The sequence below is a fragment of the Flavobacterium sp. ZT3R18 genome, assembly GCF_007097385.1.
GTDB lineage: Bacteria > Bacteroidota > Bacteroidia > Flavobacteriales > Flavobacteriaceae > Flavobacterium.
The window spans coordinates 1-98,797 of the sequence record NZ_VJZS01000019.1 but is presented as its reverse complement, the minus strand read 5'-3'; the positions used below and the strand labels follow the sequence as shown (position 1 = coordinate 98,797).

The 98,797-nt window shown below is 34.7% G+C and carries 85 protein-coding genes, 1 tRNA gene and 2 pseudogenes; 48 read left to right on the top strand and 40 right to left on the bottom strand.

All coding sequences use genetic code 11. From position 1 onward, the window contains the following. Positions 1-569: 569 nt before the first annotated feature. Both FNW52_RS16745 and FNW52_RS16740 read right to left on the bottom strand, forming a co-directional pair. Positions 570-7,466, bottom strand: a complete 6,897-nt coding sequence (locus tag FNW52_RS16745; protein ID WP_143378624.1) for a S8 family serine peptidase — start codon at positions 7,464-7,466, stop codon at positions 570-572. A gap of 299 nt (positions 7,467-7,765) precedes the next feature. Continuing rightward, positions 7,766-8,431, bottom strand: coding sequence for a DUF4294 domain-containing protein (locus FNW52_RS16740; protein ID WP_143378623.1), 666 nt, complete (start codon positions 8,429-8,431; stop codon positions 7,766-7,768). Between the two features lie 82 nt (positions 8,432-8,513). On the opposite strand from FNW52_RS16740, the gene FNW52_RS16735 reads away from it, so the two are divergent. The 4 genes from FNW52_RS16735 to FNW52_RS16720 all read left to right on the top strand — a co-directional run bounded on the left by FNW52_RS16735 (position 8,514) and on the right by FNW52_RS16720 (position 12,891). Beyond that, the gene (locus tag FNW52_RS16735; protein WP_143378622.1) at positions 8,514-9,602 is read left to right on the top strand and encodes a M42 family metallopeptidase; all 1,089 of its coding nucleotides are present in this window, start codon (positions 8,514-8,516) and stop codon (positions 9,600-9,602) included. A 268-nt stretch (positions 9,603-9,870) separates the two neighbouring features. After that, positions 9,871-11,223 (top strand): cytochrome ubiquinol oxidase subunit I, encoded by a 1,353-nt coding sequence (locus tag FNW52_RS16730; protein WP_143378621.1) that lies wholly within the window; start codon positions 9,871-9,873, stop codon positions 11,221-11,223. 10 nt (positions 11,224-11,233) lie between these two features. Then, entirely contained in the window at positions 11,234-12,271 is a 1,038-nt protein-coding gene (cydB, locus tag FNW52_RS16725; RefSeq protein WP_143378620.1) for a cytochrome d ubiquinol oxidase subunit II, read from the top strand. A 23-nt stretch (positions 12,272-12,294) separates the two neighbouring features. Continuing rightward, positions 12,295-12,891: a DUF2238 domain-containing protein gene (locus tag FNW52_RS16720; RefSeq protein WP_143378619.1), complete on the top strand. Its 597-nt coding sequence runs from the start codon at positions 12,295-12,297 to the stop codon at positions 12,889-12,891. Between the two features lie 94 nt (positions 12,892-12,985). Here FNW52_RS16720 and FNW52_RS16715 read toward each other — a convergent pair whose 3' ends face one another. Then, positions 12,986-13,513 (bottom strand): hypothetical protein, encoded by a 528-nt coding sequence (locus FNW52_RS16715; protein ID WP_143378618.1) that lies wholly within the window; start codon positions 13,511-13,513, stop codon positions 12,986-12,988. A gap of 415 nt (positions 13,514-13,928) precedes the next feature. Here FNW52_RS16715 and FNW52_RS16710 point away from each other — a divergent pair, with 415 nt between their 5' ends. Further along, complete coding sequence (locus FNW52_RS16710) at positions 13,929-14,471, top strand: SRPBCC family protein (protein WP_143378617.1); 543 nt, start codon at positions 13,929-13,931, stop codon at positions 14,469-14,471. 76 nt (positions 14,472-14,547) lie between these two features. Here FNW52_RS16710 and FNW52_RS16705 read toward each other — a convergent pair whose 3' ends face one another. From FNW52_RS16705 to FNW52_RS16680, 6 genes are all read right to left on the bottom strand, one after another. Next, positions 14,548-14,922, bottom strand: coding sequence for an ankyrin repeat domain-containing protein (locus FNW52_RS16705; RefSeq protein ID WP_143378616.1), 375 nt, complete (start codon positions 14,920-14,922; stop codon positions 14,548-14,550). 480 nt (positions 14,923-15,402) lie between these two features. After that, positions 15,403-16,356 carry a phosphoribosylaminoimidazolesuccinocarboxamide synthase gene (locus tag FNW52_RS16700; RefSeq protein WP_143378615.1) on the bottom strand — a complete coding sequence of 318 codons (954 nt, stop codon included), beginning with the start codon at positions 16,354-16,356 and terminating at the stop codon, positions 15,403-15,405. A gap of 286 nt (positions 16,357-16,642) precedes the next feature. Continuing rightward, positions 16,643-18,991 carry a prolyl oligopeptidase family serine peptidase gene (locus FNW52_RS16695; RefSeq protein ID WP_143378614.1) on the bottom strand — a complete coding sequence of 783 codons (2,349 nt, stop codon included), beginning with the start codon at positions 18,989-18,991 and terminating at the stop codon, positions 16,643-16,645. 169 nt (positions 18,992-19,160) lie between these two features. Further along, positions 19,161-19,982: an HAD family hydrolase gene (locus tag FNW52_RS16690; protein WP_143378613.1), complete on the bottom strand. Its 822-nt coding sequence runs from the start codon at positions 19,980-19,982 to the stop codon at positions 19,161-19,163. 244 nt (positions 19,983-20,226) lie between these two features. Then, complete coding sequence (locus FNW52_RS16685) at positions 20,227-21,177, bottom strand: PhoH family protein (protein ID WP_143378612.1); 951 nt, start codon at positions 21,175-21,177, stop codon at positions 20,227-20,229. Positions 21,178-21,324: 147 nt separating this feature from the next. Continuing rightward, entirely contained in the window at positions 21,325-21,597 is a 273-nt protein-coding gene (locus tag FNW52_RS16680; protein ID WP_143378611.1) for a hypothetical protein, read from the bottom strand. 128 nt (positions 21,598-21,725) lie between these two features. Here FNW52_RS16680 and FNW52_RS16675 point away from each other — a divergent pair, with 128 nt between their 5' ends. From FNW52_RS16675 to dnaN, 5 genes are all read left to right on the top strand, one after another. Next, entirely contained in the window at positions 21,726-22,556 is an 831-nt protein-coding gene (locus FNW52_RS16675) for an S-adenosyl-l-methionine hydroxide adenosyltransferase family protein (protein ID WP_143378610.1), read from the top strand. A 281-nt stretch (positions 22,557-22,837) separates the two neighbouring features. Further along, positions 22,838-23,134 carry a putative quinol monooxygenase gene (locus FNW52_RS16670; protein WP_143378609.1) on the top strand — a complete coding sequence of 99 codons (297 nt, stop codon included), beginning with the start codon at positions 22,838-22,840 and terminating at the stop codon, positions 23,132-23,134. A 73-nt stretch (positions 23,135-23,207) separates the two neighbouring features. Beyond that, positions 23,208-23,933, top strand: coding sequence for a gliding motility-associated ABC transporter permease subunit GldF (gene gldF / locus FNW52_RS16665; protein ID WP_143378608.1), 726 nt, complete (start codon positions 23,208-23,210; stop codon positions 23,931-23,933). Then, positions 23,933-25,618 (top strand): gliding motility-associated ABC transporter substrate-binding protein GldG, encoded by a 1,686-nt coding sequence (gldG, locus tag FNW52_RS16660; RefSeq protein ID WP_143378607.1) that lies wholly within the window; start codon positions 23,933-23,935, stop codon positions 25,616-25,618. The genes gldF and gldG overlap by 1 nt, the downstream gene beginning before the upstream one ends. A gap of 107 nt (positions 25,619-25,725) precedes the next feature. Next, a complete protein-coding gene (gene dnaN / locus FNW52_RS16655; protein ID WP_143378606.1) occupies positions 25,726-26,844 on the top strand; it encodes a DNA polymerase III subunit beta in 1,119 nt (372 codons plus the stop codon). Positions 26,845-27,456: 612 nt separating this feature from the next. On the opposite strand, the gene FNW52_RS16650 is transcribed toward dnaN, so the two are convergent. Next, positions 27,457-29,229 (bottom strand): DNA mismatch repair protein, encoded by a 1,773-nt coding sequence (locus FNW52_RS16650; RefSeq protein ID WP_143378605.1) that lies wholly within the window; start codon positions 29,227-29,229, stop codon positions 27,457-27,459. Between the two features lie 11 nt (positions 29,230-29,240). Here FNW52_RS16650 and FNW52_RS20985 point away from each other — a divergent pair, with 11 nt between their 5' ends. Beyond that, positions 29,241-29,381 (top strand): hypothetical protein, encoded by a 141-nt coding sequence (locus FNW52_RS20985; RefSeq protein WP_221933407.1) that lies wholly within the window; start codon positions 29,241-29,243, stop codon positions 29,379-29,381. A gap of 16 nt (positions 29,382-29,397) precedes the next feature. On the opposite strand, the gene FNW52_RS16645 is transcribed toward FNW52_RS20985, so the two are convergent. After that, positions 29,398-30,234 carry a universal stress protein gene (locus tag FNW52_RS16645; RefSeq protein WP_143378604.1) on the bottom strand — a complete coding sequence of 279 codons (837 nt, stop codon included), beginning with the start codon at positions 30,232-30,234 and terminating at the stop codon, positions 29,398-29,400. A 246-nt stretch (positions 30,235-30,480) separates the two neighbouring features. Beyond that, positions 30,481-31,308, bottom strand: a complete 828-nt coding sequence (locus FNW52_RS16640; RefSeq protein WP_143378603.1) for a universal stress protein — start codon at positions 31,306-31,308, stop codon at positions 30,481-30,483. Positions 31,309-31,540: 232 nt separating this feature from the next. Between FNW52_RS16640 and mnmE the strand changes: the two genes are divergently transcribed. Together mnmE and FNW52_RS20875 are read left to right on the top strand one after the other, a co-directional pair. After that, positions 31,541-32,929 carry a tRNA uridine-5-carboxymethylaminomethyl(34) synthesis GTPase MnmE gene (gene mnmE, locus FNW52_RS16635; protein WP_143378602.1) on the top strand — a complete coding sequence of 463 codons (1,389 nt, stop codon included), beginning with the start codon at positions 31,541-31,543 and terminating at the stop codon, positions 32,927-32,929. A gap of 231 nt (positions 32,930-33,160) precedes the next feature. Next, positions 33,161-33,526 (top strand): hypothetical protein, encoded by a 366-nt coding sequence (locus tag FNW52_RS20875; protein ID WP_185966019.1) that lies wholly within the window; start codon positions 33,161-33,163, stop codon positions 33,524-33,526. 189 nt (positions 33,527-33,715) lie between these two features. Here FNW52_RS20875 and FNW52_RS16625 read toward each other — a convergent pair whose 3' ends face one another. The 4 genes from FNW52_RS16625 to FNW52_RS16610 form a co-directional block, all read right to left on the bottom strand. After that, on the bottom strand, positions 33,716-36,193 hold the full coding sequence (locus FNW52_RS16625) for a TonB-dependent receptor domain-containing protein (RefSeq protein WP_370511576.1): 2,478 nt from the start codon (positions 36,191-36,193) through the stop codon (positions 33,716-33,718). Then, a complete protein-coding gene (locus FNW52_RS16620) occupies positions 36,132-37,499 on the bottom strand; it encodes an HTTM domain-containing protein (RefSeq protein WP_143378601.1) in 1,368 nt (455 codons plus the stop codon). The genes FNW52_RS16625 and FNW52_RS16620 overlap by 62 nt, the downstream gene beginning before the upstream one ends. Positions 37,500-37,501: 2 nt before the next feature. Beyond that, on the bottom strand, positions 37,502-38,617 hold the full coding sequence (locus tag FNW52_RS16615; protein WP_143378600.1) for an imelysin family protein: 1,116 nt from the start codon (positions 38,615-38,617) through the stop codon (positions 37,502-37,504). Between the two features lie 61 nt (positions 38,618-38,678). Then, entirely contained in the window at positions 38,679-39,911 is a 1,233-nt protein-coding gene (locus tag FNW52_RS16610; RefSeq protein ID WP_143378599.1) for a DUF4856 domain-containing protein, read from the bottom strand. Positions 39,912-40,257: 346 nt separating this feature from the next. On the opposite strand from FNW52_RS16610, the gene FNW52_RS16605 reads away from it, so the two are divergent. The 9 genes from FNW52_RS16605 to FNW52_RS16565 all read left to right on the top strand — a co-directional run bounded on the left by FNW52_RS16605 (position 40,258) and on the right by FNW52_RS16565 (position 50,387). After that, positions 40,258-40,698, top strand: a complete 441-nt coding sequence (locus tag FNW52_RS16605; RefSeq protein WP_143378598.1) for a thioredoxin family protein — start codon at positions 40,258-40,260, stop codon at positions 40,696-40,698. 24 nt (positions 40,699-40,722) lie between these two features. After that, positions 40,723-41,670: an FAD:protein FMN transferase gene (locus FNW52_RS16600; protein ID WP_185966018.1), complete on the top strand. Its 948-nt coding sequence runs from the start codon at positions 40,723-40,725 to the stop codon at positions 41,668-41,670. Next, positions 41,654-41,875, top strand: a complete 222-nt coding sequence (locus tag FNW52_RS16595; protein ID WP_143378596.1) for a DUF4266 domain-containing protein — start codon at positions 41,654-41,656, stop codon at positions 41,873-41,875. Before FNW52_RS16600 ends, FNW52_RS16595 begins: the two co-directional genes overlap by 17 nt. A gap of 34 nt (positions 41,876-41,909) precedes the next feature. After that, a complete protein-coding gene (locus FNW52_RS16590; protein ID WP_185966017.1) occupies positions 41,910-43,265 on the top strand; it encodes a DUF3570 domain-containing protein in 1,356 nt (451 codons plus the stop codon). Positions 43,266-43,296: 31 nt separating this feature from the next. Next, positions 43,297-44,304: a YCF48-related protein gene (locus FNW52_RS16585; protein ID WP_143378595.1), complete on the top strand. Its 1,008-nt coding sequence runs from the start codon at positions 43,297-43,299 to the stop codon at positions 44,302-44,304. 41 nt (positions 44,305-44,345) lie between these two features. Continuing rightward, positions 44,346-45,338: a hypothetical protein gene (locus FNW52_RS16580; RefSeq protein WP_143378594.1), complete on the top strand. Its 993-nt coding sequence runs from the start codon at positions 44,346-44,348 to the stop codon at positions 45,336-45,338. 259 nt (positions 45,339-45,597) lie between these two features. Next, entirely contained in the window at positions 45,598-47,601 is a 2,004-nt protein-coding gene (locus FNW52_RS16575; RefSeq protein WP_143378593.1) for a cytochrome c biogenesis protein CcdA, read from the top strand. A 145-nt stretch (positions 47,602-47,746) separates the two neighbouring features. After that, positions 47,747-48,919 carry an imelysin family protein gene (locus FNW52_RS16570; protein ID WP_143378592.1) on the top strand — a complete coding sequence of 391 codons (1,173 nt, stop codon included), beginning with the start codon at positions 47,747-47,749 and terminating at the stop codon, positions 48,917-48,919. 64 nt (positions 48,920-48,983) lie between these two features. After that, positions 48,984-50,387 carry a di-heme oxidoredictase family protein gene (locus tag FNW52_RS16565; protein WP_143378591.1) on the top strand — a complete coding sequence of 468 codons (1,404 nt, stop codon included), beginning with the start codon at positions 48,984-48,986 and terminating at the stop codon, positions 50,385-50,387. A 245-nt stretch (positions 50,388-50,632) separates the two neighbouring features. Here FNW52_RS16565 and FNW52_RS16560 read toward each other — a convergent pair whose 3' ends face one another. The 4 genes from FNW52_RS16560 to FNW52_RS16545 form a co-directional block, all read right to left on the bottom strand. After that, a complete protein-coding gene (locus FNW52_RS16560) occupies positions 50,633-51,739 on the bottom strand; it encodes a transposase (RefSeq protein ID WP_255515628.1) in 1,107 nt (368 codons plus the stop codon). 207 nt (positions 51,740-51,946) lie between these two features. Continuing rightward, the gene (locus tag FNW52_RS16555; RefSeq protein WP_143378589.1) at positions 51,947-52,333 is read right to left on the bottom strand and encodes a hypothetical protein; all 387 of its coding nucleotides are present in this window, start codon (positions 52,331-52,333) and stop codon (positions 51,947-51,949) included. After that, positions 52,303-52,539: a hypothetical protein gene (locus FNW52_RS16550; protein WP_143378588.1), complete on the bottom strand. Its 237-nt coding sequence runs from the start codon at positions 52,537-52,539 to the stop codon at positions 52,303-52,305. The genes FNW52_RS16555 and FNW52_RS16550 overlap by 31 nt, the downstream gene beginning before the upstream one ends. A 191-nt stretch (positions 52,540-52,730) precedes the next feature. Beyond that, positions 52,731-53,495 (bottom strand): helix-turn-helix domain-containing protein, encoded by a 765-nt coding sequence (locus FNW52_RS16545; protein WP_143378587.1) that lies wholly within the window; start codon positions 53,493-53,495, stop codon positions 52,731-52,733. A gap of 87 nt (positions 53,496-53,582) precedes the next feature. Between FNW52_RS16545 and dinB the strand changes: the two genes are divergently transcribed. From dinB to FNW52_RS16500, 9 genes are all read left to right on the top strand, one after another. Further along, positions 53,583-54,764, top strand: a complete 1,182-nt coding sequence (gene dinB, locus FNW52_RS16540; RefSeq protein WP_143378627.1) for a DNA polymerase IV — start codon at positions 53,583-53,585, stop codon at positions 54,762-54,764. 6 nt (positions 54,765-54,770) lie between these two features. Beyond that, positions 54,771-57,827: a DNA polymerase III subunit alpha gene (locus FNW52_RS16535; protein WP_143378586.1), complete on the top strand. Its 3,057-nt coding sequence runs from the start codon at positions 54,771-54,773 to the stop codon at positions 57,825-57,827. Positions 57,828-57,988: 161 nt separating this feature from the next. Next, positions 57,989-58,225 (top strand): DUF1810 domain-containing protein, encoded by a 237-nt coding sequence (locus tag FNW52_RS16530; RefSeq protein ID WP_370511575.1) that lies wholly within the window; start codon positions 57,989-57,991, stop codon positions 58,223-58,225. 255 nt (positions 58,226-58,480) lie between these two features. Next, complete coding sequence (locus tag FNW52_RS16525; protein WP_143378585.1) at positions 58,481-58,903, top strand: hypothetical protein; 423 nt, start codon at positions 58,481-58,483, stop codon at positions 58,901-58,903. 20 nt (positions 58,904-58,923) lie between these two features. Beyond that, positions 58,924-60,810, top strand: a complete 1,887-nt coding sequence (locus FNW52_RS16520) for a GMC family oxidoreductase (protein WP_143378584.1) — start codon at positions 58,924-58,926, stop codon at positions 60,808-60,810. Between the two features lie 223 nt (positions 60,811-61,033). Next, entirely contained in the window at positions 61,034-61,828 is a 795-nt protein-coding gene (locus FNW52_RS16515; RefSeq protein ID WP_185966016.1) for a ferritin-like protein, read from the top strand. Continuing rightward, positions 61,815-62,045, top strand: a complete 231-nt coding sequence (locus FNW52_RS16510) for a hypothetical protein (protein ID WP_143378582.1) — start codon at positions 61,815-61,817, stop codon at positions 62,043-62,045. The genes FNW52_RS16515 and FNW52_RS16510 overlap by 14 nt, the downstream gene beginning before the upstream one ends. A gap of 48 nt (positions 62,046-62,093) precedes the next feature. Continuing rightward, positions 62,094-62,456 (top strand): putative quinol monooxygenase, encoded by a 363-nt coding sequence (locus FNW52_RS16505; protein WP_143378581.1) that lies wholly within the window; start codon positions 62,094-62,096, stop codon positions 62,454-62,456. 78 nt (positions 62,457-62,534) lie between these two features. After that, positions 62,535-63,566, top strand: a complete 1,032-nt coding sequence (locus FNW52_RS16500) for a heme-binding protein (RefSeq protein ID WP_143378580.1) — start codon at positions 62,535-62,537, stop codon at positions 63,564-63,566. A gap of 453 nt (positions 63,567-64,019) precedes the next feature. On the opposite strand, the gene FNW52_RS16495 is transcribed toward FNW52_RS16500, so the two are convergent. The 4 genes from FNW52_RS16495 to FNW52_RS16480 all read right to left on the bottom strand — a co-directional run bounded on the left by FNW52_RS16495 (position 64,020) and on the right by FNW52_RS16480 (position 67,289). Further along, positions 64,020-65,849 (bottom strand): DNA/RNA helicase domain-containing protein, encoded by a 1,830-nt coding sequence (locus FNW52_RS16495; protein WP_143378579.1) that lies wholly within the window; start codon positions 65,847-65,849, stop codon positions 64,020-64,022. Then, a complete protein-coding gene (gene mutT, locus FNW52_RS16490) occupies positions 65,839-66,228 on the bottom strand; it encodes an 8-oxo-dGTP diphosphatase MutT (protein WP_143378578.1) in 390 nt (129 codons plus the stop codon). The genes FNW52_RS16495 and mutT overlap by 11 nt, the downstream gene beginning before the upstream one ends. Positions 66,229-66,290: 62 nt before the next feature. Beyond that, complete coding sequence (locus tag FNW52_RS16485; RefSeq protein WP_185966015.1) at positions 66,291-66,809, bottom strand: hypothetical protein; 519 nt, start codon at positions 66,807-66,809, stop codon at positions 66,291-66,293. A gap of 114 nt (positions 66,810-66,923) precedes the next feature. Then, positions 66,924-67,289, bottom strand: coding sequence for a hypothetical protein (locus FNW52_RS16480; RefSeq protein ID WP_143378577.1), 366 nt, complete (start codon positions 67,287-67,289; stop codon positions 66,924-66,926). A 249-nt stretch (positions 67,290-67,538) separates the two neighbouring features. On the opposite strand from FNW52_RS16480, the gene FNW52_RS16475 reads away from it, so the two are divergent. Continuing rightward, a complete protein-coding gene (locus FNW52_RS16475) occupies positions 67,539-68,333 on the top strand; it encodes an RMD1 family protein (RefSeq protein WP_143378576.1) in 795 nt (264 codons plus the stop codon). 4 nt (positions 68,334-68,337) lie between these two features. Here the strand turns inward: FNW52_RS16475 and FNW52_RS16470 are convergent, their stop codons facing one another. Next, positions 68,338-68,931, bottom strand: a complete 594-nt coding sequence (locus FNW52_RS16470) for a 2OG-Fe(II) oxygenase family protein (RefSeq protein WP_143378575.1) — start codon at positions 68,929-68,931, stop codon at positions 68,338-68,340. Between the two features lie 157 nt (positions 68,932-69,088). On the opposite strand from FNW52_RS16470, the gene FNW52_RS16465 reads away from it, so the two are divergent. Continuing rightward, complete coding sequence (locus tag FNW52_RS16465; RefSeq protein ID WP_143378574.1) at positions 69,089-70,033, top strand: nuclear transport factor 2 family protein; 945 nt, start codon at positions 69,089-69,091, stop codon at positions 70,031-70,033. A gap of 361 nt (positions 70,034-70,394) precedes the next feature. Here the strand turns inward: FNW52_RS16465 and FNW52_RS16460 are convergent, their stop codons facing one another. From FNW52_RS16460 to FNW52_RS16440, 5 genes are read right to left on the bottom strand one after another with little or no spacing between them, the layout of a single operon-like run. Next, positions 70,395-71,189, bottom strand: coding sequence for an META domain-containing protein (locus FNW52_RS16460; protein WP_143378573.1), 795 nt, complete (start codon positions 71,187-71,189; stop codon positions 70,395-70,397). Between the two features lie 30 nt (positions 71,190-71,219). After that, the gene (locus FNW52_RS16455; protein WP_143378572.1) at positions 71,220-71,600 is read right to left on the bottom strand and encodes a YchJ family protein; all 381 of its coding nucleotides are present in this window, start codon (positions 71,598-71,600) and stop codon (positions 71,220-71,222) included. Between the two features lie 34 nt (positions 71,601-71,634). Then, a complete protein-coding gene (locus tag FNW52_RS16450) occupies positions 71,635-71,865 on the bottom strand; it encodes a hypothetical protein (protein WP_143378571.1) in 231 nt (76 codons plus the stop codon). 11 nt (positions 71,866-71,876) lie between these two features. Next, complete coding sequence (locus FNW52_RS16445) at positions 71,877-72,029, bottom strand: hypothetical protein (protein WP_143378570.1); 153 nt, start codon at positions 72,027-72,029, stop codon at positions 71,877-71,879. Next, positions 72,026-72,571 carry a hypothetical protein gene (locus FNW52_RS16440; RefSeq protein WP_143378626.1) on the bottom strand — a complete coding sequence of 182 codons (546 nt, stop codon included), beginning with the start codon at positions 72,569-72,571 and terminating at the stop codon, positions 72,026-72,028. The genes FNW52_RS16445 and FNW52_RS16440 overlap by 4 nt, the downstream gene beginning before the upstream one ends. A gap of 290 nt (positions 72,572-72,861) precedes the next feature. Between FNW52_RS16440 and FNW52_RS16435 the strand changes: the two genes are divergently transcribed. The 6 genes and pseudogenes from FNW52_RS16435 (at position 72,862) to FNW52_RS16410 (ending at position 76,543) form a co-directional block, all read left to right on the top strand. Beyond that, positions 72,862-73,107 (top strand): hypothetical protein, encoded by a 246-nt coding sequence (locus FNW52_RS16435; RefSeq protein ID WP_116764579.1) that lies wholly within the window; start codon positions 72,862-72,864, stop codon positions 73,105-73,107. A gap of 171 nt (positions 73,108-73,278) precedes the next feature. After that, positions 73,279-73,719, top strand: a complete 441-nt coding sequence (locus FNW52_RS16430; protein ID WP_143378569.1) for a KTSC domain-containing protein — start codon at positions 73,279-73,281, stop codon at positions 73,717-73,719. Between the two features lie 426 nt (positions 73,720-74,145). Then, positions 74,146-74,364 carry a hypothetical protein gene (locus tag FNW52_RS16425; protein ID WP_143378568.1) on the top strand — a complete coding sequence of 73 codons (219 nt, stop codon included), beginning with the start codon at positions 74,146-74,148 and terminating at the stop codon, positions 74,362-74,364. A 208-nt stretch (positions 74,365-74,572) separates the two neighbouring features. Then, positions 74,573-75,319 carry a DUF4369 domain-containing protein gene (locus FNW52_RS16420; protein ID WP_143378567.1) on the top strand — a complete coding sequence of 249 codons (747 nt, stop codon included), beginning with the start codon at positions 74,573-74,575 and terminating at the stop codon, positions 75,317-75,319. Positions 75,320-75,337: 18 nt separating this feature from the next. Further along, a pseudogene (locus tag FNW52_RS16415) lies at positions 75,338-75,724 on the top strand (TlpA family protein disulfide reductase); the annotation flags it as partial. Positions 75,725-76,461: 737 nt separating this feature from the next. Continuing rightward, positions 76,462-76,543, top strand: a tRNA-Tyr gene (locus FNW52_RS16410). Positions 76,544-76,650: 107 nt separating this feature from the next. On the opposite strand, the gene FNW52_RS16405 is transcribed toward FNW52_RS16410, so the two are convergent. Then, positions 76,651-77,343, bottom strand: coding sequence for an SIMPL domain-containing protein (locus FNW52_RS16405; RefSeq protein WP_143378565.1), 693 nt, complete (start codon positions 77,341-77,343; stop codon positions 76,651-76,653). Between the two features lie 100 nt (positions 77,344-77,443). Continuing rightward, positions 77,444-78,070: a rhomboid family intramembrane serine protease gene (locus FNW52_RS16400; protein WP_143378564.1), complete on the bottom strand. Its 627-nt coding sequence runs from the start codon at positions 78,068-78,070 to the stop codon at positions 77,444-77,446. Positions 78,071-78,192: 122 nt separating this feature from the next. On the opposite strand from FNW52_RS16400, the gene FNW52_RS16395 reads away from it, so the two are divergent. Both FNW52_RS16395 and FNW52_RS16390 read left to right on the top strand, forming a co-directional pair. Then, positions 78,193-79,062: a lysophospholipid acyltransferase family protein gene (locus FNW52_RS16395; protein ID WP_143378563.1), complete on the top strand. Its 870-nt coding sequence runs from the start codon at positions 78,193-78,195 to the stop codon at positions 79,060-79,062. A 99-nt stretch (positions 79,063-79,161) separates the two neighbouring features. Next, on the top strand, positions 79,162-80,031 hold the full coding sequence (locus FNW52_RS16390; protein WP_143378562.1) for a lysophospholipid acyltransferase family protein: 870 nt from the start codon (positions 79,162-79,164) through the stop codon (positions 80,029-80,031). 577 nt (positions 80,032-80,608) lie between these two features. Here the strand turns inward: FNW52_RS16390 and FNW52_RS16385 are convergent. Next, positions 80,609-82,096, bottom strand: a complete 1,488-nt coding sequence (locus tag FNW52_RS16385; protein WP_143378561.1) for an aminotransferase class V-fold PLP-dependent enzyme — start codon at positions 82,094-82,096, stop codon at positions 80,609-80,611. A gap of 398 nt (positions 82,097-82,494) precedes the next feature. Between FNW52_RS16385 and FNW52_RS16380 the strand changes: the two genes are divergently transcribed. Next, on the top strand, positions 82,495-83,022 hold the full coding sequence (locus tag FNW52_RS16380; protein WP_143378560.1) for a hypothetical protein: 528 nt from the start codon (positions 82,495-82,497) through the stop codon (positions 83,020-83,022). 4 nt (positions 83,023-83,026) lie between these two features. Next, positions 83,027-83,194 carry a hypothetical protein gene (locus FNW52_RS20870; RefSeq protein WP_185966014.1) on the top strand — a complete coding sequence of 56 codons (168 nt, stop codon included), beginning with the start codon at positions 83,027-83,029 and terminating at the stop codon, positions 83,192-83,194. Between the two features lie 232 nt (positions 83,195-83,426). Here the strand turns inward: FNW52_RS20870 and glmM are convergent, their stop codons facing one another. Continuing rightward, on the bottom strand, positions 83,427-84,815 hold the full coding sequence (gene glmM, locus FNW52_RS16375) for a phosphoglucosamine mutase (RefSeq protein ID WP_143378559.1): 1,389 nt from the start codon (positions 84,813-84,815) through the stop codon (positions 83,427-83,429). Between the two features lie 285 nt (positions 84,816-85,100). Between glmM and FNW52_RS16370 the strand changes: the two genes are divergently transcribed. The 3 genes from FNW52_RS16370 (at position 85,101) to FNW52_RS16360 (ending at position 88,182) form a co-directional block, all read left to right on the top strand. Next, positions 85,101-85,685, top strand: coding sequence for an ACP phosphodiesterase (locus FNW52_RS16370; protein WP_143378558.1), 585 nt, complete (start codon positions 85,101-85,103; stop codon positions 85,683-85,685). Then, positions 85,682-87,367: a gamma-glutamyltransferase gene (gene ggt, locus FNW52_RS16365; protein WP_143378557.1), complete on the top strand. Its 1,686-nt coding sequence runs from the start codon at positions 85,682-85,684 to the stop codon at positions 87,365-87,367. The genes FNW52_RS16370 and ggt overlap by 4 nt, the downstream gene beginning before the upstream one ends. A gap of 146 nt (positions 87,368-87,513) precedes the next feature. After that, a complete protein-coding gene (locus FNW52_RS16360; RefSeq protein ID WP_143378556.1) occupies positions 87,514-88,182 on the top strand; it encodes a DNA alkylation repair protein in 669 nt (222 codons plus the stop codon). 109 nt (positions 88,183-88,291) lie between these two features. Here FNW52_RS16360 and FNW52_RS16355 read toward each other — a convergent pair whose 3' ends face one another. After that, positions 88,292-91,399: a VIT domain-containing protein gene (locus FNW52_RS16355; RefSeq protein WP_255515626.1), complete on the bottom strand. Its 3,108-nt coding sequence runs from the start codon at positions 91,397-91,399 to the stop codon at positions 88,292-88,294. Between the two features lie 398 nt (positions 91,400-91,797). Here FNW52_RS16355 and FNW52_RS16350 point away from each other — a divergent pair, with 398 nt between their 5' ends. Further along, complete coding sequence (locus FNW52_RS16350) at positions 91,798-92,967, top strand: serine protease (protein WP_143378555.1); 1,170 nt, start codon at positions 91,798-91,800, stop codon at positions 92,965-92,967. A 58-nt stretch (positions 92,968-93,025) separates the two neighbouring features. Further along, positions 93,026-94,819 (top strand): chloride channel protein, encoded by a 1,794-nt coding sequence (locus FNW52_RS16345; RefSeq protein WP_143378554.1) that lies wholly within the window; start codon positions 93,026-93,028, stop codon positions 94,817-94,819. A 294-nt stretch (positions 94,820-95,113) separates the two neighbouring features. On the opposite strand, the gene FNW52_RS16340 is transcribed toward FNW52_RS16345, so the two are convergent. From FNW52_RS16340 to FNW52_RS20865, 5 genes and pseudogenes are all read right to left on the bottom strand, one after another. Further along, positions 95,114-95,458: a hypothetical protein gene (locus tag FNW52_RS16340; RefSeq protein ID WP_143378553.1), complete on the bottom strand. Its 345-nt coding sequence runs from the start codon at positions 95,456-95,458 to the stop codon at positions 95,114-95,116. 186 nt (positions 95,459-95,644) lie between these two features. After that, the gene (locus tag FNW52_RS16335; protein WP_143378552.1) at positions 95,645-96,367 is read right to left on the bottom strand and encodes a hypothetical protein; all 723 of its coding nucleotides are present in this window, start codon (positions 96,365-96,367) and stop codon (positions 95,645-95,647) included. Between the two features lie 11 nt (positions 96,368-96,378). Then, on the bottom strand, positions 96,379-97,941 hold the full coding sequence (locus FNW52_RS16330; RefSeq protein ID WP_143378551.1) for a hypothetical protein: 1,563 nt from the start codon (positions 97,939-97,941) through the stop codon (positions 96,379-96,381). Further along, positions 97,938-98,282: a hypothetical protein gene (locus FNW52_RS16325; protein ID WP_143378550.1), complete on the bottom strand. Its 345-nt coding sequence runs from the start codon at positions 98,280-98,282 to the stop codon at positions 97,938-97,940. The genes FNW52_RS16330 and FNW52_RS16325 overlap by 4 nt, the downstream gene beginning before the upstream one ends. A 2-nt stretch (positions 98,283-98,284) precedes the next feature. Then, positions 98,285-98,797: pseudogene (locus tag FNW52_RS20865) on the bottom strand (type IV secretion protein Rhs); the annotation flags it as partial.

Genomic DNA, 98,797 nt, shown 5'->3' with positions numbered 1-98,797 from the left:
AATAAATTTCCAGTATTAATTCGGCGGGCTTGTCAATCTGTTAATGAACGTCTGCGTTGTTGCGGGTGCAAAAGTAGCCCCTTTATGCGGGGAAACAATAGCTTTTCTAACCTTTTTTTAACCTTTTCTTAAAGTTGGTTTTAAGCCATTGGTTTGTTGGCGGTTAGGATTTACGCTTTTTTAGCAGTTGCGATTGTTTTGTAGCCGTTTTTGACAATTCGATCGGTTTTACAGGGTTTTGGTGATTGGATTAGGTTTGCTATCCCCTGAATGGGACGCGGATTATACGGATTCGCTAATGCGAAAACACGGATCGACGCGGATTTTTTCCTGAAATCGCTTCACCTATATATAAGGTATAACTTTTTCTAAAATCAACATTGTTATGAAAACCGATGCCACAGCCCTGATAGAAGCGGTATCCTTTATAACGCGTCCTGATAATTATCGGGATTTCTTCGCCTTATAAAGATACGGGTGGATCATCAATATTCATTGAGGAATTATTATACCAAAAAAAACTGCCTGAAGATAGCTTCAGGCAGTTAAAAACAATTTTACAAAACTGTTTATTCTACAATTAGTTTTTGAGTTGACGTTTTACCATCTTGCTCTACTTTTATCATATAAACTCCTTTTGGAAGATTAGGAAGATTTAGTTCTTCATTTGCAGTTTGCAAAGAGAGAACCTTTTTTCCCGACATATCAGATATACCAATATTCTTATCACCATTAGATCTAGTTATTATATTTACTTTTCCATCTTTTACAGGATTTGGATAAATAACAAAACCATCTATTGTACTAGTAACTACTCCTAAACTACAAGCCGTAGTTAAAACATTAACTGTACGAGTTACAGAAGACGTATTATTTAACGCGTCTTTAGCTGTATACGTAAGAGTGTATTGCCCTGGTGTATTCATATCAACAGTACCCGAAGTTACAACTCCAGCAGCAATATCTGCGTTTAAATTATCCTTAGCAGCAAATCCCGCTTCGGTATAAACACATCCTTTATTAAGAGAAACTACAGCGCCTCCCAAAAGAGTAATTATTGGTTTTACTCTTTCAATTATCACAGTCCAGTTGTCAATAGCCCCGTTTTGAGCAAGAACATTATAACCAACAGCTTCTGTATAATTTAAAGCGGTTACACCACTATTTTGAAGAGAAGTCCCAATACGCAATGTAGCTAAATCTGACACTTGAAAAACTGGAACTAATGCACTTAAATTAGCATTATTATTCACAAAAACCTTTACTGTTTTTGATCCCGCATCAATAACACTTGTGCCAATTTGATTAAATACAGAGTACGCTGTAATATTCGCTTCTTTTGTATTCAATGTTACCATATAATTAGTTTGAGAAAGTTTATTTTCTGAAACTACAGTAACCACATAACTATTCGTATAGTCAGCCGCAACAGTTCTTGAATTCAATTGTTTAACACCGTCAATGAAAAGCTCAGCCCCTGGCGAAACAGCAAAATCAGCACGTAAGTTTGAAACATTAAAACCGTATGGAAGGGTTTTAGTAGCATTACTTCCAACAATCGCTGTATTAATTTCTTGCATCAATCCAGGATTCCATGCTGTTTTGAAATCATAACTAAGCAATTTACTTTCGTTACTTAAACCAGTAAGTACTTTAATAGTATACGATTCTGAAATACCAGTATTAAAACCAACTCCTTCTACCGTAAAACTAACAGGATTTGTATAATCATTTGAGGTAACTCCATTTACTTGTACGACTCCACCAATTTTTGCTATACTATTCATTCCTAATGAAAAATTAGCAACCACAGTAGTTACATTGGCTCCATCATTTAATAATACAGTATACGTTTTTGTACTAGCATCATAAGACGATGAAAGTTGGTTTACAAAATCTAACTTTTGCAGCAAAACTGGAACTTTCCAAAATTTACCTTCTCCCAATCCGTTCGTATTTGCGTTTGTCACAACAGCTGTATTATCATTTGTAGTAGTATCATAAACAAATTGTTTATCTCCTTCGGCAAAAGAATAATAAGCCAATAAACCTGCTTCGTTTCCAAGATATTTTGTCATTGCATTAGCTGCAATTGTTGCTTGGTCACGAACACCTGACCAAATTCGAACTTCGTCTATGTTCCCGTTGAAACCACGAGCTAAGCCAGCATTATTCCCAATGAAAGCGGGAAAAGCAGCATTACTAACAACTGCAGAAGTAGCAGAACCTGAAGCAAGGGTATACGGAACTGAAACACCATCTATATAAATAGTATATACATTCGTAGCATTTACAGAAACAGCAACATGATGCCATTTGTTTTGCTTAACTGTATTTAAACCAGTATTAAGAGCAAATGCTCCCCCTGTACCAGTCACAGATAATACCAAACTATTTTCTTTATATAAAGAATGATTTACCTCGTTACAAACAAACAACAATACTTTGCTTTTGTCTAAGATTCTACCGAAAACGCTTGGGCTTTTTTGATTAATCCAAGCTTCAAAAGTAAAATTATTGGTTAAATCCAGAGCAGGAGTAACACCTGAAACGATATAATCATCAATACCATCAAACGACCCTGTGACATTTGTGGCATAATTTGCCGCATGTGAAAGCGTTACTGTTTTAGAATCATTTGTTGCATCTGTATCGCCAACCAATTTAGTATAAACTGCAATTGAATAGTCATTTGGCACACTCAAATCAGCTTTTGTAACAAATGAATAAGTAGCCGCTGCACCAGCAGCAATAGATGCTGTAACAGTTTCAACCACTTCTGTTCCTCCATTGATTTTATAAGCAATTGGGAAATTAGCAATAGCAGCATTCGAGTAATTACGAACAACCGCACTAACCGTTACTGGTTTCATCCCTGCCTTTAATGGAGATGAGATCATATCCACACTTGCATCAATAGCTGTAAAAGGCAACACATTAATAATGTATTCTTCAACTTCAAAATCTGGTCTAGAACTTGTCAATCCGTCAATAGTTGGTCCAAGATTTACATTATAATATTCATTTGGTGAACGGAACATATGAATTACTCTCATCATTTTTTGACCAGCAGTTGTATTAGCAGGAATAGTCAAACCACCTGTCAGAGTGATATTATCTCTAAAATAATGCATCCCTAATGTAGAAGCAACACCTGGAGCAGTGGCAGTATTCAAGGTATTAACCCAGAAAGTTCCAGCATAAAATTCATCTGTTACATTTCCATCACCATTTAAATCGATTACTATCATAGTAAACACACCCGGATTAGCAGTTTGGTCTCTAGATATTGGTCTTTCTGATTTTGCAATAGTAACTTCTGGTTGATATGTAAATCCTGCGTAAACTGGGATTTTGATATTCTTAAAATCAGAATAAGCAGTAGTTCCAGATGGATTGACAACATCATTCCATTTTAATTGAGCAACAGCATAACCATCTGTATTGGTATGAACTGGCAAAGCATTCTTATTATAAACATCTTTGGTCAATGTATTATTAGTCAAATCACCATCTACTTGGTCAACACCTGTTACAATTGTATATTTCGCATCTGCGATAGACAAATCTGCTGTTGTTGCAAAAGTAAAAGTAGCAGTACCTAAAGAAGCGATAGTTGGAATTACATCCGTCACTTTTGCTCCGCCGTTTACTTGATAGAAAACTGGAACATTGGTTAATGCCGCTGCACTGTAGTTTTTCACTTGAATTGTAATGTTATTGGTGCTTGTTTTCTTTCCTAAAACATCAGGGGAAACAATATAAGTAATGCCTGAATCACTCACCGCTGCTACTGCAGGTACGCAAGAGATATTGGCAATCCAACCTGACTCATTATAATCTGAATCAGAAACAAATTTAAACGTCAATTCACCACCAGTTGCTGTAGAAGTTAGCGACGTTGGAGGATTGTCAGTATCAAACTTACCCAATAAAGGAGAAGCCGCAGTAGGTCCATTGTAAATATACAAGAAATCATACCCTGCTTCTGTTGCATATTCTGAGAAAACTACTTTTACACTATTACCCGCAGTTGCAGGTTTAAAAGTAGTAGTTTTCGTTGAGGCATCTGGATAATTCGCAAAACGAGTACCGTTATCTGTAAACACCGCAGAACAAGTAGTAACTGTAGCTACAGAACCTATTGAGATATCTGTACCAGAATTAGTAACTGAATTTGTTTTGGAATTATTTCCAGCTACAGCATCACCCACATAATTCACATTCCCTAGCACAGTATAAACTCCACCAGCAGAGAAATCAGCTTTTTGAGTAAAGCTATAAGTCGCTTCGCTTAACGGTGCAATTGGTCCTGGCATAGTTTCAAGAACTGCTGCTCCTGCGTTGATTTTATAAGAAACCGGGATATTAGTTATTGCAACTGGAGAGTAGTTATATACTTTCATTGTTACTGTTTCCGCAGCTGTTAGACCTGTATTTGATACAAAAGAAGTCAAAGCCAAATCGGTTGCAGTAGCTTCATACATTTCTACATTATCAATAGAGACATTTGAATAAACAGGAGGACTGGCCGTTGTAGCATCATTAGCCATCACTCCTTCAAAAGTCAAACTAAATGAAGTTCCGGCATAGGTAGACAAATCATAAGTCAACACTGTGTTTCCAGTAAGTGCAGCACCACCATAAACAGATACTCCATCGGCACTATTCACCGGTGTTCCATTCACAAGAAGTCTAAAGAAATTTTTATTAACTGGCCCAACACTGTTCCAAACTAAATTGAATTTCAAACGCATTGCTTTACCAGTCAAACTTGTTCCATCGATATCACAGAAAGATAATCTTTTGATATAATTAGGATTGTTTGCAAAAGCATTTGCTGTAGTACTCGCTACCCATACTGTTGGGCTTGCAGTACCTGAACCAGACATTTTTACACCATCTAACAATGTTGGATTTATCACTTCATAACCAATAGCTCCGGTTGCCGAAGCTTTAGATAAAATGAAGTTGGTTGCTTTTCTTTCGTTGAATGTTTCTTTGAAAGGAATGTTTGCCGCTGTTAAAACGGGTTTAACAATTGGCTCTACATTTACTGCTCTTACTCTTTCAGAAGCAATACCTGTTGCTACATCGATTGCACGAACTGTAAACCAGTTATCATCACCTGCTGTTAAATTGTCGAATGTATAAGTTGGTGTTGTAACTGTAGCTACTACGTCAAATTTAAAACCGTTTATTTTTAAAACTTCGTATTTAGCACCAACGATAGGATCCCAACCCATTTTATAAGATGAAGTTCCACAAACTGCTGGAGCAATTACTAAGTTTTTAGGCTCGGTCATAATAGTAAAAGTTTCTTTCGAAGCCATTACTTTAGTTCCTGCACTTACTCTAACTTTAGCATTACCTAGAATTCCCGCAGGAACAGTCCACGCAAAATTTCTGGCATCAGTAGGAACATTAGAAGCAATGATTGTATAATTCAAACCACCATCTAAAGAATATTCTATTGTGAATGTTTTAGCTTCACCTTCATAATCCCAACGAATGTATTCTGTTGTATCAGGATTGAATTTTTCACCACCAATTGGATAAGTCAAAATTAATTCTGGCGCTACATAATCATATACAACTGAAAATTCTTGTGCATCTAAGGGAACATTTGCTCCCGTAACAATGATTTTGTATGTACCCGCAGCAGGATTATCTAGGGTGATTTGTTCGATATTATTCAAATTATCTACTCCTCTAGTTGCGTTGGCATTAGGTTGAGCGGCATTCAAAATCCAAGGAAGAGTAGTTATACCATCCTTAACAATTTTAATATCTAAATTATTTACAAGGATATTATTTGCTCCAGCAGTTGTTCCTAAATCAGAATAAGCCAACATCACCTTTAGTCCAACTAAACCAGTTGGAACAACGATTTCTTTTTCATAGGTTGCTGCATTAGCAACAGAAGCAGTAAAGAATTGTTTTTTATCCAAGGCTTTTATTGCTCTTAAACCATTTAGATTCCCAAAACCATACTTATAATCTGGCCCCGGATTACCCACATCTTTAGCGGTATTACATACTAAAGCCTTCATCATAGAAGCTAATGGTTTGTTACCGTTATAAATGCTTTTATATCTTTCATAAAGCAAAGCCAATGTACCAGTTGTACCTGGTGTAGCCATTGAAGTTCCGCTCATTACTTGGTATCCATTACTATAATCCAAAGAATACACATCTGTACCCACGGCTGCAATTTGAGGCACTAAACGCCCATCAATTGTAGGCCCAAAACTACTATAGTTACTAATTCTATCGTTCGGATCATTTGCTGCAACGTGCAACGCATTTTTCGAACATTTTGTAGAAGTACTAAATCCACCTGGATAAGCACTTTGCGAGTTACCATTAGAATATACATTCAAAAGATAAGGGTATTTAACTGTTACGTCATCATCTCCTTTATCTCCTGCACTATATCTCAACAAGTTATAACCTGAAGTAAGGCTAGATCCGTAAGAGTTTGAAGTAAGTTCAACACCGTCATTTTGTGCAGCAAGGTCTCTTTCTTCAAAAACCTGCAAGCCATTCGATTGGACATTAAAATTCCAACCAAACATTTGCACTTCTGGCGCCATACCTCTGGCTTTAGGATCTAAAACTCCTGCTCCACCAATAGTACCCGAAACATGATCCCCATGTGAACTTGGCGATTGATATTCTTTGTTTTTTACTCTACCTGTATGATCTTTGTGTTTTTCAAGATTTCCATCCCAAATACCTACTTTCACACCATTTCCTGTCAAGCCGTATCCAAGTCCTGCAATATTAGAACTTAATACATTCGCTTTATGAGAAGATCTACCCGGTTGATTGTCCGCCACCATTGGAGGTCCTACCAATTCAATGTTTTGCACCCAATTTAATTTGGCTACTTGTAATAACTTCTCTTTAGATAGACTCAAGTAAACAGTGTTGAAAGATTTTGAATTTCTTACATCGCTTGCTTTTAGTTCTGCTAAATCTTTTTCAATAACATTGTTATCCGCTCCTTTAAAATAGCTCACCACAACTTTTACTGCATTTCCCTCTAAAGCATAATTTGGAATTTCTCCAAGTGCAATAGTCGGATCCAATTTATACTTTGGATCAATAGCTATTTTAGTTCTGATATTATCCGAAACTGTACCTCTGGCATAAAACTGAGAATTAACAGAAGCATAATAGGCATTATTAGACAAATAGCTCAGTAAGGTTATCCCTTGTTTTTTTAATTTTTGCTGTTCCTCTAAAGATGGAATTTTTGTAAACTGCAACAAAGTGTATTCTGTTTTTGAACTTTGCTTGTTTGTACTTTTTTTAAGCTCTTCAACTTGCCGTTTAAAATTGGCAGTAGTAGTAATTCTGTTTCCATTTATAGAAACCGAATAATCATTTTGAGATCCATTTTGCGACCATCCGGAAATCGCAATAAGCATCACAACAAAACTGAGTAATCTTTTTTTCATTTGTAAATTTTTGGTTAATTAATAGTTATCAAGGCGTAAACCTACAAATTAAACCATAAAAAACAAATTTTAAAAAGTGATTTTTTGTTAAATAATAGATGTAAAAGTAATTTTACTGCTAAATATATAACAAACCACTAATTATAATACTTAAAAAAAACAAAAACACAAACATTTCAGACTCCTCGAAAACAAAGTGCAATTACCCAGTAAATACTTACTATTACAGTTAGTTGTATAAAAAAAGCAATTATCCGTAGATAATTGCCTTTTTTTATACAAAAAATTCTAATTTGTCTTTATTTACTTTTTGCTTCCCAAGACTCTGATAACTTATCATAATCTATAGGATTTACAGGAGTTTGATTTCTTAAGCGACCCGACTCAAATGCTCTTACCAATATGGTTTCTATTAAATAATCCTCGTTGACATCGTACGGCTGATACTTCAGTTTTAAATTTATATCAAACATACTCGCTGCGGTATTAGACCAAAAGGCTTTCCAACCACTTTTAAGATTCTTTATTAAATCATAAGTTGATGTTCCTGTTTGCCTATCTATTAACTTTACTAGTATTTGTCCTTGTTTTTTGGAAAGTTTTTTCAGCCTGGCCTCAAACTCGTTGCTCAGGTAATCTTCGACTATTTTGAAGTATCTCTTTTTGTCCCTATTATTAGTGAATTTTTGCATTCCTCTATTTAATGCGGTCAATCTTTCGGCAGCTACTCTTGCATAGGGATACGTAATATACACTCTCTTTTGAAGTAATTGAAATTGTTTTTTATCATCTTCGCTCATTTTATGCCTCTCTATTATTATTTCGGGCAATTGTATTGTATCCCCTAAGATAGTGTCATTATCTGTCAACACATATCCCATTTGGACAGTGTCTTTTTTTATTTCTTGAGCTTGAATTGCAAATGATGCAAAAAGAAAGAATACTATAATTTTGAAAAGCTTCATATTCGAATAATTTTAGCACAAAATTATACATTATATATACAACTGTAAAGGCAAATTTATAATTTAGCAAAAAAATATTTTTATGAGTTCAGATTCAATATTAAAAGCAACATCTATTGCCTTTTTAGAAAAATACTTAAACAATGCCTCCCCTACTGGTTTTGAAGCCGAAGGTCAAAAAATATGGATGGATTATCTAAAACCTTATGTTGATACCTTTATTACGGATACCTACGGGACAGCTGTAGGGGTTATTAACCCAGACGCTCCTTATAAAGTTGTCATTGAGGGACATGCTGACGAAATCGCTTGGTATGTCAACTATATTACTGACGACGGAATGGTATATGTAATTCGAAACGGCGGTTCAGACCATCAAATTGCACCATCAAAACGTGTCAATATCCACACTAAAAATGGAATTGTAAAAGGTGTTTTTGGGTGGCCGGCCATACACACTCGAAACAGAGACAAGGAAGAAAACCCGAAAATTAGCAATATTTTTATTGATTTGGGTTGCGAAACCAAAGAAGAGGTAGAAAAAATGGGCGTTCATGTAGGATGTGTTATTACTTATCCTGACGAATTTATGATTATGAACGAAAACAAATTTGTTTGTCGTGCCATAGATAATCGAATGGGTGGTTTTATGATTGCCGAAGTGGCTCGTTTATTACACGAAAACAATATTAAGCTTCCGTTTGGATTGTACATTACCAACTCTGTTCAAGAAGAAGTAGGCCTGAGAGGTGCCGAAATGATTACCCAAACCATCAAACCAAATGTGGCTATCGTTACTGATGTTTGCCACGACTCTACAACTCCTATGATTGAAAAGAAAATTGAGGGAGATACAAAAATCGGAAAAGGTCCTGTGGTTACTTATGCTCCTGCAGTTCAAAACAACTTGAGAGAATTAATTTTGGACACTGCTATTGAAAAAAACATTCCGTTTCAGCGACTGGCTTCTTCTCGCGTTACCGGTACAGATACTGATGCGTTTGCCTACAGTAATGGCGGTGTAGCCTCGGCTTTGATCTCTCTACCGCTGCGATACATGCACACAACAGTTGAAATGGTTCACCGTGAGGATGTAGAAAACGTGATCAAATTGATTTATGAAACGCTACTAAAGATTGAAAACAACGAAACTTTTTCTTATTTCAAATAAAAAACGAAAAGCATCATTTTATAATGGTGCTTTTTTTTTGAAACTAATTTCTCATTTTTACTTTATAGGAATAAATAGTTTAAACGGAATAGTTTAAACTTAGATCCCTCATTATAAATGCACTATAATTCTATTCTGAAAAACACAAAACCTTACCAACTAATAATTAATACGTTAGAATTTGCTCTATTAAAATTCTTTTATAATGCCTCATTAGTCCCGTTTCTGTCGTAAATTTACGCATACTTTTAAATGAACAATTTTTATTATGGATGTTGAAATACTAGCCCGTATACAATTTGCTTTTACAATTGCCTTCCACTATATTTATCCACCACTGAGTATTGGTATTGGATTAATAATGGTAATCATGGAAGGACTTTACATTAAAACCGGAAATAAAGAGTACGAAATTTTGACCCGCTTTTGGATTAAAATATTCGCCTTAACTTTTGGAATAGGTGTTGCGACCGGAATTATAATGGAGTTCGAATTTGGAACCAATTGGGCGGTATATTCCCGTTATGTAGGTGATATTTTTGGAAGTGCATTAGCCGCCGAAGGATTATTTGCCTTTGGTTTAGAGAGTACTTTTCTTGGAGTATTACTTTTTGGATGGAATCGTGTCAAACCTTGGGTACATTTTATATCTACTTTAGGCGTATTTTTAGGTTCTATGTTCTCTGCCGTTTGGATTGTAGTTGCTAATTCCTGGCAACAAACACCCGCGGGTTATCATATCGTTGGTACAGGACTGAACGCTCGTGCCGAAGTGACAGATTTTTGGGTAATGGTCTTCAATCCATCAAGTGTAGATCGAATAATTCATACTTGGCAAGGTGCTATTTTAGCTGGAGCTTTTTTGGTTTTAAGTGTACACGCTTATTATATTAGAAAAGGACGTTATGTTCAAATATCTAAAAAAGCGTTCAAAATTGCTTTAGTTGTCGCGACCGTTTTTTCGCTTACCCAATTGCTTTCGGGTCACAGTACGGCAGATGGAGTTGCGGTTAATCAACCTGCAAAACTGGCTACAATGGAAGGTCATTTTCAAAAAGACAAACCCGCCGATTTATATTTTCTGGGCTGGGTAGATAAAGAAAAACAAAAAGTTACAGGTATTGGAATTCCAGGCGGACTGTCTTTCTTGTTGCATCAAGATTTTAATGCTCCCATAAAAGGATTAAACAATTTTCCAGTTGAAGACAGACCGAGTCAAATAAATGCGGTTTTCCAGTTTTATCATATCATGGTTGCCATAGGAATGGCATTAATCGGACTTACCTTATACGCCAGCTTTTTATGGTGGCGCGGAAGGTTATTTGAAACCAAATGGCTCTTGTGGATTTTCTCTTTTGCTGTCATTTTACCCCAAATTGCCAATCAAGTAGGATGGTTTACTGCCGAAATGGGAAGACAACCTTGGGTAGTTTATGGTCAGTTAAGAACCAGTAATGCTTTTTCTCAAGAAGTTGCTTCCAATCAAATCGTATTTTCATTGGTTATGTTTACTGTGGTTTATTCCCTATTGTTAGCCCTGTTTTTATACACGGTTAACAAAAAAATAAAACATGGTCCTTATGACGAGTCAAAAACAGCAGTAACATTCAAATCCTTTTAATCTTTATAGTATGGAAACTTTTTTAGGGATTGATTATCCTACGTTATGGTATTTAGTAATCGGATTATTGTTTTCGGGTTATGCAATTTTAGAAGGTTTTGATTTTGGGGCTGGCGCATGGCATTTGTTTTTAAGAAAAGATTTAAGCCGAAGGATTGCAATAAACGCAATCGCTCCCGTTTGGGATGCCAATCAAGTTTGGTTAATTATTGGTGGTGGAGCATTATTTGCAGGATTTCCAGTAATGTACGCTACCATGCTATCGGCAATGTATGTTCCTTTTATGCTTTTTTTGATGTTAAATGTGCTTCGAGCCGCTGCCATTAAATTTAGAAGTGTCGAAGAAATGGTATGGTGGAGAAGAAGTTGGGACGTTATTTACAGTGTTTCCAGTATCTCGATTGCTTTTTTATTGGGTGTTGTTTTGGCTAATATTTTGCAAGGCTTCGCTTTAGGACCTAATTTCAGTTATCAAGGAGGTGTGTTTTTTTCATTCTTAAATCCATACGCCTTAATGGTTGGGTTTACAACACTATCCATTTTTATGACTCAAGGTGCTATCTATCTTTTATTAAAAACCGAAGGAAGATTGCATGCTAGACTAACCTATTTGCTCAGAAATGGAATGATATTTTTCATCATAAGCTTCGGGATTACCACACTTTATACTTTAGTTTTCATTCCAGAAGTTACGGCGAATTTCAGGGCAAATCCGCTTTATTTTGTTGTTCCTGTAATCTCTTTTTTGGCTGTAGCCAATGTTCCCCGATTGGTTTCAAAAAAAAGATATATGCTAGCACTAGTATTTTCTTCCTTGACCATGGCTTTTTTGCTTATTCTTGTTGCTTTGCAATTGTATCCAACGCTTTTAATTTCTACAATTGATACTAAATATAGCGTTACTATATACAATGCGGCTTCTTCACAAAAATCATTAGGAATTATGCTCACTATTGTTGCCATTGGTGCTCCTTTATTAGCCGCTTATTTTTTCTTTTTGTACCGAACATTCAATGGAAAAGTACAACTTGATGATACTAGTTATTAAGACAAATAATCACACCCTGAAAAATGAAATATATCTACGCCTTATTACTGATATTTACTCTAACCTTACTTTGGACAATTACAAACCCTAAAGAAGTTTTTACTTGTTTCCTAGAAATTATTCCTGCAATAGTTGGGGTTTTAATCTTGGTATTGACTTTCAAAAAATTTCGATTTACCAATTTTACTTATACTTTGATTTTAATACATTGTATTATCCTCTTCATCGGAGGGCATTATACTTATGCCGAAGTTCCCGTGTTCGATTACATAAAAGACGTGTTTCATCAAAGTCGGAATAATTATGATAAGGTTGGTCATTTTGCTCAAGGTTTTATACCTGCCATGATTACACGAGAACTATTTATTCGGAAAAAAGTAATAGCTAACCAAAGCTTTTTCAACTTTATAATTGTATCCGTTTGTTTGGCAATCAGCGCCGCTTACGAATGGATTGAATGGGGTGTTTCTATTACTACAGGAAATGGCGGAGATGCCTTTCTAGGAACACAAGGATATGTTTGGGACACGCAATCGGATATGCTGTTTGCCACTATTGCAGCCATTACAGCTTTGTTGCTGTTTTCAAAAACACAAGACAAGCAACTTATAAAAATATAGCTCATTATGTTGCATAAAAAAAAGCATCATTATATCCTTATAATGGTGCTTTTTTATTGGTAACCTTTTACCCTCCAGATTAGTGAATTTGATGTTATTTCATTCCAACAAACTTTTTAGAATTAAATGCATTTATCATTATAGAATTGCTGTTGATCTTTTTAAAATCCAATAGACTTACTTCGTTGGTTTCTTTGCTTTCAATAATCATTTCAAGCTCTGCGATTTCATCTTCCATAGTTCTTTCTATATAAAGAGGATACACTTCATTTGAAACAGTATTCTCTACAATTAAATCGGATTGTACTATTATTTCTTTCATCGATTCTTCATAAGCCGTAAATTCTAAATCCTCTGAAGCTGTATTTTCTATTATTTTATCCTCTTCAGCAATGATTTCTTTCACTGTTTTAGGATTATAGGCAATAACGGTTTCAGGATTAAAAATCTCTGTATCTTCTTTCAAAGAAGGTTTTGTAACCGTTTCCGATTCATTTGACACTAAACCATAATCCGATAAAATACTTCCTTGATGAATTTGATTGTTAATAGCATTAGATGCATTACAAACATTAGTTAAAGATACTAATGCGATTCCTAAAATTAAAATTGATTTTTTCATGATGATTGCTTTTTGATTGTTGTTTTTTGATTTTGTTTGATTATTATACATTTGGAACATTAAAAACATATAATAATATCCTATACAAATATATAGCTAAAAGAAGGTATTATGTTTTACATAGTACTTAAATTTAACTCTATATTAACATTTACTGCAATTTTATTGACGTTTTTGATTCATTAAAAATAGACTTCTAACACAAAAAAGAAAGCTACATATAAAATGGAAGCGATGAATAAGAACATAAGGAGGGAATTTAAATTACTCCATGACTAAACCAGACATAATCTCTCGTGATAGACCTCGATGAAAACATATAATTTGAATAAATTTTTATACCTTTATGTAGAAACTTAAATTTGATTTGAAGAATACATAAATTTAATTAATTATAAACTCTAAAATTAAAACTATGAAAGTTGTCAAAAAAATCTTGTTTGGCTTGTTAGCAATCATTGCTTTCTTATTACTAATCGCTCTATTTTTACCAAAAAAATATGCTATCGAAAGAGAAATCATTATAGATTCGCCCAAAGACAGTGTTTTTACCTATATTAAATATTTAAAAAATCAAGATGATTTTAGTGTTTGGGCAAAAATAGATCCCGCAATGAAAAAAAAATTCTCTGGAACAGATGGAACTGTTGGAGCAATTTCGGCTTGGGAAAGCAAGGATAAAAATGTGGGAATCGGCGAACAAGAGATTATCAAAATAAACGAGGGAGAACGAATCGATTTTGAACTCCGTTTTAAAGTTCCCTTTGAGTCAACAGACAATGCTTTCATGATAACAAAAAGTATTTCCTCTAATCAAACAAAAGTGATATGGGGATTTAATGGCAATATGCCCTACCCTATGAATTTGATGTTACCCGTCATGAACATGGAGGAAATGCTCGGTAAAGATCTAGAAATTGGACTTGAAAACCTGAAATTAAATTTAGAGAATAAGTAATTGTAGAAAACACAAAAACCATAACGCATAAAAAAAGGCATCATTTGTAGAAATGATGCCTTTTAAATTTTTTCGATTATTTTAATATTAGAATCGCCTCCTTTGCATTGGATAATTCGGCATATTTTAATGCAGTAAATCCATTTTCATCTTTGTCATTAAGATGTGCACCTTTTGAAATTAAAAATTTAATGATCTCCACTTTGTTGTAACGAGCTGCTGTCATTAATGGACTCATACCGTTTGATTTTTCATTTACGTCAGCACCATACTCAATAAACTTTTTTACTATCTCAATATCTCCCTTACTTATAGCAACACTTAATGGCGTTGTGCCATCATAGAATTCGACTATGTTTTTGTTATTGGAAAATGAATTTAAATTTGATGCAAACGAAACATTTGCAAAAGATACTAAAGCTACTCCTAGATAAACGATTGATTTTTTCATAATGATTGATTTTTGATTGATTATATTTAATTAAATGTTCCTGATTTGATTGACACTTTAAACGGCTAGAAATAATTAGCTGTGCAAATATAGTGTTAAAAAAGGTACTATGTTTAAAAAAGTACTTAATTTAATGTTTTGTTAACTTTTAACTCCATTTTACTGACAAAAGAACCTTTAATTAAACGAATTGTTACCGAAATCTTTTTAGTTTTCAAAACAAAAGTTTAAAATCAAACTCTTTTAATTAAATAGACTCCAGAGTCAACATTATGTAACAGTATTAACAAAACTTTAACCAGTATAAAATAATTCATTAAAAAGGCTTTTAGCAAATTTCATCAAAGCCAAAACAACTAAGCTATCGCAAAAAAATCAATTAAATTCATCTCTTTTTAACTCGCAAAACTTGATTAAAAAAAATCCGCAATTCAGAATTGAATTGCGGATTTTTAACCATAAATAATTGTGTTTTTTTTATTATCTCTTAGCCAAATAAGCCAAAACATTTTTCTCAATACGTTCATTAATATTCGAGATATCCGCTTTCACGAACTCTTCTCCAAGAATTTTTTCGTATAATTCTATATATCTATCCGAAACTGTTTCGATATATTCATCGGTCATCTCTGGAATTTGTTGCCCTTCTAGACCTTGAAATCCATTTTGAATCAACCAACGTCTCACGAATTCTTTAGACAATTGTTTTTGTTCTTCGCCGTTGTCTTGTCTGTCTTGATATCCTTCTGAATAAAAATAACGAGAAGAATCTGGAGTATGAATTTCATCTATCAATACAATAACACCATCTTTGGTTTTTCCAAATTCGTATTTGGTATCCACCAAAATCAAACCACGACTGGCTGCTATTTCAGTTCCTCTTTGAAATAAAGCACGTGTGTATTTTTCTAAAACCAAATAATCTTCCTCGGTAACGATTCCGTTGGCTAGAATAGCTTCTCTAGAAATATCTGCATCGTGTTCCCCATTATCGGCTTTGGTAGTTGGCGTAATAATTGGTTCCGGGAATTTATCGTTTTCTTTCAATCCCTCAGCCATTGTTACTCCACAAATTTGTCTTTTGCCAAGAGCATATTCACGTGCGGCATGACCTGAAAGATATCCACGAATTACCATTTCAACTTTGAAAGGCTCACACAAATGACCAACAGCAACACTTGGATCTGGAGTAGCAATTAACCAATTAGGAACAATATCCTGAGTCAATTCCATGAATTTTGTGGCAATTTGATTCAAAATCTGCCCTTTGTATGGAATACCTTTTGGCAAAACCACATCAAAAGCCGAAAGCCTATCTGTAGCAATCATCACAAGTAGATCGTCATTGATATTATAAACTTCTCTCACTTTTCCGCGATACACTGATTTTTGATTCGGAAAATTAAAATTGGTAGTGGTAATTGTATTGCTCATTTGTAGTTGTTGTTGTATTGTTGTTGTTTTGGCAAAAATAGGTTGTTTAAAAGAGATACACAAAAATGTAGAAACATTATTCAGCTTGAAAAATGCAATATCATCTAGTGAGCGCAAACACCTTCATCATTATTCAACACGAATTCCACGAATTAGCACTAATTTTATTAATTTTAAAAATTAAATTACACGAATTCAAAGGATTTGTGTAATTTAAAAGGTAATTATTCGTGTGAATTTGTGTAATTCGTGTTTAACTTTTTTTAAAGTCGTTTGCTCTAAATATCTAGTTTTTAAGAAGCGTGGTATTAAATAAATTTAATATTCTGCTGTATTCGTCAACCCAAGAATATGTTTCTTTAAACCCGTGGGCTTCTACTGGATAAGAAGAAAGACTCCAATTTTTCTTTCCCAATTCAATAAAACGCTGTGACAAACGAACAATATCTTTGTATTCCACATTATCATCTACCATTCCGTGTAGCATCAACAAATTTCCTTGTAAATTATCTGCAAAATAGATTGGAGAACTCTTTTTATAGGCAATTGGATCGGTTTCTGGAAAATTAAGAATATTTGAGGTATAGCCATGATTGTAATGTGCCCAATCGGTAACAGATCGTAAAGCTGCTCCCGAAGCAAATTCTTTAGGAGCTGTAAGCATAGCCATCAAAGTAATAAACCCACCATAAGAGCCACCATAAATTCCAACTTTACTGGCATCTATACCCAGATTTTTGACTAGATAATTTTTTCCATCTATTTGATCCGTCAAATCCTTACCGCCCATAAAACGATATATTCCAGTTCGAAAATGGCTGCCATATCCGTCACTTCCTCTGTAATCAATATCTAATATGGTGTAACCCAAATCAGTCAACAAATTATGAAACATATATTCTCTGTGGTAATTACTCCAATAATTATGAGCATTTTGAAGATAACCTGCACCATGAACAAAAATAATTGCCGCTTTATTACTCTTTTCCGATTGCGGTTTATACAATCTGGCATATACTGATGTTCCGTCTTGAGCCTGAAATGTAATCACATCTGGAGCGCGCCATTGGTATTTTTTAAATGCTTCTTTTGTCGAAAAAGTTATTTGGTGGAGTGTTGTGTTATTTTTGTTTTCGGCATAATACAATTCCCAAGGTTTGTTTTTAAAGGAGTAACGAACCAATAAAGTACTTTCATCCGGAGATAAACTTACTTCATGAGCACCATCGTTTGTTAGAATGGGTTGCAAAATACCATCACTAATCGATAATTTATAAAAATTCCTATTACCAGGATGAGTTGTATTTGTTGTCAAATAAAACGTTTTCTTATCTTTTGATACGTTTACATCTCGCACTTCCCAATTGCCTTTGGTAAGTTGAGTTTTCTTTTTGTTTCTAATATTATAAGTGTACAAATGAGAATACCCCGTTTCTTCTGATTGAAAATAAATAGTTTCATTATCAGCAAGAAAACCAATTGTACCCGAATCAAAACCATCAGAAGGAATGCCAGGACCGCCAATCCAAGCCTCATCATGTTGATACTCTATTTCTTCGAAAGTGTTTTTTTCTAAATTAAGTTTCACCAACCATCTGTCCTTATTATCCTGACTTCTAATTTCTGCTACAGCAAAAGTTCCGTCCTGATTGTAGATCGGTTCTTGAATCACAACTAATTTATCTGTTTTTTTATCGCTCTTTAAATTTTCATACAAACCGTAATATTTAGGTACATCCTGAATATGACTCAATGATGAAAAGTTCATATAATAAACAGAATCCTTAGCAACCGAATAGATTCCAAATTTCGTAGGTACCAAATTTTTTACTGATACTTTCTCTTTAGTATCTGGAGTTTGATTATAACCATCTTTTGTTATAAAAGTCTCCATTTTTTCACTCTGAACGTCAACTTTGTCGGTCAATCTAAATGTTGCGAAGTTCCCTTGCGGATTTATATTTAAATTTTCAAAGATGCTTTTGTCATAGAAATATGATTTAGGAAAATCAGACTTAATATCCATTGTTTTTGCAGTATTCCATTTCTTTTTCGCCTCTTGGTCACGAATAAATTGAAACAATTCTTTTTGTTGGCTCTTTAAGAAAGATTCTTTTTCAGTTTCAGATTCTGCTTCTTTGCCTTCCTTAAAATTAGTAAGTTGCAGTATTGTTCCCTCTTTGGTATTGTATTTTAAAAGATTCCCGTTTTGTTCAAAGAAAAGTACTCCACTCTCAAAAGCCAATTTCAAATTTGAAATTGCGTTGGTTTGTTGCAAAAGTTTTTTTGCTGTTTTATTCTTAACAGAATACGAATACAAAGCTCCATTTTCAATATAATACCCTAAATCCGAACTTGGATTTCTTTTTAAATTTATTCTTGAAAAAGCCACTTCTTTTGCCGAAGCTAATTGTGGGGCTGCCATTCCTTTCTCCCAATAATAGGTGCTTTTATCAATATCGTCATTAGGATTCCATTCAAAATAGATTTTTTTTCCATCTATCGACCAATGCCCATTCGTAGGCTGTACCCCTACAAATGATTCGCCTTTCATGATTTCTTCTAATTTTAAACTCTGACTTTGGCTATCAATTCCGTAAACCAAACAAATCAAAACAACTATTTTCTTAAACATCTTTTATATTTTAATTCTGCTAAAATACAGAAAAAAAACATTCTTATTCTCCCCTATTTTTCCATTGGTAAAAGAGAGAATAAGAATACTATTTAATGCAATAAAATTTTGATCAAATGGAAAACACAAATCCTTCGACAGATCCGATTAACCTTTCACATTCAAGTCATTATACTTTACTCGTCAACACTAATTTATTTGATAAATACTTGGCAACTCCATCTTCATTGTTCGTTGAAATAATATTTAGATGAGGTAATTTACATTTTAAATTTTCTGGGGCATTCCCCATAATTAATCCAATTCCAGCTGCATCCAACATTCTTTCATCATTAAAACCATCACCAAAAAAAACGGTTTCTTGAAAAGAATACCCTTCAATGGCTAGAATTTTGGCAATCGCCACACTTTTATCAACCGATTTGTCCATAAATTCTAAACAAATAGGCAAACTAAAGGCATGACTAAATTCCTCTGAATGATCCTCCAGAATTCTATTCTTTAATTCGACTAATTTTTCGTGATTGTCATGAGTGAAAAATAATTTTATAGCACTAAAATCTTCTAAGTCATCAAAGTCAACTACCACTGGTGGATATTTTAAATTTTTCTGAAAGCTATTGATTTTTTTATTGATTTTTGAGGTTTGCCAAACTTCTTCTTTAAATAGTACCGTAGTGATTTCGGGATCTATATCTAATGACAAAATTGATTTGATTGCGTCACTTTTTATATCAAAGGAATACAAAAGCTCTTTATTTGGGGAATGAATTCTTGCGCCATTCGAAGTTACTAAATAAATAGGAAACCCCAAATGTTCTACAATAGACATTGCATCAATATGATGGCGTCCTGTAGCAACAATAATTAAATAATTTTGACAGTGTAGTTCTTGAAATACCGATTTGGTATAATCGGATATGCTATGATCTGAATTAAGCAATGTTCCGTCTAAATCGCTTATTATTACTTTAATTTTTTGTTTCAACATCTTGTATTCAATTTTGTTTGTGACATTTTCAAATTTATTGCATTTCAACAAGATACCCAAGAAGTTTCAAGTATATAAGATGGTTTTAACGTAATTATAGGGTTATGTTAACTTTCGTTAATAAAAGAGATAGATATTGAACATTTTTTATTTAAAATAAAAAAAGGAGAAACATCGCAATTGAGTTTCTCCTTTTTTTTAATATGAATTTCGACTTTTTTAAGTAATTACATTTTGCTGCTTATTAGTCATTATTTTCAATTTGCTTGTAAGCATCTATAACTTTTTTAACCAAGCGATGACGTACAATATCTCTATCATCCAGATAAATAATTCCAATTCCATCAACATCTTTTAAAACTAATATAGCTTCTTTGAGACCTGAAATCGTTCTTCTAGGCAAATCGACCTGCCCCGGATCGCCCGTTATCATAAACTTAGCGCTTTTACCCATACGCGTCAAAAACATTTTCATTTGAGAATGCGTTGTATTTTGGGCTTCATCCAAAATTACAAAGGCATGATCTAGGGTTCTTCCTCGCATAAAAGCTAAAGGCGCAATTTGAATAATTCCTTTTAGAATATAATCTTCCAATTTCTCATTGGGCAACATGTCCCGCAAGGCATCATACAAGGGTTGCATATATGGATCTAGTTTTTCCTTCATATCTCCCGGAAGAAAACCTAGATTTTCTCCAGCTTCTACAGCAGGACGAGTCAGAATGATACGTTTGACTTGTTTTTCTTTTAATGCTTTTACGGCCATAGCAACACCCGTATAAGTTTTTCCCGTACCTGCAGGACCAACGGCAAAGACCATATCATTTTTGGCCATAGTATCAACCAACAATTGCTGATTGGGAGTCATGGGTTTAATGATTTTTCCGCCTACGCCATGAACCAAAATTTTATCATGTCCGTAAGTTTTGCTCTCGTCTTGGGAATCGCTTAGAATAACGCGTTCGATTACATTATCATCAATCGTATTGTATCGTGTAAAATGCAACATCAATCGTTGAAAACGTTTTTCGAATTCGTCTAAAACCTCTTTGTCGCCAAACGCCTTAAGCGTTGTTCCTCTGGCAACAATTTTCAATTTTGGATAGTACTTTTTTATGGACTCAAGATGAGTGTCTTGAGCGCCCCAAAAATCTTTAGGAGCAATGTCGATGAGCTCAATGATTCTTTCGTTCAAAATAAGAAGTTTTTAAGTTAATTAATTTAGATAAAAATCAATTTTAATATTTACGCTGTGTGCCTTTACACCACAGTTTTTAATTCAAATGCGGTAAATAATACTAAAAAACATCTTTCTAGAAACGTGGCTTTTCTAGTTTTAAAATTATACGTTGGCTAACAATTTTTTCAACATCGATTCATTTAGTAAATCGGAAACTTTAATGGTTAAGACATCACACAGATTGTCTTTACAAGTTGATAACAACTCTTTTTTGTTTGGTTCTTGAACTTTTTCAGCTTCAATGTTTTCTTCTTTAAGTTCATTTACTTTGTTAGAAAAATCCTCATTATTTATTTTTGGGTTAGGCAAGGCCTTCTGACTAAATGAATGCAGACTACAAAAGAAAAGAAATAAAATAAAAATAAACTTTGACATACATTTTGTTTTTAATTCAAATAAAAATCTATACAAATTAAGGCTAAAATACTTTAGCTTTGCATTTCTCAAATTTAGTAAAAATTAAGTTTCAGTTGCGATAATACTCAATAGTTATAAACAATTTTATGTCAATAATTACCCTCACCACCGATTACGGCTTGAAAGACCACTTTGTAGGTGCCTTGAAAGGGAAACTATTATCGGAGTATTCTGAGGCATCTATTGTTGATATTTCACACGACATTGACCCATTCAACACAGCAGAAGCAAGTTACATTATTTCGGCCTCTTATGCAAGTTTTCCAAAAGGAACTGTTCATATTATAGGAGTTGATTTAGAATCCAATAAAGAAAACCAACATATTGCCATGCAATGGAACGATCATTTCTTTATTGCCGCCGATAATGGCATTTTGAGTATGCTTACGCAAAAGATTATTCCGCAAAAAATAGTCGCAATAACCATCCATGACCGGCTCCATAGCGATGCTTCCGACTTGGATGTTTTTGTAAAAGTAGCTTGCCATATTGCAAAAGGCGGTGTCCTTAATGTAATAGGTAAAGAAATCAATATTTTGAAACAAGTAACCGATTTACAAGTTTCGCTTTCGGATGATGGAAATCTATTAAAAGGGAATGTGATTTATATTGACCATTTTGGAAATGTGGTTACCAATATTTCAAAAAAACAATTTTTAGAATGTGTCAAAGGAAGGTCCTTTGAAATTGTATTCAAAAATAAGCTCATAAAAACTATTTTGCCCTATTATTCAGCCATCGCCAGTTCTGACAAATATCCTATAAAGTATTACGAAGGCGAAAAATTGGCTATTTTCAACGAAGCCGGTTTTCTTGAAATTGCCATTTTTAGAAGTAATCCTTTAACTGTAGGTTCGGCTAGTACTTTATTAGGACTTAACTATAGAGATGTGGTTTCAATACGGTTTAAAAATTAAAGATTTTTGATTGTAGATTAACGATTTTTGATTTAAGATTTAGGAAAAGAGAAGAGAGAAAAGAACATAGAATATAGATTTTAGTCCCGATAGATTCGGGAGTAAATTCTAGAATATCGGTTATCAACAAAATAAAACTTAGCAGATGAAAGAAACTATAAAAATGAATAATGAAATTTTAAAACAAAACTATATTTCCTTAAATAAAAACCAAGAGAATATATCGTTAGTAACATCAAAAATCTAAAATCAGAATTCTAAAATCTAAAATCAGCAATCAAATGTTTGTACGAATAGTAAAATTGAGTTTTCACGAGGAAAATATTTCTGCTTTTTTGGAAAACTTCGAATTAATGAAAGATAAAATCCGAAATGCCCCCGGGAATCGATTCCTGGAACTGTATCAGGATAAAAACAACAAAAGCATTTTCTTTACCTATAGTTATTGGGAAACCGAAATGGATTTAGAAAATTATCGAAACTCAGAGCTATTTAATACCGTTTGGACATTTACCAAACAATTATTCAATGCAAAACCGGAAGCTTGGAGCGTAGATAAGTTGGTTTCTTTAGCGTAATTTTTTTTAGTATCAAAATAGATCCTTTTAACAACGAATCCTTTAAACTTTTAAACAAAAAAATAAATAACTAATGAAGTCAATCGTATTACGAGAAATAAAATCCTTTTTTGGTTCTCCAATCGGATATTTGGTAATTGCCCTTTTCTTAATTGGAAATGGCTTATTCCTTTGGGTTTTTGAAGGAGAATATAACATTTTGAACACTGGTTTTGCCGATTTAACGCCGTTTTTTACCTTGGCTCCTTGGATATTAATCTTCCTGATTCCTGCAGTAACCATGCGTAGTTTTTCGGATGAGAAAAAACAAGGCACACTCGAATTATTGCTCACAAAACCCATTAGTCTTTGGGAAATTGTAAACGGAAAATTCTTGGGCGCTTTTCTATTAATCGTAATGGCTATCATCCCGACTTTTATTTATGTAGAAGTGATTTGGAATTTGGGTTCACCCGAAGGAAATCTCGATTTAGGAAGTACTTTAGGATCCTATTTCGGACTGTTGTTCTTAATTGCTGCTTATTCTGCTATTGGTATTTTTACTTCTTCGATTTCCGAAAATCAGATTGTTTCGTTCATCATTGCTGTTTTTCTGTGCTTCTTTTTCTATTTTGGATTTCAAGGATTGGCAACTATTTTGCCTAGCTTCTCTTCTTTTATTTCTTATTTCGGAATGCAAGATCATTACAAAAGTATGAGTCGAGGCGTTATAGACACACGAGATGTAATCTATTTTATTAGTGTTGCCGTTTTGTTCCTTTCTTTCACAGTCTTTAATTTAAAATCTATTAAATCGTAATGAGAGCATTCCATATAAAAAACGCCAAATCATTATTGATTACTGTTGCAGCAGTTTTACTCCTAAACATCATTAGCAATTTCTTTTTTCATCGTTTTGATTTAACCCAAGACCATCGCTATACCCTATCCCCTACTACTTTAAAGATTCTTAAAGACGTGCAGCATCCTTTGTCCATAAAAGTGTATTTGCAAGGAGAATTACCAGCAGAATTCAAGCGATTGCAACAAGAATCCAAACAACTTCTGGAAGAATTTCAAGCGTATAATTCTAACATTATCATCGAATTTGTAGATCCATTGGAAAACAAAGACGAGAGTATGGATAAAATTAAAGAGCTGTATCAAAAAGGGCTTACACCAATAAACATTACTGTTGACGACAAAGGAAAGCAGTCTCAATCGATGGTTTTCCCTTGGGCAATTGCCGTTTACAACAATAAAGAAGTCAATATCCCACTGTTGAAAAACATTATGGGGGCTTCTACCACTCAAAAAGTGATTGGTTCTGTACAACATCTTGAATATTCTATTTCGGATGGAATCAATAAAATTTCAAAAGACAAACAAAAGAAAGTCGCCATCATAAAAGGGAACGGAGAACTTGAAGAACAACACATTGCCAAATTCCTGATGCAAGTACGCGAAAGTTATTTCATTGGACCATTTACGTTGGATTCAGTTGCCAAAAATCCAAAAAAAACATTAAAGGATTTACAAGATTATGATTTGGCAATTATTGCTAAGCCAACCGAAGCTTTTAGCGATGAAGAGAAATTGGTACTAGATCAATTCGTCATCAATGGCGGAAAAACCCTTTGGTTAATCGATCAAGTCAATGCCGAAATGGACAGTCTTTATAATCCATCTGGGTCAACATTGGCTTTCCCAAAAGACTTAAATCTAAACGATATGTTCTTCAAATATGGCGTACGTATCAATCCCGACTTGGTCAAAGATGAGCAAGGAAGTCCAATAAAACTAGCAAGTGGAGCGCAAGGAAGCAGCACACAATATCAGGATTTCAACTGGAAATTTGCACCGCAAGTCTATCCAATAAGTAAACACCCTATTGTAAAAAATCTAGGCGGAATCAAATTTGATTTTGCCAATGCCATGGACACTTTGAAAAACGGAATTAGGAAAACGGTGCTATTACAATCTTCTCTATATTCCAAAAAAGTTGGTACTCCTGTAGAAATCAGCTTGAATATGGTTTCCGAACAAACTTCTCCAGCAGAATACGGCAATAAAGGAAATATTCCGTTGGCAGTTTTACTGGAAGGTTCTTTTCATTCGATGTTTGAGAACCGTGTTTTACCTTTTGAGGAAAAATCATTCCTAGCCAAAGGAAATGAGAGTAAAATGATCGTAATTTCGGATGGGGACATTATAAAAAACCAATTGGATAAAAATGGACAACCCGTAGAATTGGGTTATGACCAACGCTCAGGTAATTTATATGACAACAAAGATTTTATGATGAATTGCGTCAATTACCTACTAGATGACACTGGACTTATTAACATTCGAAGCAAGGATCTTGATTTGCCATTATTGGACAGAGAGAAAGTATATGAGAACTATACCTTTACACAGTTCCTAACTATCGGGCTTCCAATTCTAATTTTGTTCCTATTTGGCATAGTATTTACATTCCTTAGAAAAAGAAAGTATGGTAAATAGATGTTAATAAAAAAGTTGGTTTTCTAGAATAGTTTACAATATATTTGTAAAGTGTATTCTAAATTTTAATTCAGAAAAAGCACACCATTAAAAACAAAATAATAGAGATGAAATTTATAGTATCGAGTTCGTACTTATTAAAACAATTGCAAGTTTTAGGTAGCGTTATCAACAATAACAATACTTTGCCTATTTTGGATAACTTCTTATTTGAATTAGATAATAACGAATTAACTGTTTCGGCATCCGATTTGGAGACTACTATGTCTGCTACATTGGCTATCGACTCAACCAGTAAAGGGAGTGTTGCAGTACCTGCAAAATTATTATTGGAAATCCTTAAAACCTTTCCAGAACAACCCTTAACTTTTACAGTTGAAGAAAACAGCACTATAGAAATTAGTTCTAATTCAGGGAAATATGCTTTGGCATATGCTCCGGGGGAAGAATTCCCGAAATCAGTAAACTTAGACGAACCATCAGTAACGCTAGTCCCTGCAGATGTTTTGGCAACAGCCATAAGCAAAACCATCTTCGCAGCAGGAAACGACGATTTACGTCCGGTAATGTCAGGGGTTTTCTTCCAGTTTTCTCCAGAAGGTTTGATTTTTGTGGCAACAGATGCTCACAAATTGGTAAAATACGCACGCTCTGATGTAAAAGCATCACAAGTAGCTGAGTTTATTATGCCAAAAAAACCTTTGACCATTTTAAAAAGTATCTTAGGTACCTCTGATGCTGAAGTAAAAATAGAATACAACGATTCGAATGCAACTTTCTCTTTTGACAACTACATTTTATTGTGTCGTTTAATCGATGGGAAATACCCGAATTACGAAGCGGTTATCCCAAAAGAAAATCCAAACAAATTAATGATGGATCGTTCTCAATTCTTAAGTTCAGTACGTCGTGTTGCGATTTTCTCTAACAAAACAACGCACCAAATTCGTTTGAAAGTTGCCGGAGCCGAATTAAACATTTCTGCCGAAGATATCGACTACTCCAACAAAGCTGAAGAAAGATTGACTTGTGATTACCAAGGAGACGATATGCAAATAGGTTTCAACTCTCGTTTCTTAACCGAAATGTTGAACAACCTACAATCGGACATGATTATGCTCGAAATGTCATTACCCAACAGAGCCGGAATTCTAACTCCAATAGATGGACTGGAAGAAGGCGAAACCGTAACCATGCTTGTGATGCCTGTAATGCTAAACAGCTAGTTACCTCAAAATACTAAACTAACCAAAACCATTTTTTATATTTAAAAAAACCGAAATTCCTAACCAGAATTTTGGTTTTTTTTTGTCCTCATACTTTGTCCTCACCGGAGAGGGAGCTAAGCAGTGTACGTATTTAAATTATTAAAAACCATTTGGGCGTAACCCCCGCTAGAAAAAAGGGCTAGTTACTTTGTCGTCATTGCCCTTTTTCCTTTCGGTGGTCGTGCTATCCGCGCTACTTCGGTAGCTAGCTTCTATCACTTACGCGAGCTACGTCATTGCGAGGTAAATTCTTTTATCAAAAAAGCAATATAGAATAACCGTTCAAGTAGTCTGATATTACTCAATACCTATGCCCGATATTGTCATCTCGACGAAGGAGAGATCTCCGTTGCTAGATCGACAAAGATTGATGCTTTTGTCTGCGGAGTTTCTTGCGGGGATGCTTCCTTCGTCAGCATGACAAGTTTGCGGATCGTAGGGATGTTAAAAAAGGACGAAGCGATCCATATCGCATATCGATTCCAATTGATTTATGTTGCTTACCTATGCTAGTGAGATTCCTTCGTTCCTTGTAAAGACTAACTGTAACTAAAAAAACTGACCACTCCCCTAAATAACTCCCATTTTTTTCATCAAGAAAGTGGCACTTTTGTTTTTGCAAATACCGTCGCGGAGAGTGTAATCAAAATGCAATTCATCGTTGCTAATTTCGACTTCAAAGCATTTGTTGGTTAGAATATTTGGGTATTCATTGGTGGTTAAGCAAACTTCTATGTCGTGTGTGGCGATGGCTCCAATGGCTTTTTTACAAATTACTTTTTTGACCACTTCAATCGTTCCATTGCGTTTATCATCAGAGTTGGTACCTCTTAGAATTTCGTCCAAAAGGACAAAGGCGGGATTTTCTTCTAATTCGTCCATGATTTGTTTTAAACGTTTGATTTCGGCAAAGAAATAAGACTCACTGTCGGATAACGAATCCGAAAGTCGCATAGAGACTAAAACAGACAAAGGATGCACATTGGCCTGGGTCGCGCAAACGGGAGAACCCATTCCCGAAAGTACCATATTGATTCCTAAACTACGCAAGAAAGTACTTTTACCAGACATATTCGAGCCTGTCAAAATCATAAATGATTGTGGCTGAAACTGAACCTCATTCCCTACTCTAGTGGCTGGGTTCAATAAAGGATGACTTAAGTTGGAGAAATCAATTTCGAAATTAGAATTCAATGTTGGATATACAAAATCTGGGTTGTTATAAGAGAAATTGGCTAAACTGTTGAGCATTTCGAATTCGCCAATCACATCCAACCATTCTTCTAATACAATGGCATGTTGTTTTTTCCAAGCAATCAGCGATTTCAAGACATGCAGATTAAAAAGAAAAGTTCCATTAAACAATAAGCCCGTCACAAAATTACCGATACTGTCCATCTTAGAAAACAACTCGGCCAATTGCTGAAGATGTAAACTTGCTTTATGATTTTGAAAGTGTAGTTTTTGCTGTAAAGCGATTAGTTTTTCGGACTGGAAAGTTTCATTTTCTATTTTTTGAACCAATAAACTGTATTGACTGATAATTACATTGATGTTATCGGCTTGCGCAATTTCCATTTTGATTCGTTTTAGGAAATTACCTAAAATCATCAAATTAAAAACAAACAAAAACGACAAACAGGAGAGAAAAACAGTGTTTGAGGTTATTAAATACCCTAAAAAACAACCTAAAAACAGTGCAGGAAACAAATAAGAAATGAACACAGCTCCTTTAGACCAAGGCTTACTGTTAAAGACACTCCATTGCAGCAGTGTTTTATAAAGCGTTTCATTGTCCTGCCCTACTTTGGCGAAAGCCAAAAACTCCTGACGCCAATTTAATTTTTCTTTTAATTCCTGTACTGCTTGATGGTTTTTTAGTATTTCATCATTCGGTAAAAGCGTTAATAACTGTTTGGCCAAAATCTTTTTACCAATAAAAGTGGCGGTTCTATTTAGGTTTTGAAACAAGGAATGTTCCCCGAAAATATCCAAGTCATAGGCGTACGGATGATGAAAATCATTGAATTCGACTCCATTTTCAAAAGGAATTGATTTTCGCTCTAAATAAGTTATTTCATTATTATTGATATCAACCAATGCGCTTTTTATCTTTTTCTGAAACGACAGTTTAGAATGGATTCGCATTAAAAAAAGAAAACTAGCGAATAGTATAATTGCCATTACGACAAATACTGATTCGCTAGTTTTTATGTAGTAAAATAAGCTTCCTAAAAAAAGTAAAATACTAATGAACCTAAGAAAACTAATGCTATTGTATTTTGTATTGATTGCCTTTAACTCCTCTGAATAGTTTTTGCTATTGCTTTTATATATTTCCATCTTTTGTTTTAATGATACACAAATGTAGGGAAAATCAATATCAATGGCAATTTCAATGGCAATTTCAATGGCAATTTCAATGGCAATATCAATATCAATGGCAATGGCAATGGCAATTCAAAAAAACTGAAAATCTAAAATCTAAAATTTAAAATCTAAAATCTAAATTCAACCCTCCTCGTGCATCGCCAAGACAGGCACTATCGAGATATTGGACATTTTCTGTGTCAAGCTTGGGTTGAACAACTCGGAGAAGAAATTTCGTTTATGGGTGATCATCGCCAAAATATCGATGTTTTTATGAGATACAAAGTCTAAAATCATTTCTTTAACTTCATCACTTGTAACGACTGAAAAGGTAACGGGTTCGTGTTCGAACTCGGTTTTCCATTGACCGATAGTCGCCTCTGAAACATCAGACTTGCTCGTTTTTACATACAAACATTTTACGTTCGCCTGCGTTTTTTTGGCAATTTTGATGACTTGTCTTAATGCAGCTTTGTCTTTATCTCTAAAACGGGTTGTGAATCCAATGGTTTCTATTTTTGTAAATTGAGCTTCTATAGGCACGCTTAGCACCGGAACATCTACTGTTGTCACTATTGTTCCTGTATTAGAACCTACAAAAAAGGATTCCCACCCTGTGGCGCCTGAAGTTCCCATGACTATAAAATCTATATTCTCCTCTTTGACTGCATTTTTGATATTATAAATCAAGTCGCCATCCATGAGTTTATGGCTTAGCTTAATGTGATCCAGATTTCGCTTTTGTGCTATTTCACGAAGTTTTGGAATTTCCTCTTTGAACATATCAAATTGTGCCAATTGCAGGGAATCGAAAATGGTATAGTAATTATCCGGAATAAATTGATTGTCAATAATAGGCAAGTCAAAAGTATGCAATAATACGAGTTCTCCATTTACAAGTTTTGCGAATTCTAATGCGTGGATAAAAGCATTATTGGCTACCTCTGAAAAATCGGTGGGGAATAAAATCTTTTTCATTTTGATATGAATTAAGGGTTTAATTTTTGATAAACAATTCTGCTCTTTTATTTAATACTCTTACGAAACTAACCGTGAATCATTTCTTTTATACAACTTAGCTGTCGTTTTGCAGGCTTTGCGTGAGGGATAGCGCCAAGTTACCGAAGTAACGGCAATAGCCCGACAGATTAGGGAAAGGGGCCGAATAAGCGGTTGGCTGAGTAGGCCCCTTTTCCTAATGTGGCACGTCCCAATATTTAATATTTAATGAATCGATAGAATTGGGATACTGATGTTAAATGTTAGTTTCTTGGACAGACTTACTTGAAAAAGTTTTTCGAAGAAGCCACTGTGCCGTACGTGAATGGCAATCATGTTTATTTTATTTTTTTCGATAAAGTCTAAAATCACTCCTTCGACATCGTTGCTTAATATGGAATGAAAAGCGATATTTTGATCTTTGAAAACGTTTTTGAAATCGACCACAAAATCGTCTTTATAAACCGTGTGCGGTGGCTTTACATTCAGGCAATCGATGTGTGAGTGAAATACATTAGCGAAATCCTGAACTTTTTTTAAGGCTTCGATATCTCTCATGTGAAATTTTGTGGTATACACTATTTTTTCGATAGGTACATAACTGCATTTTTCTGGAATAGCCAAAACTGTAGTATTGGATTCATTCATTATTTTTGTGGTTGCATTCCCCAAAAATATTTCCCGCAAATGGGTTACCCCTCTGGTGCCCATGACAATAAAGTCTGCGTTTTCTTTTTTGGAAAGCGCCACTACTTCATTTACTAAATAGCCTTGAATAAGCACATTGCTGATCTTTACATGTGAAAGATTATTGGCTTCGGCTATGTTTCGTAAAACCGGAACCTCGCCTTTATAGTTTTCGAAGTCACTTAATTCCTCGTACTCGTAAATCTCTTGCAAATAAATGGAAACATCTAGATACGCTGGCGAATCTAACTCATAGACGTGCAGCGTAATAATTTCGGCATCTATGGCATCGGCTAGCTTTAAAGCATAAATAAAGGCATTCTTTGAAACGTCTGAAAAATCAGTAGGGAACAATATTTTCTTCATAGCTATTTTAGTTTATTGAATGTCAATAATTTATATAAAGTTACAAAACTTATAAAAAGAAAGCATGATAATTATCATTTTGATTCATATTTAATAAAAAAATTAGTGATTTGTGAATAGTAATTGGTGATTAGCCAAAATACTTTGTGATGGATTCTGCTAATTATCAATCACTAATTACTACAGGCTAAAAAGTAGTAAGTTTTGCTTACTTTTGCATAAATTTTTAGTTATGATCCAAAACGATTCTATAGTAGCCTTAGCCACCCCATCTGGAGCGGGTGCCATTGCCGTAATTCGAATTTCTGGCGAAGATGCCATTGCTATAGGACACTCGGTTTTTCGATCCATAAAAAACAAAGATTTAAGACTCCAAAAATCGCATACACTTCATTTGGGACATATTGTGGATGAGCAAAAAACGCTAGACGAGGTTTTGGTTTCTATTTTTAAAGGCCCAAATTCATATACAGGCGAGAATACAATTGAAATTTCATGTCACGGCTCTACTTACATTCAGCAGCAAATTATTCAGTTATTATTACGAAAAGGCTGTAGAATGGCTAATCCGGGGGAATTTACTCTAAGAGCTTTCTTGAACGGAAAACTGGATCTTTCGCAAGCCGAGGCGGTTGCTGATTTGATTTCGTCAGACAATGAAGCGTCGCACCAAATCGCAATGCAGCAAATGCGTGGTGGTTTTTCTAACGAGATTGCCAAACTGCGTGAGGAACTATTGAATTTTGCCTCACTGATTGAACTCGAATTGGATTTTGCCGAAGAAGATGTAGAATTTGCCGACAGAACCCAATTTCATGAATTATTGAACCGAATTGAGTTTGTCCTCAAGCGATTAATCGATTCGTTTGCCGTGGGGAATGTCATCAAAAACGGAATACCAGTTGCGATTGTGGGTGAACCCAATGTGGGAAAATCAACGCTTTTGAATGCTTTACTAAATGAAGAGCGCGCTATTGTATCAGAAATTGCGGGGACGACCCGTGACACAATTGAAGACGAATTGGTAATTGGCGGGATCGGTTTTAGATTCATCGATACGGCCGGGATTCGGGAAACGGAAGATGTGGTGGAAAGTATCGGGATTAAAAAGACTTTTGAAAAAATAGAACATTCACAAGTTGTCGTTTTTCTTTTTGACAGCTCTGAGTTTAAAGTTTCGGGACTAAAATTAAAAGTTGAATTAGAAAAAATAAAAAACCAGTTTCCGTTGAAACCCTTAGTAATTATTGGTAACAAAGCGGATAAATTGACGGAGACTGAAATTGAAAATATAAAGAGAGAGATTCCAGAAATTTTACTGATTTCCGCCAAAGAGAAATTGGGTGTTGAGGATCTTAAAAATCAATTGCTTTCGTTTGTGAACACAGGAGCTTTGCGCAATAACGAGACCATTGTTACTAATACAAGACACTACGATTCATTACTCAAAGCATTAGACGAAATTCAGAAAGTAAAATTTGGATTGGAAACTAATCTTTCTAGTGATCTAATGGCACTTGATATTAAGGAAGCGTTGTATCAGTTCGGAATGATTACAGGTCAGGTTACGAATGATGAGTTGCTGGGGAATATCTTTGCTAATTTCTGTATTGGAAAGTAGCAAAACAAAACATCACAAAACAACAATAAACAAACGAGTTAAAATATTGATAATCAATATTTTAACTCGTTTTTATTTCTACTTTCTTTTGGTTGTTATGCGTTATTTTGATTAAATTTGTACCTCAATTGTACTTCAAAAAAACGAAGTACAAAAAAATATTTTTTTTGGCCAAATTATGGCACATAGAGACACACATAGTCACAGTGGGACACTTAAAGTCACATTTCTATGAGTACAAACATGAAGATTACGCGAATCTGTGAATTCTGTAAAAATGAATTTACCGCACGTACAACAAAAACGCGCTATTGCTCCCTAAGTTGTAATAGCAGAGGTTACAAGTTATTGGTTAGACAGTCAAAAATCACGGAAAGTAACAAGCAGACTGAAATTACCAAAAACCCTAGTCTTGAAGTTATCGGTTTTCTGTTTATTGCTTTTGGAATTGAGCAAGAAATACACCATCAATATAGTGTTAGTTATAACTCGAAAGGCACGATGGCATTCCATAACGGGGGCATGACTTGCTTTTATGGATTGGCTTTATTAGTTTCTTGTTTTGCCAGTATTTATGGGAAGAGGAAGTCTACCTAGTGCTTTAAAAATATAAGGGTTTGACTTTTTAATTAAAGTTGGACCCTTTTTTTTAAAAATATAGTTAAGAACTGGTTGAGGATTATTCCCTAGTTTTGAATTGACATCGATCATTTTTTGGTTGCTTCTCTCAAAGTGAAATATACAGATTTTAAAATTAAAAAAAACATTAATCCCAAGATATTAAAACTAAAAAATAAATTCCAAAGTAGTATAAAAAGTTCTTTGATCAGACGGAATAATTCCTGGACCTGGATAACCAGTAGCTCTTCGGGTAAAATAGCTGTTGTTTGTAAAGTTGGTAATTCCAGCTTCTAGTTTTAATTTTTTCCATTTGTAAGAAGTCGAAATATCAGCTACATAATAAGAAGGAACTTGTCCGAAAATTCCATAAGTATTGTCATTTGCATCAGTTTTACTGTTATTCGCTTCTGTAAATTGTGAAGAAACATAGGTAAATTGTAAACTTGTCATGAAGTTTTTATACCCTATACCCATTCCAGATTTGATGTTGTAAAGCGGTACGAATTCTACTTTGTTTCCTTGAATATTTGGAGCGTCTGATTTTAGGTATTCGGAATCCGTGAGAGCAACATTCGAGAAGACATTCCACACAAAGTTTTCTTTTTCTTCAAAAAAAGTTTTGCTGACACTCCAATCAAACATCGTTTCAAAACCATACGTTATTGCCGTTCCTATATTGGCTCGATAGCGAACAATTGCTGCGGAACCATTGGGATTTTTCGTTTCGTATTCGCCTATTTTATCATCATAATACAAAGCATAAGCACTAGCGTCAAAAGTTACTTTATCGCTTATTTGTCCTCGAATTCCAATATCGGAGGAAAAACCTTTTTCGTCTGTAATATTCGGGTCAATCACTTGACTTGGCGAAACGGTTCTGATGTCATTGAAGGTTACCGAACGATAATTTTGCGACAGATTACCGTAAAACTCGATTCGGTTTTGAGGTTTGTAGCTCAATCCGATTCCCAATAAAACAACATTCCTATCTTTGATATTATCTTCGGATATCGTTTGATCCAGAATCACATTTCCAGCTAAATCTAAATTTATTTTGCGGTACGAACCTATGGCTTGTGTTTTTATTTTTTCGAATCGAAAACCAGGTGTTATCGAAAAATGAGGCGTTATTTTGAAGATGTTTTCTCCAAAAAAGGCAAAATTCAAATTCGGAAAAGTATAATCCGATTGATTGGCATAAAAAGGAAATTCGGCATTGGCAAGGTTAAAATTCGCATCACTACCAGAGCTTCCAGGGCCTTGTATCCCTGTGTTTCTAGATTGGTAATATTTGGCTCCAATCAAGAATGCACTCGTGTTATCGTTGATTTTATATTGTTTTAAATAGCGTGCTTCGGCACCCCAATTGACAAAATCGCCTACAATTAAATCTCGTACAGTTCCTTCGATGTCTGGATTTGAAACCCGATTCGAACGGAAACCTATCGCCTTACGACTCGCATCCAAACCAAATAGTTGCAAGGAGAAATCGGCATTATCCTCAAATTTATGTTTGAAACGCAACGCAAATAAATTCCAGTTTACGGCGAACCAGTTTCGGGATCTATTGCTTTGGGTTGGGTCGTCATTAAACATTTTATCGGTTAGACCACCCGCTTGTTGTGCCAGATAATCAAAATAGGTGTAATCAAAATGCAAGGACGTTTTGGGAGTGAATTGGTAGTTTAAATTAGCAAAATAATTATTGCTTTTAAATTCAGAATTGGGTCTAAAACCGTCTCCTTTCTTAAAATTATAAAAAGCATAATAACTGAATTTCCTGCTAGTTCCGCTCAAGGAACTGAAATTGGTGTATAAATTATAAGATCCAATAGTGTTTCTAGTAACAAATTCTATTGGTTTTGAACTTGGAGTTTTGGTTTTAAAATTGACCAATCCGCCAAATTGCGTTCCGTATTGCAACGAGGCCGCGCCACGTACCACTTGAATTTCCTCTAATGCTTCGGTTGGCGTGGCATAGTAACTTTCGGGGTAACCCAAAACATCAGCGCTGATATCATATCCATTTTGGCGTGTGTTGAAATTAGAAGTTCTATTGGGATTTAATCCGCGACCACCTATGCTCAATTGTAAACCTCCATCCGAACTTTCGTTGATGGTTAGTCCCACGACTTGTGCAAATATCTGACGGGCATTATTGGTAGCTTTGTTCGCCGTTAATTTGTTTATCGAGATAACCTCTGTTTTTTTTCCCGCATAAATAGCTGTTTCGTCTATGTCTTTTAATTTGCTTATGGCAAAAACTTTATCTCTTTGTTTACTAATTACCACTTCGGATAAGTTGGTTATTCGGGGTAAAACGACTGTTGTGTTTGTTTCGGAAGCGGGGATTGTTTGCTCCAGCAGGGAGTAATTTTCTTTGTAAAATACCAATTCTGAATTGCCAGTTGCACTTCTTTCAATTTCAAATTCACCATTTTTGTTCGAGACCGTTTTTGTTTCGGTGGTTTTATTGTAAACGGATACCAACGAAATAGTTTCGCCTGAATCGGTTTTGATAACCCCAGAAATTTTGTTTTGGGAGAAAGCATTTAGAAAAAATACTAAAAAAAATAGGGTACTATAATCCTTTAATTGCATCGTTAAATGGTAATATCCAGTTTTTGTGTTGGAAAGATTCATATTCTTTGGCGAGATTTATTTTTGGGTCAATGTAGGGTTTGCTCAATCTTCCGTTGATGGCAACGTAGCTTTCTACTCGAACTTCTGGATTTGTGAAGCCCAGTTCTTGATAATAATCGTGTAAATAATGGGCATATTCCAGAATGAAATCAGGTTGAAAAGCCATCTGTTTTTCCTGAAAAGTGGTCAAGAAATTACGGTTGTTAACCATTATAGTTTCTTTGGTCTTGGCATCGGTAACTGTAAATTGGGTGTAACCTGCTTTTTCCATCAGCATGACACGCCACGAAAATCGAAATCCTTCTTCTGTCCAAAATAATTCATCTTTGTACAATAAATATCGAAAGGGAAATGCAATCTGAAATACTAAGAAACAGGTTATTACAACTAATTTCGTTTTATAAATAGCATTGAAATTCTGGATTTTTTCTTTTCCGTTTTCAAAGATATTGATATTAAAATGGAGGGATTTTGCAATATAATCCAATACTTTTTCATGAAAAGAACTTTCGAAAAACAATAAAGAACAAACAATCATTACATACGGAAAAACGCCAATCGGGAATAGGATTTTTGTCAAGATATGAAAAACGACAACCAGTACAAATGCGAAGGTTCTAGTTCTTTTGTAAAGCAATAAAAAAGGAATAGTTAGGTCGTAAATCATCCCTGTCCAACTAAAAGCGAAATGCACCCAGTTGGCATTCAATAAAGTCCCAATTATAGGTAAATTAGAATTATTTGGCAACCAAATTTTTAGCGGCATCGCTTTGAATAGCCAATCCGAATTGAGTTTGGCAAGTCCTGCATAGCAATAGACGATTCCCAATAAAAGTTTTAGAATATCAACCGTCCAGCGGGGAATTTTTTGGTACGCCATTTTAGGATTTCGATACGCATCTACCGAAAAATAGGTGTTTGCAGGTAGAAATATCAAAATAAAACTCAAAACCGTAATAAAGTAATAGTGATTCAAATACGTGGTTTTATCCATGAACTCGATATAGGTAAAACTCAAAAAAAAGGTAATAATCGCTATCTTGTATTGATATCCAATAGCAACAAACAAGGCAGCTATACCCGCTATCAAAAACAACAAATAGGTATAATTACCCAGTGGTTTTATCCATTCAAAACCATAATAGGTAAAATGAAATTGCGGTTGGATATAAAATTGCTCAATCCAGCCATAACTCACAAAACGAATGAGACTAAAAAGCATCATAAAACCAAACGCTAGCCTAAAAAAAGCTAGCGTCGAGGCCTGTGAATAGGTATTCAGATATTTTGATAAGCTAAATTTCATAATTAATCGCCATCGCCATCTACATAATCAATTGTAATGTTTAAGGCTTGCATCATGTCTAATTTGGTGTAAATTACATTTTGTTGTAAAGTACTGTAAGCGGCAATCATTTTAGCATTATCAGCCGTTATTTGCTCCGAAAAATTGTTGCTTAACGCATTATTAGAAACTGTAATTGCTGAAAATTGTGCATTGATGATGTCACTTAGCTTTTTAGTATCTCTAATGACATTCAAGTAATCCAAATACGCTTTTAAGCTTGCTCCTGTTGTAGCGCTATTAAAATATTTTCCGTTAAAAAAATCTTGTTCGGCTTGCAAAGCTACCGTCAACAACTCTTTAGAAACGTCTTTTTTATAGAAAGCCTCTACTTTTTCTGGATATTTAACACCAGCAGAAAACTGTCCTGCAGGAATTCCTAATTTACCAGTACGAATGTCTTTTTCAAGATTTTTCACAAAAGCATTGGTCGTTTTATTTACAGCACTAGTTACGCTCGTTCCGTTATTGGCTATATAACTCGCTCTGTATCCCGAATTCCAGTCGGTTACAACGGCATCTGCGTTTGCTTTTAATTTTGCAGTTACATCGGTTAGGTATTTTTTGTAATTCGCCGCATTAGCATTCGAACTGTAAAAAGTGACTATCGTTGCATCTGTTGTTCCTAAACCGTTAAGTAAATAATCCAATCCTGGAAAACCTTGTCTGCTAAATTGTGAAAACAAAGACAAATTATAAACACCATTAGAAATGTTAGTTTCAATTCCTGCGGCATCCGTTGGATAGGTATTGGCAGCCATATTGAGATTGACTTCCTCGGCTTTGCCAAAATTATACATCGAAACATATTGGTAGGCTTTATAACTTTCAAGCCAAGAGGTTCGCAACGCTTTCAAATTGCTTTCGGTAGGTGTTGCCACAAAAGTGTTTGCGCTTGTTGTCAATGCCTGTAACTTACTTTGATAATTGGTATAACTAGGGATGATAATATTATCTGCCCAATTGGTCAAAAGTGCAGTACGGTCAAAACTATTGCTATTTGTAGTATCGTCTCCGCCATTAGAGGAACAGGCTACTAAGGCAAGGACAAAAACAAAAATTAGTGCTATTTTCTTCATTTTAGGAAAATTTTAGGCAAAAATACAAAAGCAATTTATAATTATCTGTATTTGTTCTAAATTAATTTACTGTTGCAGCTTGAGCAACTGTAAAACCAAATTTAGTCGCTATCTGTGTAGATAAAGCATCTAATTTTGCTCCCAAAGTATCGATAGCCCACAAACCATTAGTTCCGCTTAACATAGATGCTAACATTGTATCTACTTCTGCTTTTGTGAAATAAGGACTGTTTGTACCTGGTTTATTGGTGTAACGCAATGACATAATAAAACCATATCCTTCTGATAATGCGTGTAGCGACTTTGCTCCAGCATCTCCTGTTGCTAACTTTGCTTTACCCTCTTGCAAATAAAATACCGCCCTAACAGCTGATGTTGTTGCTAATTTTGTTTTGATAATGTCAATCTGAGCATCACGAACTTTATAATCATTAGCCACTATAGCTGCTCTACCTTTGCGAAAAGCCAATTCAATATCCGCTTTAATAGTGTTAAAATCACTATCTGCATTAACTTGGTTTATATAACTACTCCAAAATTTAAAAACATTTGGGGTAACAGTTAAATTATCTGCGCCATATACATAACCATAAGCTTCATCCCAAGCGTGCTCCATTGTAGTGTAAGACTTTCCTGTCGCTAAAACTTTATTAGTGTTGTCTACTTTATTAGTTGCTTCGTCTAATTTATTCAAGCTTAAGTAATTATTAGCTATTTGATCCATAAAACAAGCACCCATCATCCCTTTTAATAATACTTGTTGCGGCTCTAATCCATTTGCGGCAAACAATCGTTTGCTTGTTCCGTCTAGATAAACACCTGCTACACCTGGGGCTGCAGTTGTACCTTTACTGGCTGTATTACCGTTTTTGAATTGGGTTTCAAAAAAATCACGAACGCTAACTTGTTCAGCAGTAGATCCACCACCAAGATATAAAGAGAAATAATCTTTAGAAGCTGCTGTTTTATCTTTTAATAATTTCCCCGAATCATTCAAACCAGCTCCAGTAAAACGATTGTTTGTGTTACTATACATTTGAGAAAGAACAACATCATCTACTACTGTTGCGTTCGTTGCAGCGGTTTTATAATAGTTACCCATTTCATCTAGCATTAATAAACGGCTTGATTGACCTGAATAATCTACAGATGTTACTGAGTTTCTTTCAAATTTGTAAGTTGCCGGAACAGTGTAGTTGAAAGTTTCGTCAACTACATCTTCGTCTTTTGAACACGAAGCAAATGCTACTGCTATAATTGGCAATACGTAAAGAGATAATTTTTTAAAGGTCATGATATTTTTTGTTTTGGATTAAAAAAAAATTTCGGCAAAGGTATTTTGCAGAAGCTTATAAAACAAGATTTTATTTAGAATAATTAAAAATAAAAAAAAGATCTTGTGTTTGACTTAACTAAGTTAGCAACAATATATCGTTGTATTTTATAACACTAAACCCTTTGTTTAACTAAATACAAACTACGCTATTATACCAAGTACACTATTTGGGTACTTAAATTTATCTTAATGGATCATTTAAAAAATGTTAATTATTATTTAAAATTATTCTAAATAAGATTTGGTTTGTAATATAAAAACGAATAATTTCGCACTATTCTTAATTATTCTAAATAAAATTAAAATGACTAAATTTTTAAAAAAGCTTCTTTTTGTAAGTTTTTCATTGTTTTTATGCTCCTCAGCGGGCGTTTCTACCGATAAAGATGATTTAACGATTGTTAAAAAAGCCAAAGAGAGCAACAAATACATTGCGGTTTATTTTTCGGGATCAGATTGGTGCGCGATTTGTCATGTTTTCAAAAATGAGTTTGTCGAGCAAAAAGAGGTTGCTTCAATTTTGAACGCTGATTTTGTGTTTTACAATGCTGATTTTCCTCAGCGCAAAAAATTAGCCAAAGATATTACTGCAACTAATGATGCTCTAGCCGAAAAACTAAATCCAAATGGAATTTTTCCTCTTTTGGTAATTGCAGACGAAAACCTCAATGTCAAAAAAGTAATCACAAAAGCTATGGGTTACGATAAAGCTATGGAGGCTTTGAAAGAAAGTATTAAAAAATAGCCTTTCCAAATACAATCAGTAATCATGTCACAACTATACACAGAGACGATTCCGTCTATGACTTCAACCTTGTCTATTTCGATTATAATGGATGACGATCAAGAGAAAGATGCGCAGGAATTGATCCAAAAAGGATTTGAAAAAGCCAATGAACTCATAAAAATAATTTCGGCTTGGGAGGCGGGAACTCAAATGCATGCGGTCAATCAGGCTGCGGGCGTGCGTCCAGTTGTTGTGGGCAACGAATTGTTTTATCTAATACAAAGAGGGCTAAAAATATCTGAACTGACAAAAGGATTGTTTGACATCACTTTTGCCTCAATAGACAAAGTTTGGTATTTTGATAAACCAATGAGTGAATTCCCTACACCAGCAGCAATTGGACAATCGGTTAGTAATATTAACTATAAATACGTGCAATTAGACTCCAAAAACAAAACGGTATTCATAAACAATAAAGGTACCAAAATTGAGCTTGGGGCTATTGGCAAAGGATATATTGCCAATCAAATAAAGGAGTTGCTCATTAGTTACGGAATTCAATCGGGTTTGGTCAATGCTGGTGGCGATTTGGTGTGTTGGGGTAAAAACAATGAGGGTTATCCTTGGCGAGTAGGTATTGCAGATCCCAATAAAAAAGAATCTTACATTGCTTGGTTGCCTTTAGAAAATCAAGCCGTAGCCACATCGGGCAGTTACGAGCGATTTGCCCTGATTGATGGCGAAAAATACTCTCATATCATTCATCCAAAAACGGGTTATCCTGTAAAAGGACTTCAAAGTGTAACCATTATTAGTCCTGATCCAGAACTGTGTGACGCTATTGCCACATCAGTTTTCTTGATGGGATTAGAACAGGGATTGGAGTTTGTAAATCAATTTGAAGACATTCAATGTTTTATGATAGACAATCAAAATCAATATTATTATTCAGATAATTTAAATACAAATCAATATGTTCAACAAAATTAAATTGCTTTTATCAGCAGTTGTACTCATAGGTACTTGCAGCCGTTGCGCTCCAGTGAAGCCCTATCAAAGACAATACGTTTCGGATTATTCGATGCAAACAGGAACTACTTCATTAGAGAAATTAGAATCCGAAGGTTTTTCTTTTAGAGAAGGAGCTTCAGGCGGGGAAACAGGAAAAACAGGCGGCGGATGTGGTTGCAATTAACCCAAACAAAATATTCAAAAAATAGAAACACACAATGATGCTAATTATACATTTATTTATTTTTTCGCTTCCCAATTTTAATGCTTTGATAGTGATATTTATGCTATTAGTAGGTAAATTATCATTTGGTCAAAACGCTAAAAACAAAGAAGAGAAAGATAAACGACCAACCAAAATCTCGTTATTGAGTAATTATTACGATCAAGACGGAGACCGAAGTGCTGTAAATGGAGGACTTGGTTCTCAAAAACTAGAGAGTTTTTCGCAAGAAGTGCATCTTTATCTGCCTATAAAATCAGTAGATGCAGTAGCGATAGATACTGGAATAGACCATTTTACATCGGCATCCTTGGCGACTATAGACAAGTACGTTTCGGCTGCGAGTAGCGGTAACACTGGAGTAAGCGGAGACGAAACTCGCATCTATGGTAACGTTGCTTATGAGCACCAACTTTCGCCTACGGTTACTGTTGCGCCTCGTGCTGGATTTTCTAGCGAATATGATGTGCAATCTGTAAATGCAGGTCTTTCGTTATCTAAAAAATTAAAGAAAAACGATCAAGTTCTTTCTACTAGTTTTGGTGCTACGGTTGACCGCTGGATGGTGGTACATCCAGGAGAGTTTCGTGCATCGGCATTAGATGCAGAAACAGGTGCTTCTGCAAGTTCTGTAAATCCGTATGCAACTCCTTTTGTATATAGCGGAGAGGCTATCGAAAAAGATGGGCAAATGTATCCTGTAGATTATAGAACTTCGTATGCATTGGTAAACGGATTCTCATTTGCCATAAACCAAAAAATGAATGCTTCTGTAGGTCTTGATTTATTGGCTCAAAAAGGATTGCTTTCTACTCCTTTTCACAGAGTTTATTTTAATGATGGTATTGGAGATGAATATCAAAAAGAAGTCCGAATTGAGAAATTACCTCGTGAACGCTACAAAATTGCCATTTCTGGACGATTCAATTACTTTTTAGATCCTGCAATCGTGTTGCGCACCTACGCCAGACTGTACAAAGATACTTGGGATATTAACTCAATAACCTTTGGTATGGAAACGGTATTGAAAGTCAATAAATCATTTGCAATAACACCATTTGCGAGATTTCATTACCAAGAGGGAACTTCTTATTATGCCGCTTATGGTCAGCATGTGTATAATCCAGAGGAATTTTATACCAGTGATATGGATTTGGCTACGTTCTCGGCAGTTCGTACAGGATTAGCCTTGCGCTATGTTCCTTTTGCTAATGCAAAATTGGATGCAAACGGAAAACCAATTCAGCACTTTGTAGCGATGAAGGATATTGGTTTGCGCTACGCTCATAACAACAGACAAGATGGTTTAACGGGTAGTTCTTTATCTTTTGAAATCACTTTCGAACTTTAATCATTTCTTTAAATAATAAAAAATATAAATAATGAAGTCAATTTTTATAAAATCACTAGTATTAATCACAGGAATCATTTCTATGGTTTCTTGTACAGGTTCTGACTCTAAAATAGAAGCGCCATTAGTGTATCCAAATCCGTATAAAGTACTAGAGGACTTGAACACCATCAATGAGAATACTACTCTAAAAATGCTCAATAGAACAACCGCTATTTCGGTAGGGCAATTGGGCTATGTAATAAAAACAATGGATCAAGGCGTTACTTGGCAAAAAATGGATGCCAAAACTACAAATAATCTTAATGATATTAGTTTTACATCTGAACAATCAGGATGGGTAGTCGGAAACGGTGCTATTATCAAGAAAACAACCGATCAGGGTTTGACTTGGACTGATAAAGTTCCTGCTACTTTACTGGCTACCGAGAATGTACTTGCCGTGAATTTCTTGAATGAAAATCTTGGAGCTTGCACTACCGCTACAGGAAAAATTTTGATTACTAAAGATGGTGGTACTACTTGGGCAATCAAATCTGCTAAAGCTGTAGATGGGAAGGATATTGTCACTGCTTTGAGAGCGATTTATATCAAAGATGCAACTACTTTTTATATCGTTGGTGCGGCGGGAGTTCTTTTAAAAACGACCAATTTTGGAGATACTTTTACTACAATTCCAACTTCGCAAGTTACAAATGTAGCTGCTGCAACATTTTATAGAATTGCTGCACCCTCACAAAACGTAGCCTATAGTTGTGGATCGAATGGAATTGTTTTAAAAATCAACTTGGCAAACGACGCTCTTACTTTGATCAATCCGCCAATGACCGAAACCATGCAAGGAATCAACTTTTTAACGGATAATTTAGGATATGTAGTAGGTAGATTTGGTTTGATTTTTAAAACCGAAGATGGTGGAGCATCATGGAGTCGAATGAAATCTGGAGTTTCAGTAACCCTAACGGATGTGGCGTATTGGAATGATAAATTAGGTTACGTAGCTGGTAGCAAAGCAATATTGAAAACAAAACAAGAGTAACATTCAAGAGGTGTTACAAAATAAAAAAGGAGCAATCACATATGAAAACAACGATTTTTAAACATATAATTCCAGTATTTTTACTGGCGGGAATAGTTGTTTCGTGCGAAACAGAAACGTTTCCAGAAGCTACCGCAAAAGTGCCCGATTATAGCATTAGTACCAATAGCTTGATATTGAACGCTACCATCAATGACCTCGATTTTATAGGTCTTGACAATGGTTTTGCAGTTGGGAATATGGTTATTGAAACAGTAACGCAAGGTGCCGTGCTAAAAACGACCAATGGAGGTAAAGATTGGACAAAATTAGTTATTCCTACACTGTTGGGACAGTTGTATAGCAATTATTTTATAGATGCTAATACAGGTTGGATAGTAGGTAGTCTTGGAACTATTTTGTACACTACCGATGCGGGAGTAATGTTTAAGCAAGCGGTAAGTGGCACTACTGAAACCCTATATGGGGTTACTTTTTTTGATAAAAATAACGGAGTTTGTGTAGGTGCAGCAGGAGTTTTACTGACTACCACAAATGCAGGAGTTACTTGGACTAAAAAAACCAGTGGTGTCACTACAGATTTGAGGGCAGTTTACATGAAAGATGCGGCTACCATTGTGGTTTGTGGTGCTAATGGTGTTTTGAGAATCTCAAAAGATCTTGCCAAAACTTGGACAGCAATAGATACCAAACAAACCATTCGTTTGCAGGATATGCATTTTCCAGTTCCAAATATTGGTTATGCCTGTGGACAAAGTGGGGTGGTTATAAAAATCGACCTGAATACGAATACAGTAACCAGACTCTTTTTGCCAGTAGATGATCAACAAAGAGGGATTTTCTTTGTGAATGAAAAAATAGGTTATACAGCTGGACAGTATGGCGAGTTGATAAAAACTACTGATGGAGGTGCTACTTGGAAATCTCAAAATATAGATCCAATTGCTCAAAATATGTATGCTATCGATTTTCCAACAGAAAGTAAAGGGTACATAGGAGGCGTAAAAACGTTCTTGACATCCAATACTAAATAAATAACATAAAACGGTAACTGTTTCTAGGAATAGTTGCCGTTTTTTATTTAAAATCCAAAAGCTATAAATATCAGGGTATTCGCTTGTATAATCGACCCTGTTTAAACTTGTTATTCCTTTTTTATACTTTAAAATCTGCGCAAATCTGCAAAATCTGCATGCCTAATTTTTTACACAGATTTAGCAGATTTTATAAAAGCCTAATTGTAAAAGCAAATAATTTTTATAAAACGAATACCAGTTACATAAACACCAACCAATGAAAAAAATATTATTATACCTCGCATTCTTTGCAATATTTGGCATGAATGCCCAAATGCTCGATCCTGTAAAATGGCATACAAGGGTCGAAAAAAAATCGGATACAGAGTTTTTACTAATCATGAAAGCGACTATCGAAAAAGGATGGCATTTGTATTCGCAATTTACACCCGATGGAGGAGCACTCCCAAGCGAATTTGTTTTCAAAAACCAGCAAGGTAATTTTGAAAGATTAGGAAAAGTTGCCGAAAGTACTTTCGAAAAAGTCTACAATGATGTTTTTAAAGTAGAAGAATGCTTTTTTGAAAATGAAGCTGTTTTTACCCAAAGAATTAAAATTAAAAACACCAAAACGAGCAAAGTTTTAGTAGCCGTTTCTTATCAAGCGTGTAATGAAGCTTGTATCCAGCAAAACAAAACTTTTGAATTCAAGATCCCAGAAGTTCCCATTGCTAGTGTCCAAACCGAAGTAGCGGCCAACAAATCAAGTACTTCCGAAATTGCTGCGAAAATAAATCAAGTTACCCCAAAAGCGGTTCAGAAAGAATCTGAAGCAACAGTCAATCATCCCAAAAAAAAATCCAAGAAAGGGTTTGTTGCCATTTTTTTTATTGCTTTTCTGTCTGGATTTGCGGCTCTGTTAACGCCTTGTGTTTTTCCGATGATCCCCATGACGGTAAGTTTTTTTACAAAGCAAAGCAAAAGTAAAGCTGCTGGTATTAAAAATGCCATTGTTTATGGACTTTCCATTATTGGTTTGTACGTATTGTTAGGCACTCTAGTAACGGGACTTTTTGGCGCAGATGCGCTCAACGAATTGGCTACAAATGTTTGGTTCAATATTATTTTCTTTGTTTTATTAATCGTTTTTGCCACTTCTTTTTTGGGAGCATTCGAAATTATGTTACCTAATTCATGGGCAAATAAGGTTGATAAACAAGCCGATAAAGGCGGAGTAATTGGGATTTTGTTTATGGCGTTGGCATTGGCCATTGTTTCCTTTTCGTGTACGGGTCCTATCGTTGGAACGTTATTAGTCGAAGCCGCATCCAAAGGTGGATTGGCACCCGTTATAGGAATGTTAGGCTTTTCGATGGCATTGGCTTTGCCGTTTATGCTTTTTGCTATGTTCCCAGGTTGGCTAAATAGTATGCCAAAATCTGGCGGATGGCTCAATACCGTTAAGGTTGTTTTAGGATTTTTGGAACTTGCTTTGGCATTCAAGTTTTTGTCTAATGCTGATCTGGTTTTGCAACTGCATTTTCTGGAAAGAGAGACGTTTTTAGCCATTTGGATCGCCATTTTTGGAGTGCTAGCCTTGTATTTATTGGGAAAAATAACATTACCGCATGATTCTCCTTCGGGTTCCATATCGGTGGGGAGATTGTTGTTTGGTCTTTTCGTTTTGTCTTTTACGTTGTATATGATTCCAGGTTTGTGGGGAGCTCCCTTGAAAATAATTAGTGGTTTTCCGCCATCTCCTTCATACAGTGAGAGTCCAAAAAATACTGGGAGTGCAACTGAAAATAAAAGTACAACGGCTCAACTACCCAAAGGCGCACATCTAGGAGCGCATGGAATTGTAGCTTTTCAGGATTACGATTTAGGTTTGGCTTACGCCAAAAAAGTAAACAAGCCCGTATTGTTGGATTTTACAGGATATGCTTGTGTCAATTGCCGAAAAATGGAAGACTATGTTTGGTCAGATCCAATAGTTTTGAATTTGTTGCTTAATGAGGTGGTTTTAATATCACTTTATGTAGATGATAAAAGGGAGTTGCCAGTTTCGGAGCAATACATTTCGAAAGATACAGGCGAAAGTATTGAATCTATAGGGGACAAATGGAGTGATTTTCAAATTACGCGTTACAAAGCCAATGCACAACCCTATTATGTGATAATGAATCCCGAAGGAAAAGACTTGAGTCTGCCAATTGGTTATACATCTGATGAAATTCAATATGGAGATTGGATAAAAAAGGCTTTACAGAAAAAATCTTAAAATGAGGTTTTTAGTACTTCATTAAAACTCAAATACATTTTAACAAAAGCCTTTCTTTTATTTAAAATAAATCTAAATAAAACTTTGGCACATTAACAAAAAATTATACTTTTGCTTAAATTTAATTATTCTAAATAAACACTTTATGAAAAAAATAGTTCAGACGTTATGTTTTCTTTTACTTGCCGTATTTGTAGTTGCATCTTGTAATAATGATGATAAAAACTCGAAGGTTACCAAAAAACAAGTTATAGAAAATTACGCCAATATCGCTTACGCCAATTATAAAAAAGCTTATGATGATGCGGTAGTTTTAAAAACAGCGATCACTACATTTACCACAACACCAACAGAGGCTAACTTTACAGCTGCCAAAACAGCTTGGAAAAATTCAAGAGAAAGTTATGGTACAACAGAAGGGTTTCGTTTTGCAAACGGACCAATAGATAATGAGGAATTAAAAGGACCAGAAGGGTACATCAATTCTTGGCCTTTAGACGAAAATTATATTGATTATACGGCGGGAGCTTCAACATCAGGAATTATAAATAACCCAAAACTTTATCCAACAATAGACAAAGCTTCTTTATTAGTTCTAAATACTCCTGGAACAGAAGAAACGAATGTTAGTGTGGGATATCATGCTATAGAGTTCTTACTTTGGGGTCAGGATTTAACGACGCCATCGGCAAACAAGTCTGGGCAACGACCTTATACTGATTATTTAAAAACTGGAGGTACTGCTACTAATCAAGAAAGAAGAGCTACTTATTTAAATGTATGTGCTGATTTATTGACAGACCATTTATTACAAGTAGTGAACCAATGGAAAGAGGGTGGGTCTTATAGAGCTACTTTTTTAGCGTTGAAAGAAGACGATGCTATAAAAAATATATACCTGGGGATCACGTCATTAGTGTCTGCTGAATTACCAGTAGAGCGTATGGAAGTTGCTGTTGGAAATGCAGATCAAGAAGATGAGCATTCTTGTTTTAGTGACAATACACATAGAGATATTGCTTTAAATCTACAAAGTGTTATCAATATTTATAAAGGGAATTATGGTAGTGTTGACGGTGCTTCACTAGAGGATTTGGTAAAACAAGCCAACACTGAAATATATAATACTACTGATGTATCTATTAATTCTTGTTTAACAAAAATGACTGCTATTCTTGCTCCTTTTGATTTAGCCATTTCAGGTGGTAAAGAGTCTGTAGAAGGTAAAAAAGTAACTGCGGCAGCTACTGAATTAAAAACGTTCGGAGCTAATCTATTAGCTGGAGCTGTAAAAATAGGTGTTATTGTAAATAGCTAGAAAGCTTCAAAATAAAGTATAACTAAAGTGTTCTTATTATGAGGACACTTTTTTCTGTTTAAAAATGAAAAATTATAAAAAAGTATTAGTCGTTTTGGTTGGTGTTCTCTTTTTGAGTTGCAGTAAAAATGATGCGGAAGAATATATCCCTCTAACTGCGGAAGAAGGCGAACAATTTTCAGGTGGAGAAACAACAGTTTTTAATAAATCAGAGGAGGCTTTTGGCTTCTTTGCTCCTAATTTATCTTTCGATGAGCAATCGGATTTTGGTATTGGAAATTCTTTTTTTAGACAAAATTGGGTAACGGCTCCTGCTTCTACTACTGCAAGAGACGGTGTAGGACCTTTTTTTAATGCTATTTCCTGTTCGAGTTGTCATTTTAAAGACGGTCGAGGAAGAGCACCTTTGGTAGCTGGAGAAACTGGTCATGGTTTGTTGCTACGATTGAGTATTCCTGGTATTGACGGTAACGGAGGGAATCTTCCTGATCCTATTTATGGAGGACAATTACAAGACGGTGCCGTTCTTGGTCAAACTATTGAGGGCAAAATTTCTATTATTTACCAATCCATAACTGAGACTTTCGCAGATGGAACTACTGTTGTTTTGCAAAAACCATCGTATCAAATTAATACTTTGGGGCATGGTCCATTAGCCAGTAATCTTCAAGTTTCTCCAAGAGTTGCCAATCAGATGATAGGAATGGGATTATTAGAAGCTATTCCAGAAAGTACATTACTTGGTTTTGCAGATGAAAACGACACCAATAAAGACGGTATTTCAGGAAAAGTAAATTACGTACATGATGTAGCATCCAACTCGAAAAAGATAGGGCGCTTTGGTTGGAAAGCCAATCAGCCTAGCGTACGTCAGCAAGTTGCGGGCGCTTTTCTGGGAGATATGGGAATCACTACGAGTTTGTTTCCAAACGAAAATGCACCATTTGGCGTAGATCTTACCGCTATTGCTAATGGAGGAACTCCAGAGATATCGGATTTAAATTTTGAGAGAGTAGTGTTGTATTCTAGTACACTAGCCGTTCCCGCAAGAAGAAATTATGCAGAGCAAAATGTATTAAAAGGAAAAAAAACATTTAAAACTATAGGTTGTGTTAATTGTCACATCCCAAAAATACAAACAGGAAGTAATCATTCTATTGCAGCTTTGAGAAACCAAACGATCCGTCCCTATACTGATTTGTTATTACATGATATGGGAACTGATTTAGCAGACAATACTCCCGATTTTAAAGCCACAGGTACAGAATGGAGAACACAACCTTTGTGGGGAATTGGGTTAATCGAAACGGTCAATAATCATACTAATTTAATGCATGACGGTAGAGCCAAAAACGTTACCGAAGCGATTTTATGGCATGGTGGAGAAGCTAAATCAGCTAAGGATAAATTCAAAAAATTGACTGCAATAGAACGAAGCGAACTTTTAGAGTTTATTAATTCATTATAAATTGTACCAATTTCTTAATACTAAACTCAGTAATTACTTGTTTTTTTTTTAATAAACTCGATTTACCTTCCAATAATTTACATGCAGGATTCCATCTAAAAAAGGTTTTCCACTCCAATTACTGATCCTAATTTTATTCAATACAGATTCCCTTTAAATCCGATACCAAAAGTATCGGATTTTTTTTGCCCCAAAAACACCAAATACAATTCTTACAGTTACAGCATCAACCCAACTTGCAGGAATTAACTCGTGAAGTGCCCTGTTTTCTGAATTGTGTGTTTTATATGTTCTGGTTTGGGGACTACAAATTTTTTCATCCTAAAGGGTCTTGATTTGTATTTCAAAGCCTGATAGATTTCTTGTAATTTGGAGTTGGGTTCAGAGCATTTTTTTATGATAATCGTGTTTTCTTGGTCATCGACAATCGAAGTTGTAACGAGTTTTTGAGTGCTCGATATTCTCAAAATCTCTTTCCAATCGTGGTTTATTTTTTTTGTTTTTAGTTGGTGTCTAATTGTGTTTACGATCCAATAGCCCAAAAGTCCCAAATGCAAATGAGCCATAGTTGCGTTGTCGTTTTTGTGATAAACTGGTCTCAAATCCAAATCGGTTTTGAGAGTTCTAAAAGTGCTTTCCACCTCACGTAAGGCGTTGTATATTTTCCAAATTGTAGTCTCGTCTTTGTCTTTTAAGGAGGTTTTTAAAAAGTATATTCCTTGTTCTTTTTCCTTTTTTATGGCGGTTTCATTGGCTTGCCAATCAATACTGATAATGTTTATTTTGTTTTGGTCTGGGGTGCGATTAATAGTAAAATGCGGAGCTATGGATGGATATTTTTCTTTAATTCGACCTATTTTTTGTTGTACTTTTTCTTGGATTTTGATGCCTGATTTTAGGGTAATCCCCTTGGCTAATTTTTGCAATTCAAGCTCAAAACGTTCTTTGAATTTTACATTCATCGAACGCTCTTTCATTGCCTTGAAGTCGCTTTTGACTTTGTATATACAAAAATCGTGCTGGATAGTTTCTTGTTTTTTTGCCTGTAATTCAATCTGATTGATGGCTGTTTTTTGATTTTTAGAATCATAAATTATCGTTGGAATTTCATTTTTTAAATCATATTTTTTTGATTTAGTTCTGTTTACGTAAACATAATCGTAGCCTTTTGCCACTACCATATCCAAGTTTTCTTGAGTGGCAATACCTGCATCAAAGACAATTAGCGACTTTTTATTGACCAAACCACTGCCGACTTTCAGGTTGTCAATCATGTCCAAAAGCGTTTTACAATCGGCCATATTGCCCTGGTAAATATTCAAATATTTCAGAAAACCTTCCAAGTTGACCACCACAGCAAGAACCACCAATTTGGCATCGGTTCTTTTTTCTTAACTACGACCAAATTGAGCTAAATCGCTATTTCGTTTCTGACCCTCAAAATAAGTGTTAGTCAAGTCGTAGAGATAAATAGTGTCCTGAATATCAAATAATTCGTCGGTTTTTTTAGATAAAAATTGTTCCAAATAGTCTTTTATGGCATACAAATCCAAAGCACTTCAATACAATTTGTCTTTTGTGATTTTCTCAATCGGATAGCCTGTAAGCTGGCAAATAGATGAGTTTTCGATTATCCATTTGCTGGTTTTGTTTTCGCTTGCTGGAAAAACGGCACGAGAAATAATTTGCGTCATCGCCAATTGAAGTTTCTCATCCGACCATTTTTGTTCCATCAAAAAGCTGTCAATTTTGATCTGTTTCAAAGCTTGAAAACCCAACCATTCTGCTCCCAACTCTTTTGCATTTAAATGTTTAAAAGTGTTCAAATCAACATGAGCCATGTCTCTTTCAGGGTCAATTTTAGAATCAACCTTTCCGCCTTTCAGAGCTTTATAATACAACTCATCAGCGAATTCTAAAAGATGTGCATCGGAGTCTTGAACCAATAAAATAGGCTTGCCATTGATACGATCAGTGATGTTTTTTTGAATAAAATCAATTCATCGGCAGAAAAATGATCAATAAATCCAGCCGTTACAATGGTTCTGTGTCTGATGTAGTTATTGGCATCACGATAGCTTTCTACCAATCGGTAGTAGGATTCCACTTTTTGAGTTTGTGGATTATTGCGACATGAGGCTTTGAAATACATTTCACAAAGTTGCAAAACTACCACAAATCCTACAATAGTTACTGAGGACTACAAATCGTATTTTACCTAAAAAAAGCTGTGTTTGAATGAAAAAAAACTAAAAAAGATTCATTTTACACCTTTTATAGCTACTAACAACTTGTATTTAACATAATTTTAACTTTTAGACGCGTCTAAATCTGCAAGTTGGGTTAATGCTTAATTTTCAAATCGTTAATATCCCTTTTCAGCTCCAAAAACATATCTTTCACACTTACAACTTCATCCATTTCTTGTTTTCTGTCGCTCCTACCGATATTACACTCGTACTCCCAAATTTCGAGAATATCAGAAACCTTGACTTCATAAATTGGATAAAAACTATTGTCTGATTCTACAACCAGTGCATTTTTTTTATTTTTGTTCAATCGCTTATACACCATACCTTCGCTTTTGGTTATCAGTATATAAGTCCTGCCATCTTTCACGTCTCCTAACTTTTCAATATAACGCCCGACTATAATTGAACCGTCCTCGTGTGGTGGCATCGAATCTCCTTCAACCGGAAACCCCCTGTGCTTTCCCGGACCCAAAAATGGCAGGGAAATATGTTGCAAGCTTTCAATATATTCTGGATCGGCATAACCATTTAAGTAGCCAGCCTTAACTTTTTGTGTAACGACTTCAATAAAATTCTCCCCGGCTGCATCAACAGTGATCGGTAGTACTAATCTGTTATTTTCCAATTTCAACAAATCATCCATCGGAATTTTCCGTACATCCACAGAAAGCAACAGGTCAATACTGATGTGATAATAATGCGCTATTTTCTTCAGTATTTCATACGGCGCTTCAGAGCTCCCGTCTTCATATTTGACATACCGACCTCTAGTGATACCAATCGATTCGGCAAGTTTTTCCTGCGAAATTTTCTTATTAACCCTAAGGCTCCTGATGTTGTCTGAAAATAAAGACATGTTAATTTTGTTACAATTTGTAACAGCAAATATAAGTATTTTTGTTACAACCTGTACTAATTTTGTAGTGTATAAAATGGGATGACTATGGAAAGAGCAATTGTACATATGGATTTGGATACGTTTTTTGTGTCCTGCGAAAGATTAGGAAACTCAAAACTAGAAGGAATACCGCTGATTATTGGCGGTGGAGATCGTGGCGTAGTTGCTTCCTGTTCTTATGAGGCCCGAACATTCGGCGTTCGTTCAGCGATGCCAATTAAAATGGCGCTTAGACTTTGTCCACAGGCAAAAGTGATAAAAGGCGATATGGAATTGTACTCTAAGTTATCCCATGATGTTACTCAAGTTATCGAAGAGAAAGCCCCAATAATGGAAAAAGCCAGTATCGATGAATTCTATCTCGATATTACCGGCATGGATAAATTTTACGGAGGCTATAAATGGACCAATGAGCTGGCACAATCGGTTATCAATGAAACTGGATTACCGATCAGTTTCGCATTATCAGTAAACAAAACCGTTTCTAAAATTGCAACTGGGGAGGGAAAACCAAGAGGAAATTTGGAAATATCCCAAGATATGGTAAAGCCATTCTTAAATCCGCTGTCCATTCAAAAAATCCCTATGGTGGGTGATGTAACGTTTCAATTATTGTCAAGAATTGGTATCCGTACCATTCAGACACTCTCTGAAATGCCAGCCGAAGTGCTGCAACGAATGATTGGTAAAAATGGTATTGAGATATGGAAAAAAGCGAACGGCATTGATAACAATCCCGTTGAGCCCTACACGGAACGCAAATCAATTTCAACAGAACATACTTTTGTACAGGATACGATCGATATCCAAAAACTGAAATCAATACTGGTTGGGATGGTGGAAAAACTGGCTTTTCAATTACGTTCCGAAGAATGGCTCACCTCAACGGTAGTCATAAAGATACGGTACTCTAATTTCGATACGGAAACCAAGCAATGCCGGATACAATATACATCAGCCGATCACATCCTGACTAAAAGTATTACCGATTTATTTGATAAATTATACCAGCGTCGCATGCGCCTGCGGTTAATCGGAATTCGTTTTAGCGGACTCGTCAGAGGCACATACCAAATAAATATGTTTGAAGACACAGAGGAAATGTTATCATTATACCAAGCGATGGATAAAATGAAGAGTCGTTATGGCTTTGATGCTGTCATGCGATGCGCTGGCGCAACCTTCAAGCCCAATAACAAAGCCGAAATTTTAAAACGTAAATTCTAATCTACCATGTACCTCAACTGTCATTCCTTTCATTCCCTGCGCTACGGCACTATCCCGCTGATGGACTTGGTACAACAAGCTATTGCATCTAACGTGAAGGCTATAGCATTAACAGACATCAACACGGTTACTGGTATTTATGATTTCATAAAAGCATGCAATGAGGTTGGGATAAAACCATTGGTTGGTCTGGAATTTCGATGCAATCATAAGTTGCGTTATATAGGACTTGCCAAAAATGCTAAAGGTCTTGCAGAAATGAACCGATTTCTGACCAAACATAATTTTGAGAATTCAGCTTTGCCTTTGGAAGCACCAGGATTTAATGCTGTTTTTATAATTTATCCATTTGAAAATGTACCTACGGTTTTGAAAGAAAACGAATATATTGGTATTCGTCCGGAACAGCTTCCTAAATTATATCTACAGGAATGGAAAAATAAACAAAGCAAAATGGTCATCCTGCAACCCGTAACATTCCGCACAAAAAAGGAATTCAATCTGCATAAGATCCTGAGGGCTATCGATACTAATGTTATTTTATCCAAACTTACTGAAGATGATTACTGTAAAACTTCTGAAGTGATGCTCCCTTTAGAAGAGCTTCTTTTAAAATATAACGAGTACCCAGAGATAGTAGCAAACACCGAAAAGATAATTCAGGAATGTAACTTCGAATTCGATTTCAAAACTCCAAAAAATAAAAAGTTTTATACCAATAATCGAAAGAGCGATATGGCTTTGCTTACAAGTCTTGCAAACCAAGGACTAGTTTGGAGATATGGGTCTAATAATGTTCAGGCAAAAGCACGTGTTGAGAAGGAATTGAAAGTAATTCATGAATTGGAATTCAGTGGCTATTTTTTAATAACCTGGGATATTATTCGCTATAGCAATAGCTGTGGATTTTTGCATATCGGTCGTGGAAGCGGTGCCAACAGTATCGTGAGTTATTGCCTTGGTATTACTGACATTTGCCCAATAGAATTAGATTTGTATTTTGAGCGCTTCCTGAATGTGAACCGTAAAAGCCCACCAGATTTTGATATTGACTGGTCCTGGAAAGAGCGTGATACCATACTTGAGTATATTTTCAATCGCTATGGTGCTGACCATGTAGCTTTTTGCGGAACCAATGTAGAGTTCAAGTATCGATCAATATTTAGGGAGGTTGGAAAAGTGTTTGGATTACCAAAGGAAGAATTGGATATGCTGGCTAAAAACCCAATGGCTTTACATGATAAAAATTCAGTAGTAAAGTATGTACAGCAATACGGAATGATGCTCGAAAAATATCCGAATCAGAGAAGCATGCATTCCTGTGGTATATTAATTTCGGAAGAACCCATTACCAACTACACAGTGCTGGAGATGCCGCCAAAAGGCTTTCCAATTGTCCTTTTCGATATGCATATCGCTGAGGATATTGGCTTTGAAAAGTTCGATATTTTAAGCCAGCGCGGTATCGGACATATTGATGATAGCGTAAAGCTGATTCAAAAGAACCGTGGTATTAAAGTAGACATCCGCAATACGTCACTATCCAAAGATGAGGTCAGAGCCAATAGGTTTTTAGAACGAGGAAAAACCATTGGCTGTTTTTATATTGAAAGTCCTGCCATGCGCGGACTGCTTCGCCGTCTTAAATGCGATAACTATAAAACACTTGTGGCAGCTTCATCAATTATCCGCCCGGGTGTAGCCCAATCAGGAATGATGAAAGAATATATTTTCCGACATAACAATCCCGACAAGTTCGAGTATTTCCATGATGTTTTTAAGGAACAGCTCGGCGAAACATACGGTATTATGGTCTATCAGGAAGATGTAATTAAGATTGCCTTGCATTATGGGGGACTTCCAGCTGCTGATGGAGACATCCTGCGCCGTGCTATGAGTGGCAAAGGCCGTTCAAAAGCTGCTTTGCAAAAAGTGAAAGATAATTTCTTTGCCTCCTGTGTGCAAAAAGGACATCCGGTAAAGTTGAGCGAAGAAATATACAGACAAATCGAATCTTTCGCTGGTTACTCTTTCTGCAAGGCACATTCCGCATCTTACGCAGTTGAAAGTTACCAAAGCTTATACCTGAAGGTGTACTATCCCGTCGAATTTATGGTAGCGGTAATCAATAATCAGGGTGGTTTTTATCGTACCGAAGTCTATGTTCATGAGGCACGAATGTCTGGAGCTACCATACACAATCCATGTGTCAATAAGAGTGAATACGAAACTACAGTATATGGTATCGACGTCTATCTAGGCTTGATGCACCTGGAAGGATTGGAAACTAAAACAGCACATGCTATAGTTACAGAACGTGAGGAACATGGAGAATTCAAATCATTGGAAGATTTCATCAATCGAATCCCAATAGGAATTGAAGGAATCCAGATTCTGATTTTTATCGGTGCATTCCACTTTACCGGCAAAACAAAAAACCAATTACTAGTGATAGCCCGATTAATTCTGGTAAACTTCAAACCCGAAAATCGAAACCTGATGCTGCTTCAGGAGCCAGTCAAAGAGTACAAGCTACCTGTATTGGAACGTTCCCCTTTTGAAGATGCCTTTGATGAAATAGAACTGTTAAGTTTTCCTGTATCCTGCTCTCCTTTCGATCTGTTGAAGACCAGATACAAGGGGGATGTAATGGCAAAGGATTTGCTAAGACACCACAAACAAACAATTAAAATGCTCGCTTATCTGATTTCTCGAAAACACGTGCCTACCAAAAGAGGAACAATGTACTTTGGCACTTGGATAGACATAGAAGGGGAATATTTCGATACGGCGCACTTTACCGACAGCCTTGAGAAATATCCCTTCCAAGGTGGTGGCTGTTATTTGCTTTTAGGTAATGTCGAGGTTGATTATCATTTTCCTACAATTACCGTTACCAAAATGGCAAAAATGCCTTTCATTCCTGATCCACGATATTCAAACTCCAAAGACAGCCAATATAAAGTCCACGAACATATTCGGGAAGACGTCAGCATGACACATCGGGCTCCATATCCGCAAGAACATGAAATTAATTTGCCAAGACAGAAAATGAATGTCTGATAACAAATAAATTATTATTTTAGTGATACGGTTTACCGGTGGCACCTAAAATAAAAAAATGACTGATAACAACGAATTAATCAAATTTTTAGACGCACAAAATCAGGTGTGCCTAAAAGCATTCTCAGAAATAAAAAAAGGCAAAAAGAGTACCCATTTGGATGTGGTATATTTTTCCTCAAATTAGAGGACTGGGTTCCAGTGAGACTGCAAAACAATACGGATTCAAAGATTTGAATGAAGCCACTGCATATTTACAGCATCCCATCCTTGGTAAGCATCTGGTTGAAATTTCTGAGGAAGTATTAAATCTCAACGGAAAAACGGCAACACAGATATTTGGAACTCCTGACGATATGAAATTACGATCATGCATGACATTATTTGCAAATGTTTAAATTTCTTTTTTACAAAATCTTATCCTACAGATACTCCAACTTATGTATAAGAATCTCCGTCTTATGCCTTTTTTTTATAACTGATTTTACATCTCCTGTAATTTAGATTTAAAAAAGGAAGCTAGTAAAATTTATTTCGAGTATATGCCATTCATTATTTAAAAATCAGTAAACGAATTGTATTAAAAACCTACTATCTCAAAAAAAAATGGTTAGCAAAAAGACTCTTAACACCTTAATCCCCAAAACTATATTATGGAATCCAACTCCAATTCAAAACTCTTTTTAAAAGTTTCAGCACTTCTTACCGGTTTCGGCAAAACCGAACTTAAGGCTACCGGAATGCTGGAAAACTATTACAACACCATTCTTAAAAATGTAGGTAAAGAAACCATAGACTACTTCTTTTTGGATCTGAACAAACTGTTTACAGATCCAGTACATACTGCACAAAGCATCGAAAACACTTTATCTACACAATTTATGCCTAATTCGTCTTATGATGGACTTGCAAAAAAGATCATTATACTCTGGTACACAGGGAACTGGGAAAACGAAGTGGTATCATCGGCATCCTATATTCAAGGCCTGATGTGGAATGCTGGACACACCCACCCACCAGGAGCTAAGCAACCCGGTTTCGGCTCATGGGCAGATCGTCCACTTACGGTTAAATAATCAATAGTAAAATTATCTAAATGGAAAATAACAATTATGATGTAGTAATTGTTGGCTCTGGTATCGCCGGGTCAATAATGGCGAAACTGCTTACCAATGCGGGTAAAAAAGTACTTCTGCTTGAAGCGGGACTTACAGCTGGCATAGCTATGGATCAAGAAGCTGTTTACAAAAACTATCAGGACTATCTAACAACCTTTTACAATGCTTCGGCAAAGGTACCTAACTCACCATATCCCAATATAAAAGATGCTCCTTCTATAAATGTCCTTGACATAGAAGTGATAAAAAAGAATACACCTTCTGCTAACGGATACCTGGTACAAATGGGACCGCTGCCCTTTGCGAGTGACAACACACGAGCTCCAGGCGGCACTACCCTACACTGGCTTGGAACAACCCTCAGGATGCTACCAAACGACTTCAAGATGAAATCGAAATACGGAGTTGGTGTAGATTGGCCTATTAAGTATGAAGATATGTCCCGTTATTACCAAATGGCCGAAAATGAGATTGGCGTTTCGGGTGATGTTCAGGATCAAAACTATCCTATTGAGCAGCAGAATATCTTTGGCAAAGAATATGTTTACCCGATGAAATCTATACCAACCAGTTATCTGGATAAGGTTATGACAAAAGTGATAAACAAAAACAACAAAATCGTACTGAATAATAAAACATACAAACTGTATTGTATCAGTACACCGCAAGGACGAAACTCTATCCCAAATCCGGATTACGACATCAACGGCGTAGTATGGAATTCCAATACAAAAAAACTTGATATAACCCGAAACAAATCAAAAGAAGGTTATGATCCTGTGGGGTCTAACTGGGATCCTTACACAGGACAGCGCTGTGAAGGAAATGCAAGCTGTGTACCAATCTGCCCAGTACAAGCTAAATACAATGCTCTAAAAACGCTTCGAAAATGTGATATGGCAAACCTATCCATAAAAACACAAGCGGTAGCTTCCCGACTGCTGATTAATGAAAATTCTAACTGGATAAACGGAGTTGAATATAAAACATATACAAATGGAAATTCTTGTGAGTACAAAACACATGTAGCCAAAGGCACTATATATGTAATGGCTGCCAGTGCTATCGAAAATGCCAAGCTGCTGCTTGCCTCAGGAGCTGCTAACAGCAGCGATCAGGTAGGACGAAACCTGATGGATCACATGACAGTATTGCGATGGGGGCTCTCAAAAGAACCTATTTACCCCTATCGTGGTCCAGGATCTACTTCTAATATTCCTACCTTCCGAGATGGAGAATTCCGTAAAGAACATGCCGCATGGATACTGCCACTCGACAACTGGGGCTGGGCATGGCCAACAGGATCGCCTGCAAAAGACGTTAGCAATGCTGTTGAACAAGGTATATTTGGTAAAGAACTACGTGATAAAATAGAAGATCTTATTACCCGACAGTTCTTCACTCACTTTGAATGCGAACAGACTCCTGATCCAGACAACCGTGTAACCATTGATCCTACGTACAAAGATAATATTGATAATTACAGACCTGTTATCCATTACAAAGCCACAGAATATATGCTAAAGGCTTTTGAAGCATCAGGAATCGTTTCCGAGCAAATGTTCAAACAATGTGGTATCGAAGATTTTACAGAGTATAAACCTGGGCATGATCCTGACTATGTTACTTACAAAGGCAAAGGATATACTTTTGCGGGTGCAGGTCATATTGTGGGAACACACCGTATGGGATTTACGAAGGATGATTCTGTAGTAGATGAGGATATGCGTACCTGGGATCACGAGAACCTCTTTTTAGTAGGTTGCGGCAATATGCCTACACTTGGCACTTCTAATCCTACTTTAACAATGTCTGCCTTAACTTTTAAAGCTGCCGAAGCTATTCTAAAACAACTTGAACAATAATTAAATTATGGAAAATAATTTCTTTCAAAAAAACAATCCGAATCGTCAAAAACTAATCAAGCCTCTTACTGATTCAGATAGTCCCCAAGAGACGGATACTTCAATTTTACTAAAAGGTGCAACTCTTGTTAAAGGCCAAAATATTCAGTTAAAAATGTCTAAAAAAGATGTAAAAAACTACATCCAAGACCTTAAGCATCTTCAAGACTGCCTCAAAACCGCATTGAAACTAGAACTTTCTACAATACCTCCTTACTTGTGTGGGCTTTACACCATCAAAGAAGGTAGTAACGTGGAAGCAGCAGGACTTATTCGAAGTGTAGTGGTTGAGGAAATGCTGCACATGATACTGGTTGCCAATATCCTTAATGCCATCACAGACCCAAAGACTATCAAAAAAGGCGATACACTTTTTAATGTAAAAGAGATCATCCCATCGTACCCCACACCATTACCGGGAGGTATCGTTCCAGAAGTTCCAAAAGGGATGCCTCCCTTTGAAGTACAACTCCTTAGATTTTCGCGAGAAGCTCTAGAAGAATTTGCTACGATTGAAAGACCCTCTGACCCTAAAGCGCCAATCACAAAGAATTTTGATAGCATAGGTCAATTTTATGAATCGATACGATACGGCTTATTGCGTTTGAACGAAACAACTCCTGGGGGAATATTCATAGGAGATCCAAAACGCCAGATAGCTCCTGAACATTATTACGGAAGCGGTGGAAAAATCACAAAGGTGATTACATACGAAGATGCTGAAGAAGCTATCGGAGAAATCGTAGGACAGGGCGAAGGTATCGATGGAACTATTACTACTGAACATGTTCTGTTTGGAGAAAACATCGAATACGCTCATTACTTTAAATTTCAAGAGATTAGTTATGGTCGTATGTATAGCGCCAATGATACCAATTTCCAGATGCCAGTAAGAAGTGTTCCCACAGGTCGCCCCTTCGCGATAAGCTGGTCATCTGTTTACAATATGAAGGCTAATCCTAAAAATGAAAGATTATGAACACAATCCTGAACTGATGGAAAAAGCCATTGATTTCAATAAAGTATATGTAGCATTGCTCAACGGTATAAATGATGCGGTAAGCGGCCAACCTGAACTGCTGATTAAAGGCATTACGGTTATGTATGATCTAAAATATAAAGCTTTGGAACTACTAAATATCCCACTAGACAACGGAGAATGCGCAGGCCCAACTTTTGAATATGTAGAGCTATAATACTTTAATCATACTATCTAAATTTTCTAATAAAATAAAAAATAAATTATGTATTATCCTCTGACAGCAAAATGGACTATCCTACCCGGAAATGAAGCTAAAGCTACAGCAGCTTTAAAAAAACTAGCACAAGATGTACAGGAAAATGAGCCTGAGACATTACTATACATGGTACATATCCCTAATTTTAAAGAAAAAAGTCTACCTACACCGCCAGCAGGAGAGGTTTGTTTCTGGGAGGTTTATAAAGACCAAGATGCATTTTTAAAACATGTGAACGGTCCAATATTTCAAAACTTTGTAAAAACATATGGAGAACTATTCTTAAGTGATTTTAGTAATCCCCCGCAAGTTTTTATGACCACCGAAGTATTAACCCAGATTGAAGGCTTTAGCCGAAAAGAGCTGTAAGGTAAAAACAACTATTTCTTTAAATAGAAAAAAAATAAAAACATAGTAAAACTATAACCAACCTTAAATAAAACAAAAATGTCCATCAACCAAAAGAATCCCTTAAGCAATTTAAATCTTTCAGGTTTAAATAAGCTAGAAGCCAAAAAAGTCAACAAAGTCAATAAAGGACTGAAAGCTACCTTTAAAACCGAATCTTTGGATGCACCAGTTAATCTTGGTGTCCTACAAACACTCACAGGTACATGGGTAGGTCCGGGTTTTAACCTTATTGAAGTACCTAATATGAACCAAGCTAAACCAGGTCCGCCACCCACAGACAAATTCAAAATTATATTGAATTCAACCTCAGAAACGTTTACCTTCTCCTCTATAGGTGGAGACATTATTAACCGAGGTAATGCACAACAAGATATTGCATTCATGGGCCTACACTATTTGCAACAGGTAAATGATGTTAATCTTCCCAGCGGAAAAAATGGTATTCATCTAGAAACTGGTTTATTCCTAAATCTCCCTAATGGCACTGATCCTGCTGTACAACCCAGTATAGCCCGCCTTGGTTCAATCCCTCACGGTGATTCTCTTTTAGCACAAGGAACATTTTTCACTATAAATGGCGGCCCACAATTTGATATAGCAGATCCTACACCTTTTTTTATTGTAGATGGTAAAAGGCAAAATAAGACTAGTGATACCTACTTGTCACAACTAAAGAATGCCGTTCCTCCAGCAGGCATTCCACAGGAAGTCATTATGAACCCTAATATCTTATTAGAAAATGCTATTAAAGGACAAAATATTACCCAAACAATAGTTATTCTTTTAGACGCTAACCCTGTTGACGGTGTTGCTAATCCTGGAGTTACAGCCCCTGTTGGCGGGATCACAAATATTCCTTTTATTAATGTAAATGCTAATGCTAACAGTCTCTCTGCAATTTTTTGGATCGAAACGGTACAAAATCCTGACGGAAGTACTTTTCTGCAATTACAATACACACAAACTGTAATTCTTGATTTTCCAGTTTTTGCTCCTGACGGAAGTGTTGTTGAAATTAAATGGCCACATATTTCAGTAGCCACACTTCGTCTTCAGGAAACAAAATAAATCAACTAAAAAAAATCATATGGAAAAGAGTCCAAATTCGCTCATGATGCTATATAGCACGTATTTTATGCGGGGCCACCCTGTAAAAATGCTTCTTTTGCAGCAAGAGTAGTGTAATCCAAGTTTTAAGTCTGCATCTTTAGCAATGACCTTGCTATTGGAGGAAGACCCATGAAAGTAATACCTGGAGTGACTTGACTAGGTTCACGAATTAAAAGTAAAGAATCTTGGAGCCTAATGGGAGTATCGATGGCTCCTCCTTTCAATCCTAATGATTATTCCTTGGGAGGCCTTAACACTGTGATAAAAGAATATCCGGAACAGAAAAAATTGGTTACTTATAATTTCATCCTCAAAAATGGAGGATGAAATTTTCCGACTTCCTTTTATCTTTTTTAGTTTACTACATAACTACCTATTCAACAGACTATTATTGAAATAAAACATCTTTATTCATACCGTTTTACAACCTGCATCAAGCAGAACACTATAGGTGTTATCGAGAGAATTTTCATCAGGTACAAATAGTATTACCCCATCTCTTCCCCGTGTCAGTAGTACTCTGTAACTGTTTTTTCTTAATTGCTTTGAGTCTATTGCTTTATAATTTGGCATCATGTCTTTCCAACCATTATTATAAATCCAATCCGTATCCCACGCCAATATAGGCATATCCAATTCTAAACCTTGACAGGCAAATTCAGTAACAACACTGTTTAGGTTTCTACAATAGAAAGGATGTTTGTCATCTACATAATATTGAGAAAATGTAAAGGCTGGTATTGCTGTATAGCCATTCATTATTCCATATTTGGGTAAAATTTTACATTTTGAACTGGCTATTAATCCAAACGTTTTATTGGGCTCATTACCATATTTACTTCGGACAAAAGATTTTGCGATTTCAAGATCTCTTGTAATATAGATCGCGTAATCTTCCTTAAATAAATTCTCTGCCAATTGTTTTGCAACGGTAATATTATCCTCTAATAAATTCTCAACCCAGCTTTGAAGTGTAACTGATTCATGCGTACGCAAAGAAGTCGTCAAATTAAATTCTTCAACAACCTTAACCTCTTGCTTAGCAAACTCGTTTTTGAGTTTGTCTGGGCAATGCACCACCCATTTTGTTGTTGATTGATTTAGCGCATTAGACCAAAGCTCGATTCCGCTTTCTTCTCCTAGATGTATTTCCTGGCCTTCGCCAATTAAACCTATCAGTAAACAATGTGTTTTTTTATTGGCAATAGCAATAAAATCTGTAGGTTCTGCATTATTACTATCTCTATGGGAATTAGACACTTTTTCTGCATCCCAAGCCCGTTGTGCTTCATCATAAATGATTACATCTTCATTCGGAATTTGAGTGGAGTGTGCATATTGTTTCAAAAAGCCATGAACCGATTGAACAAAATTTTTATTCTCTAAACTGTATTGTAACACCTGAACCAAAGGCCCATTTCCCGATAAAAAAACCGCTTTTTGCTTGGTGTTTTGCAAATAGGTTTCGAATACAAATTGCAAGCCTACGAGTGTTTTACCCGCTCCTGGAACTCCGGTAATCAGTGCCAAATGATGTGAATTCTCCTCTTCGGATTGTTCCGCTATTGTCTTCAGTTTTTTTAATGTTAATGGAATACCAGCGCTAGTAGCTTTCTTAATTTGTGGAAATTGCTTTTCTCTAAACAACAACTGTGCGGATTGAATCAATGAAGGCAATGGCGCGTATTCACTTTCAAACCAGTTCTCTATAGTAGTAAATTCTTCTTTAACTAGATCAGTCAATACGGTGTGCAGTTTATTTTTCGAAACGATCTGAACCCCATCCTTTTCATGATATATAGAATTTGCAGCAGCCAAAACCAATACAGGTATAACATTTAAATCATGTGATTTTTGATGATAGTTTCTTAAATCCCGTACATAATGTTTTACTTGGTCAATTTGCGCCTGATTTTCCTGAGAAAACCCTTTGAATTCCAATACGATTAAATTAGTACCACTCAGTATTAAAACGTCTGGTCTTCGGCCACGCTCTCTTGGTAATTCATATTCAAATACTACAAATATGTTTTCGACAGTTTTTGGTGATAAAGCTAAAAGTTTAAGTTCTTCTTTTAAAATATTGAAACAATCAAACCATGCTTTTCTTTGAGAAAAACCGGCCTCCTCAATCATGCAATCGATATGGTGTTCCTTCAAGAGATTCCCCCAAGTAGCCGCATCAACTTCAAGAAAAGAGGCAATCGAGTAAACCGTTTTTTTTATTTTTTTATTCTCCATTCAAAGCATTGATAAAAGGAATATCGGCAGCTGCGAATTCAAAATTTACAAATTCAGAAACTTCTACCCATTCTATTTGATCGTGATCCTTTAATACTATTTCACCCGAAACATATTCACATTCAAAAGCCTTAAGATATATCATCTTCTGGTCATATTGATGTTCATTTTCCATGAAGAAATCATTCACTTTTATAATAATTCCAAGTTCTTCTTTGATCTCTCTTTTTAAGCATTCTTGAGGCGTTTCACCAGTCTCCATTTTCCCACCTGGAAACTCCCAATAACCTGCAAGATGCCTGTTTGGAGCGCGCTTGCCTATTAGAATTTTAGACTCTTTTTTTATAATGGCTGCTGTAACTAAAATGGGGATGTACATAAAAACAAAATTTATAATCGTAACAATATTCAAATGAAAACATTTATTAGAATACAACATCCTTACTCTTCATCATCCTCATCAAAATCGGCATCGGGATCAAAGCCGAAAAAATCGTCTGGATTAAAAGGAATATCTTCATCTAGGTCTTTGTCATGGGCATTTACTCCGGGTGGATTGAACAAACCCCAGTCGTCTTTGATGTAATTCCATACATCAAAACTCGCCACCCAGGCGATGAACAACAGGCGAAACTCATCAATTTCCTTTCGAAGCAAATCGATATATTCTACATTATCGACTCCATGATAGCGCAAACTTCCGGCCTGAACATATAAATTTCGTGCTGCTTTGCGAATAATTGCTGCGTTTTCCATTCGTAAATCATATAAATCAGCTGCCTCTGCTCCTGCAATCTTGGCGGGGATGGTCATAGCGTCTTCCATCATAAAGCGAACGGTTGTTTCTTGCAAAAATTCGTCTTCTTTTGGGATAATTTGTATTAAGCCTTCGGTAAGTTTGAATATATCTTCTGCCTTTTTGTAAATTGGCATTTGATGGGTTCTGTCTCTTTGTGACATATTTAGTCTTTTACTTGTATCGTTTAATGCTTATCCGTAAAAATACCAAAAAAATAAACGCTTTTAAATTATGAGCGATTAAATATTAAATTAATACCGATAGTTATCAAGGCATTAATCTTTATTTCCCGTATTCTCGTCTAAATTGCTATGACTGTCTCCTCCAATGCTGTAATGATTATTCTCCTCGTCTTCATTTCCTATGTTTTCAAATTCATCATCCAAATCAGAACCTGGAACATCCAAATCCCCACCAGACATATCTTCATCAAAATCTTTTTCATTCAATTTGCTAACATTATTTATTTCAACCGGCGCTTTCATTTTAGAAATATCTTCAGGATCTATTTCACTTTCTTTATGGAATTTTCTATAAATATCTTCTTCTGGAGGATACAAAAGGGAATCCGGCAATTTGTTTTTATCTTTCTTATTTAGATTTAAGCCATTTGAATCTGATGTATTGTTTTGCTCTTTCATTTTGATTTTATTTAATTGATTTACAACATACTAAGTTACTTGTTTTAAATAAAACACTTGCCAAATCCTTTGAAAAAGTTCTATAATTTATTCTCCTTGTCTTGCTGTTATTTTAGAGATCCTTTCTCCAAATGTTATTTCTAATTATTTTTATATAAAAAATGGCATTGTATATTTCATTCCTAAAACATAAATAGCTAACTTTAAACTACTTTATAGGTTGCAATAAAAAACAAATAGCATCTTTATATGAAAGAAGCCGATTTAATCAAAATTGAAGCCATTCAAATAGCGGAAGCTTTTAACATTAAAAAATTACGAGCTGAATTTGGAATAGAACCTTATTCCGGTTCTCCTTCGGAAATTTTTTACACTTTGAGTGATAAAAAGCGATACCTGTATATATTCGATTATGGTGTGGTTGTTTTTGCTAATTATACCGCAGTCGAAAAAAAAGAGTTGATCCTCTTTGTCCAAAATTATGCCACTACAATTGTTTATTTGGATTTGTTTGAAGAATACCTAATAGAAATTGATAAAAGCATTTCAAAAGTGGTTATCAAAAACGACTATGTTTTGGTGCCCTATGTTGACCCTTCAGTTTTAAGAATCATAATGCTCAATATTGGGCAGTCTGTTGCTTTAGATTATTATGAGGTGCTAACAGATGCCCTTATTACCTCTTCGAGAGAATACATATTAGAATTGGAACAACATGGAAAATTGAGTATTTCTAAAATTAATTTACTCAAATATATCGGAAAAGTATTGAATGTAAAAAACAGCATTGTTGATAATCTTTACATTCTTGATGACCCAAATATAGTATGGGACAATGAGGAACTCCATTTATTAAACCGCCATCTCAAAACTAATTTTGACATCAATCCACGTTTCAAAGATCTTGATTATCGACTTGATATTGTTGAAGATAATCTTAGACTTTTTACCGATGTTTTGAATGTGCGAGAGAGCTCCCGATTAGAATGGATCGTTATTATTCTAATTTTCATAGAAATAATGATAGCATTGCTTTTTCACTGATTCACTAGTCGCTCTTAAGCCAACCTGTGATACTCATTCTGGTATTTTTGGTAACCAAAACCTCATGAACGAGTTCGTCACTTTTGAAGAAAACGGTTTTGCCTTGAGTAGGGCTTATTTTTTGATTGTTATTCAGTTGATGAATGAGTAGCTCTCCCCCATCGCTTTCTTGCCAATCGCTGTTTAGATAGCTAATCATAGAGTATTTTCGACTTGGGTTATTCTTAAATTGGTCGAGATGCTTTAGATAGAAATCGCCTGCTTCATATAAGGAATAATGAAATTCATACCCAGTAATTCCGGCATAACAACTTTCATTCAAATAAAGTATAAAGGCTTCTATTTGCACAAAAAATTCATTCTCGAAAGCATTGTTGTGTTTTTTGTCGAGCCAATAGATAGAATCGCTTCGAATGGCTCCATCGTAGGACAGCTTCTCTGAATTGCCAATCCCTGCTGCGGATAATTGGCTATTTTCATTTAAAGCGCATAAGTTCTGCTTTAAATTATTGGCCAAATCATTACTCAAAAAATGTTCAGATATGCCCACTTTATTTTCAATATAAGTAGCAATCAAAGCCTCAAAGTTGTTTTCCATATCCAATTGTGATGGACTGAAAATAGTTCCAACGGGACAAGGTAGACTAATTAAAATCAGCAATGCTGTATTTAAAATAAAATAAACATAAAGCACTGATAATCAATATTTTTTTGTTAAATTTAATCCTTTTTTTTAACTAAATATAGTAGTAAACATGAAAAAATGTATTTCAATTGTATTGTTGATCGCAACTTGCATCACGTACTCCCAAAAAAAAACAAATGGTACTATTTATGTAGAGCATCCTGCTATAACTACGGTAGAGGCCATGACCCAAGCCTTTGTTAGTGGAGACGAAAACAAAGTAGCCAGCTATTTAGCTGATGATTTTAAATCGTACAGTGGTACCACTACCAATAAGGACGATAAAGGAATGGATAAAGCGGCATTTTTAAAGACTGTTAAAACATGGAAAGACAACATAGACTATCCAAGTATTAAACGCTCAAAAGGAGCTTATCCCGATGCATTAGAATATAAAGATGCTGATCAAAAAGACTTGGTTTGGGTGCAAACTTGGGAAGATGTAAAAGGAGTACAAAAGGAAACTGGCGTAAAAATAGACAGACCTATACACCGCTTATTTACGGTAGATAAAAACAACAAAATCAAAATGATGATTAACTATTCGACAAGTACGGTGAACGATGAAATCAATCAAAGTTATGCGGATAGAAAAAATGGAGAAATCTACAATCATCATGAAAATATCAATACGGTTCGAAAAATGGTACATGCCTTTGAAAATAAAGATTTTGACAAAGCCTATAGCTTTTATGATGAGAAAGCTACTTTTATGGATATCAATTCAATCGATATTCACAAAGAATACACATTGGCAGAACAAAAAGAAAATGACAAAAAAATGTTCGAAATGTTTGAGCTAGTCAGTATGGATCAAGTGGGATATCCTGATTATTTGCATTATGAATTGGATGATCCCAGAATTGTGCAATCCTGGTGGAAAATTAGGGTAATCCGAAAATCCGATAATAAAAATATTGTATTGCCTATGATGTTTATAGACACTTTTAATGACAAAGGTAAAATAACATCTGAAATCGCTTACTACAGTCAAAAAATATTGGAAGCTAAATAACTTTTGTAACTATTCAAGTAGAAGTTTTCAGTCACAGTCACAGTTTTCAGAGGTTGAGTAATTATTATTATTTTTAATGCTTGTCCGTAATCATACCTGACAAAAAAAACTGACACAAATTCCACAGATTAGCACAGATTTTCAATATAACAGAGTATTCAATTTGTGGAAATTTGTGGAATCTGTGTCAAAAAAACATCCTTTAGGTATCAATACGGACAATCATATTATTTTTAATTAAAAGCAGATTTCGATTACTAACGCTTTGATTGGTAATCGAACTCTATTTTAAAAATTACACCAAAACCATTGGATTGACAAATGGTATTTCCTCAAAAAAATAGTTCAAGGATTCAAATCCTTAATCTACTTTTTTGAACACTAACTCCACTCCTGATGGGTTGCTCAGTGTCAAACGCATGTTTTCTACTTTATAGGTTGTAGTACTTTGCAATGTCTTAAGAAATTCGTTTTCTTTATTATTTACTCCACATGCCATTCTTGTAGTGGCGGTGTTAGCAAATCGAAGCAATCCTATTTCGAAGAAAATTACTCCATTCATACGATTACACCCCGCAAATCCCATGAATTGATTGGTAGAACTATTTATTTCCAGATTTGGTAATTCTTTCGTGAAGTCCGTCAAGCTAACATTTTCTCCATTTAGTTTTTCTAAAACCCAAATATCGTGCAAACGGGAGTCGGTAATGTAGTTCCCACAACCATTAAAATTCGTTGAATCACCTGAATTCCCTTTTGCAATTTCTATTCGAACGGAATAAGGAGATTTATCCCCAGACATCGTATTGGCACATTCCTGCTGTTGGATTTGAATATTCATTGTAGCCGTTGCGGTGGTAACTCGATACCTTTTTACATTGGCATCCATGGCTCGAATGGGATCTACATGAGTTCCTCTTAATGATTCAAAACCAGGTTTCAAGGAGCTAAATTCGATCGTTTCCTCCGCTATTTTCAAACTCCAATCAGGTTCATTTCCAGTTCCTCTAAAATAAATACCCTTCTCCAGATTTTCCATTTGCTGTTTGTAAGCAAATGTAGGTTCCGTTTGTACAACATCTTTCGGAGCCGTAGCAACACTTTTACAACTTGCACTAAATAAAATAATTGCTACTAATTGAATACACTTCCTCATAATTTTTTATTTTAAAATTAGGACCTAGAATCACTTAAACTTTCCATCTACATAAAACCAACTGCCATTTTCTTGCTTAAAGGTCGAAAACTCGTGATGCACTTGATTCACATTATTTTCATCCTTGAAATAAGCTTTAAACTCCACTGTATTTTCTGTAACCGAAATGATTTCCAGTTTTTGCCATTGATTGGCTGTCGCCCAAAGTAAAATTTCTTCTTTCGAATAATACTTCCTTTGAGAGCTATGTGTTGTTTCCAATAAATAATCCGCCTGATGGGTCGCATAGGCCGAATATCTTGATTTCATCAATGCCAAAGCCGTTGGTGCTTTTTGGATCCCATTGATAAAAAGATTACAGCAAGATTCAAAAGGTTCTGAAGAACCACAATAACAATTATTAGGAGTCATATTTTTATATAAAATCTAGTCTAATCACAATCTATTATAATTGTCCGTCGAGCGAAACTATTCTTTGTTGTAGTTGATTCAATAATACTTGATACTTACTAATCTCAATAAGGTCTTCGTCCTCCTCAGCATGATCCAGCATTTCATCTAATTCCTCGCTAACTTCCACTAATTTATTGTTGGCTTCTTTCCCATTTTTGCTAGCAATAAAATCAATTATTTCCTGAACACCATTCTTTAGTTCGCTAAATTTATTTTCATCCATGATATCCATATTTAATTGTTCTCCGAAGCCTTATCCTCATTGAACTTTTTAGTAATCTGTTTTAGTTTTTCTTTACGATCCATCGCTGCTTTTTTGGCTTTGTCTTGTGCTTTATGCAGTTTGTCGTTGTGTTTCTTGATGTTCCCTTCGTTGTTTCTACTCATTGTATTTCTCTTTTTATTTCTTCCAATGCTTTATTGGTAAAAATTAGTTCCTCTATAATTTCCTTACGCAATTCATCAATATCCTCATAATCAAAATACTTGGCCCATGAGCTAAGTTCAAATAAGTTCCGAATTTGTTTAATTCTTTTCGCTGTATCAAAACTCGTTCTCAGTATGGCTTTCGAATCATAATTGGGGTTCTTTTTATGCTGATAATTAACCGTTCTCTTATCATATTTGGCCTCCAAATAATACAACTCTTCTTCCGCATTATCGGGATAAAATTCTTCCCAAGCGGCAAAACCTATTTTAAATTTGGATTCTGTTTCGGGTTCCATCGGCTCCAAACGCCATTTGCTATTGGCCAATCTCCCCCAATGATTCGACAACCGATACATCCCCTCCTTGGTATAATAATATTTACTCCCCGATTTACTGTCATACTGCACCGGCATACCTTCTATCCTATCAGGTAACACTTCATGAAAAACACAAAACGTATTTTTGAAAGATTTAGGACTCGGGCGAAATACTTTTTCCATAAAACAAAGGTAGTCACAAACAGCCGTATCTACCAAACCAATTCTAAAAACTACCCAAATCACTTCCATTTGGGCGTAACCCCATTAGGGTAAAAGGCCTACTCTTAGCTGCGAGTATTCGGCCCTTTACCCTAATGCGGTCGGGCTATCCATGCTACTTCGGTAGCTTATTTCTATCCCTTACGCGCACGAGATGAAACAAAGTACTCAACAAGATCCAATTCCAATCCCGCAATAATTCCCAATAAATGCTTAACTTTGCACCAGAATTATTTTAAATTAAAGAGATTATGACCAAAGCAGACGAAGAAAGAATGTTACAAAAAGGCGTTTTTACAGGAATAATGGAGCAAGATGAAAACAACAATTATTTTTGTGGAGTATATCTTTTAGACTTCAAAATGGCTCAAAAACACAACTTAGGAGATTGGATCACCATAAAAAGTATCATCGAAAACCCAAGTGATATTAGCTATAACAAATATCCAAAAAAGTCAAAAAACTTTGACAAAGCCAACAATAAGCCTCAGCAATAAGCTATTACAGCATTAAACAGATTAAAAAAAATCAAAAAAAGAAGTACTTTTTTTGATTTTTTTTTGGGTCTAAACTAAAAAGTTAAAAAAAAGTGTACCTTTGCAAAAAATTGTCGATTTTCAAGCAAATAATTTTGGTTGAATAGTAAAAGACAAGTAGTTACCTTATTTATGAAAAAAATAGTTGAATACCGCAAACTGCTTAACGTAGAAAAAACAGTAGAGCTTAAAGATTTAAAAACCATTTATCGCAATGCGATGAAAGATGCACATCCTGATAAATTTCAAGGTGATGATGCTGGATTAAAAGCAGCTGAAGAAAATAGTAAAAAAATTATTGAAGCCTACCACTTTTTGGTAAGTATCAACCCTGAGACAGTTAAACAAAACTTACCAGAGTATACTGAAACGACCTCTACATCAACAATTACAGATTATAAATTTGTTGAAGGTAGATTGATTATCAATTTCTCAAACGGAAGTGTTTACGAATACATCAGTGTTCCTAAAGCTACTTACGTAAAAATGGTCAATGCAGATTCTCCTGGAAGATTTGCCAAAAGACACATTCTTAACGCCTTTACTTGGAGAAAAACGATCAATCAAGACTAGTTTTACACCATTTCAAATACTAAAGCACTCCTTAAAACGAGTGCTTTTTTTTTGCGAAAAAATTTAAATAAGCATTCTCCCTATGCAAAAACAACTCAAAAAGACATTTAACTTTTTGACTGTTAATAACTTTGTTGTTTTCAACAATAATAAATCTTCCAATTTCAATAAAATTTAACGTCTAATACTCTGAACTGAATTGCCATTCTGACATAATTTAAAGGAGTAAAAAAAACATAAGTTGCTAAAAATCAAACATATAGAATCAGCCAGCGATAAATCCTACACTTAACTACAAACTTGTATAAAGTGAATGTTTATTACGTATAATTAGTATTACAAAAACAACCAGTTATTAACTTTCTTTTAACCAGCTATTTTATATATTAGCAAACCCTAACTTAACACTAACTTAACAACTAAACCATGAACGACTATCACAATCTGTACAAAAGGCAATATAAAAATGCCCAAGAAACCCTCAAAACACTAGAAAACCAAAAAGCTGAAATTGATTTAAAGCTAGATTCAGATCCTATTTGCTCACACTTGCACAAAGAATTAAGAACAGTCAATCTAGACATAAAAATAACATTAAACGAGATTGAACATATTGAATCTCATATATTTGAATATGAATTATAATTCAGAAAAAATATTTTAGCAATTAAAAAAAAACAGCCTAACAACAAATCTATTTTCAAACATCAAATACACTTCTTACTATTAAATTAAATAGTAAGAAGTGTATTTCGATTTTAATCCAAATTATAACATAAATTTAGGCTCTAAAGTTATTGTTAATTTATAAATTTAAATACTTTTGTAACCTTAAATCAATTAACTAATAAAAATGAAAAAAATTATTTTATTTCTTAGTGCTGCAGCCATACTAACTTCTTGTAGCAAAGATAAATACACAATTTCAGGAACTGCGACTGGATTTGAAAATGGAAAAACAGTTATTCTGGAAACTCAAGATGAGAAAGGAATGGGATTAATTGCTGTTGATACAGTAAAAATTGAAAACGGTAAATTCGAAATTAAAGGAAAAGTAACTGAACCAGCTTTTCATACTTTACAGATTGAAGGAGCTCAAGGTAAAATTCCATTTATTCTTGAAAACGGAGATATTACTGTCGTAGTAAACAAAGATACAATCCAAAAATCTAAAATTTCTGGAACATATAGCAATGACGAATTCGTTAAATTCAATGAAGAACTTACTAAAGTTCAAAAACCATTGATCGATTTTCAAACGAAGAACATGCAGACAATGCAAACTGCTCAACAAGCCAAAGACACTGTCGTAATCAATTCATTGATGAAAGAATATTCTAAAATTCAATCTGAAATTGGCGTTACTTCAAAAGCTAAATATGTTGATTACGCTTCTTCTCATCCAAAATCTTTTATTAGTGTTTTAATCATTCAAGGAATGAGCAGTGACCCAGCTGTAGATTCTAAAAAATTAGAATCAATGTTTAATGGTCTTGACGAATCTTTGAAAAACGCGAAACCAGGTAAAGCCGTAAAAGAAAAACTTACTGCAATGAAATCTCCTTCTGTTGGCGCTACAGCAGCTCCAGCAGCTAAATGAAGGACTGATTTCTCTGCTCCTAATCCTCAAGGCAAAACAATTACTCTTGCAGCAAGTTTAGGAAAAGTAACAATCGTTGATTTTTGGGCTTCCTGGTGTGGTCCTTGTCGAAAAGAAAACCCTAATGTAGTTGCTATTTATAATGAATTGCATTCAAAAGGTCTTAATATAATTGGCGTTTCTCTAGATGAAGATCCAGAAAAATGGAAAGAAGCCATAGCTAAAGATAAATTAACTTGGACACAAGTTTCAAATCTTAAAGGCTGGGAAGATCCAATTGCTAAGCAATATAAAGTAGAATCAATTCCAGCTACCTTCATTCTTGATCAATCAGGAAATATAGTAGCACAAGATTTAAGAGGCGACGAACTTAAAGCAAAAATCAAAGAATTATTAGGGAAATAATCCCTTATAATATTCAAAAAAAATCTCCCTAGTGGAGATTTTTTTTGTTTCAATAATTCTCTAGAGACTGAACAATCCCTTTGAATGCAAGACAAATTGCATCTTTATAAAAAAGCAAAATCTATTTGATTATGAAACAATTATTTTTATGGTAAATAAATCAAATCTGTGTAGATCTGCTAAATCTGTGTGCTAAAATTTTTTTTACGCAGATTTAGCAGATTTTCTAGCGGCAAGCTATCTCAAACTAAATACCGACTATTTGAAAAGAGTTAGATAGAATTGAATGGGTATATTGTAATTATTTTAAAAAAATAGACACCAATTCCACAAATTTACACGAAAAATCAGGCGTTTTAATTTCTCCTATTCAAATAAAAGCTAGGAATTAGAATAATTCAAATTTTGAATTATTCTAATTTGTGTCAATTCGTGTAATTTGTGTTGAAATTTTCACCCACACAATTCATGGTAGAACCTTAAAAAAAAACGACAATGATAGATTTAACAGACAATCGACCGAACAAAAAACATAGAATTATCTAAAAAACGAAGCCTTTTTGCATTCCAAAATAAAAAATCGTTCTAGTTGATGTTTTTTATTTTATTCAATACCAATGCATTAAAAATAATACTAAAATAATAATAAAATAAAGTGCAAAAAAAGTTTGTAGAACTAAAAACAGTCTCTATATTTGCACCCGGATAACGCAATAAGCGTTACCAAATAAGGCCTCGGGGAGATACTCAAGCGGCCAACGAGGGCAGACTGTAAATCTGCTGACTACGTCTTCGTAGGTTCGAATCCTACTCTCCCCACAAAACGCTTCAAGAAATTGAAGCGTTTTTTTTTGCTCAAAAAACAAAAAAAAATCCCATCTTATTTTTTCAAACAAGATGGGATTTAAATCTAAAAATCCTAAACGTTATTCCAATTTAAAACTCACTGTAACATTGGCTACAATTTCAATTTCTCCCACTGCCATCGTTTCTCTTGTCGTAGCATCTTCCTGAGCTCCCATAGCTCCTTTCATAGCCGAATACATTGGTTGCGGGTAATAGTTTTGCGAACTATCTGTTATAACTACCGCTGATCCTATTTTTTGCCCTAAAACCGACACATAATCTTCCGCTTTCATTTTAGCCTCTTTCATAGCTAGTTTTCTTGCATCAGATTGGTATTGTGCCAATTTTGACGATTGAAACGTTACATTGTCAATTCTATTAATCCCTTGATCAACTAACCCTTCCATCAAAGCATCATATTTCGATAAATCTCTCAATATGATCTCAATAGTTTGGGTTGCATTGTAACTCGTTTTTTTCTTTTCATAATCGTATTGCGGCATCAAGGAAACTCTTTTAGTCTTATAATCTGCCGGAGCTAAATTCATACTCTTAACCAGCTTTAAAACCGCTTCTATTTGTTGATCATTCAGTTTTTTCACCTCTTTACTATTATTTCCTTTTGTTTCTACTGTGGCCAAAATTAACGCCTGATCAGGAGTAACTTTTACTTTTCCCTCTCCAGACACATTTATTTGTGGAATTTGTTTTGTTTCTTGACTGTAAGTCAAAACTGTAAATAGACAAGCTATTACTACTACTACTTTTTTCATATTGATTCTATTTGGTTTAATTAAAATTTTACAACTATGCGGCCTTATAAATAAATCTCTTAAAGTCTGCCATTGATATTGCTATTGCTATTGCCATTGATCAAAGTTTTCCCATTTTTTCCATGCCAAAAAGAATTACTATCGGAATAGCTAATGCAACAGTAGTTAAAGTGTGTTCTTGCATCAATTCAGGATTTCTTAAAAGCGTGATTAAATAACCACCTATAGCCCCTCCAAAATGTGCCGTATGACCAATGTTATCATTCTTGGCTTTCATTCCATAAATAGAAGACAACAAATAGATAAAGCCGTAAATAAAACCAGGAATAAACCCGAAAACTTCTAAGTTAGAATCCAGCAAAATTGAGCTAAAAATAATTCCCGTAACCGCTCCTGATGCCCCCACGGCTCGATAATTATAATCATCTTTATGAAACAACATTGTCAATAAATTCCCGAAGATTAGACTACCGAAATAAACTAATACAAATGAAAAACCACCCAAATAATTAAAGACTACAGGAGCAAAGAAATAAAGCGTCAACATATTAAATACTAAATGAGCTATGTCAACATGAAGAAATCCCGAAGAAATCATTCTAATCTGCTCGCCCGCACGAATACTCCCAATGTGAAATTCATATTTTCTAAAAAAAGATAAATCATTAAATCCTTTATAACTCATCAGCACATTAGCAACAATAATTCCAATCAAAATGGTATTCATAAAATGTAGGTTTTTTTAATTTTAATGTAAATCTAATTAATATTATAATTTGTACTAATAAAGAAATCATAAACTATCCAATATAATTTTTTAATCCTCTATATTTGGCAAAATTTAAAAAAATGAAATACATTCTTTATCTAATTGTTTACCCAATTTTGTGGTGTATTTCAATGCTTCCTTTTCCATTACTTTATCTTTTATCCGATTTTGTTTTTATTATAGTATATCGAATCATTCGTTATAGAAAAAAAACAGTTCGAGAAAATCTCGCTATAGCTTTGCCTCATTTATCTAATAAAGAGCGACTCATTATAGAAAAAAAATTCTACCATCACTTATGCGACATCTTTCTAGAAATGATCAAAACTATGACCATTTCAAAAGAAGAAATATGCAAAAGATATGTTTTTAAAGATTTTGAAATCTATAAAGAACTCGAAAAACAAGAAAAAAGTATTGCACTTATGTGCGCCCATTATGCTAGTTACGAATGGGCAGTATCTATGAATTACTACTCTGATTTTCATGGTTACGGAATCTACAAACAAATTAAAAATCCTTATTTTAATAAATTAGTTCATTCTATTCGTTCCAAATTCAACGCCACTTTAATAACAACTAAAGAAACAATTCCAACGATTATAACAAATAGCAAAAACAAAAAATTATCTGTTTATGGATTTGCCAGCGATCAATCACCAAAAGAAAGTAAAGCTTTTCATTGGGCAAAATTCATGGGAATTGAGGTTCCTGTCCATACCGGCGCCGAAATGCTGGCTAAAAAATACAATATGAATGTTGTATTCTTGAAAACAAAAAAAATAAAACGAGGTTATTACGAAGGTTCTATCGAAATCCTTTCCGAAAACGCTGGCGAAGTTCCAAATTACGAGCTAACAGATCAATTCTTAAAATTAGTTGAACAACAAATCTACGAAGCTCCAGAATATTATTTATGGACACACAAGCGATGGAAACACAAAAAATAATTTCTTTAGAAAATAAATTACAGCCAAAACAATAATTCTCAAACTACAGCTAATTCGAAAAAATAAATATTTATTTATATTTGCATAAATTTCAAATAAATGCAATACCTTATATATTTACTTGCATATCCAGTAATTTGGGTAATTTCGATGCTTCCATTTCGATTACTATATTTGTTTTCCGATTTTGTTTATATCGTAGTTTACCGAATTGTTCGCTATCGCAAAAGTACAGTTCGCGAAAATCTCGCGTTAACCCTACCTCATTTATCGGATAAGGAACGATTAATTATTGAGAAAAAATTCTATCACCACCTATGCGATATGTTTTTGGAAATGATAAAGACGATGACTATTTCTAAAGAAGAGATTTGCAAAAGATTTGTCTTCAAAAACATAGAAGTTTACAAAGAACTCGAAAAACAAGGAAAAAGTGTTACTGTAATTTGTTCGCATTATGGTAGCTATGAATGGATTATATCAATGAATTATCATTCTGATTTTACAGCATACGGGATTTATAAGCAACTTAAAAATCCCTATTTCGATAAATTAGTTCATAAAATACGTTCTAAATTTAATGCTAAATTAATCACCACCAAACAAACAATTCCTACCATAATTGATAACAATAAAAACAATGTATTGTCTTTATACGGCTTTGCAAGCGATCAATCTCCAAAAGAGAACACCGCTTTTCATTACGTAAAATTCATGGGAATTGAAGTCCCAGTTCATACCGGTGCCGAAATGCTGGCAAAAAGATACAATATGAATGTTGTTTACCTCAATACCAAAAAAGTAAAACGGGGTCATTATGAAGCTACTCTTGAAACACTGTCTGAAAACGCCATTGAGGTTCCAAATTATGAAATCACAGATCAATTCATAAAGCGCTTGGAAGAACAAATCTATGAAGCCCCAGAATATTATTTATGGACGCATAAAAGATGGAAATTTAGGAAGTAGTGTTCAGATTACCCTTTAAGCCTAGAATATACCATAATAAAAAATTCGCATTAGACATCATACCAAAGAAAAATTAGAATCAAAATCCTAACAATCCCGAAACTTTTGAGATTGTTAGACTAGCAAAAACAATTGGCATAACTTACCCAAACCCCGAAAGGGGTGTAATGATTGTAGAAACAAGTAATTCTATCATTCCAAAACCCTGAAGGGGTGATATTTGTACTGATTATTAGGATGCTTTTTTTAATTAAAAAGGTAAAATAATTTCACCCTTTCAGGGTTTGATCGACGATGTTATATATTTCCTATAATCATACCACCCTTTCAGGGTTTCCAGAAGGCATCGACAAATACATTTGAAACATCATTTAGGCCTAGAATTTACCGGAATAGAACATTCTTTTTTACTTTGTTTTAGTGCTTAATTTTATTAGACTAAAATCATAAAGTTAAATTATCTAACAATCAAAAATATTAATGATTTCTTATGCAGAATCTGGGTTAAAACAAATAATCACCTTTTCAGAAGTTCTATCTTGAAAAAGTGATTATTTATTTTAAAAAGATCAGAATCTTATAAAGAAAACCAATCCTGAACTAAAGTATCTTCTATAGCCTGAGCATTTTTGTGTGTGAACTCATTTGTATCTTTATTGTAATCATAATCCAAAGCCCAAGTTTTATGATTTTCGGCTAAAGCCTTGATGCCGTTGCATACATATTCAATTTCGGCTGATGTGGTAGTAGGATGTATCGACATTCTGATCCAACCCGGCTTTCTGATTAAATCCCCCAAGGTAATTTCGTCTATCAATCGATGTGAGGTTTCCTGATCTACATGCAATAGAAAATGTCCATACGTTCCGGCGCAACTGCAACCTCCACGAGTTTGTATTCCGAATTTATCGTTCAATAATTTCACTCCCAAATTAAAATGCAAGTCTTCTACAAAAAAAGAGATTACCCCTAATCGGTCATGATGTTGCCCAGCAAGTATTTTGATATTAGGAGTATTTTCCAATGATTCAAAAACATAATCCACAATTTCATGCTCCCGTTTAAGAATATTTTCAATTCCCATTTGCTCCTTCAATTGAATCGCCAATGCTGTTTTGATTACTTGAAGAAAACCTGGAGTACCACCGTCTTCCCTATCTTCTATATCATCAATGTATTTATGCTCTCCCCAAGGATTTGTCCAAGATACGGTTCCTCCTCCTGGGCAATCTGGAACCATGTTATGATACAATTTTTTATTAAAAACCAAAACTCCAGAAGTTCCCGGACCACCCAGAAATTTGTGTGGCGAAAAGAAAATCGCGTCCAAATAGGATTCTGGATCCTCGGGATGCATATCAATTTCCACATAGGGTCCTGAACAAGCAAAATCCACAAAACAAACTCCATTATTTTGGTGCATTAATTTGGCTGCCTCATGATAAGGTGTTCTAATTCCTGTTACATTCGAACACGAAGTTATAGAGGCAATTTTATAGGTTCTATCTTTGTATTTATCCAATAAAACAGCTAGGTTTTCTAGACTAAAAAGACCATCTTCTGTTGAAGGAATAACTTCTACATCGGCAATCGTTTCCAACCAAGAGGTCTGATTAGAATGATGCTCCATGTGAGAAATAAAAACAATTGGTTTTTTATCGGCTGGAATAGTAATAAAATCTTTTAAATTTTCAGGTACTTTTAATCCCAAAATACGTTGAAATTTATTGACTACACCCGTCATTCCAGTACCATCCGTTATGAGAACATCATCTGAATTGGCATTGACATGATGTTTAATAATGTGTCGGGCATGGTGATAGGATTTGGTCATTGCTGTTCCAGAAACCGTAGTTTCAGTATGGGTATTAGCCACAAAAGGACCAAACTCATTCATTAGTTTTTCTTCGATAGGACGATACAAACGACCACTGGCTGTCCAATCGGTATAGATAATTTTTTGAAGGCCGTAAGGCGATTCAAACTCTTGATCAATTCCGATAATATTATTACGAAATTGTTGAAAATACTGCTCTAATGGTGTTGAAACTTCTGTTGTGGTCATTGCCTATTAATTTGGTACCAAATATATTGTTTTTTGATTGAACTCAAAAGGCGTAGCTCATTTTAACATCTTTTAAAAAAAGTATTCCGTTCACCACTAAAAAATTCAATCGGGATACTAACTTCGGAGAGCATCATCCTACTCGATGCCTTCGACAACGAACTCCCCCGCTGGCTTGAGCGTCTATTTCTCTAGCGCGATGCCTCTGACTCGTGCACACAAGCCGAGTATTTTCAAACTAAAAACAATAAAGCAACTCTATAATGGGTTGCTTTATTGTATTCACCAGCTCTTCAAGAATGTCGACACCAAAAATAGATTTGCAACTCCTGATTCGCATTTCTAATTAAAAGAGAGTTTGAAAAATTCAAATCAAAAAAATTTTGTAAATTTGAAATATGGAAATAAAAAAAATTATTGAACAGGATTTTATAATAGATAGATTAACTAATTCTATACTAAATACTATTTCTGGAGATAGTTTTCAAACTGAAATTTCTTTATTGACAAAAAATGATTTAAAAAATATTTCAAAGAAAAACGAATGGAATTTCAATTGGAAATCGGAATTTGATGATATAAAAAAAGAAGTATATAAGCTAACTATTGAGCACAATCCGACAATTATTCAAGGATTATTAAGTTTAACAATAGAAAGCGATCATGTTTTTATGGATTTACTTGAAAGCTCTCCTTTTAATATTGGTAAAACCAAATTATATGAAGGAGTTGCAGGGAATTTAGTGGCTTATGCTTGTAAACTTTCATTTCAAAAAGGATACGATGGATTTGTAGCTTTTACGGCAAAAACACAATTAATTGAACATTACGAGAAAACTTTGGGAGCATTTCATTTTAAAAACCAAAGAATGATAATAGAAACAACTGCATCTAAATTTTTAGTAGAAAAATACTTTAAAAACTAATATTATGGGATTTATTAAAGAACCAACAGGAATAGATTTTATTATTCAAAGTAAACCTTTGACTGACTTGGAACGCAAAGAAATTAGTGAATATATAAAATCTAAAAAAGAGCAGAACAAGAATTTTAAAAGCAAAAATTCTTCGAAAAATGTTTTAAAAAATAAAATATAGATTTATTTATTGCTTAGAGTTAATTACTCCCCAGCTGGCTTGAGCGTCTTTTCCGCTAGCGCGATGCCTCTGGCTCGTGTACACAAGCCAAGTATTTTTAAACTAAAAACAAAAAAGAAACTCTATAACGGGTTGCTTTATTGTTTTAGCCCCCGATCTACAATGTCTCCCGACTTTCCCGTACAGTCCTCCGACAAGTCATAAAAAAACCCGACTCTCATCGGGTTTTAATTTATATTCCAGCCACAGCTTTTATTTCATCAATAATTCGCAAAGCCAAATCATCTGCCAATTGTTGACTAGATGCTTCCGTATAGATACGAATAATCGGTTCTGTGTTTGACTTTCTTAAATGTACCCAATTTTCGGCAAAATCAATTTTAACTCCGTCGATAGTGGTAATATCTTCATTTTTGTATTTTTCAGTCATGGCAACAAGAATCGCGTCAACGTCTATTTGAGGAGTCAATTCAATTTTGTTTTTGCTCATATAATATTCAGGATACGAAGCACGCAAAGCCGAAACCGACATTTTCTTGTTGGCCAAATGAGTCAAAAACAAAGCCACACCTACCATACTGTCGCGGCCGTAATGCGATTCTGGGTAAATGATTCCGCCATTACCTTCTCCACCAATGATCGCATTGTTCTTTTTCATCAATTCCACTACATTTACTTCGCCTACCGCACTGGCTTCGTAAGTTCCGTTGTGTTTGTTCGTTACATCACGCAAGGCACGGGAAGACGACATATTAGAAACTGTATTTCCAGGAGTTTTACTCAAAACATAGTCGGCACAAGCCACCAAAGTATATTCTTCTCCAAACATCTCTCCATCTTCGCAAATGAAAGCCAATCGATCTACATCTGGATCGACAACTACTCCTAAATGAGCTTTTTCTTTAACTACTAATTCCGAAATATCGGTTAAGTGTTCTTTTAAAGGTTCTGGATTGTGAGGAAAATGACCGTTAGGTTCACAATATAATTTAACTACTTCAACACCCATCAACTCCAATAATTTTGGAATAATAATCCCTCCCGATGAATTCACACCATCAACAACAACTTTAAACTTGGCTGCTTTTACTGCTTCAACATCTACTAATGGCAAGTTCAATACTTCATCGATATGAATATCCATGTAAGCATCATTTTGAGTGATTTCGCCCAAGTTATCCACATCCGAGAAATCGAAAGCTTCGTCTTCGGCAATTTGAAGAATTTTTTCTCCTTCAGCACCATTCAAAAACTCTCCTTTTTCATTCAATAATTTCAAGGCATTCCACTGTTTTGGATTATGGGAAGCGGTTAGAATAATACCACCATCCGCTTTTTCTAATGGCACGGCTACTTCAACAGTAGGCGTTGTAGAAAGACCCAAATCTATTACATCTATTCCTAATCCTATAAGTGTATTGATTACCAAGTTGTGAATCATAGGTCCCGAAATACGGGCATCACGACCTACTACAACCGTTAGTTTATCTTTTTTTGAATATTCTTTCAGCCAAGTTCCATATGCCGAAGCAAATTTTACGGCATCAACCGGAGTTAAATTATCTCCAACTTTCCCTCCTATGGTTCCTCGAATTCCAGATATTGATTTTATTAAAGTCATTATGAATTATGATTTTTGATTAACGATTTTTGATTGCAGATTTACACTTTGCAATTTAATTTTTCGAATTATTTTATTCGGACAAATATAAAAAAGTTTCTGTCTTTATAAGAAGTAAAGTGCAAAAAAGGAATTGAATTTTAAGTTACCAACCATTAAATAATTAAAGAATACTGCATTTTTTTATATCTTTATCAAACCAAGACAGAATGCAAACATCATCAATATTAATTTTAATGCCAAAATCTGCAATCAAAAATCGTTAATCTTCAATCTAAAATCCCAATGAACTTCCTAGCCCACATCTATTTATCTGGAGACAATGATTTGATAAAAATCGGAAACCTTATGGCCGATGGAATTCGTGGGAAACATTTTGAAAGTTATCCTTTAGAAATTCAAAAAGGAATTGTTTTGCATCGATTTATAGACAGTTATACCGATGCTCATCTTGTTTTTAGAAAAAGCACCAAACGGCTACACGAAAAGTATCATCACTATGCTGGCGTTATTGTAGATGTATTTTACGATCATTTTTTGGCAAAAAATTGGAGTCACTATTCCGATGAAAAATTAGAGTTATATGTTGCCCGTTTTTATCAATCATTACAGGATAATTATGAGTTTTTATCCGAAAGAACCAAAGGAATGATGCCTTATATGATCAATCAAAATTGGTTAGTGAGTTACCAAACCACCGAAGGAATTAATCGAATTTTAACCCAAATGGACAGTCGTACCAAAAACGAGTCGAAAATGCGGTTTGCTACCCATGAACTTATTGAATATTATACCGATTTTGAACAAGAGTTTACCACTTTCTTTGAAGATTTAAAAAAACAATCCCATCAAAAATTAATAATGCTATGAGAAAATACATCCTACTACTTGCAGTCCTTTTTTTAAGTTGCAAATCGAATGAAAAAATAGTTGAGCCTACTGGTTTGGTTACGTCTAAAGCCATGGTCGTTTCGGCACGGGAAGAAGCTTCCAAGATTGGAGCAGAAATCTTAAAAAAAGGCGGAAATGCTTTTGATGCCATGGTTGCCACCGAATTAGCTTTGGCGGTAAGCCATCCACAGGCAGGAAATATTGGAGGCGGAGGATTTATGGTTTTTAGAAAAGCCAATGGAGAAACTGGTGCCATAGATTACAGGGAAAAAGCGCCTCTATCAGCATCAAAGAACATGTACTTGGATGAAAAAGGAAATGTGATTGAGGGAAAAAGTACCGAAACTGCATTAGCCTCAGGAATTCCTGGAACGATTGCCGGTGTATTTGAAGTACATAAAAAATATGGTTCGTTACCAATAAGTGAGATTCTAAAACCTATCATTGCTTTAGCAGAAAGAGGTGTTGTCGTTACACAACATCAAGCACAGAGTTTAGCAGATTACAGAGCTTCTTTCATAAAAGCAAATGGACCAAATAGTCTATTTTCGAAAGTGTATAAAGTAAATGATACCATCAAATATTTAGCTTTGGCGGAAACATTGAAACGAATCTCAAAAAACGGTGCAGCTGAATTTTATAAAGGGGAAACTGGGCAAAAATTGGTTTCATTTTTAAATAAAAAAGGAGGAATTATAACTCTTGAAGATTTGGCCAAATACCAAGCAAAATGGAGAACTCCAATCACTTTTGAATACAAAGATTTAAAGATTACCTCTATGTCGCCTCCCAGTAGTGGCGGAATCTGTTTGAATCAAATCATGAAAATGATTGAACCTTATGATCTTGCCGAAATGGGACACAATAGTAAGAAAGCCATTCAGGTAATTACAGAGGCCGAAAGAAGAGCCTATGCCGATAGAAACTATTTCTTGGGGGATCCCGATTTTGTAAAACTTCCAATTAAAGAAATGCAAGATCCAACTTATTTAAAAAACAGAATGAGTGATTTTTCATTCGATAAAGCCACAAAATCTGCCGACGTTGCTCATGGTATAATTCAAGGTTACGAGAGCAAGCAAACTACCCATTATTCGATAGTGGATGCACAAGGGAATGCTGTTTCAGTCACTACAACTTTGAATGATAATTATGGTTCTAAAATTTATTGTGATGAATTGGGTTTCTTTTTAAACAACCAAATGGATGATTTTAGCGCCAAACCGGGAGTACCCAATTTATATGGACTTACCGGAACGGAAGCCAATAGCATTGCTCCCGAAAAAAGAATGTTGAGTTCTATGTCGCCAACCATCGTAGAGAAAAACGGTCAACTCTTTATGGTTGTGGGAACTCCGGGAGGATCTACTATTATCACTTCGGTATTGCAAACTATTTTGAATGTCTATGAGTTTAATTTGAGCATGCAGGAAGCAGTCAATGCTCCACGCTTTCATCATCAATGGTTACCTGATGAAGTTGTTTTTGAGCCCAATTCCTTTTCAAAATCATTACTCGAAGATTTAACAAAGAAAGGGTATATCATCAATGAAAAAGACAAAGAAATAATTGGTCAAGTTGATGCGATTCTGGTGCTTCCAAATGGGAAATTAGAAGGAGGAGCGGATAAAAGAGCGGATAATAAAGCGGTGGGGTTTTAGTCCAAATGTTATTTAGATTAAGATATTTATACCTAACAGGTTAAAAGAAACCTGTTAGGAAGCGCTATCCTAACAGGTTTCTTTTAACCTGTTAGGTATCTTTTAGTCTTTTAAATACAATACAAATACCAAAAAAATCAAATTACGTGAGCTTCAGCGATGAATTAGAAAAGTCTTTTAATGAAAATAGCAACACCAAAAATGCTGTTACCATGTCAAAATACATGAGAACTATTTTTCCTTTTTTTGGAATAAAAACAGCTGAAAGAAGACAAATTTTAAAAAAATTATGGAAAGCAAATCAGCAGGAAGTTTCTCTAAAAGCAAGAGAAATTGCATTAGAATTATTTCAAAAACAGCAACGAGAATTTCACTACTGTGCTGTTGAAATTCTGATACAAGAACTAAATCGAAAATACATAAAAGAGGATATTCAACTTATTGAAAAGTTAATTATTACTAACTCGTGGTGGGACAGCGTCGATTTTTTGGCCAAATATCTATTGGGAAACTATTTACTGCAATTCCCTGAAGAAACAGATTCCGCGATTCTCAAATTCTCTAATTCCGAAAACATGTGGCTCAATCGAAGTTCCATTCTTTTTCAGTTGGGTTATAAAGAAAAAACAAATTTTGTTGTATTAAAATTGGTCTGCGAAAAGCATAAAACGTCAACTGAATTTTTCATACAAAAAGCCATTGGCTGGTCGTTGCGAGAATACGCCAAAACAAATCCCGAAGCGGTAAGGAATTATGTTTCCAACTCTAATTTAAAAAAATTGAGTGAGAAAGAAGCGTTGAAAAACATGAAATAGTATGGACAATTGTTCCTTGCCATTCTACTCATTTTAGCTTCGTAATTATAGTTGAATAAAAAAGGCTTTCGGAAATGAAAGCCTTTTTATGGTTCGAAAAGAATCTGTGCTAATCAATCATAATTTTAGCCAAATCTTGATTTTCTTTGATTTGACCTAATTGTATAGTTTGTAGTTTACGTTCCGTTTTCCCGTTCTTTTGAGTGTAAATCTCTACCATAATCGTTGCGGGGCCATTTTGCGTGAGTGTACTTTCTCCAAAATAATTGGTTTTTATCAGGTATTTTCCTTTGATGGTATTTCGCAACAAATATTGTTCCGGCCCATAACCTTGAGTAAAATCTTTAGAAAATCTTGCTCCGGCTTCAGTATCTGTGTGTCCATAATAACATTCCTCGTTGGTTGGTTCTATGATATGCAAATCGATATCAGTATCCATTTGGTTCCAATTCAATATTATTCTTATTCCAACAGGCATTTTATTTAAATACTTCTTATCTAATTTTTCTGTATTCACGTTAGGATGATCGGTTACCAATCTGTTAATGTCCATCAAAATAATATCTTCAACACCTGCGTATTGTCCGCTCATTTCTCCATAATAATTAACCTCTAATGCTTTCGTAAGTTCATCAAAAGCCGCTTGGTATTGTTTATTATCTTCTAGCGTTAAGCCTAAATCTCTGTGGCTTTGCGGTTCATGCGAACGCCATTTTACCACCTGACTGGCAGTAAACAAAGCATCTTCATAAGCTTCCCATTGACGAAGTACATAAGTGAGTGATTTATATAATTGATGATTTTCTAGACCCAAATCGGCAATAGTACTCAAAACCAACAATGCTTTTTGTTTATTACCCGTATTGTAAAAATAGTTGGCCACATCAAAATAAAAACTCGGATTATTTTCCTGTGTGGCTCTCAATTCTAAATAGACTTCATATTTTTTTTCTGCTGGTGCAGCTGTCAATACTTTTAGATACATCCTATCGGGATTCCAAGAGTTCACTTTTGTCGTGCTATCATTATTTTTATTTAAATTAGAAATACTATCAGCTACTATTTTATTTACAGCACCAGAATCCTCTGAATTAGTAATATTTACACCTTCTACTTTTCCTGACAAATCATTTGAAATAACCGCCGATTCACTTTTCTTATTTCCATAAGCAACAACAACTACTTCTTGTAAACGCTCATCATTTCCTATGCTTTCTGAACCTACTTTTTTGTCTTTTAGTTCCTCTATTTTTGGTGACTCTTCTGCCCTCGCTGGTGGTGGTGGTGGTGGTGTAGCATCGAAGCTAACACTTACTGCCTCTACTGTCATTTCAGCATCAGGATCTCCTTTTATCGTTTCAGTCATTTCCTCTGCTCTTGCGACTACTGGCCGCACAAATCCAACTTGATCTGACTTTTTTTTAGATTTTCTCAAAGGTACTGCCGCAGTGTATTTTGTGTTTTTATTCCACCACGACTGCAATTTATATCTGTAATCTTCAATATTATCCCAATTGTTGTGTTGCTCTGCTAACTGACTGTCACGCTGTCCTTTTACAATACGGTCAAATTCGGCTCTCAATTCTGTAGGAGGAACAATATCATAAGCAATGTAATCACTGATATTTTCAAGAACTATAAGAGACGTATTTTGGGTAATGATGCCATACTTTTTCCCCATTGTTTCTATTTCTTCGGCATTTTGTTTGTATTGAAGTTCTAGATTGGCTATCTTTTTTTGCGCCCAAAGTTTCTCAAGATTCACCTCCTTAGTGTTTTGTCTGTCAGCATCCAAGGAGATTTTTTTTTCTATAATCGCTTTATCATCGTAGCCAAAAAGCAATACGATTTCGTTCTTTGGTTTCAATGAAATACCCGATACACTGAAATTCCCCGATACAGCAGTTCCTATTGACGGATATATTTCAGTTACCAAATAATTTTCTTTTATTCCTAAAAATTTCAAACTCGAATACACCATTTTATCAACTGCCTGAGTGGTGTTTAATTGATTCAGGTTGATAAAACTACCACCGGTTTTCAAGGAATTATAATTCAAGAAAGCGTAATCCGAAGACACTAAAGAACTAATCGTGTAAATAGGTTTATTGGTTTTATCAAGCTGATTGTTGCTCAAAGAAGAAAGTCCATCGGTAAAGAAAAGATATTCATCGTGAGTTGGTAATTTTATTTGCGAAAAGCGGGTTCCTCCATCGTATTTGGTGTTTTCGAGTTTAGTTTTGAGTACAGACCAATCGCCGTTTGAGATTGTAAATATTTGATTTTTTTCAAAATTATAACTCAATAAATACAAGGTTACTTGGGTATTTTTAATCTGTTTGAAATAATTATCCAAGAGATCCAATTCTTTTTTCAAATCTCTGTTTTTACAACTCAATGAAACATCCCAAATCAACCCAATAGAATTTGGATTTTTCTTCTTGATTTTACTACTCTCAACAACAGTATTGGCATAAAAAAAATGTTGATCATCGACAGATTGCATTACTACACTTGGAATTTCTTGCTGAATAGGAATTTTAAGCAATAATTTTTCCGAAGGTTGGTAATTGATTTTCTTTATTGAGGTAACATACGATTGACTCCAACTAGATTCGATTGCTTTTTCCATAGACGAAGCTTGATCTCCATTCATTACAATAGGATTTGATGTTGCTCCTAATACATTAATGTTGACTTCAAAAACATCTAACTTTTGAGCATATTTGCTAACCAATTGATAGGCTAAATTAGTTGCATCATAACTTGACAATTCCTGTTCGTACCCAATCAAAACAATTCGTTCCCCATTAGGCAGAATAGGATAAATTCGGGTTTTAAAGTTATTCCCTTCCACTTTTTCGAGCAAGCCCGGGTCAACTCTTCGATGCTCAACAGCTTCAAATACTTGCTTTCCTTTATTTTTATTTACAGGGACTGCTTCCCTCATTTTTCCATTAATATCTATGGCATAACGAGAGACCGAGACTCCTTCGGGCAACGGAAACAATAATTCGGCTTCCATTTGTCTAGTGCTTTTATTAAAAAAATGCATTTCGGCAGTTGTGTACGCTATATTACCCACAATTTTTACATTAACCAGTAGTTGACTCATTTTTACTTGAATGGAGTCATTTCCTTTTACGGTTAATTGTGGACTTTGAGCTTGCGATACACTTGCAATAAAAAATAAAATAAAAACAAATACGTTTTTCACAATTTGGCGTGTTAGAACTTTTATTCAACGATGGTCTATTACAACTATTGAAAAAGCTATAATTTATAGCGAAATATACTATATTATTTTTAAAAAATTACTATAAATTAAAATTTGAATAGACACAATCTATTTATCAATTCGATCAATAGAGAAATGCCTCAAAAAGTGTAAATCTATTGTTAACTTAATGCCCTTAAGATAGAAACGGCTATCATTTTATAAAATAAAATAAGACTTTTGATTTTTACAAAACCACTGTTATTTACTTACAAAAAATCATAAATAACTCACAAACAACATTTTAACATAAAAAATAAAAATAGTTTCAATAAAAACAAAATGCAATCTAATTAGTGCGTTTTGTTTTACTAAATTTGCTTTCAAAATTTTAAGAAATGTTAGAAAATCAAGCTTTAGAAGAAAAAAATAATACAGATACATTGCAAGCCGATAAAAAAGCTAAAATTAAAAAAATTGCATTAATCGTTGCAGCAGTATTTGTTCTCGGTATAATTATCATCCCTCGTATTTGGGATAAATTCCACAAAAAAGAGAGTATTTGCCTCAATAATCAAACCGAGATTTACGAAAAATACAAAGATGCTGTTGTTCTTGTCAAGCATACTTATGCCTTAGAAATTTCAATCAAAGGATCTGAACCTTTTCAAATAACAGTAGACGATAGTTCATTTGAAGAAAAAACAATTTCTGGAACAGGTTTTTTTGTTTCTGATGATGGAAAAATCGTTACCAATCATCATGTTGCTGAACCTTGGAAATATACCGAACCAAAAACAGACGATTTTAGTGAATTAAAAGACCATATCGCAGCTATTTTACCCGATTCTATCGACAAAAAAGACTACAGAACCTATCTTGAATCGCATTGGAATGACTATTATAACGATGAAGAAGGTATGGGAGAGGAAGATGCTAGCGAGGAAGATGCATCAGTTGCAACAACGACAGCTGTTGCAAATGTTGATTCTACGAATGTAAATAGCGAAGTAAATGATTTGATTTCGGACAATCAATCAGAAGAAAAAGCGGTAACAAGCCAAATTGTCTATACAAATCTTGACGATATAAAAATAGTTGCAAAAACAGTTGAAATTAGCGTTGCTCTACATGGTTCAAAAGACGATTGGTTGCAATGCAAAGTTTATAAAATAGCCGATGGAGACGAAGTAGATGTAGCAGTTTTGCAATTGAAGAGCGAAACACTGCCAGCTTCTGTAACTAACATTATTGATATGGACAATGCGATAAAAGATGATGCTAGTATAAAACCGGGTACCAATGCTATTTTAATTGGTTATCCAATGGGAATGCAATTAGCCAACACTCGCAGAGGAATTAAAGTGCAAGTTTATGAGGGTCAAATCAACAAAGAATCGGATGGTGTTAGCGTACAATACAATGTAACCTCAACACATGGCGCCAGTGGATCTCCCGTTTTTAATCAATGTGGGCAACTCATCGCAGTCAATTATGCGGGTTATGACGAAGCCCAAGGATACAATTTTGGAATTGTTGCCAAACATGCTATGGCTTTAATAAATTAGTTTATCCCCTTTACATTAAAAAGCCTATTTTTGTAATAAACCAACTTTCAAAAGTATAATGTTAAAAAAGATTATTTCAAAAATAGAGAGTATAATTGCTTTATCACAATCTGTTTTAAGTCCAAAGCAATTTATCTTTTTTTCTAGTGTTTTGGTTGGAATATCCTCGGCTTTTGCTGTAATTGTTTTAAAAACATTTGCCCACTGGGTTTTTAGATTTGCCACTTATGTGACCATACATGCTACTTTTTTTAAGTTGGGACTTCTCAAAGTCATGCTACCTGTTATTGGTATTATGCTTACGGTATTTGTAGTCAAACGGTTTTTAGGTGGCACTATCGAAAAAGGAACTTCTCAAATTTTGTATGCTGTTGCCAAAAAAGCAAGTATTATTCCAAAAAAGCAAATGTATGCTCAAATTGTAACCAGTTCGCTTACCGTGGGACTTGGAGGTTCTGCGGGACTTGAGAGTCCAATTGTAATTACGGGAGCTGCCTTTGGCTCCAATTATGCTCAAAAATATAGTTTAAACTACAAAGACAGAACGTTACTCATAGGCTGTGGAGTTGCAGCAGGAGTTGCCGCTGCCTTTAATGCCCCAATTGCAGGAGTTTTGTTTGCTATAGAAGTATTGCTTGTAGATGTTAGTATTTCGGCATTTACTCCAATCATGATTGCTGCGGCAACAGGAGCATTAGTTTCGGCAATGGTTTTAGATGAAACCATTTTATTGAATTTTACAGGAAGACAAACCTTTAATTATCATAATACTCCCTATTACATTCTTTTAGGCATTCTTACTGGGTTTGTATCTATTTTTTATACTCGAAATTTTCAAAAAACAGAACATTTTTTTAATCGGATTAAAATCCCACCCTATAAAAAAGCTTTTTTTGGCGCATCCATTTTAGCACTCTTAATCTTTATTTTTCCAACACTTTTTGGAGAAGGATATGAAAGTATCAAAACCTTATCCGAAAGTGACCCTGGACAATTATTAGAAAACACCCTTTTCAGTGATTTTAGAAATAACAATTGGGCTTTGCTCGCTTTTGTAGGTTGCTCCTTTATGCTAAAAGCTTTTGCCACCGGAATCACTTTAGGAAGTGGTGGGAATGGTGGTAATTTTGCCCCTTCCCTATTTTTAGGCTCTTACGTTGGATTTTTCTTTTCAAAATTTTTAAACTTAACAGGTTTAACCAAATTACCCATTAGTAATTTTACAATGGTCGGTATGGCTGGAATATTAAGCGGATTGTTTCATGCTCCTATGACCGCTATATTTTTGATAGCCGAAATCACGGGAGGTTATGGATTAATGATTCCCCTGATGATTGTCTCCTCCATCAGTTTTGCCATTTCAAAAGCGTTTGAAAAACACTCTTTGGATGTAAAAAGTTTAGCCAGAAAAGGACATGCTTTTACCAGCAATAAAGATACCAATGTGCTTTCTACTTTAGACACCAATTCTATTATTCAAACGGATTATCTCACTATTTTACCAGATGAAAATCTAGAAAGATTAGTGGATTTAATTTCCCACTCCAATCAAGTTATTTTCGCAGTAGTCAACAAAGAAAATCAGCTCTTGGGAATAGTACATTTTAACGACATTAGGGAAATTATTTTTAATCCGTACCGAGTAAAATACACTTTGGTAAAAGAAATAATGAAAACTCCAATTGACATTATATACCCTACCGATAGCATGGAAATTGTAATGGATAAATTTGAAACTACAAAAGTAGCGTTCTTACCTGTGCTTAAAAATGGAATTTATTATGGTTTTATCTCAAAATCAATAGCACTCGAAGCTTATAGAACCAAGTTAAGATCCATGACGATAGAATAGATTTGATCATGGAATCTAAGTTTTAAGACGCAATCGGCCACAGATAAAATCCATAAACATCTAATTTACTGATGTTTATGGATTTTTTAGTTTTACTTTTCCCGAAATTTTCCCGAAACTATTTTCGTTTCTATTTAATGTAATTAATGACTTTTCGGGATTTTAATTAAATATAAGATTAAAAAAGGCTGTCCGAAAAGTGATTTCGGACAGCCTATAATATTTTTTTGTTATTCCGCATTTATTCTATTGATTACTAAGCTATAGAATATTGCAATTATCACCTTATTTTACTCATAATTCTACAGTAAATTCATGGTTCATAAAATCATAAATACGGGTTTGTCCATCTTCATAAAATGTTTTTTGCGCTAGTTCTTGTACGTCCTTGGTAGATAAATAAGCCTTTATTTTACCGTTCTTAAAATTTATAGTTTCTCCTATTTCAGTTAATTCAGATACCTTGAAATTAACTGAAATAGTAACGGAGTAATTGAATGTTTTATTCCCGTTTGAATCGCTGAAACTTATTCTGTTTTGCTCTTTATTGCAAGTGTATAATGCTCTATTTTTTTTATTATGGAGCATTAAAGTTAAAGCGTTGTCTATAATCGTAATTTCAGATGTTGTTTTAACCATAATTTTGTTATTTTAATTTTGTTGTTTATTGGGTTTTCTGAAATTATTTTAATCCTCAAATTTAGAAAAAACTGTGTTAATTAGTTTGAATCCTGTTCTAAGAATGATGTATCACAACATTATAAGGCTGGATATGAAAATAAAAACTGCTCATTAATTTAAGCTACCTTTTTGTAATTAACTTGATTATTTCTTTTCACAATAACAAGGTTCTTTTTTATTAAAAATACAATGCGGAAAACGAACATCTACCGAATCTTTTAGAGAATATATTTTTGTACTATCTATTACTCCACTTTTATTATAATATTTCCATTCTCCATATTTGAAATTGTTTTTTACTTCTCCTTCTTCTTTGATTGTTTCTTTTGTGTAATCTTGTGGGTTATGCATGAAATTCCATTTTGCATAATAAAACCTCTTTAATGTTCCATTTCCATTTTCAATATAACTATTGTGTTCTAAAAAAGAGTAATACGTTTTACTGTCTTTATAAATAATACTGTATATACTGGGTCTTGGAAGTCCCTCTATATTAATAATTTCTTTAATTGGTAATCCCTTTCTAATCCAAACTATACAATCTATACTATCATTATATCTATAATATATTTCCGTGCTATCTACTTTTCTTTTTTTATAATAAAGTAATCCATTTTTAATGGAATAGCTTTTCTTAACCATTGAAATACTTTTTGTGTTTTTAAAATCGTAATAAGAGGTCTTGTTTAAATAGCCGTCTTTATACCAATTTACTATTTTTTTGTATTTTATATTGTTTTTATCTTCACAAGCAGATTCGGGTATTATTTTAATAGCTTTCTCCTTTTTAGGCATTATGGGTTTTCCTCTTTGAGCATTACAATTACCTAAAAAGAGTAATGACATAACAATTATAAGACCTTTCATACTTTTCATATTTAATGGTAAATAGTTTTTGCTTCTTGCTCCATTACTGACCATTGCCACTTATAAAAAGACATTTGATTTAGCAAATCATAATCCATTATGTTTTCAGTTCTTCGGTCTAGAAATTTATACGGGTTTTTTTTAAGAACATTTAATTGTTCTTTATAATGTTTAATATTCTCGTCATATATATTGATATTATTGTCTAATATTTTAGTAGCTTCTTCTTTTTGGGCAGAATGTGTTGCGTAATAAGCCGCATTATCTCTTAAATTATTTGTTTTAGATATTTTAGCTTGATTTTGTTTTCTATTTTCTTCATCAAATTTATTCTGAACATCTGCAATTTCCTCATTATGTGTAAGGTTTTCTGCTAAAAAAGTATGCTCTAATCCTAATGTGTGTCCTATTTCGTGTGCATACGAAGGGAAATGGTCTAAATTTGCTTTAAAAAGAATAATATGTTTACTAGTTAAAGGTGTACTATAACTTGCTCCTCCCGCAGTTAGACTGCTAAATGGTGTAAGATAAATAAAAAGCCCCCTATGCTCCGCTATACTTGGATAACCTTTTTTAAATCTATCATTAATAAAATTCATATATTTAGCAGTATCCATTAACATTGATGTTGAATTTCTTACCATCCCTGTATAATTTGTATTTGGAGTAGTAGATGTATTTAAAAGCGTTTGCTTTGTAAAAATCCAATCTTCTAAATGAATTATTTTAATCTGTATTAAGGCTTGGTTTAAGGACTGTTTGTTTAAGTATTCTTCTAATTTACCTAACCCACCTTTACTGTTTATCTGACTATCTACCACCGATTTACTAAATAAAGGATCGTCTTTTATAAAAGATTTTATTACATACACATTAATCGTAAGTTTATCTACATCTTTATTTTTTAGCACATTCATTTTGCCTACTACATCGCCTTTAGATGATTTTATATCTATTGTAGCATCAGCATCTAATGTAGCATCGCAAAATATTTTTATTCTACCTCCATTTATTGCATCTGCAATTGGCATTTTATCAGGGACTACTCTTAAATTTGGAGTACTTGGCACAAATGTCATTTCCTCTTTTGAGAAATCTACACTATCCGAAATAAAATCTACAGGAGCATCAATGGACAATTCTACTTCTTTGCCAATAACGGCATTGTGATTTACAAACATAGAAAGCCACGGAGTGTAATATATTCCATAAGATGTAGATGTTGTTGCGTTTTTAGTTTGAATTTCAATAGGTTTATATACTCTTTTCAAATCTTCCAATCCCTCAATACAAGTACCCGTAAGATAGTCGTCTCGCATATAATCCCATCCAAATTCTCCTTTGTAACTAGGCAACCTCTTGAATAAAACAACATATTCTGGGATTTTGTCTTGAAAAAATTTCGATTTAATATCGGGTGCTTTTTGGGGGTCTCCATAAATCACTCCTCCTGTTTTACCTACTTGAATCATTTGTGTATCCGAAGAATTTTCTATATTTTCTTTACTATACACTTTGTGATTACCTCCTGTGGTTTCAAGAATATCTCCTCCCACAATTCTTATTCTACTCATAATTCTACGGTAAATGATTGGTTCATAAAATCATAAATACGGATTTGCCCATCTTCATAAAAGTTTTTTTCGGCTAGTTCTTGTACATCTTTACTTGATAAATAAGCAATAACATTTCCGTTACTCCTATTTATTGTCTGTCCTACTTCTGTCAATTTGAATACTTCAAAGTTTATCGAGATTGTCGAAGGATGGTTCTGAATTGTATTCCCAATTGAATCCCCAAAACTAGCATTTCCACTTTCTGCATTAAATCTAAAAGTGGATTGGTTTTTTGAATTATTCAACGTAAAAGATTTAACATTTCCCATTATGGTAATCCCGTCTATTGTTTTTATCATTTTTAGAAATTTTTAGATTTTTCTCCTCCGTTATTATGAATTTCTTTATCCGAATGATGTTCATGAGTTCCTGCGCTATGCGAGGCTATTTTTCCTTCACTTACAGTTGTTCGTTCCTGCTCTGTATGTGATTCCAAATTTCCTTTTATATGTTCTATTAACTTACCCGTAACATGCAGCATGCTATCTCCGCCTACAGTAGTATGCAGTATTGCTCCAACGGTTGTAGATTTATCAACTCCTGCACTTTCTGAAATGTTTACTCCTGCGGTTGTCCTAATGTCTTTTCCTGCGTTGAAAATAATATCCTCCCCAGCTTCAAATTCTATATTCTTGGGCGCTTTAAATCTTATGTTTCCATCACCATGAATTACGGCTATTGTTTTTCCTTTTTGGCTTTCTATTGTAATATCGCCTGTGTCATCATTAGAAATAATTCGGTTTCCGCTTCGGGTATGTATGACTTTCATATCATTCTTTGCCGTGTCGTACCCGCTTTTGTTCTTTCCATTATA

What these genes read in the sequence shown, in the direction of transcription:
- FNW52_RS16745 (WP_143378624.1), bottom strand. Translation starts at nt 7,466, where the DNA reads ATGAAAAAAAGATTACTCAGTTTTGTTGTGATGCTTATTGCGATTTCC.
- FNW52_RS16740 (WP_143378623.1), bottom strand. Translation starts at nt 8,431, where the DNA reads ATGAAGCTTTTCAAAATTATAGTATTCTTTCTTTTTGCATCATTTGCA.
- FNW52_RS16735 (WP_143378622.1), top strand. Translation starts at nt 8,514, where the DNA reads ATGAGTTCAGATTCAATATTAAAAGCAACATCTATTGCCTTTTTAGAA.
- FNW52_RS16730 (WP_143378621.1), top strand. Translation starts at nt 9,871, where the DNA reads ATGGATGTTGAAATACTAGCCCGTATACAATTTGCTTTTACAATTGCC.
- cydB (WP_143378620.1), top strand. Translation starts at nt 11,234, where the DNA reads ATGGAAACTTTTTTAGGGATTGATTATCCTACGTTATGGTATTTAGTA.
- FNW52_RS16720 (WP_143378619.1), top strand. Translation starts at nt 12,295, where the DNA reads ATGAAATATATCTACGCCTTATTACTGATATTTACTCTAACCTTACTT.
- FNW52_RS16715 (WP_143378618.1), bottom strand. Translation starts at nt 13,513, where the DNA reads ATGAAAAAATCAATTTTAATTTTAGGAATCGCATTAGTATCTTTAACT.
- FNW52_RS16710 (WP_143378617.1), top strand. Translation starts at nt 13,929, where the DNA reads ATGAAAGTTGTCAAAAAAATCTTGTTTGGCTTGTTAGCAATCATTGCT.
- FNW52_RS16705 (WP_143378616.1), bottom strand. Translation starts at nt 14,922, where the DNA reads ATGAAAAAATCAATCGTTTATCTAGGAGTAGCTTTAGTATCTTTTGCA.
- FNW52_RS16700 (WP_143378615.1), bottom strand. Translation starts at nt 16,356, where the DNA reads ATGAGCAATACAATTACCACTACCAATTTTAATTTTCCGAATCAAAAA.
- FNW52_RS16695 (WP_143378614.1), bottom strand. Translation starts at nt 18,991, where the DNA reads ATGTTTAAGAAAATAGTTGTTTTGATTTGTTTGGTTTACGGAATTGAT.
- FNW52_RS16690 (WP_143378613.1), bottom strand. Translation starts at nt 19,982, where the DNA reads ATGTTGAAACAAAAAATTAAAGTAATAATAAGCGATTTAGACGGAACA.
- FNW52_RS16680 (WP_143378611.1), bottom strand. Translation starts at nt 21,597, where the DNA reads ATGTCAAAGTTTATTTTTATTTTATTTCTTTTCTTTTGTAGTCTGCAT.
- FNW52_RS16675 (WP_143378610.1), top strand. Translation starts at nt 21,726, where the DNA reads ATGTCAATAATTACCCTCACCACCGATTACGGCTTGAAAGACCACTTT.
- FNW52_RS16670 (WP_143378609.1), top strand. Translation starts at nt 22,838, where the DNA reads ATGTTTGTACGAATAGTAAAATTGAGTTTTCACGAGGAAAATATTTCT.
- gldF (WP_143378608.1), top strand. Translation starts at nt 23,208, where the DNA reads ATGAAGTCAATCGTATTACGAGAAATAAAATCCTTTTTTGGTTCTCCA.
- gldG (WP_143378607.1), top strand. Translation starts at nt 23,933, where the DNA reads ATGAGAGCATTCCATATAAAAAACGCCAAATCATTATTGATTACTGTT.
- dnaN (WP_143378606.1), top strand. Translation starts at nt 25,726, where the DNA reads ATGAAATTTATAGTATCGAGTTCGTACTTATTAAAACAATTGCAAGTT.
- FNW52_RS16650 (WP_143378605.1), bottom strand. Translation starts at nt 29,229, where the DNA reads ATGGAAATATATAAAAGCAATAGCAAAAACTATTCAGAGGAGTTAAAG.
- FNW52_RS20985 (WP_221933407.1), top strand. Translation starts at nt 29,241, where the DNA reads ATGATACACAAATGTAGGGAAAATCAATATCAATGGCAATTTCAATGG.
- FNW52_RS16645 (WP_143378604.1), bottom strand. Translation starts at nt 30,234, where the DNA reads ATGAAAAAGATTTTATTCCCCACCGATTTTTCAGAGGTAGCCAATAAT.
- FNW52_RS16640 (WP_143378603.1), bottom strand. Translation starts at nt 31,308, where the DNA reads ATGAAGAAAATATTGTTCCCTACTGATTTTTCAGACGTTTCAAAGAAT.
- mnmE (WP_143378602.1), top strand. Translation starts at nt 31,541, where the DNA reads ATGATCCAAAACGATTCTATAGTAGCCTTAGCCACCCCATCTGGAGCG.
- FNW52_RS20875 (WP_185966019.1), top strand. Translation starts at nt 33,161, where the DNA reads ATGAGTACAAACATGAAGATTACGCGAATCTGTGAATTCTGTAAAAAT.
- FNW52_RS16625 (WP_370511576.1), bottom strand. Translation starts at nt 36,193, where the DNA reads ATGAATCTTTCCAACACAAAAACTGGATATTACCATTTAACGATGCAA.
- FNW52_RS16620 (WP_143378601.1), bottom strand. Translation starts at nt 37,499, where the DNA reads ATGAAATTTAGCTTATCAAAATATCTGAATACCTATTCACAGGCCTCG.
- FNW52_RS16615 (WP_143378600.1), bottom strand. Translation starts at nt 38,617, where the DNA reads ATGAAGAAAATAGCACTAATTTTTGTTTTTGTCCTTGCCTTAGTAGCC.
- FNW52_RS16610 (WP_143378599.1), bottom strand. Translation starts at nt 39,911, where the DNA reads ATGACCTTTAAAAAATTATCTCTTTACGTATTGCCAATTATAGCAGTA.
- FNW52_RS16605 (WP_143378598.1), top strand. Translation starts at nt 40,258, where the DNA reads ATGACTAAATTTTTAAAAAAGCTTCTTTTTGTAAGTTTTTCATTGTTT.
- FNW52_RS16600 (WP_185966018.1), top strand. Translation starts at nt 40,723, where the DNA reads ATGTCACAACTATACACAGAGACGATTCCGTCTATGACTTCAACCTTG.
- FNW52_RS16595 (WP_143378596.1), top strand. Translation starts at nt 41,654, where the DNA reads ATGTTCAACAAAATTAAATTGCTTTTATCAGCAGTTGTACTCATAGGT.
- FNW52_RS16590 (WP_185966017.1), top strand. Translation starts at nt 41,910, where the DNA reads ATGATGCTAATTATACATTTATTTATTTTTTCGCTTCCCAATTTTAAT.
- FNW52_RS16585 (WP_143378595.1), top strand. Translation starts at nt 43,297, where the DNA reads ATGAAGTCAATTTTTATAAAATCACTAGTATTAATCACAGGAATCATT.
- FNW52_RS16580 (WP_143378594.1), top strand. Translation starts at nt 44,346, where the DNA reads ATGAAAACAACGATTTTTAAACATATAATTCCAGTATTTTTACTGGCG.
- FNW52_RS16575 (WP_143378593.1), top strand. Translation starts at nt 45,598, where the DNA reads ATGAAAAAAATATTATTATACCTCGCATTCTTTGCAATATTTGGCATG.
- FNW52_RS16570 (WP_143378592.1), top strand. Translation starts at nt 47,747, where the DNA reads ATGAAAAAAATAGTTCAGACGTTATGTTTTCTTTTACTTGCCGTATTT.
- FNW52_RS16565 (WP_143378591.1), top strand. Translation starts at nt 48,984, where the DNA reads ATGAAAAATTATAAAAAAGTATTAGTCGTTTTGGTTGGTGTTCTCTTT.
- FNW52_RS16550 (WP_143378588.1), bottom strand. Translation starts at nt 52,539, where the DNA reads ATGTATTTCAAAGCCTCATGTCGCAATAATCCACAAACTCAAAAAGTG.
- FNW52_RS16545 (WP_143378587.1), bottom strand. Translation starts at nt 53,495, where the DNA reads ATGTCTTTATTTTCAGACAACATCAGGAGCCTTAGGGTTAATAAGAAA.
- dinB (WP_143378627.1), top strand. Translation starts at nt 53,583, where the DNA reads ATGGAAAGAGCAATTGTACATATGGATTTGGATACGTTTTTTGTGTCC.
- FNW52_RS16535 (WP_143378586.1), top strand. Translation starts at nt 54,771, where the DNA reads ATGTACCTCAACTGTCATTCCTTTCATTCCCTGCGCTACGGCACTATC.
- FNW52_RS16530 (WP_370511575.1), top strand. Translation starts at nt 57,989, where the DNA reads ATGTGGTATATTTTTCCTCAAATTAGAGGACTGGGTTCCAGTGAGACT.
- FNW52_RS16525 (WP_143378585.1), top strand. Translation starts at nt 58,481, where the DNA reads ATGGAATCCAACTCCAATTCAAAACTCTTTTTAAAAGTTTCAGCACTT.
- FNW52_RS16520 (WP_143378584.1), top strand. Translation starts at nt 58,924, where the DNA reads ATGGAAAATAACAATTATGATGTAGTAATTGTTGGCTCTGGTATCGCC.
- FNW52_RS16510 (WP_143378582.1), top strand. Translation starts at nt 61,815, where the DNA reads ATGAAAGATTATGAACACAATCCTGAACTGATGGAAAAAGCCATTGAT.
- FNW52_RS16505 (WP_143378581.1), top strand. Translation starts at nt 62,094, where the DNA reads ATGTATTATCCTCTGACAGCAAAATGGACTATCCTACCCGGAAATGAA.
- FNW52_RS16500 (WP_143378580.1), top strand. Translation starts at nt 62,535, where the DNA reads ATGTCCATCAACCAAAAGAATCCCTTAAGCAATTTAAATCTTTCAGGT.
- FNW52_RS16495 (WP_143378579.1), bottom strand. Translation starts at nt 65,849, where the DNA reads ATGGAGAATAAAAAAATAAAAAAAACGGTTTACTCGATTGCCTCTTTT.
- mutT (WP_143378578.1), bottom strand. Translation starts at nt 66,228, where the DNA reads ATGTACATCCCCATTTTAGTTACAGCAGCCATTATAAAAAAAGAGTCT.
- FNW52_RS16485 (WP_185966015.1), bottom strand. Translation starts at nt 66,809, where the DNA reads ATGTCACAAAGAGACAGAACCCATCAAATGCCAATTTACAAAAAGGCA.
- FNW52_RS16480 (WP_143378577.1), bottom strand. Translation starts at nt 67,289, where the DNA reads ATGAAAGAGCAAAACAATACATCAGATTCAAATGGCTTAAATCTAAAT.
- FNW52_RS16475 (WP_143378576.1), top strand. Translation starts at nt 67,539, where the DNA reads ATGAAAGAAGCCGATTTAATCAAAATTGAAGCCATTCAAATAGCGGAA.
- FNW52_RS16470 (WP_143378575.1), bottom strand. Translation starts at nt 68,931, where the DNA reads ATGGAAAACAACTTTGAGGCTTTGATTGCTACTTATATTGAAAATAAA.
- FNW52_RS16465 (WP_143378574.1), top strand. Translation starts at nt 69,089, where the DNA reads ATGAAAAAATGTATTTCAATTGTATTGTTGATCGCAACTTGCATCACG.
- FNW52_RS16460 (WP_143378573.1), bottom strand. Translation starts at nt 71,189, where the DNA reads ATGAGGAAGTGTATTCAATTAGTAGCAATTATTTTATTTAGTGCAAGT.
- FNW52_RS16455 (WP_143378572.1), bottom strand. Translation starts at nt 71,600, where the DNA reads ATGACTCCTAATAATTGTTATTGTGGTTCTTCAGAACCTTTTGAATCT.
- FNW52_RS16450 (WP_143378571.1), bottom strand. Translation starts at nt 71,865, where the DNA reads ATGGATGAAAATAAATTTAGCGAACTAAAGAATGGTGTTCAGGAAATA.
- FNW52_RS16445 (WP_143378570.1), bottom strand. Translation starts at nt 72,029, where the DNA reads ATGAGTAGAAACAACGAAGGGAACATCAAGAAACACAACGACAAACTG.
- FNW52_RS16440 (WP_143378626.1), bottom strand. Translation starts at nt 72,571, where the DNA reads ATGGAAAAAGTATTTCGCCCGAGTCCTAAATCTTTCAAAAATACGTTT.
- FNW52_RS16435 (WP_116764579.1), top strand. Translation starts at nt 72,862, where the DNA reads ATGACCAAAGCAGACGAAGAAAGAATGTTACAAAAAGGCGTTTTTACA.
- FNW52_RS16430 (WP_143378569.1), top strand. Translation starts at nt 73,279, where the DNA reads ATGAAAAAAATAGTTGAATACCGCAAACTGCTTAACGTAGAAAAAACA.
- FNW52_RS16425 (WP_143378568.1), top strand. Translation starts at nt 74,146, where the DNA reads ATGAACGACTATCACAATCTGTACAAAAGGCAATATAAAAATGCCCAA.
- FNW52_RS16420 (WP_143378567.1), top strand. Translation starts at nt 74,573, where the DNA reads ATGAAAAAAATTATTTTATTTCTTAGTGCTGCAGCCATACTAACTTCT.
- FNW52_RS16405 (WP_143378565.1), bottom strand. Translation starts at nt 77,343, where the DNA reads ATGAAAAAAGTAGTAGTAGTAATAGCTTGTCTATTTACAGTTTTGACT.
- FNW52_RS16400 (WP_143378564.1), bottom strand. Translation starts at nt 78,070, where the DNA reads ATGAATACCATTTTGATTGGAATTATTGTTGCTAATGTGCTGATGAGT.
- FNW52_RS16395 (WP_143378563.1), top strand. Translation starts at nt 78,193, where the DNA reads ATGAAATACATTCTTTATCTAATTGTTTACCCAATTTTGTGGTGTATT.
- FNW52_RS16390 (WP_143378562.1), top strand. Translation starts at nt 79,162, where the DNA reads ATGCAATACCTTATATATTTACTTGCATATCCAGTAATTTGGGTAATT.
- FNW52_RS16385 (WP_143378561.1), bottom strand. Translation starts at nt 82,096, where the DNA reads ATGACCACAACAGAAGTTTCAACACCATTAGAGCAGTATTTTCAACAA.
- FNW52_RS16380 (WP_143378560.1), top strand. Translation starts at nt 82,495, where the DNA reads ATGGAAATAAAAAAAATTATTGAACAGGATTTTATAATAGATAGATTA.
- FNW52_RS20870 (WP_185966014.1), top strand. Translation starts at nt 83,027, where the DNA reads ATGGGATTTATTAAAGAACCAACAGGAATAGATTTTATTATTCAAAGT.
- glmM (WP_143378559.1), bottom strand. Translation starts at nt 84,815, where the DNA reads ATGACTTTAATAAAATCAATATCTGGAATTCGAGGAACCATAGGAGGG.
- FNW52_RS16370 (WP_143378558.1), top strand. Translation starts at nt 85,101, where the DNA reads ATGAACTTCCTAGCCCACATCTATTTATCTGGAGACAATGATTTGATA.
- ggt (WP_143378557.1), top strand. Translation starts at nt 85,682, where the DNA reads ATGAGAAAATACATCCTACTACTTGCAGTCCTTTTTTTAAGTTGCAAA.
- FNW52_RS16350 (WP_143378555.1), top strand. Translation starts at nt 91,798, where the DNA reads ATGTTAGAAAATCAAGCTTTAGAAGAAAAAAATAATACAGATACATTG.
- FNW52_RS16345 (WP_143378554.1), top strand. Translation starts at nt 93,026, where the DNA reads ATGTTAAAAAAGATTATTTCAAAAATAGAGAGTATAATTGCTTTATCA.
- FNW52_RS16340 (WP_143378553.1), bottom strand. Translation starts at nt 95,458, where the DNA reads ATGGTTAAAACAACATCTGAAATTACGATTATAGACAACGCTTTAACT.
- FNW52_RS16335 (WP_143378552.1), bottom strand. Translation starts at nt 96,367, where the DNA reads ATGAAAGGTCTTATAATTGTTATGTCATTACTCTTTTTAGGTAATTGT.
- FNW52_RS16330 (WP_143378551.1), bottom strand. Translation starts at nt 97,941, where the DNA reads ATGAGTAGAATAAGAATTGTGGGAGGAGATATTCTTGAAACCACAGGA.
- FNW52_RS16325 (WP_143378550.1), bottom strand. Translation starts at nt 98,282, where the DNA reads ATGATAAAAACAATAGACGGGATTACCATAATGGGAAATGTTAAATCT.